We start from the raw sequence: 115,343 nt of genomic DNA, 5'->3' as shown, positions 1-115,343 counted from the left end.
AATCGGTATTTATTCTTTTACGGCCTTGGAACCACGATCTTTTACTAAGAATAGGTTAAACACAAAAGTGAGTAAAAACGCTACCAGGCAACCCACTAAAGTGGTTAGTACACGCTCCAGTGGTATAAACCATGAACGGTCACTTTTATTTTGTACCATAACTATCACGAAGGCTGTAATACCAGCCCTAACCGTATACGATATATTGAAAAAAAAGCCAACAGCCACTATCAAAATAACGCCTGTTGATAGCTGCAGTAATTGTGGTATAGGGGTAGGAAATAGAACAATGCCAGCTATACACCCTATGATATTTGCCACCATACGGTCTGTTGCGGCTTTATTTGTATTATCGAACGATAAGCCCAGACCCACAGAAATAATTGCCCATTCAAACGGATATTGTGGCCATTGTACATAAAAATAATAGCAGATAGCCACACCAATTATGCATTTGATGGTGAAAATCCAGGCTTGTGCGTCCATTTTATTGAGGCTATTCATGCTAATTTGATTACAAAGACATGCAGCGAAAACGAAAGACCGCTGTATGAAACAAAGCGTTACCTTTTTTTAATTACCGGATGTTTTTTTGCATAAAAGTGCGTATCAGCGTGGCTATCTCTTTTCCATACTCTTCAATCAGGAAATGTCCGCCATCAAACAAATGAACCTCGGCACCAGGCAAGGCCTGCAGGTAAGCACTTGCCCCGGCTCCCGGAAATATTTTGTCGTTTTTGCCCCAGGTTATCAATGCAGGTGGCTGATATTCGCGCAAATATTGCTGCCATTCAGGATATTTTGGAAAGTTAGTGGCGTAATTTTTAAGCAACACCTTCTGCACATCGGCCCGTCCTGGTTGCTTCATTAAATAATTATCCATATTGTAACTATCAGGACTAATCACATCGGTGTTTTTAGCCCCGAAAATATATTGATCCCTGATGCCATCGAATGACATCATATAACTAATGGCCCCGTCAATGGCTTCTTGATCGCCGGTTGCTTGCAAGTCGCCCATTTTCTTAACGTCAGGCCCAATACCCTCCAAAAAGGCGTTGGCATTCTGAATAATCAGGTTGTTAATCAATTCTGGCCGTTGTTTAGCTATTCTGAACCCAATAGGGCCGCCATAATCCTGCATGTAAAGTGTTATTTTACTCAGGTTTAGTTTATCGATAAACTTTTCGATCACCTTTGCAAGGTTATCAAACGTGTATTCAAAATTTTCGGGAGTTCGACAAGCACTGTACCCGAAGCCGGGATAATCAGGAGCAATCAAATGATAATCAGAAGCCAACCAATCAATCAGGTTCCTGAACATGTGCGATGAGGATGGGAAGCCGTGCAGTAAAAGAATAACAGGTTTAGCTGTATCGCCTGCTTCACGGTAAAAAATCTCCAGATCATCTATCTTTATCGTACGATAGTAAGTGTAATTTTGATTGTCGGCCCCGTTCATAGTTGTTTTTTAAAAGCTAAAATCGTTAACAAAAAGCGGCGCTGGATATCCAGAATTTAAACATGCGTATTACCATAGCGCTTATTTCAAAATTAACAATGATGTAATTTGTAAACATAGTTGAGACTATCAGATAAATGATAAGAGTTATCATTTGAGTAATTTATAGAACAGTCCGCTTTGAATAGCAATTATTAAAAAAATTGGGAAAGGTAAATCTGATACCGGCATGCCAGCAATTAATGCTTAAGAGAATTATAATATTAATAACACTTATAACTCCTGTGATTTGACCCATTAATGCATAAGGTAGTAAATTTGCTACTGTGTAAAATAGGTTAACCTATTTTAAATCATATGTTTATAATTTGATGTAAGGTTTTGGTAACTTAAAGTAACGTTGAAATATCACTATCAAAACCCTTCAAAAAATATTATTATGGAAGCTCAAAGATCAGATGGAATTAGCCGTCGTCGTCAATTTATAGGTTCTGCAGGGTTACTAACTGTAGGGTTTGCGTGTTTCCTGAGTTGATTTTTGCACAGTTTGATTGTTGACGTCAATAATGTCTTTGGTGACTCTTTCTTTTCTGATAATCACACCTGAGGCATATGTATCCAATCTGAGTAGGATCAATTATGGTTTCCCTTACCTTTCAGGAGCTGGAAGATTAGTGATCAAAGATGTTATAATGCTGGCAGGTGGATTAATTGTTGCGGCTGACAGTGCAAGGCAGCTTTTAGAACAGAGCCATTAACAAGAAGTCGTTTATTCTGCAGAAATAGGGTTTTCATTTTTTAAATTTTAAACTTTTAAGCTATGTCTATTAAAAAGATAATTCCGGGCAAATTAGGGTTTGGTTCTGCTCCGCTGGGTAATATGTTCAGGAATATACCTGATGCTGAAGCGATAGCTACCGTTAAGGCTGCATGGAACGAGGGCATACGTTATTACGATAGTGCCCCTTTTTACGGTGCGGGTTTGGCAGAAATTCGCTTTGGAGATGTGCTATCCCAGTACCCTCGGGAAGAATTTGTTCTGAGTACCAAGGTTGGTCGTGTTATACTTGATGAAGTTGAGGATATAAGTAAAAGAGACTTGGGAGAAAAGGGGGACCTGTTTAAATACGGTCGTCCAAACAAGATAGTAAATGATTGTTCTGTGGATGCCACATTACGCTCTATCGATGATAGCTTGAAACGGCTTCAAACTGATAGTATTGATATTGTTTGGGTACATGATGTTGCCCAGGACTTTTATGGAGACGAATGGTTAAACATGTTTGAAAGTGCCCGTAAAGGTGCGTTCAAAGTACTTGACCGCCTGCGCGATGAAGGCGTTATCAAAGCATGGGGATTAGGGGTGAACCGTGTAGAACCAATTGAGATAATCCTGGCTCTGGAGGGCGCGCATCCCGACGGCTTTTTGCTTGCCGGCCGTTATACTTTGCTTGATCATGACCGTGCCTTGCAGCGTGTAATGCCCGAAGTATTAAAACAAGGTTTGGGAATTGTTGTTGGTGGCCCCTATAGTTCGGGTGTATTGGTTGGTGGTTCGCATTTTGAATACGCTCCTGCTACTCCTGAGATATTGAACAAGGTGGCAAAGATTAAAGCTATTGCTGATAATTATGGTGTAAGCATGAAGTCTGCGGGGTTACAATTTTCTCTCGCTAACCCTGCTGTGGCAGCCGTTATTCCCGGTGCAAGCAAACCAGACCGGATTGCCGAAGATACCGAAGCCCTTAATGCTATAATTCCGGATGAGTTTTGGGAAGCGCTGCGGGTGCAAAATCTGGTAAACCCTGCGGCACCATTGCCAATTGACAATAAATAATTCTAAATAAAATTCATCATGGCAAAAGCATTCGCATTTATCGAAATTCCTGTTGATGCAGACAAAGTTTGGCAATTGATAGGAGGTTTTAATTCCCTGCCCGATTGGCTTCCTTATATTCCTCATTCTGAGTTACAGGAAGGGGGAAGAGTGCGCCACCTTTCCAATCCTGAAGGTGGTGTTATTATTGAGCGCTTAATGGCCTTTGACGAAAAGGAACGCAGTTATACTTATCACATTTTAAAAGCGCCGTTTCCTGTAAAGGATTACTTTTCTACCTTAAGAGTTAAAAGTAATGGAGATGGTAACGGCGCTCGTGTAGAATGGTTTGGTGAGTTTACTCCTGTAAACGCTTCAGATAAAGAGGTATCATCCTTGTTTCAAGGTATTTATGAAGATGGGCTAAATGCACTGAAAGAATCATACATGGACTGAATGATATAACTTTAAAATTTTCATGATGTCAACAATAATTTACAGGTAAGCTGTCTGCTATCTTGCAACTTTAACGTAATCTGTTGCTGCAAGCTTACCAAGTTGTTTTAGTTTTTGGTTTAACTCATCTGTCCAAGGTAATCCGATACATAATCGTACACAGTTTTCAAATTGATCCTGTAAAGTAAACATTCGCCCTGGTGCAATACTTATTCCCTGCTTTATGGCCAGGTCGTACAGTTTTACGGTATCAATGTTTTTATCGAGCTCTATCCATAAAGTAAGGCCTCCCTGAGGTCTGGTGATCTTGGTATTTTCAGGAAAATACTCGGCTATGGCCCGGATATAGTTTTGACAGTTGTTCTCTAATGTACGCCTGAATTGCCTCAGATGATTTTCATATTTGCCGGTTTTTAAAAAATTGGCCACGGCTTCCTGTACGATGGAAGTTGATGAAATAGCATGCACCAACTTCTGTTTCATGATTTTATCCTTGTATTTACCGGGAGCTATCCAACCTACCCTGTAACCTGGTGCCAGCGTTTTTGAAATGGAGCTGCACCAAACTACATTGCCGTCAAGGTCAAATGATTTGCAGCACCTGGGCCGTTGTGTACCAAAATAAATATCACCATATACATCATCTTCAACAAGCGGAATGTTATGTTTGGCTAACAAGGCAACAACTTCCTTCTTGTTATCATCGGGCATACAGCTGCCCAATGGCGTATTAAAATTAGGGATTAGCAGGCAAAGGTTAATTTTAGGAATAGCACTTTTGAGCCCTTCTATTTCGATGCCCGTAACGGGATGTGTAGGCAGTTCCAGTACTTTTAACCCAAGGCTTACAGCCAGTTGTAAAATTCCGGGATAGCATGGGCTTTCGATGGCAATGGTATCGCCTGATTTTAACAAGGCCATCAGGCAAAAGGAGAGTGCCTGCATACCTCCGCCCGTTGTGATGAGATCATCTTCATGCAAATTACCTCCCCAGCTTAACGATCGAACGGCTATCATTCTGCGCAGGTTGATGTTTCCCTGTACCAGTTCGTAATCTATACCGCCGTTCTTTAATGTCCGGTTAGCATAAACAATTTCCTTCTTCAGTTTTGCCAGCGGGAGCAAAGCACCGGCAGCCGCGGCAATTGAAAAAAGGGTAAGTTCATTCCTGCCCATGTTTGCATAAACCTTACTAAGCAATTCATTGGGTTCATGTTCATTAGCAATGGCCGAAGGTCTGCTAACCTCTGGCAGAGGTAACTCGCGGTACATTTGCTGTCGCACAAAATAGCCCGACTGTGGTTTTGAATCGATCAATGATTGTGCCTCCAGTTCCATAAATACCCTCTTGGCAGTATTCATACCCACACGATGTTCCTGGCAAAGTGTTCTTACCGATGGTAGTCGATCTCCCGGCTTTAAAACACCACCCCTTATCTGGCCCGCAATGCCATTAGCAATTTCATTATACAGAAAATCCTTACTCATGATGTAAATATAACTGTGTCTGTTTAAATATCAAAAATTGATACTGTGTTTGTTGAGGTGCCTCATCTACTTTTGCTTAACATTTAAACATTGTTCAACCATGAGTAACACCATATCATCAAACAAAACCGAACAAGACCAGGTTAAAGGCTGGATCAACGGGTTTATAGCCGTACTTGTATTTAGTGGTTCTATGCCGGCAACAAAGGCTGCTGTACTGGGCTTATCGCCGTTTTTTGTAACTGTAACCCGTGGGGGTATTGCAGGTTTGCTTGCCCTTTGTGCTTTGCTTTTGTTTAAGGAAAAACGTCCTCAAAAATCGCAGTTAGTATCATTGGTCATAGTAGTTACAGGTGCTGTAATCGGGTTCCCGCTGTTAAGCGCACTGGCTTTGCAGTATATAACATCGGCTCATTCATTGGTGTTTATGGGCATGTTACCGCTTACAACAGCCATTTTTGGAGTAATAAGAGGAGGCGAGCGGCCGCATCCTGTGTTTTGGATATTTGCCGTTTTAGGCAGTTTACTGGTGATTGGTTATGCGGTAAGCCAGGGACTCGCTGCATCACCGATTGGTGATATCCTCATGTTGATCTCCATTGTACTGTGCGGACTTGGCTATGCCGAAGGTGCAAAACTTTCCAGGGAACTGGGTGGTTGGCAGGTTATTTCCTGGGCTTTGGTGCTTTCTCTGCCTTTAACAATTCCTTTGATGGTCATGTTGCGCCCGGTATCATTTGTAAACGTTGGCACAGGTGCCTGGTTGGGTTTGGCTTATGTTTCTGTTTTCAGTATGCTTATTGGTTTTGTATTCTGGTATCGGGGATTGGCACAAGGAGGCATTGCAGCGGTAGGGCAATTGCAATTACTTCAACCATTTTTCGGATTGGTTTTGGCTGCCTACTTATTGCATGAGCAGGTAAGCATGGGTATGATCGGTATTACCGTTTGTGTGATCCTTTGCGTTGCGGGTTCCAAAAAGCTTGCTGTGCAGCGACGATAGCATTAATATTGTTGCCATTTTTGTATTTTGCTGAACTTATGAAAACTTATTTTATCAGGAAAATCACCTTTGTTTTTTTAGGGATTGTATGTCCCGTTTTAAGCTGCTTTGCTCAAACCCGGTTAATTAAAAATTTACAATCGGGTAAACCTCAAATTTTAGTGGTTTATGGTACAAGTTTAACAGCAGGCACAGGTGGCAAGGCTTGGGTTGATGCCGTTGCAGCCGAACTGAATAACAGATTTCATAATAATTTAACGGTTTATAATTCAGCCAAAAGCTCTATGTGGTCTACCTGGGGCGTACAACATTTGGAAGATAGTGTGATCAGTAAAAAGCCAGATGCTGTATTAATAGAATTTAGTATGAATGATGCCTATCTTGAATACAAAACCAGCGTTGAACTGGCACGCATCAACCTGAATTACATGATTGACAGAATTAAACTGTACAATCTGGATTGTGAGGTTATTATACAGACCATGAACATCCCGATCAAAGAACATGGTGTTAAACGGCCTGATATTGACAACTATTATGCAATGTACAGGCAGGTGGCGAAAAAAAGAAAGCTTTTACTGATTGACAATTATCCGCACTGGAAAACTATTTTAGATGAGGGGGAAAGAGCGTACCTGAAATACGTTCCCGATGGTATCCATCCTGATGCAGCTGGTGCACAAAAAATTATTGCACCCTTCATAATTGAAAAACTCACCCGGGTGAAATAAGGCTCTAAATACCTAATTTCCTCGCTGTCCTCAATAAATATTATTGGGGATTTCTTTTGTAACAATTCCCTCGATCTGCATGTGTTAATTTATAATTAACATAGATTTAAAATAAGCAGGAGATATTTGCCGCCGGAATGTAGTGCCTTATTTAGGTATTTCATGTAACCCTTATAACAGTAATAAACTCAGGATGGATTCACGGAGAGATTTTCTAAAAAAAGCCGCCCTTTTGTCTGGCGGTGCAGCAATGATGAACATGTTACCCCCTGCAATACAAAGGGCAATGGCTATAAACCCGGCAGCGGGCAGTACCTACCTTGATGCAGAACACATTGTTATCCTGATGCAGGAAAATCGCTCTTTTGACCATTGTTTCGGAACTTTACAGGGTGTGCGGGGCTACAATGACCCAAGGGCCATTCGTTTGCCTAATCAAAAACCCGTGTGGCTGCAAACCGATGCTGCCGGTAATACCTATGCGCCTTTCAGACTTAATATAAAAGATACTAAGGTTACCTGGATGGGTTCGTTACCACATTCACGGGCGAGCCAGGTTGATGCCAATAACTTAGGTAAGTATGATAAATGGCTTACTTCCAAACAGTCCGGAAATAAGAATTATGCTGATATGCCGCTAACACTGGGGCATTATACCCGCGAAGATCTTCCGTTTAATTATGGAATGGCTGATGCCTTTACCGTTTGTGACCAGAATTTTTGTTCGGCCATGACCAGCACAACACCAAACCGTTCCTTCTTCTGGACAGGTAAGATCACCCATGAGCAAGATGGCCTTCCTAAGGCTAATATCAGAAACACTGATTACACTTTTGGAAATATGCCCTGGGAAACTTTCCCGGAGCTGTTGGAGCAAAATAATATTTCATGGAGTTTTTACCAAAACGATCTGAGCTGCGGCGGCGGGTTTGAAAAAGAAGAAAGAGCCTGGCTCGCTAACTTTGGTTGTAACCTATTGGAGTTTTTTAAAGCCTATAACGTAAAATTCTCTGACCGTTACATTAAAAATCTGCAAAAGCAGGCTGAAGATCTGCCCGATCAGATTAATAAGTTACAGGAACGGACCCCGGCCGATGAGGCTACAGCTATAAAAGTTCGTGAAAGCATCAGGAAAAAACAGGATGTTCTTGATAACGCCCGCAGCGAACTTTCAAAATGGAATAAAGAGAGTTATGAAAAACTTTCTGAAAAAGAGAAAAGCCTTTATCGCAGGGCCTTTGTCATAAATTCGGCTGATGAAAATTTCAGAAGTATAGCCGAACTTACGTACCAGGATAATGCTCAGGAGCGCAAGGTAACCATACCTAAAGGCGATCTGCTGCACCAGTTCAGGCAAGATGTAAATACAGGCAAGCTGCCAACGGTTTCCTGGCTGGCTGGCCCCGAAAATTTTTCTGACCACCCAACTGCCCCGTGGTATGGTGCATGGTATGTTTCGGAGGTTTTAGATATCCTGACCAAAAATCCTGAAGTATGGAAAAAAACAATATTTATTGTTACCTATGATGAAAATGACGGCTATTTTGATCATATCCCACCATTTTCAATCCCTGATGCTAAACTGCCCGGAACAGGTAAAGTAACTGCCGGTATAGAAACTGAAATAGAACATGTACGCCTGGAAAATGAGCTTAAACAGGGTATACCTAAAAATCAGGCTCGTGAAGGAGCAATTGGTCTTGGTTTCAGGGTGCCTATGCTTATTGCCTCACCATGGAGCAGGGGCGGTAAGGTATGTTCCGAAGTTTTTGACCATACCTCAACCTTACAGTTTTTGGAGGGTTTTGTGAATAAAAAGTATGGTAAAAACATCAAGCTAAATAATATCAGCCAGTGGCGTCGTACTATCTGCGGCGACCTGAGTTCGGCGTTTAGCCCTTATAACGGCGATCAGTTAGGAAATATACCTTTCCTTGACCGCAACAAAAACGTGGAAACCATTTACAACGCCAAGTTTAAAGGTGAACCCACTTCATTCAAAAAACTATCTGCAGATGAGATAGCAAAGATCAGTGCCGATCCGTCAATAATAGCATTTCAGGAAAAAGGTATACGCCCATCATGTGCGCTACCTTACGAGCTTTATACCCATGGCAGTTTAAGTGCCGACAAAAAGAACTTTGAAATTAAGCTTGCTGCCGGAAACGGAATGTTCGGAAAAAACGCGGCAGGGTCACCGTTTACGGTTTATGCTCCCGTTAAATATAACGACGAGGTTAGTAAGGACGAGATTTCAAGAAACTGGCATTTTGCAGTAGCCGCCGGTGATCAATTAACTTATAACTGGCCGGTTAGCTCATTTGAGAATGATCAATATCACTTGCGTGTACATGGCCCAAATGGCTTTTACCGTGAGTTTATTGGCAGCAACAATAATCCCGATTTAAAAATAACCTGCACTTACGAAAAGAGTAAGCTCAATGCAGCAAAGTTAACCGGGAATATTGTTGTAAACATTGTTAATAACGATGCCAGCGCCCACGAAATAGTTATAAATGATAATGGTTATAAAGCTGGCATTATAAACAAATTGGTTGCTGCCAAAAGCCAGGTAAACGTTGTTCTTGATCTGGCGAAAAACTTCAATTGGTATGATTTCAGTGTAAAACTGAATGACCAAAATGTGTTTGAAGAACGTTTTGCAGGCAGGGTAGAAACTGGCGCGATCTCAAAAACCGACCCGGTAATGGGTGGTGTTATTGCATAACATATAAAATAATGCAGACTAAAGCCGGGTGCATTTAGTCTGCATTTTAGTAGAGCGCTGGATGGCAGCATGCCGAAGGTTCGATCCCTTCCTCTACATCAACCTATATCAATTAAATTATGAACTATCCATTAATAGCCCTCATTATTTTAATAGCAATTGCAATTGTGGTTTTTCTGGCCTGGAAAGATCAGCAGGATAAGAAAAAGATGGAGAAAGAGATGAATCAAACTGATATCAAACCCGAGAAGCATAAAGACAATAAATCAGATATTTAATACTATCTGTTATTACCCGAAACAGGTGTTTCAAATCTGAACTCATTTTATATATTTGTAAAACAGCATATTTTTTAGCTGTTATTACCAGTCATAAACCAATTTTGGCAGGAGCGCCTGCTATTACCCTGTATTTAATTATTTATCAGCTTTTATGAAAAGTTATACTGTTTTAATATCTATTGTAGCCGCTTTAGGTGGTTTATTATTTGGTTTTGATACGGCTGTAATAGCAGGAACACTACATTATTTAAAATCTGTTTTTCAGCTTAATGATGCCCAAATAGGATTGGTTGTAGGTGCTGCATCAATTGGCTGTATACCGGGAGCATTATTTGCTGGTGGCCTGGCCGATAAATTCGGTCGTAAAAAGCTGATGATCGTAACCTCTGTGTTATACATTATTGCCGCTTTAGGCAGCGGAGCAGCGGGTAGTTTTACTCAATTAGTGATTTATAGGCTTATAGGAGGTGTTGCCATTGGTATGGCTTCAACATTAGCACCTATCTACATATCAGAAGTAGCACCGCCCACTTTTAGAGGCAGGCTGGGCATGTTGCAGCAGCTTGCTATTGTAACCGGTATATTATTATCATTCATATCTAATTATTTAATAGTAGATACCTCACTGCCTTTTTTAAATAGTGATAATTACTGGCGCTATATGCTTGCGGCGGCGGTAGTACCCTCTGTCATATTCTTCGTGTTATTACTATTAGTGCCCGAAAGCCCCAGATGGCTGGTATCTAAAAGCAAAATCGCAGAAGCTAAAAAGGTATTCGGAAGTATTTATTCAGATAAAGAAAGCCAGGAACAGGTTAAACTGGTTACTGATGATATAGCATCAGAAAGCAAGCCTGCCCTGAGCGATGTATTTAGCCCACGCTTCAGGAAGGTTGTTATCATTGGGCTGGTGTTTGCCTCTATAGCACAGCTTACGGGTATCAACATTGTGTTTTACTATGCCCCGCTAATATTTGAAAAAATACATGTAGGTGGCAGCGTACTGTTTCAAACCATACTTACGGGTGTTGTTAACCTGATATTCACCATACTTGCCTTCCCGCTGATAGATCGCCTCGGCCGTAAAAAATTATTACTTATAGGATCAACTATTATGGGGCTTTGCATGTTTACCCTGGCCGCTTTGTTCCATTTTAACATGCTGCAAAACTACTTTGTGTTGTTAACCATATTTGTTTACATAGGTGGCTTTGCATGCACCTGGGGCGTTGTGTTATGGGTGTATGTGGCCGAAATCTTTCCCAACAAGATCCGTGGTACCGCTACATCAATCGCGGTATTTGGTAACTGGGTTGCCAACTCCATTGTTTCACTTACCTTCCCCGTAATGCTTTCGCAGTTGGGCCCGGTAGCAACATTTGGTGTTTATGGTATAGTAAATATCAGTATGATACTGTTTGTAAGTAGTTATGTTTTTGAAACCAAAGGCGTTCCGCTTGAAAGGATTGAAGAGCTGTATACCCGTACAAAATCAGCTAAAGCTTAAACAAAAACAGCTTCAGGTGGTGTGCTTGTTTATATCATTCATGTGGTAGGTTTAAACTATGGGTAAGCATCTTTTATCAATCTTTTTTCTGTAAATTAGTGTATTAGCATGATTATGTTTCGGCGTTTACAGTATTGGATCAACCGTCAGTTTCAGCCCCTTTTTTCTTTATTGCTTACAGGCTTGCTGGTTGTTGGCAGCATGACGCTGAAAGACAATTATCTTATTGTAACCAAATATACCCCCTCTGGAATCATCAACTGGGAAATAAATACCAGCAACGCCCGCCGTGATTCTATTTTAAAAGAATGGCAGGCTGGTTTTAAAAAAAATGTGATTTATACCAGTAAATCCACCTATCCTAAAACTATAACAGGTATTGAAGCAGTAACATTCCACAATAATGTAGGTTATGGCTTTATCGGGACGTATGTGTGTATACTGCTTATCCTTATCATTCGTATAGGCAGTCAAAAAGCAAACCCGCGCAGGCGGGTTATTTCGCAGCTTACTGTTTTAAGATTTTGCATACTGGTACTGTTGGCTGGGCTGTTAGATGTATTTAAAAATATTGCAACCAGCAAAATGCTGCAGCAATTTAAGCTTGGTGAGCCGTTAGCCGATGCGTGGATCATTGCTGTTGCGGCATATATAAAATATCTGCTGCTGGTATTTGTATTTTTAAAGCTGTTGTACGAGGCATTTAAGTTAGGTAAGCCCCGTTTTTGGCTCGATTATGTATCGGCCTGGCTGGCGAGAGTGCTCAGGTATTCATGGCGGTTTCGTATAGTATTGCTTACGCAGTTTATCTTCTTTATGGCTTTGTTTATCAGTGGCCAGGTGCAGGATATGCTGCTGTCTATCAATACTTCTCCATGGGCCAGTTTTTATTTTTTGGTAACGGTAAGTTTACTGGCCATCATGTGCTGGCATTTGCCAAAAGCTATTGATAATGCCATTAAAGTAAGTTATAAATGTTTTTTTACCGGCCCAATTGATTTTGATAATGTCAGGTTACCGGCAGGAGCAAGGCCATCATTAAAAGTGGATACCGGAAGGCTGTTTGGAGCCGCTGGCTTTTTGATCCCGGCTGCAGGTATCCTGCATACCATGAATACCTATCATATTGATTATCTGTTAAATGGAATATCGCCGTTGGTGATTTTAATAGCTATGCTCATTTTTTATAAAATGGCGCTTCATTATAAATGGATAGACAAGTTGTATAAATCTGGGAACACGGTTATTCAATGGCGTTTTTGGGTAAGTATGGTATTGCTACTGTTCCCGATGATTGTTTGGGGCAGTAGTACCGGCAAGCAAAACCGCGAGCCTTATTTTTTAGCTTATCTGTCGCTTGATCTGTTTTTTCTATCGGCCATGTTTATGATCATCGCTACGTTGCGTACCTGTTTCCCTGCAGTTTCCAAATGGCGCATAGCACCATGGGTAGCTTTTGGCGGGGTAACTGCCACCTTGTTTTTTATACTTTGTAATTTCCCGCCCATTTTAAACAAGATTACCGGGAATAACCGTTTTTATACTATGCCAGTGATATTGTGTGCGGTTACTGGCTATTTGTTGTTTTTTTCATTCTTATTGTTTGCCGGTAAAAAAACAGGTGTTAGTATCATAACCTTTTTACTGTTATTTACACTTTATAGGTCGATAAGTACAATTACAGCATACCATGAGGTACATATTCAAAAGCAGGATAATTATCATAAATCGCTCGATTCGCTAAACAATTATACCGAACAATGGCTCAACAGTCGCAAGCAGGATATTAAAACTTTTGCTGCCCAGCACCCTGGCAAACCTTACCCGGTGTTTTTTGTGAACGCCTATGGCGGCGGCTTACGTGCTACCGTATGGACAACCATGGTGATAGGTACGCTGGATAGCCTCATAAAAAATAACTATAAACACGGTGCTGCTATAAAAGACTTTCAGCATAATGTATTTTCCTACTCAGGAGCTTCGGGCGGTACCATAGGGTTATCCCTGCTTTGTAATGCCCGGTATCAGTATCGTAAAAGCAACAATGCCGATACCTTATTTTACCCGGTTAATTCGCTCGCCATATATCGTAATGATTACCTTACTTCAAACCTGGTTGCTTTATTGGGCAGGGATATGCTGGCCTCTGCATTAGGCATTGCTCCCTGGGCAGATAGGGCCAGGCTGATGGAAGAAGACTGGGAGCGGCATACCAAAACCCATCACCTGAGTATGGGCGTTACCATGAGTAAAATGTGGAAGGAGAGCAATTATGAAGTGCCCCTGCTTTTTGCAAATACTTTTGATGTAGATAGCGGGAAGAAAGGTATTGTAGCACCGGTATTATTAGATAGCCTCGATTTTCCGTCGACAGTATTTTTAGAACAGGAGATTGAAGACCCAGGCGATCTGCGGTTAAGTACAGCTACTTTTGTGAGTGCCAGGTTCCCTTATGTGAGCCCTACGGCCAAACTAAATGGCAAACATCACTTTATGGATGGCGGAACCTGGGACAATTCGGGCGCGGAAACCTCGTTGCAAATTTTAACCGTGTTTGAAAGGGTACGGGCAAAATTAATAAAGCAGGATACGATATTTAACCATATTCAGCCGCAATTTCTCTCATTGCCTAATTCCGTGCTGCGGATGGAGCCTGCCGGTAAGGCCGAAAATTTATTTGAACCACTGGCTCCGCCAATAGGGGTGCTAAATAGCAGGGTTGGGTACATGAAAAAATCAGATGACTGGAATTACTCCTTTTCACGAATGAAGCATTATGGGTTTTATCTTTTTCGCCCAACTGCAGAGCAGGTGCCAAATGTTAATATATGGCCGGTATTACCGCTTGGCTGGCAAATTTCAGATTATGCCATGACCAGGATGCGTGTCAGCGTGCAAAGGGATAGTACCGTTATCAACAAAGTAATGGCAGGGTTTGGTATTGATAATTACCTTAAATAACATGTAAATCACCCTTTTAACTAAGTGCTTCAAATAAGATGCAATAAATTAAAAAATCATATGTCTTTTGTAGCACGCCGTCCTTTATTAGTTTCATTTTAATATAATTACAATTAATTCATACTAAACCCGCAATTAACAAGCTATGCTGAAAGAAGAACGACAGAATTTTATAATGAAGCAGATAAATCTGCATAACAAGGTGTTATCATCAGATCTGTGTGTTAAGTTAAATGTATCTGAAGATACCATCAGGCGCGATCTGCATGAACTCGCCAGTAATTCAAAAATTAAAAAAGTTTATGGTGGGGCCATGTCAAAGTCGTTTTCGCATACCACGGGCATAAAGGATACTTATGCGCAGGAAGCAAAAAGACATATAGCCAAAAAGGCCCTAACGCTGATTAACGATGGCATGACCTTGCTTTTAGGTGGTGGTACCACAATAATGGAGATGGCCCGTTTAGTACCTAAAGGCAGGCGCTGTACTTTTTTTACGGTGAGCCCCATGGTTGCTATGGAGTTGATTGAATATTCAGATTGTGAGGTGATTTTGCTGGGAGGTAGCTTACTGCATGATTCTTATATAGTTACAGGCTCTATGGTGATTAATCAATTAAACGACATTAAAGTTGATCTGTGTTTTTTGGGAACCAATACAATCTCTATTGAAGATGGTATTACCGATTCTGTTTGGGAGGTAGTTCAGGTTAAAAAAGCAATGATCAAATCGGCCAGTAAAACAGCCATAGTAAGCATAGCGGAAAAACTGAATAGTGAAGGAAAAATGAAAGTATGCAACATAAACGCTTTAGACTATTTAATTACAGATATTGACCCGGCTGAAAAGATGCTATCTCCCTATGTTGATGTACTAAATGTTCTCTGATATGCTGCTTATGAAACGACCATTTTATCGATTCAGGGACATTAACAATAATGTTACAATCGTGATTTTTTTAAAATTTATAGCTGATACAGAGGTTTTTTGATGATTTTATTTGCGGTTTTATGCGTTAGTATTTTTAATAATGCATAAAACTGGCAAATAAATATGGTTATTAATTATATTTGAAGACAGGCATTAATTAATCATTGCATGTTTGTGCGTTATTGTGCGTTGTATTATGCTAAACCCCAATCTTGATAAAATGCGTTTATTCACAATACTCCTCATGTTCATGCTTAATGCAGGAGTTTTATTTGCACAAACACAAGACTCAGTATCCTTCCGGAGGATAGAGTGGGAAACCAGGCGCATAGCTCCTGGGATCCATTTAAAACAAGCATGGTTCAGAAGCAAATCGTTGTTTAAATCCAACCAGTTCATATCCGTTTTGGAAATCAAACCAAGGCGCAAAAACAAGATCAGCATAGCTTACGAAACAAAAATTAAGCAAATAACCGACGATTTTGGTGAACGAAACCAGGCGCTTGCCGCCATCAACGGAACTTTCTTTGATGTTAAAAACGGCGGTTCGGTTGATTTTATAAAGGCAGGAGGGCAGGTGATTAACCAAAACCGACTCGAAAAAAATAATACCCGAGCAAAGCATCAGCAGGCCGCCCTGGTAATGAAAGATGGCGCGTTACATATTGATGAGTGGGATGGCAGCGCCGATTGGGAGCAAAAACTGGATGGCCAGGATGTAATGTTAACCGGGCCATTACTATGGCATAATGACAAACAGGCCACGCTTGATTCAAATAGTTTTAACGTAACCCGCCATCCGCGGTCGGCAATGGCTATAACTGATAACAATTGGCTATTAATGGTCACAGTTGATGGGCGAGATGCAAACTCGGCAGGAATGAGCCTGTTTGAACTCCGCAAAATCCTGCAATGGTTGCATTGTCGTGATGGAGTAAACTTTGATGGCGGGGGATCAACAACCTTATGGGTAAAAGATCAGGGTGTGGTAAATTATCCTTCTGATAATGGGAAGTGGGATCATAAGGGGCAGCGTAAAGTTGCAAACGTAGTATTGGTTAAAAGAAACTAAGTTATACTCACTTTATCATAATGAAAACAGCAATACCTGCCTTGTTGATGTTAATGATCACCGGATGGGGGCAGATTCAGCACAAGCCTCAGCACGCTCCTGAATTTTCTCCCAAGCCTAAAAAGGCATTGATCACCGGTGCCGACCAAACCGAAAAATATCTGCCTTATTTAAGCGGAAAAAAGATTGGTATGGTAGTTAATCCGTCCTCGCAAATTGGCGATAAACCCAGTGTTGATAGTCTTAAATCATTAGGAGTAAATATTGTAAAGATATTTGGTCCTGAGCACGGTTTCAGGGGGGATGCCAGCAACGGCGCGCATGTTGATGATAGCGTTGACCCTAAAACCGGCATACAGGTAGTTTCCTTGTATGGCAAAACCGGTAAACCAAGTGAAAAAGACCTTGCTGAGGTTGACCTCATGGTATATGATCTTCAAGATGTAGGAGCAAGGTATTATACCTACCTGGCAACCCTGCACCGGGTAATGGAGGCCTGTGCCGAAAATGATAAAGAATTGCTGATACTTGACAGGCCAAACCCAAACGGTTACATGGTTGATGGGCCCGTACTTGATATGAAATTAAAATCAGGCATAGGTTTCCATCCTGTACCTATTGCCCACGGTATGACAGTGGGCGAATACGCCCAAATGATAAACGGTGAGGGCTGGCTGGCCGGAGGCGTAAAATGCAGACTTAAGATTATTACAGTAGCCAATTATAAACACAGCATGCCTTATACGCTGCCAGTGCATCCCTCACCAAATTTAAATACCCAGCAATCCATTCTATTATACCCTTCGCTGTGCTTATTTGAGGGTACCATTATAAGCCAGGGCCGCGGAACTTATTTCCCATTCACGGTGCTTGGAAATCCGGATTTGAAGGATAAATATGAATTTTCATTCACACCGGCAGGCATTAAAGGTATGAGCGAAACGCCGCTGTTTGAAAATACAGCATGTTATGGTCTTGATCTCCGGAATTACGATACCCAAAAACTGGTAAAAAAGAAACGCATTAATCTTGGCTGGCTCATTGAAATGTATAAAGCCTATCCTTACAAAGAGCGTTTCTTTGATTTTAAACAGAGCAAGCAAATTGGAAACTTTGACAAGCTGGCTGGAACCATGGAGCTGAAAGAGCAAATTATTGCAGGCAAAACCGAAAAGGAGATCAGAGCAAGCTGGGAGCCCAAACTTAGCCAGTTTAAAAAGATGCGCAAGCAATATCTGCTTTATCCCTGATCGATACATCAGCAAACTACTAAACTATTCATATCTCAAAGGTTCAAAACAGAACACTTAATTAACAATTCATGGAAAAAAAGCTACTCAGACTGCTTCTGGTCATGTTGTTTTTGTCGGTGCAGGCTATTGCCCAGCAAAAAACAATTACCGGAAAAGTAACTTCAGCAGATGACGGAAACGCACTGCCCGGAGTTTCAATTAAAATTAAAGGTACTCCCGATGGTACTGTTACCGACCTTAACGGTTCCTATTCAATTAAAGCAAGCGATGGACAGGTATTGGTGTTCAGCTTTGTGAGCTTTGCCACACAGGAGATAACCGTTAAAAATAATAGCGCGATCAATGTTAAACTTGGCGCCGACACAAAATCATTAAATGAGGTGGTTGTGGTGGGTTACGGAACACAAAAACGCGCGAACTTGACAGGTGCCGTGGCTACGGTTGACACCAAAGCATTACAATCACGTCCCATTACAGATGTAGCTCGTGGCTTGCAGGGTGTTGTGCCTGGCTTAACTATCACAACAGCAACCGGCGATCTGGGTACCGACCCTAAAATAAGGTTACGTGGCTTAACGGGCTCTATCAATACCGGATCTGCTGGCGCTGCGCCTTTGATACTGGTTGATAACGTAGAGATTCCAAGTTTGCAGTTAATTAACCCTGATGATATAGAATCTATATCAGTATTAAAAGATGCGGCTTCAGCTTCAATTTATGGTACCCGGGCGGCATTTGGTGTTATATTGGTTACTACCAAAGCCGGTAAACGCAATGCAGTTAATCGTATAACTTACTCTAACAACTTTGCCTGGGCTTCACCAACTAAACAACTGAAACTGGCTTCTGCAGCAGATAATTCAGAAGCTTCATTACTGGCTTTGCAACGTTTTAATCCCAGCACTTCGAGCTTTAGTATTATCGGTTACTCTGTTGATGCAGCCGCCATACAAAAAATGCGCGATTGGGAAACCCAATATGGTAATCAGAACTTGAGCCCCGAAATGGTTCAGGGCCGTGATTTTGATATCATCGGCGGGAAACTATATTTCTACCGCTCATGGGATGCCGGTAAATTGTACCTTAAAGATTGGACTCCTCAACAATCGCATAACGTTGGGATAAGCGGCGGTAGCGAAAAGATAAATTATAACATTGGCTTAGGCTATCTTAATCAGGATGGTGTACTAAAAGTAAACCCGGATAAGTTTGACAGATATAACTTTTCTTTAGGTGTAGGAGCAAGTCCAACCAAGTGGCTGGATGCGCGTGCTAAAATTATATTTTCAAACACGGCAACTTCTACTCCTTTCATTTTCTCAGCTTCACAATACGGCCCTTATTATTATTTGTACCGCTGGCCAGCCAACTATCCTTACGGTACCTACAATGGTTTACCCTTCAGAAGTTCAGTAACAGAAGTTCAACAGGCCAAAAGGGATGAGGATAAAAATAACCTGTCCAGAATATCGGTAGGGGGTACATTCAAAATACTTCCGGGCTTTACAGTTGATGCCGATTATACATACACCGGTACAAATGAACACTTACATCAAACCGGTGGCAATACCATGGCTTATGACTTTTGGTCATTCAATGGCACTGCCCTAAATTATACCGGGTACCAAAGCGCCTCTTATAATAAAGCAAGGTATTATTCTTACTGGAACACGGTGAATACAGGCAAACTATTTGCAACATATAACAAAACCATTGACGATCATTCTTTTAAAGCCATATTAGGAAGCGATATCGAACTGAACGAATACACCAACCAGTCATCTGAAAGAAGAAACCTGCTTGACCAAAATTTTGGTGAGGTTAACCTGGCCACCGGTGATCAGTTTGCTTCATCTGCCGATGGGCATTATTCAACACTGGGTTATTTTGCGCGTATTAACTATGCCTATAAGGATAAATATTTGTTGGAAGTAAATGGCCGTGAAGACGGTTCATCACGTTTCCCGGTTAACAACCTATATGGTTTTTTCCCTTCCGCCTCAGCCGGATATGTGCTTACCAAAGAGTCGTATATGGATTGGAGCAAGGGTTTTCTTTCATTCCTGAAAATAAGGGGATCATACGGGTCTGTGGGTAACCAGGCTGTAGGTAATAATCGCTTCCTGTCGTTATTAAGTGCTCAAACTTCCGGATGGATATTGCCCTCAGGAAATGCAACTACCTTAACTACCCCAACACCGCTTTCGCCAGTACTTACCTGGGAAACTATCCGTACAGCCGACCTGGGTTTAGATGCCCGTTTCCTGAACGATGAGTTAGGGTTAACCTTTGATATTTACAACAGAACTACAAGCAATATGATTAGCCCAGGTGTCACGCTTCCAAGTTCTTTCGGAGCAGCATCACCTGTACGGAATTTTGGCGAGTTACAAGGTAAAGGTTGGGAACTGGCTGTAGATTATAATCATACGTTTGGCAATGGGTTTCATTTTAGCGCAACCGCAACATTGTCTGATGCTCAGGAAACCATCACGAAATTCGCTAATACGACACAGGCTCTTCCTGCAACTATTGCCGGATTAAATAGTACTTATTATGAAGGTATGAAACTGGGCGAGATCTGGGGTTTTGTAACCGATCGTTTATTTACACAAAGCGATTTCTCGGGTAAAGACGCGGCCGGTCATTATGTGTATGCGCAGGGCGTGCCTTCGCAAAGTAAGCTGGAAAGCGGATCATTTTATTTCGGCCCGGGCGATGTTAAATACAAAGACTTGAATGGCGACGGTACTATTTACTACGGAAGCAATACGGTAGATGATCATGGCGATAAGAAGATCATCGGAAACTCAACCCCACGTTATCAATATGGCTTAAGACTTGCCGCAGATTGGAAAGGCTTTGATCTGAGCGTATACCTACAAGGTGTAGGCAGTCGTCAGTTATGGGCAAGCGGTCCGGTTGCTTTCCCAGGTTTCAGAGCAGCCGAAGGATGGTATTCTTATCAAATGGATTACTGGTCAGAAACAAATCCTAATGCGTTTTATCCAAGACCTACAGATTATGGTGCTTCGGTTGACAAGTGGGATTATCAGCCTCAGACCCGCTATTTGCTGAATATGGCCTATCTGCGCTTAAAGAATTTGAATGTGGGTTACTCACTTAGCAAAAGTGTAACCAGAAGGTTGGGTATTGAAAGGTTGCGCGTTTATTTCAGCGGTGAAAATATCCTGACGTTTGATCATTTAGGAAACATCCCTATTGATCCGGAAACGGATTTTTCACAAACACAGATAGATAATGACCGTGCCGGTTTCGGACGTGTTTATCCTTACAGGAAAACCTATTCATTAGGATTACAGGTGACATTTTAATTAAAGAAGAATTATGAAAACACTAAAATATTTAATGTTCGGTTTGATCCTTATTTCATGGGGATGCAAAAAAGCCGATGATTTTTTAACCAAACAACCCCTTGATCAGTTTACTGATGATACCTACTGGACAAGCGAGGGCAATGTGCGCACTTTTGCCTTCGGGTTCTATCCAACCTATTTTCCGGGTTATGCTTCTGGTTTCGATCTGAGTTGGGGAGGGTATTTTTCGGGCGAAAGCTTAAATGATGATTTTGCACCATTAACCCCCACAACATTTACCAAAAATGTGCCGGCAACGGGTGGCGGCTGGTCATTTACAAATATTCGTAAGGCCAATATATTTATCGATCGTATTAAAATTGTACCTATGTCTGATGAAGCTAAAAAACATTGGACAGGAGTAGCCCGTTTTTTTCGGGCATTGGAATATGCAAGTAAAGTAAAGGCATTTGGCGATTTTCCGTGGTATGGAAAAGTATTAAAGGAGACTGATACTAAAGAACTCTATCGCCCGCGCGACCCACGAACAATGGTTATGGATAGTGTTTTGGCCGATTTTAATTATGCTGCCACAAATGTTCGTACCACTGATGCTGTCACCGGTCCGCAGGGGCTTGTTGTAAACCGGTATGTAGTACTAGCGTTCATGTCAAGAGTTTTCTTGTTTGAGGGCAACTGGGAAAAGTACCAGGCCAATAATGCAGCAAAGGCTACTGAATATCTAACAGCAGCTAAAAATGCGGCTAATGAGGTAATTACTAAAGGGGGATATACAGTTGCACCTGATTACAGGAAGATATTTAACTCACTTGATCTGTCAACCAATCCCGAGATCATTTTATACAGGAAATATCAAACCGGCTTGCTTACTCATAGCCTGGAGAGCTATGTGAATAAGGAAGTACAAACCGGGGCTTCAAAAAATGCTATAGAATCTTATTTATGCAAGGATGGTTTGCCTATTGGCATATCGCCGCTTTATAAAGGTGATAAAACCATTACAAATGTGATGACCGATCGGGATCCTCGTATTACTGCTACCTTTGTGCCTGCCATAAGGCTGAATGGTGTGGTTTCAAATTATTCATCATCCGGTTATGCTGTTTTGAAGTTTTTTAATGAGGATATCAAAGATCTTACAGATGGTAACAGCAGCTTAAATGATACGCAAGCACCTGTAATACGCTATGGCGAAGTACTTATAAACTATGCGGAAGCGAGTGCCGAATTAGGAACCTTAACACAGAATGATCTTGACATATCGATCAATAAGTTAAGAAACCGCACCGGCATTAATATGCCTGCCCTGCAAGTTATGGGTGGCCAGCCCGCTGTAAATGGCGCCGTTTATGATGACCCTAAACGTGATCCTACTGTTCCATCACTATTATGGGAGATTCGCCGCGAACGCCGTACCGAACTGATGATGGAAGGTTTCAGAAATGACGATCTTAGAAAATGGAAGAAATACGAATATCTGGATACCCAGGGGAATCCCGATATTAACTTAGGCGCCTGGATAAACCGGGCCGATTACCCTAAAACCTTATCGGTTGCCACACAAAATAATGCAGCCTCAGGTTACGTAGTTCCTGCTACCAAGGCCGAAACCCAACGCATATTTAACGACCCTAAGGTTTATTTAAGTCCGCTGCCTTTGGATCAGATAAAATTGTATAAGGATCAGGGTGTGGATCTGAAACAAAATCCTGGTTGGTAAACAAGAAACATTAAAATTAAACCCTTCCTGTATTTTGGGGAGGGTTTTTAAAATGATTACTAAAGCTTACAAATATGAAGCCTAAAAAGTTAAGTGTATTTTTATTATTGTTTTTACTAACCGCAGGCATCAGCCAGGCGCAAAGTTTCAAGTTCGCGTTCGTTTCTGATACCCATGTGAATATCGGTAATCCAACCGCTGCCGAAGACCTGCGTAGAACAGTGAAGGACATTAATAACAATCCCGATTTAAAATTTGTGGTGATTACCGGCGATATCACTGAATTTGGGGCCGACGAGGAACTAAAGCTGGCTAAACAAATTTTGGATAGCTTAAACAAGAAATGGTATATCATTCCAGGTAATCACGATGCTAACTGGTCGGAAAGTGGCAGTAATACCTTCCGGAAAGTTTTTGGTTCAGAAACATTCGCGTTTAATTATGGAGGGTATTTGTTTGCAGGTACCAGTTCGGGTCCAAATATGCGGATGGGGCCGGGCCAGGTACCCCGTGAAAATATCGTATGGCTTGATTCTGTGCTGAACCATACCAAACCCGAAACTCCTCTGATCTACCTGAATCATTACCCCCAGGATTCATCGCAGAATAACTGGTATACGGTAATCAATAAACTGAAAGCAAAAAATATCCAGATGATACTGTGCGGGCACGGGCATAGTAATCATGTACTCAATTTTGAAGGCATTCCAAGTATAATGGGGCGCTCAAACCTGCAGGCAAAAGACAGTATAGGTGGCTATAATATTGTAACTATACAAAATGGTAAAGCCACATTTGAAGAACGTAAACCGGTGGTTGAAACCTCAAGAAAATGGGCTGAAGCTGACCTCTTTGACCATCATTTTAATAAAGATACAGCCCATTACTATCGCCCATCATACGCGGTAAATAATGGTAGTGGGGTAAAAGTTTTTTGGAGTTACCAGGATCAGAGTGACATAGGGGCTGGAATGGCGGTGGCAAATAATGAAATTATACTTACCGATACCAAAGGGCTGATCTATGCACTTGACAAAAAGACAGGCAAACGCATCTGGTTATACGCCACCGGTGGAAAGATATATTCTACCCCTTGTGTATCGGGTAATTACGTTGTTGCTGGTTCCTCAGATAAATATATCTATTGTATTTCGACTATTACAGGCAAGCTTATCTGGAAAAGTGCGGCTGAAAAAGCAGTTGTTGCATCGCCGGTAATTGAAAACAAGATGGTTTATATTGGAGCCTCTGATGGTCATTTCCGTGCATTGGATCTAACCTCCGGGAAACTGGTGTGGGATTTTGATCAGGTAAAAGGATTTGTGGTTGATAAGCCGCTGATTTACCAGGGTAAAATATATTTTGGCTGTTGGGCAAATGATTTTTATGCGCTTGATTTAAATACCGGGAAATTGGTATGGAAGTGGAACAACGGCACAACAAACCGTATGTTTTCGCCCGCGGCCTGTTATCCGGTGGCAGCCAATAACCGTGTATTTATTGTTGCTCCTGACCAATACATGACCTCTCTTGATGCCTCAACAGGTAAAGTGCTATGGCGCGAAAAGATGAAGGGCACAAGGGTACGTGAATCCATGGGGCTATCAAATGATAGCATGCTGGTGTATGTGAAAATTATGGATGGTAAGTTATTAGGTATCTCCACTAAGGCAGATTCTATGCAAATTGCCTGGACATCATCTTTGCAATTACCTTACGAGCTTTGTCCTTCTGCCATAGTTGAACATCGTGGGGTAGTTTACGTTCCAACGCATTCTGGAATTGCTTACGCGGTTGATCGTAAAAGCGGAGATGTGTTATGGAAATACAAGGTGTCAAATTGCTTAATGAACACCATATTACCTACAGATCAAGCAATTTATGTGAGTACAATGGATGGAAAAGTAACAAGCTTGCAAGGAAAACAAGCTAAATAAGACAAGACAGGCTACATTTATTAAAATGCAGTCCTGTCTTGATTTTAAAGAGTTTAAATTTTTTCTAATGCTTGCCGCAGGTCGTTTATCAGGTATTGAGGCTCCTCCAGCCCAACATACATCCTGATCAGTTGATGCCTTTCATTAGTTGTTTCATACTGATCTTCTGTCAGCGATGCAACAGACGGCACTACCAAACTTTCATGACCACCCCATGAAACAGCCAGTAAGATATGCTGAAGATTATTGCAAAAAGTTTCTATTTTTTTTAACGAAGAGTTTTTTAGGGTAAAGCTAAATAGTCCGCCGCAACCCTGCATTTGCTCTTGTACAAGCTGGGCTTGTTTAAAATCTGTGAGAAAAGGCCATATAACGTGTTGTATAGCTTCATGATCACTTAGCCATTCGGTAATTATTTTAGTGCTTTCAAAACTACGTTGAATGCGCAAAGGCAATGTTCGTAATCCCCGCAAAAGCAACCACGCCGAATGTGGCGAAACCGCAGGGCCGATGTTCATAAATTCATGATCAAATATTTTCCTGATGAGCTCTTTACTACCTGTTAGCACGCCTGCCACAATATCTGAATGGCCTCCAATATATTTTGTTGCCGATTGTGCAACCAAATCGATCCCCAGCATGTACGGCTGCTGGTATATAGGGCTGCAATAACTATTATCAATAATGGTAATAATACCCCGTGATTTGGCAAAGGAAGCAACCTTTTTTATATCCTGTAATTCGTAACTGAAGGTATTGGGGCTTTCCAGAAATATCAAACGTGTTTCGGGCACTACAGCATTTTCAAAATTGCTAAAATCAGTTCCATCAATAAAAGTGGTGCTTATACCAAACTTAGGTAAAAAGGATTTAAAAAGCTTTTGAGTCCAGCTGTACGGATTTTCAACCGCAATAATATGATCGCCTGTTTTTAGCAATGAGAGCAGGGGGACACTAATTGCTGCGATACCGCTGCTGAATACCAAAGCATCTTCGGCCCCGTCTAAAGCGGCCAGTTTTTTTCTGAGGATATCAAGTGTAGGGTTTTGCCCTCTGGAGTATAAACAGGCATCAAACTCATCAGCCATAGCTTGCTTAAGATCAGCCACCGTTTTAAAAGCAAAATTACTTGACTGTACAATAGGCGGTGAAACTGCATTAAAGTAGTTCTCCCTGTCTTCTCCCAGCTCATTTAATATAAATGAAAGTTCCATAGCTAAGGTATTATAATTGGTTTTTGGCTTCTTTTGGTTATAAAATATATGATAAGGCCAACAAGAAATGCACAACTGCATATCACTGCGGCCAGTGGGTTTTCAATAAAAATATTGACGGTAACAAACCAGTACGAGGCAATGAAGATGATAGGAAGTACAGGATACCACTTCATAGTGTAAATGTCTGTTTGGTTAAGATGCCTGGTTTTTTTTCTTAAAATAAATATGGTAACCGCCGCGGTTGATAAACCGATGGTATCAAAAAACATTACGTAGCTTAATATTTTTTGAAAGGAGCCTACAAAAAACAATATGATAAGCACTACGGCAACAAAAAAACTTAGCCCAAACTCTTGTACCTGTGTTTGTTGATTTACTTTTTTGAACCTGCCGGGTAATATCCCGTCTTCTGCCATAGCATAGTAAACCCGGGGATTGGCCATGATGTTTACATTGATAAAGGCCAGCACAGACACAAACATTAACAGGGAGATGATTTTATAACCAACTGTACCAAAAATAGCTCCTGCCAATGTGGCTGCCAATGCTGTTTTATGCTGCAAGCCGCCAATGCCTAAAACAGAGTAATAGGCAAAATTGATGAGCAGATACAAGGATATAACGGTGACCATACCTGCAAAAATGGCTTTGGGAATATTGGTCTTGGCATTAATAATATCACCTCCAAAGTTTATGGTTTGCTGGTAGCCACCGTAAGTAAAAAATACAGCTATCAAACTTACGCCGAATGTACTTAAGCTGAAAGGGCTATCCACAACCGTCTTAATAGCATTGTAAGTGCCCATGGTGAGATGGCTTTTAAAAACAGCGCCACAAAGAACAACGATCATAGCTATTTTAAATATAGTAAGCACATTTTGAGTTCTTGCGCTCATTTTTATACCTAAAAAATTAATAACGTATAATACCAGTACCGGTGTTATGGTCATGATCCTGATGCCCGTGCCGTTTTGCAGGCTTGCCGGCATAATTATAGGGTTTATATATTCGGCACCTATAAGTGCTACTGCCGCTACCGATGCGGCGTTGCTGATCACCAAGATCCAATTGATCATGAAGGCAAATGCCGGATGAAAACAGTATGAAAATACCTTGTAAAACCCTCCCGTGGTTGGGTAACGGGCACCAATTTCGGCAAAGGTGAGCGCACCGCACAAACTAACGGCTCCTCCAAAAAACCAGGCGCCGAAGTATAATAAAGGGTTACTTGAACTAATGGCAACCTCGCCGGGGGCGGCAAAAATACCCATCCCCACAACCAAACTGATAACGATCATGGAAAGATCAAAACGGTTAAGTTTTGGGGTAATACTCATTTTGATTTAAGTGTCGATATTATAAGGTGGAAAATTAAACATATTTGTTAACTAAAGTTCGCAGAGAAAAGGTTTTATCAATTGTTGTAATATAAATGCGCTTAAACCTTAATAATGTTTAAGATAGAATGGTAATATATGCTGCTTTATTATAAATTTATGCTCTTAAACCGGTAGCGCATTTTCTATGCCTGTTGCTGTTGATATATAAGCCTTAAAAAACCAAGAGAAAACCTACATAATGATCAATAAAAAAATATCCATAAAGGATATCGCCAAACTTACTAACACCTCAATAACAACGGTATCTTTCGTTTTAAATGGCAAAGGGCGCATCAGTAAAGAGATCTCCAAAAAGATCCTGGATGTAGCTGCTAAAAATGGTTACGAGCCAAATCGTATGGCTGTAGGCTTGCGCACAGGGGTATCAAAAGTAATTGGTTTAATTGTAGAAACTATTGGAGGTCCGTTTTTTGGAGCAATGGCAAAGGTGATAGAAGAAGAGGCTGAGAAAGAAGGATACAGGATAATTTATTGCAGCACAAACAATAATATTCAGAAAGGAAAAGATGTAATTAAAATGCTATCACACCAATTGGTTGATGGTTATATAGTTACCCCAATGAAAGGATTGGAAAAAGATATCCAGAACCTCATTGCAAATGAGCGACCGGTAGTATTAATTGATGGCTATTTTCCTGGGCTGGATATTCCACATGTGCTGGTTGATAACTATAACAGCGCATTCAACGCGGTTGACCATCTTTTGCAATCCGGATACAAAAAGGTGGGCCTGATAACAGCCGATCTTGATCTGATCCAACTACAGGACAGGGTGCAGGGTTACAGAGATGCTTTAAAGGCTAATGGTGTTAAAGAGGAAAAGAAGCTGGTATTTAAACTACCTTTTCAGGCTGGTAAAGAAGAGGCCATAAATTCTATAAAAGCATTCATAGGGAAACAAAAACAGATGGATGCGGTGTTTTTTACTACCAATTATCTCGGAACTATGGGCCTGGAATGTATTAAAGAACTACAACTAAGCATCCCTGATGATTTGGGAATGGTAAGCTTTGATGATGATGAAATATTTAACTTATATCCACCGGGCATCACTACTGTTCGTCAACCAACTTATGAGATAGCAAAATCGGCAATTGATCTGTTGTTATCACAAATGAATCCTGATAGGTATGATATATCAAAGGTGAAATTACAGATACCTTCTCAGTTGATACAAAGAGGGTCAACCATACTTAAAAATTAAACTAAAGTTTTTGTTTTGGAAACAATAAATAAACAGATTAATTCTCTAAGTTTGATAAAACGTTTTACTTAATAAATAGGTTTAAATTGCATTACATTCTAACTCTTATACATTCAATGAAAAAAGTATTTCTTTTAGGTGCATTCATCGCACTTGTTTTCGCGGAAAAAAGCCATGCGCAGTCTGCCGAAGTTTTTAATAAAAAAGGCTACAAACTAACCTTTGAAAATCAGGACGCCGCATTTAGCCCCGAACTGAAAACCAAATTAATTGAAACTTTTTATGAGGTTTATCCTAAACTGGCAAAGGAATACAATAAAAAAACTGCCAAAAGCGTAACCTTTGTTATTGATACAGCTTATGATGGTGTTGCTGCTACCGACAATGGCCGGGTTGTATTCAGCTCAAAATATATGACCAAACACTCGCATGATATTGATGTGGTTACTCATGAAGTAATGCACATTGTGCAGGATTACGGTCATGATAACAATGGTCCGGGTTGGTTAACCGAAGGTATAGCCGATTATGCCCGTTACAAGTTTGGTGTAGATAACCCGGGTGCAAAATGGACGCTGCCTGCTTTTAAGCCTACCCAAAGCTATGAAAACAGTTACCGTATTACGGCCCGTTTTTTAGTGTGGATTGAGAAAGGAATAAAACCCAACCTGGTAAAAGATTTGGATAAACAACTGCGTGAGCATACTTTTACTAACGATAGCTGGAAAAAGGAAACCGGTAAAACATTAGATGAACTTTGGACTGCCTACGCGGCCAATCCAACTATTTAAGCCTAACAATTCTTTAGATTGATTATGAAATTTACAAGCGGTATAAAAAGTATCTGGATAGCACTCCTTTGTGTTTTGCCAGTAGTGTTAAGCGCGCAAAGCAATAAACCGGTTAAGCCACTTGCACAATTACAGCAAGAATTTGTTGATCTGCGTTTTGGCATGTTCATCCATTTCAATATTCCAACTTACATGGATCAGGATTGGGCCGATCCGGAAGCATCACCGGCTATTTTTAACCCAACGAAGCTTAATTGCGATCAATGGGCTAAGGCGGCAAAATCAGCTCATATGAGCTATGGGTGTATCACTACCAAACATCATAGCGGTTTTTGTATTTGGGATACCAAGACAACAGATTACAATGTGATGAACAGCCCCCTTAAAAGGGATGTGGTAAAGGAATATGCAGATGCTTTCAGGGCTAACGGATTAAAAGTATTTTTGTACTATTCTATATTAGACACTCATCACCGTTTGCGCCCTAATGCAATAACGCATAAGCATATTGATATGATCAAGGCGCAAATTACTGAGTTGCTTACTAAATATGGCGATATCGGCGCGTTGATCATTGACGGTTGGGATGCACCATGGTCAAGAATATCTTATGATGATGTGCCTTTTGAGGAGATATATCGCCTGGTAAAATCATTACAGCCAAACTGCCTGGTAATGGATCTGAACGGTGCAAAATACCCTGCCGAAGGCATGTACTATACTGATATAAAAACTTACGAGCAGGGTGCTGGTCAGCATATCTCCAAAGAAAATAACAATATGCCGGCGCTTTCCTGCTATCCTTTACAAAAGCACTGGTTCTGGAATTTATCTGATCCGACAGATGAGGTAAAAGATCCTGTAAAACTGGTAAATGACAATATTATTCCGTTCAATAACGTTGATTGTAACTTCATATTAAATGTGGCCCCTAATCGTGATGGCTTGATTGATGACAATGCACTGGCAGCCCTCAAAAAAATAGGGGAGATGTGGAAAAATGAAGGCCCGGTTGCTAAATTACCAAAGCTTGATGACCCTATCATTTCATCAAACCTGGCTAAAAATCAGTTTGCTAATTCAAGCTGGAGCGATGATTCTGAGATCATGGATTTTGCGAATGATGACAACTTCAGAACATCGTGGGTATCAAATCCAACGGTCAAGAATCCATGGTATGAGATCACTTTTGATAAGGATAAAGGATTTAATGCCATTGCCATTGCCGAAACAAAACCGAACATAACCAAATTACGGGTTGAGTATTATGATAATGGTGTTTGGAAACCGATATTTTCGGGCGAAAATAAAAACAGGATCAAGATATTCCGTTTCGATCGTGTTTGGGCCAGTAAGGTACGTGTATCGGTTGATGCTGCAGATCATCAGGTTTCAATTGCCGAGGTAGGCGTTTACAACGAAAGAAGATAATTATCAGGTAGCAACGCAAAGCAAAGATTTTCCATTTCCCCTGATTGGGAAACTAATTATATAAAATGAAACATTTATTCACTGCTTTTTTATTAGGTACCGCCGCAATGGCGGGTGCCCAAACCCACCCGGCAGAAAAACTGGTACAATATGTTAATCCCATTATTGGTACACAGCGCATGGGACATACCTACCCGGGTGCTACCGTACCTTTTGGCATGGTACAGTTAAGCCCGGAAACAGATACTGCCGGATATGAACTTAACGGACATTACAACCCTGATGTATATAAATACTGCGCAGGTTATCAGTATGATGATAAAACCATAGTTGGTTTTAGCCATACCCATTTCAGCGGTACGGGTCACTCTGATCTGGGCGATTTTTTGATCATGCCTACTGTTGGTGCTTTAAAGTTAAACCCGGGCACGGCTGATAAACCGGGCAGTGGTTACCGCTCGGCATTTTCGCACCAGAACGAGGTTACCCAGGCCAACTATTATAAAGTAAAGCTGGATGAAAGCAATATCATTGCCGAAATGACCACTACCACCCGTGTAGGTTTTCACCAGTATACTTTCCCTAAGTCAGACCAATCGCATATCATACTGGACCTGATGGCCGGTATTTATAACTACCCTGATAAAAACGTTTGGACCTATGTAAGGGTTTTAAATGATTCCACCGTTATAGGTTATCGACAAACCAACGGCTGGGCGCGTACGCGTTCCCTATATTTTGCCATGAGTTTCTCTAAACCATTTTTACAACATGGCTACAAAAAATATGATAAGGGCGAAGTGTACCGCGGTTTCTGGGGTAAATTCAATCAAACTAAAAACTTCCCGGAGATAGCCGGTAAGCAGATAAGAACCTACTTCGATTTCAAAACAGAAGAAGGTGAAAAGATCAAGATCAAGTTTGCTATTTCGCCGGTAAGTATGGATGGCGCGCTGAACAACATGCGTACCGAAATACCGGGCTGGGACTTTGATAAAGTGAAGACCGATGGTCAGCAGCAATGGGAAAATGAATTGCACAAAATTGTAATACAAGGCAACAAAGAAATTAAGGAGAACTTTTATACCTCCATGTACCATGCCATGATCAACCCAACCATTTATATGGATGCCGATGGCCAATACAAAGGGCTTGATCAAAATGTGCACAAGGCCGATGGCTTTACCAACTATACCACTTTCTCAATGTGGGATACTTACCGTGCCCTGCATCCGCTGTTTAACATTATTGATCCTAAACGTAACGCCGATATGGTTCAATCCATGATGGTGCATTTTGATCAAAGCCCTGAAAAAATGCTGCCCATATGGTCAAACTCAGGTAATGAGAACTGGTGTATGAGCGGTTACCATAGCGTGGTGGTATTAGCAGATGCGGTTGTAAAAGGCAACGCTCCGTTTGATGCCAATAAAGCCTTAGATGCTTGTGTGGCTACTGCCCGCCATAGAGATTATGAAGGTATAGGTTCATATATAGATCTGGGTTATATACCTGATGATAAAAGCGGTGTGTCTGTATCGTCAACATTAGAGTATGCCTTTGATGATTGGGCCATAGCACAAATGGCTAAAAAACTGAACCGCAATGATATTTATGAGGAGTTCATCAAGCGCTCGCAAAACTATAAAAACGTGTATGACGCCAAAGCGGGCTTTATGCGTCCTAAGTTGGCCAACGGAACTTTTCGTCAGAAATTTGACCCGCTGAGCACTATTAACGAGGGTTTTATTGAAGGCAACTCATGGAACTACACACTGTTTGCTCCGCAAGATCCGGAAGGTCTTATCAAGCTGATGGGTGGCAACAAACGTTTTGTAGGCTACCTTGATTCGTTGTTTACCATGAACCTTCCAGATAAATACTTTGCCGAAACTGAGGATATTACCCGCGATGGTATTATTGGCAACTACGTGCATGGTAACGAACCATCGCACCACGTAGCGTACCTGTACAACTGGACCGACAAGCCATGGAAAACCCAGGAGCGCATCCGCATGATATTGCCACGCATGTACAAACCAACACCTGATGGTTTAGGCGGTAATGATGATACCGGCCAAATGAGCGCCTGGTATATATTCAGCTCTTTAGGTTTTTACCCTGTTGTTCCTGGTTCTGACCAATACTCAACCGGTAGCCCTGCTGTTAACGGAGCGGTAATTAACCTTGATAACGGAAAAACTTTCACCATTAATGTTAAAAACCAAAGCGCCAAAAATGTATACGTACAAAAAATGGTACTGAACGGAAAAACACTTGATCAATTATTCATTAGCCATGCCGATATTTTAAACGGCGGGGAGATCACCTTTTACATGGGATCAAAACATAAATAGGTTTTTCATAAAGTCTCTAATCAAAAGGGCCCGGATTATTATAATCCGGGCCCTTTGTGTTATTAAAAGATAGGGTAAAATCCAATTGAAAGGAAGATTTACGAAGTTTTCAAAACTTCGTAAATCTGTAAAATCTGATAACTCAGAATTTAGAGTTTGGTATTTGAACCTTACTTCTCAACCCTAACGCTTATCACTCCCTTAGCCGGAATGGTAAAGTGCTCATTTAAAGTTTTTAGTTTATCTTCCATCAGGTTGCTTTCCCAGATTTTTATGGCAGCAACATTATTTGGTGTAAGGCTTAATTCAGCATCGGTATCGCCACTATTCACCAATTGGGCGATAACACCTTTGCCGTCATCCGTTGGCTTGATAGCTTCCACGTAAACCTGGTTACTATTGATCTTAAAGAAAAGGCCCTTTTCAGCGTCGCTGGTAGCGGCTGTAGCTATTAGGGGTTGATGATCATTAAGGCCGGTTTGGTTGGCTTTAAAGCTGTCAAAAGTGCCATCATGAGCTTGGATGAAGTAATGGAAGGTAGCATCGCCTTCCTGATCGGCCCTGAAATTGGTGTGCCAAAGGTTATTCATCACCCACGAATAGATGTTTGACGATTGCGGGGTGAACGAAAGCCATTGTGGTGAATGATGCAGGCCACCCAGTAAATTGGCTGTAGTGATATTTCCTATTTCAAATAAAGGTGCGTCAGGGCTTGTCCAGGTAATGCCGTATGCTGCGTTTGATAAATCAACCCAGCGCTGCATGGTAAACCAGTTATGGTTGGCATAAGGCAGCTGATCGGCCTCGGCACGGGCACTACCCCATGGAATGCTGTAACGTACCTGTGCTTCCGGAACATTGAAAGGGAAGGCAAAGTGCACACTCTCTTTGCGCCTGATGGCGGTTTTATCAATAGTATTGATCAGTTCAACTCTATCAATCCCATTAACTAATCTCACTTCGCGCACAAGACCTTTGGTGCCTGGTGCATCCGATTTGATCAGCAAACTAACAACCAGCGGGCCTTTTTCCTTAATGCTGATCTTTGCGTCTGCACTGCTCACCAGATTTTTGAGCGAATCAGCAGGCATATACAGATATTGGTTAAGCCCTGCCGAATCAGCTTTTACGTAGTTGCGGGTGGCGGATGTGGCCTTGGTTAATTTAACAATGTTACCTGTTTTTGCATCTACCGTAACGGTATAAATACCGTTTGTTAAAGTGTTAATTGTTGCCCTCACAGCTGTTTTAGCAGAGAAAGCCTTTCCTGGGTTAATGCTGTAAGTACTTTTACCCATCCCCGGTACTGCATCGGCTACAAAAACAAGTTCGCCGGTACTTAAGCGTTGTGAGGGCAATTTTTTACCGGCAGCATCTTTTACCAGATCACCAACTTTGCTTAATGCTGCGGATACATAAACCACATCGGTTCGAGGCCATGCTGTGGTATTATAAACATCAATGATGTTGGCTTTGACAGATGCAGGTTTTAAGGCTGCCGACATTAGTGAGTCAACCTGTTTTTCGGCACGTAGCACATAACCTTGTTTAACGACCCATTCACTTTTCACCTTTTCGTTATCAGGTTCGCCAACACTGTTATACGCTCCCCAGGTGTGTTCGTTGTATAATAACAGATTCTTCCAGGTATCATCAAAATCAACTACAGGATATGCTGGCTTGTTACGGATAGCCCATATGGCTCCGGTTTGTTTCAGTCTGTCTGATGTGCTGCGGCTTAATGCGGTTTCTTTAGCTGCGGATGATACACCATCTGTCCAGTATTCGGTATAATCGCCGGTGAAAGATGGAATATCCTTCTTGTATTTACTTTCCAGATCATTAAAAAATTGTTTCACTGAGGTAATGATCAGCTTGGGCGAATCATAATGCTCGTTCCAGGCTTTAACAGCATCCGGTAACTCAGGGTCAATAGGGGCGTTATCGCTCATGGCCCAGGTAAGGATAGACATGTTATAAGGGAAGTTATTTTGTTCCAGATCGCCCAGGTATTGAAACAGGTAGGGGTTCAGGAAATTTTCTGTAGGATGCCCGGTATAATAAGGTTTAGGTTCGTCAATAGTGAAAAAGTTCGGGATCTTGGAGCCTTTAAGCCGGTACGCGATAGAATAAGGCTGGCACTGCCAGAATAATAATTTTTGCTTGCCCGATGGCGACAACCAGTAAAAAGGTTTATCCTGCCACTTAGCCAGGTTACCTATTCGGTCAGACGCGTTTGGCCCTGATAAAAAGTATTTGATACCGGTTTGCTCGCTCTGGGCGGCAAGGCCCCATGAAGCTCCCGGTACATCACCCTGAAACATGGTATGTATCTCAATACCTTGCTCTTTAGCCAATTTTTGCGATTTGGAGAACATCTGCATCAGCTGGCGCGAATCAGTCATGCTGGTGTTGATATTGCCATAGGCGCCATCCAGGTTTATCCAGCCCTTTTTAACGGCATTCCAAAAGCGGGCCTTTTTTTCCGGGCTGGCCAGTTTAAGGTAATTGTCAACCACCCAAATGGCTTCGGTAGTCCATTTAAAACGAGCTTCGGTAGGGTAATTCTGTGTTTTTTCGGCCAGATCAATGGATTCATCAATGTTATCTATGTGCAGTTTCAATACTTTGGCTTGTGTGTTGGTATAACCAATATCAACGTGCGAGTGCGGCAATACATATACGCTCCAATCGGTACGGGCCGGTTCAACAATGCAGCGGGCCACATAAGTTTGTTTACCCGCTGTTAAGGATAGGGTAGCTTGGGTAGCTATTTTTATAGGTGAGCCGGGTAAGGCTACTTCAAAAACATCTAAACCATCGGTACTTGCCGGTATGGTAATGTTTTCTGTATGGCCATTAAATGAAACTACTGCTGCAGCGGCATTATAACTTTTGCCATTTTTAAACAACAGCCGGGCCATACGCCTGCTTTCTCCATGATATTTTAAATAGGCCACCGTGGGTTGCAGGGTGACTGAGGTAAACGCAGGGCTGGCTTTTTGAGCGTTGGCATTTAGGGCGGCTGTCCCAATAAAAAGTAGAAGAGCCGCGAAGCGAAATACCTGTCTGTTGTAGAGCTTTTTCATCCTTAAATTTCAAATAATTATGGCTACAGTTTTATATGTTAGTATGTACAAACATATACTTTCAAAGTGGATTATTCAAGCTAAAACCCAATTATTAATACTGTAGTATGAGGCTTAATAAAAGCATATCATAAATGAACAATCATTAAAAGGAAAATAAAGATTCAATTTTCTTAATAATTAAGGCTATGAATGTGTTAATCTGCAATATATAAGCTGTTTTATTGCTGAAAATGTGATAATGACAATTATTAAAACCATTGTAAATATGCTTTGTAGTTAATTAAGAGTTAATTACCTACCTAAAACTAAACATTATGATAGTCTTATTGATCGCATTATTAGGAAGTTCGGCTTTTGGCTTTTTTATAGCAGATAATACCAGTGAAGACGAATGTTAAGATATCCCTGATTAGGGAAGTTTGTTAATTTGTTAAAGTGAGAGAGAGCTAACCGAAAATGGTTAGCTCTTTTTTTATTTATACTTATTTATTAATTACTATAAAATATATTGAGGAACATAGAGCTATGAACAACAAAGCCCGTTATAGTGATATAACGGGCTTTGTTGTTTAGCAGTTTGATTTTTAATTAAACAATGTAGCGGGGTCTATTTCTTTTTTACCAACAGTTCCGGGAGCGCTCATGAAAACACGTAGCGGAGTTTGCCTTACCCTGTATTGGCCAGGTATAGGTGCAGGAACGTTATAAATGTATTTCACTTTTATTTTGTGAAAGCCTTTAGCCAGCGGCATGGCAGGCTCAGCCTCGGTTATTTTCTCGCCATCAATAAATACTTCAGTATCGGTGTAAGAGGCTTGCGAAAAATTATAAGCTCCATCAGCCGGAATGCTAATATATCCGTTGAATAATAGTCCGAAATTGGGGTTTTCCTTTTTCAAAGCTTCGGCACTAAGTTTATCAGCAACTACAGAATCTTTTACAGTTGCAACTGCATAATCAAGCTGGTCGGGTGCTGTAAATTTGCTTTTAACAAGTTTGCAGGTTAGTCCGACTTTGTTAGCAGTATAGTTAGCTGCTGGTATAAGCCCCCTGTTATACATCAGGATACGAGTGGCTATACTGCGGCGGCCCGATGGGGTGATTACCCTTGTTTTGAACTCTCGTTTTTCATTAGGCGGAACTGTAATAGTAACCGGCGATGTGTACTCCCAATCGGTATCGAGTGGGTCGCGGCCATTGTAGGTAATATAAATTTTAGCGTCCGGTACTACCGATTTAGGTGCAAAAGTAAATTTGTCACCAAAAACCATGGTATCAATAACCGTAAGCGCGGTTGGCACCCGGTAATTATAATGGAGGTTTTCCAGTCTTTCAAAATGTTTAGCCAGTCTTACTTCAGAAAAATTGGTATAGTCCTTATTCTCTGGTTTGCTCCAGGCTACTTCCGACAGGGCAAACAGGCGCGGCATAATCTGGTATTGCAATTTGGCTACGGTTGGTACATATTCTGTCCACAGGTTGCCTTGTGTACCAATTACATACTTCTGTTCATCGGGAGTCAGTTCTTTAGATACCGGATCGTAATTATAGGTTTCATCCAGGGCAGCATACCTGCCAAACGAAACAGGTTCCTGCCGCGAGCCGCTTTGGTAGTGGTCAAAATAGTTACCTGTTGTTTGCGGTGTCATGATCACGTTGTGTTTCTGACGTGCCGCGGCAATCCCACCATCTTCGCCGGTCCAGCTCATTACGGTGGCATTTGGAGCAAGACCACCTTCCAATATCTCATCCCAGCCAATAATGCTGCGGCCTTTGGAGTTCAGGAATTTTTCTATTGTTTGTATAAAATAGCTTTGCAGTTCGTGTTCATCCTTCAGGCCTTTTTCCTTAATTAAATTCTGGCAAAATGCCGATGCTTTCCAGGGTTCTTTATTGGCTTCATCGCCGCCAATATGAATGAATTTGCTCGGGAAAAGTTCCATTACTTCGGTCAGTACATTCTCGAGGAAAGTAAATGTTTCGGGAGTAGGACAGTAGATGTTATTTACTTCTCTTGCCGGCACTTTACTATCGGCCGGGAGTTCACATCTCAATTCAGGGTAAGCCCTTAATGCTGCTTCAGAATGTGCAGGCATTTCAATTTCAGGTATCACGTTGATGTAACGTGCTGCGGCAAACTTTACCACATCGCGAATATCATCCTGGGTGTAATAACCACCGTAAGAAAGTGAGTCGGGCCAGTCGCGGTTGTTGCCATACATGGTTTGCATGCGATAAGCTCCCACCTGTGTTAGTTTAGGATATTTTTTGATCTCGATGCGCCAGCCTTGACCATCAACCAAATGCCAGTGAAAATTGTTGAGTTTGTAAGCAGCCATCAGCTCAATAACCTTTTTAACCTGAGGCACGGTAAAAAAGTGCCGCGATACATCCAGCATCATACCACGATAACCAAACCTTGGGCTATCCTCAATGGTAATGCATGGTAATTTTTCGGTACCTGAAACCTCAACCGGGAACAGTTGCATCAGCGTTTGGATGCCATAAAACAAGCCAGCATCTTTACCCACAAGGGTTATCCTGCGTGGGGTTATGGTTAGCTTGTAACCTTCTTTAGGCAGCGTTGCCGATCCTTTAGCAGTAAGGATCAGAGTAGTGCCCTTGCTTGATTTTATTTTAGGATTGTATTTGGATAGTTTGTTGTTGAAGTGCCTGTTGTTTAAAAGAAAATCTTTCAGGAAAACAACGTTCCGGTCCTTAATATTATCGGCTTTTATCTGTGTTAGCTGGCTAAACACAAAGTTGCCTTGGGCTTTTGTTATAGAAGCGGGAGCGGGGATAATGCCATAATGAGGATCATCTGTGGTTGTTTGGGCTTTGATGCTGAATGTACATAATAGCAGGGCACATACAGTAGCTAAAAGGGTTTTGGTTTGTAAGAAATAATGTTTATTCATGATGAGGGTAAGTGGTGGTTAAACCGGATTGCTTTCTGCTAAAATACTTTATAATAATTTAACCTACATGATATTGGTTCATGTAACAAATAATTGACAATGACCGGAGAAGTATTGCTGTGACAACAAAATTGAAAAAATGTTAATCTAAATATGAAATGCAGTGTTATGTTATAGAGCAATTTATCAATAACTTTAAGAGAAGCAATAACCATTAAATTCCCAATTATGAACACGCAGGATGTAGCCAATAAATTGATACAGCTTTGCCGGGAAGGCAAAAATGTTGAAGCCATAGATGAGCTTTATGCCGATGACATTATTAGCCACGAGCCAAAAGGCTCGGATATGGAAGTGACGGAAGGTAAAGCCGCAGTAATTAATAAAAATAAGCTTTGGTTTGATATGGTAGAGGAGATTCATAGTGTTATAATATCAGACCCTATTGTAACCGGGGATTTTTTTGCCTGTGCCATGGATATTGATGTAACCTACAAAGGAATGGGCAGGGATACCATGAACGAAATATGTGTTTATGAAACTGAAGACGGAAGAATTATATCAGAAAGATTTCATTACAGCATGCAAGCATAAATTAAGACACTCCAATTGTAAACTTAAAATCCCCGTAACGCCTGTTGCCGGGGATTTTTGTTTTAGGTGAATTTATTTTATACCCCATTGTTTATTGGGATTAGGGCCGAGCCATAAAGCCAGTTCGCCTCCTTTTGCAAAATCGGTATGTTTAAACCAGAAATTCAAAATGATAATAAGATAATTATGACAATCACTTAACCGGCAGCACTAACCATTAACCGGTTTTTACTATAATTTAGACAAAAAAACACAAGAATGAAAAAATTGATCCTTTTAGTCATTTTGATAGCCGGTATCAGTACACTGGCATCTGCTCAAACAGCTTCGCCCGTATTTAGTGCAAATAAAGATGCAGTAACATACCAGGGCCATAAAATTTATATCAACATGGAGCTAAAACTACTTTATGGGGCCAAACCGGATAAGGGTTTTGTATTTGCTTATTCAAACCTTATAAACAATCAATTATCTGCAGGTTATGCCAATGAGATAGTAGTTGTTAAGGAATTGAAAGAGATGAATGGTAAATTGTATGCCAGCGGAACATTTAAAACAGTAACCGGAATATTGAACAGTAAAACCTGTTTGATAGACATACAAGGTGCTATTGACTGGAAAGAAATACAGGTTGAGTTATAGGTTTCAGCACTGTTTTTTAACATCTTTGCACACTAAATATTAATATTCAGAATTAGCTTATGCAGTATTGGTTAGTAAAATCAGAACCATTTAAATACAGTTGGGAAAAGTTTAACAAAGATGGCCGTACTTTTTGGGATGGCGTCCGTAATTACCAGGCCCGCAATAACCTCAGAGAAATGAAAGAAGGCGATCTGGTATTGTTTTACCATAGTAATGAGGGTAAAGAAGTGGTTGGTATTGCCAAAGTAGTAAAGGAAGCTTACCAGGACCCAACCACGCAAGATCCAAACTGGGTTGTGGTTGATCTGTCGCCGGTTGAAACACTTAAAAAATCGGTAACACTGGAGGTAATTAAGGCCGATGAACAACTAAAGGATATTGGCCTGGTTAAACAGGGTCGGTTGTCAGTAATGGGCCTAAAACGTGAAGAGTTTGACCGCATATTAGAACTTGGCAGTTAACTGAACTGCTTGTGAAGCAAGCAAAATATAAATTTAGTTAAGAATTCTTTTATCGCAAAGCCGTTTTGATCATTAAAGCGGCTTTGTACTTTCACAACCATAACACATTATCAAGTTATGAATTATAGAGATTTTAAAGGAAAGGCCATTGCCGAAGTTGGATTAGGTACTTGGCAGCTGGGCAGTGCCGACTGGGGAAATGTGAATGAGGATGATGCCATCAATATATTAAAAACATATACCAGTGCCGGTGGGAACTTTTTAGATACCGCCGATGTATACGGTATGGGTGTAAGCGAAACCGTAATTGGTAAATTTTTGAAAACCATTGAGCACCCTGTTTATGTAGCTACCAAATTGGGGCGCAGGGGAGATGAGCCTAATGGCTGGCCGCAAAACTTCACTTACGATATCATGAAACGTCAGGTTGAGGATTCGCTGAAACGCCTGGATATTTCAAAGTTGTTTTTGGAGCAGTTGCATTGTATCCCGACTGAAGAAATGCGCTCGGGGAAAGTGTTTGATAATTTACGCAGTTTGCAGCAGCAGGGATTAATAAGCCATTTTGGAGCCAGCGTGGAAACATCTGAAGAAGCATTGATCTGTTTAGAACAGGAGGGGTTAGCATCGTTACAGATCATCTTTAATTTATTCAGGCAACATGTTGCCGACGAGGTATTTGCCAAGGCCGCAGAAAAAGGTGTAGCCATTATTGTACGGGTACCTTTAGCCAGCGGCTTGCTATCGGGCAAGTTTAATGCTCAAACGCAATTTGCTGCAAATGATCATCGTAATTACAACGCCAATGGTGAAGCCTTTAATACCGGCGAAACATTTTCAGGCATCGAATTTCGGGAAGGGGTAAAGTTGTCCGAAAAAATTAAAGGTATACTGCCCGATAATCTTATGCCGCAATGGGCCATTAGGTGGATATTGGATTATCCTGAAGTAACTACTGTAATACCCGGTGCGTCAAAGAGTGGGCAGGTTAACAGCAATGTGGAGGCTGCAAATTTCCCGCATTTATCAGAAGAAATTCACAAGCAATTAAAGAAATTGTATAATGAGGAGATATACAATAAGATAAGAGGCCATTTTTAGAAGAAAACTTTTAGCCATAGCATTCATGTCGGCGTAGCCAGACATGAATGTTATTTTGTTACCCCCTCAACTTATCCAGCAAATCGCTGAGTATGGCAGCGTCATCTTCGCTTAAATTATTCTTGAGTATTTCTTTAGCTCTGAATTCCTCATCCATTTTTGATAAAATGGCTAAACCCTGGTCATTGATACGTATATCAACAGCCCGTCTGTCTTTATTATTAGTGCAGCGCGAAACCAGCTCTTTTTGGATCAACCGGTCAACAATGCGCGAAGCATCCGACATTTTATCAACCATGCGTTCCTTCAGCAAATTAATAGTAGCCGGTTTAGGGTACTGTCCTCTTAATATCCTTAGGATGTTAAACTGCTGTTGTGTAATGTTGTACTTATCAAAGTATACTTTAAAGTAGTTGCTTAACCAGCCAGCGGTATATGATATGTTAATCGCCGCTTTATGATAGTTATCTTCAAAGTTAGTGCTTTGTATTTCGTCCTCTATCCGCATATATGTAACAATCAATAAGATGCAAATATGTTTAATTATTTTTAATTTGCGGTATACGTAATGTGCACACCGGGTGCATTATTTTCACATTAATTACTGTTATCTGGTGCAGGCTTAGGTGGTGATTGCTCGCTTTTGCCATAATTCCATGGACAATGCAGGCATTTGTTTTTACAGCAGTAACCACGTTTTAAGTGATACTCTTTTGTAAAAACAAAATTGCCATCTTCATTTATATAGTAATCAACACCTTCCTGTAACATTTTAGTTTAGCAGCTTTACAAAAACATCATTGTTAAAATGGTTCTTCAAATGTTTACCATCGCCATGTAGTGTCCATATTTGTTTGGGCTGGGTGCGGGCAATAGTTTCTAAAATATCGTTCCAATCTACATGGTCTGATATAAAGAGTGTATCCCTCTGATTCACCTGCAAATTTTTCCAGCCCGAGGCAAATAGACGCGTAACCCCGGTAGCCCTGATGTAACTATCAAAAGTAAAAGGAGGAACGATGTAAACAAACTCGTCCTGCACCTTCATTAATTTACGGCCATATATTTGGTGAGCTCCCAATTTAAAGCCCATTTTTTCATAAATGGCATTAATGGGCATAATGCGATGATGTACCAATATCTTTTTTTGAGGAGCATAATTACTGATAAGATTAATAAGCCGCTGGCTTTTTCCCAGGCCATATGCGCCTAACAGGATATTGGTTTTTATACTGTTTAGTTTTTTTATCTCTTCAACCGGGTCAGGGTGTATAACAGCCGGATCGGCAAAGGTACTTTCGGTGATGAGTACATCGGTTGCAACCCATTCAATAGGCTCGCAGGTATCATCGTCTTGCAATTTATAATCTCCGGTGTACAGGTAGCGGGTATCATCATACTCCATTAATATTTGCGCAGAACCCATCATATGGCCGGCCGGTATCATAGTTATTTTTACAGGGCCGATGTTGAAGCGTTGGTCATATTCAGTTATATGAAAAGCCTTAGCCGCCGTACGGTCATATCTGAGCTGCATGATGCTGGCAGTTGCACGGGTGCAGTAAACATCATGATTGCCACTCACAGCATGATCTGCATGCGCATGTGTAATAACGGCTGTTGTAGCGGGTAATTTAGGATCGAGGTAAAAATCACCGTATTTGCAATACAGCCCCTTTTCATCTATCAGAACAAAATCGTCAAGTATCATTAATTTTTTGCGAGCGATAGGTATAAGGTGTGCAGCTCAAGCACTTGTGGAATTACGAGTTGCCAATCGTTATTAACAATAATATCATCGGCCAGCTGGCGTTTTTTTTCTTCGGTAAACTGACGGGCTTCGCGTTTTTCAACTTCGGCGCGCGAAACATTGTCGCGCTGCATAACCCTGGCCATGCGGTTTTCCAAGGGGGCCGATACCAGTAAGGTACGGTCGCACATTTTGTATGACGCACTTTCAAACATCAGAGCCGCTTCTTTGATAACATAAGGAGCATGTTTTATCTGCTGCAACCAGTTATCAAAAGCTCTGAAAGTTGCAGGATGCACAATGGCATTCAGCTTTTGCAGTTCAGCCTCGTTATTGAAAACAATACCAGCTATATATTTCCTGTTTAGGGTACCATCATCAAAATAGGATCCAGCGCCAAAGGTTTGTTTAATAGAGTTGATCAGGATCTCGTCGGTAACCATAACCTTTTTTGCCTCATCATCGGCATAAAAAACCGGAATGCCCAAAAGCTCAAATACTTTGGCTACAGTAGTTTTACCGCTGCCTATATTACCGGTTAACCCTATTTTAAGCATTATTTTTTTATGATAAAATCAATATTGGCAGGACTTACCTTTACTATTTTACAGTACGGCGGAACCCTTGTAAGCTTTACCGGTAATGATTTGTAGCCATGATCGCGCCAAAGGTCCAGATCGGCAGTGGCCTCAAAAAGATCTTCGGTCATGTCAGGATACCTGCTCAGCGCGGTGGTGAAGGTTACTCTTACCTTTTGCGGAAATACCTTAACATTATCGTAATTATGATTATTGATCAGTTTAACGGGAAGGTCAAGTGTTTTTTCGGTAAACTCATCAACGGGAATAATAACCTGTACCGTTTTAGGGTATACGTTTAAATTACCTTCCTTAACCGATTGTAGGTTTATCCTGGTATTAATAGTTTCGGTAACATCCTTCAGCTGCAGCGAATCGGTTTTCCAAAGGCTTATTTCCTTTAGCCTGTCAGTAGGGCCGCTTACGGTGATATGGGCTGGCTTAATAATGATATTGCCTGATACTGCAAATTGTTTTTTGTACTTCAGGTTAAGCATCAGCTGTACCGGAACTTTCTTAACCAACCGGTTTGAGAAGTCGAAATATAACGTATCCGGGTCAATAGATATTATTTGCTGGTTAACTTCCTTCCGGATATTGATTTGCTTTAGCTGGGAACTAAGAACCACATAATTGCGGTTTTCGAGCGTGGCCAGATCAATTGTTATGGGCTTGCTTTCTTTATTCATGCTTGAAAAAAGCATTTGCCAGCCTGTACCCTGCACTGTAGCTTTAACAGTATCAGGTTGCAGTGAGTGAAAAGCACGTTTTTGAGGCGCGTTTTTATAAGTTAATACTTCCTGAACCCCATAATTATAAACGTTTGATAGCGTAGTAAATATCCATGCTAAAACTGCCAGCACCAAACAGGTAAAAAATACCGATAGGCGCCTTCGTTCTGTTGCTGATAATTTTACTATTGCCATTTCTGTAGATGAAAGATAAGGAGATTAAAACACAAAGGACTTTTACGGTTAAAGGCGAAAGGACAAAGGTAAAAATACCTGTTACCTTTCGCCCTTTTATTTTTTAGTTACCTAAGATAGAAAACACGATGCCTTTATCTTTTAGTCATTCCGTGTTTTTGCTCAATACAAATTAGCTTTTTGCGGCTACCGGTGGTGTGTTTAGCGCTTTTGAAGCATCTAAAGAAATAGCCGATTTATCAAAACGGATTTTACCGTTATCAACCTCAACTAAAAAAGTAGTGTCATTCGAGTCAATGATACGGCCGTGTATACCTGCTGTGGTTACTACCTTATCACCTTTTTTTAACTCCTCAACATATTTTTTTTGATCTTTTTGTTTTTTAACCTGAGGGCGGATCATGAAAAAGTAAAACACCACAATAATTAATACCATTGGTATTAACATGCCAAACTGGCTTGAACCACCTGCTGGTGCTTGTAATAAAATAGTTGCTATCATTTTAAATTAAATTGTTATTTCGTTAAAACTTCACCAACCAAGTGCACCACGTTTTGTGCAGGTACGGTGTTGGCGGTAATGGTTATTTGTTTATCCTGCAGGCCTGTTTTACCGGCGCTGTTGAATATCACTTTAATTAAACCGCTTTCACCTGGTTTAACCGGGGTTTTAGGCCACTCTGGTGTGGTACATCCGCAGCTTGCAACTGCATCTGTAATTATCAGCGGCGATTTACCGTTATTGGTAAATTTAAAATCGTAGCTTACTTTATCGCCTTGTTTAATTTTACCAAAATCATGGCTTTCTTTTTCAAACTTCATTAATGGCGCGGTTGCCGCGTTGGCGGTTGTGGCAGCAGTTTGTTTTGCTGTACTATCGCCGGTGGTGGCAGATGAGGTATTTCCCTGGGTTTGGTTACAAGCCGAAAATAAAAGGCCTGCAGCTGCTAAGCTTAAAAATAATTTTTTCATTAGTGTAGTTATTATTCTATTAATCCTCTGCCTATTTTCTTGATCTTTTGCTCTGCTTTAAGATCAATCAAAATCTTGTCTAAGATACCGTTTATAAATGAATTACTTTTTGGTGTACTAAACTCTTTGGATATTTCCAGGTACTCATTAATAGTTACTTTAACCGGGATGGAAGTAAAGTTGATAAATTCGGAAATAGCCATTTTCATCAATAAAGTGTCCATCATAGCAATACGCTCAGGTTCCCAATTTTGGGTTTTAGCAGCTATCAATTCTTGGTAAGGCTTATCAAACCTGATGCTTTTTTCAAAAAGATCAACAACAAACTCACGGTCTTCTGTCCAGTTGTTGGTAATTTCGGCAAGGTGGTTTTGTTTAGCATCCTCAGAAGCAAAGTTTTTGAAAGTTTTTGCTATAAGCGCCTGTAATACATCACGATCAACCGGCCAGAAAATAAATTTATCTTCAAAAACCTGCTCGGCCAATGATGATTTCAGAATTACTTTCTTGAAAATGAATTTAATGATGTCTTTATCGGTTTGTATAGTATCACCTGTTTTTGCTAAATACTCTGCATACTCAGGAGCGTTTTTAAGGATAGTGAACAACGATTTGGTAAGTTCGGGTTCAAAATGCCATTCTACTTTATACTTTTTTAAGGCAATTAAGTAATCGCGATTATCGTTAAGGGTTACGATAAATCTGTTGGTTAAAATTTTAAGATTAGCGTTGAGGTCATCCGCTGTAGGTAAATGCTTATTTGCCCTTTCTTCGGCATCGTTTGCCGCGTAATTGGCCACTTCCGAAATTAACGATAGCATCCAGATATACATTTCATATACCTGATCTATGCCGTGAAGCATGTTTTTTTCGTGTAGTTTAATGTCTTTGGTATCTGATTGATGGTATGCATACAATGCTTGTAATACCTTTACCCTTAGGTGCCTTCTATTTAACATGTGTAAGAACGATTTGCTCTGCCTGTGTGCAGATGGTTAAAATATATATTAATATGTTGATTTTACTTTTTTAATGTCAGCTATTCTTTTCTCAGCAATTTTATTGGCCGCGTTAATAGTTGATATATTTTCTGATTTTGAAAGTCTTAAAATGTTACGGGTTGCCTCGTAAATGTTTTCTGTTAATTGCAAGCTGCGTTTTTTGCTAAAGCCCATTAACTCCGAATAGCAGTTGATGATACCACCCGCGTTAATAACATAATCAGGGGCAAACAGTATTCCTTTTTCAACCAGCATCTGACCATGCAGCTCTTCGTCAAGCAGCTGATTATTGGCCGATCCTGCTATAATGCTGCACTTAAGTTTATCGATAGTTTGAGTGTTCACGGTGCCGCCTAAAGCACAGGGGGCATAAATATCGGCGTCAATATCAAAAATGTTGTTGTTTGAAACTGCCTGGGCACCATGCTTTTTGGCTATCTGGCCTACGCGCTCTTCATTAATATCGCTGATATATACTTTTACGTTTTCATCGCGAAGCAAACGTACGAGGTTTTCGCCCACGTGGCCTATACCTTGTACTATAATTGATTTTCCGGTGAGACTGTCGCTGCCAAACTGCTCTTTTACGCAAGCCTTAATACCCATAAAAACGCCAAGAGCTGTAATAGGGGAAGGATCGCCGGTGCCTCCGATGGTTTCAGGAATACCTGTAACGTGTTGGGTTTCCATCCGGATGTATTCCATATCCCGTGGATTGGTACCTACATCTTCGGCAGTAATAAATTCACCATTCTGGTTTTTTATGAACCGGCCAAATTTGCGCATCAGCGCTTCGGTTTTATCCTTGCGCGAATCGCCGATAATTACCGAATAACCGCCGCCCATGTTAAGCCCGGCAATGGCACATTTATAAGTCATGCTTTTTGACAGACGCAATACATCGTTCAAAGCATCAGCTTCGGTTTTGTATTGCCACATGCGGGTACCGCCAAAGGCAGGGCCAAGCGTGGTGTCATGAATGGCTATAATAGCTTTTAAATTTGTATCAGGATCACTGCAAAATACAACTTTTTTGTGCCCGAAGGCGTCGAGCTGATTAAATATGGGTTCCGGTTGTTGTTGAACGGGCATTAGTATACGGCAAGTAAAATGTTTTAAGGCCCGACAAAAGTATAGGTTTTTTTTATTCTGACCAAGTTTATTACGGTTGAAGTAAGCAATGAACAAGCGTTATAAGCCTATAATGAGATCAGATTACTCTAACTTACTGCTTTTACTCCATGATAACGAAACACCCGTTAATTTATTTAGCTGTTCAACAGCATCCTGTATCTCGGCTATAGATAGCCTGTTTTTTCCGTTGCCTGTGTAGCTGTAAACCCTGCCGGGTTTTTCAACAGTAATATAACCCAGGTAATCTGGGTCATCATTTTCAACTAAGTGCAAATGACTCTCTTTATTAATTTGCTGGTTCGGGTTGCCGTTATCCTTATCAATAAAAAAGCTGTAAGTAAGTGCAATTTCAGTTTGGCCATCAAAATGGGCAATATTATCGGTAATAGCCATGATAGGCCTTCCGGAATTCAGGGTAAAAAAGAGAGGGGTCATAATTGTGGGGGTTGGTTATAATAATACTCATTTACAGCAATATTGTTTCTATTATTTTATTTAATATTTTTTGTTATATAGTATTCTTACACCTTTCAGACTTTCCTGCTCTACCACTTCGCCAACTTTTTGGTACTTTTGATAATTGGACTTCCGGTTTTCCCTATTTTGGTTTTCCACGCTGTTCTAACCCAATGCTGTATGAAGGATCTTGCTTACCTTAATAAATTCTTTTACAAATACCGCTGGCGATTGATACCCGGTATTTTGTTCGTAATTATATCAAATATTTTTGCTGTATTGCCCGCTCAGGTTATCCGCGTAGCATTTGATCTGGTTACAGAAAATATAGGAGCTTATCAGCTTTTTGCCGGCTTCAACAGACAAAGCATGATCTATGATATTTTTGGAAGCAGTCTCACGCTATTTGGCGCGTTGGTGCTTTTATTGGCACTATTGCGCGGCTTGTTTCTCTTTTTTATGAGGCAAACCATTATCCTGATGTCGCGGCATATTGAGTATGATCTTAAGAATGAGATCTATGAACATTATCAGTTACTTTCCCTTGCCTTTTACCGCCGCCATAACACTGGCGATTTGATGAACCGTGTTACCGAAGATGTAAGCCGTGTTAGGATGTACCTTGGGCCAGGTATTATGTATACTATAAATACAGTAGTATTATTTATTCTGGTAATATATGCTATGCTTACTGTAAATGTTAGGCTGGCCATACTATCTGTGCTGCCTTTACCTATACTGGCAGGTATTATATACTATGTAAACAACGTGATCAATTACCGGAGCGAGCAAATTCAGGAGCGGTTGTCTGCGCTGTCGAGTTTTGTTCAGGAAAATTTTTCAGGTATCCGTGTCATTAAATCATACGTAAGAGAAGGCTTTGTGCGCAAAAGCTTTGCTACCGAGAGTGAGAATTACAAAACCCATTCCATGGCCCTGGTTAAGGTACAGGCCTTGTTTTATCCTATTATGCTGCTGCTTGTAGGTTTAAGCAATGTAATTACCATGTACGTTGGCGGGGTTGAGGTGATGAAGGGGAATATCACTTCAGGTAATATTGCTGAGTTTATCGTATATCTGAATATGCTGTCGTTCCCGGTTATATCATTGGGTTGGGTAACCTCGCTTATACAACGTGCGGCGGCATCGCAAAAGCGCATCAATGAGTTTTTACATGAAACCTCGGATATTGAATCACCCAAAAATGTTCCTGCACATATTATAAAAGGAGCCATCGAGTTTAATAATGTATCATTCACTTATCCTGATACAGGCATTCAGGCATTAAAAAATGTATCGTTTACGGTTGAGCCCGGTCAAATGGTTGCCATTATTGGCCGAACTGGCTCAGGTAAATCAACCATAGCCAATCTGGTTATGCGGATGTATGATACTACGGCTGGCAACATAGGTATTGATGCTATTGATGTAAAGCAGCTTGGGCTTGAAAATTATCGCTCGCAAATTGGTTTTGTACCACAGGAGGTTTTTCTGTTTTCAGATACTATTGCTAATAACATTGCTTTTAGTGCCGATGTACTTGATATGCCTGTTGTTGAGCAGACCGCCAGAGATGCCGCGGTTTACAGTAATATCATAGAACTGAAAAAAGGATTTGAAACATTGATAGGTGAACGGGGAGTAACCTTATCGGGAGGACAAAAGCAACGGGTTTCTATAGCCCGGGCCATTTTTAAGCACCCACAGATATTGATATTTGACGATTGCCTGTCGGCAGTTGATACCCGAACAGAGGAGGAAATATTGAGTAACCTGGGGCGGGTAATGCAAAATAAAACCAGCATCATTATATCGCACCGTATATCAACCATAAAAAATGCCGATAAAATACTGGTATTGGATAATGGGGAAATTGTGGAGCATGGCAATCACGAATACCTCATGCAACTGAAAGGAACCTACTTTGAGCTATACGAAAAACAATTGCTTGAAGAGGAACAGGATGCCTGATTTTTTGGCGAAAAACCAAAAAAATGACAAAATTGTTTCAAAAAGTTCACGAAAATTGAATAAAATACTTGCACTTTGAAATTTTGATTTATATTTATGCCAACCAAAACTAATTACAGGTATATTCATTATGGGAGATTTTGACAATAGAGAGCGCGAAGAGGTTTTTTCAAAAAAGGTGAGAGCCGGGAAGAGGACTTATTTTTTTGATGTAAAGGCAACCCGTTCAAACGATTACTATGTTACAATAACAGAAAGTAAAAAGCGTTTGGAAGATGGGGTTTTTATTAAACACAAAATATTCCTGTACAAGGAAGACTTTGAAAAGTTTGCTGAAGGGTTAAAAGAAACCGTTGACTATATCAGAGCAAACCAGGAAGTTGTTGAAAAACGTTATGAATACGGCGACAATCCTGAAGTAGCAAAAGCATCTGCTGATGAGGATTTCTCATTTGAGATATAACAGAACAAAACTAAACTAATACCATAAAGAAAAACCTGCTTACCAAGCAGGTTTTTCTTGTTTTAAGGGGCTTTTCTCTCCTCATTGCGAGTTACCAAGCCTCACCAAACTCTCTCCAAAGAGTAATAGCCCATCAAAAGGCAGTTTCATCAAATCAGGCTGTTTATCGACTCTCCCCAACATAGCTACGCTTGTCGACCCTCTCTCCGGCTTCGCCGCAAGAGGGTGAAGAATCTTTTCTTTTGTGCTTTATCGATTTTTTAAACCCTCTTTCCGCCGCAGGCGAAGAGAGGGTGGTCCAGCGAAGCGTAGACCGGGTGAGTCTTTTGTATGCCATGCAATCAAAGACTATGCCTTTTCATGGACTATTACTTAACAGTTTAGAGGGGGCTTAGTACCCTTACAACAATGATGCATTTTATTAGAATGGTCTATCTACAGCAGCGTTCCCCGCATCAGTATAACGGCAATGGTAAAGTAAATGATCAAACCGGTAACATCAACCAATGTGGCTACAAATGGGGCTGATGAGGTAGCAGGGTCGGCGCCAAGCTTTTTAAGTATGAGGGGCAGCATAGAGCCGGCTAATGATCCCCAAAGTACAACACCAACAAGCGCGCAGCCTACTGTTAAGCCAACCAATATCCAGTGCGGCCCATAAATAGGCGAAAACATAGTCCAGATATAGATACGCATAAAGCCGATCAATCCGAGGGTTAGCCCCAGCATAAGGCCCGACAATAACTCACGGCGCATTACCCGCCACCAATCGCCAACGGTAACTTCACCCAGGGCCATGGCCTGTATAATCAGGGTTGACGCCTGCGAACCGCTGTTACCACCGCTTGAAATGATCAGTGGGATAAATAAAGCCAGTACAACGGCCTTTTCAATAGCTTTTTCAAAAAAGCCCATCGCCGTAGCGGTAAGCATCTCGCCCAGGAATAAGATGATAAGCCAACCTACACGCTTTTTTACCAGCCGGAACAGGTTAATATCCAGGTATGGCTCATCCAGTGCTTCGGTACCACCAATTTTTTGAATATCCTCAGTGTATTCCTCGTTGGCTATCCATAATATATCATCAACGGTAACGATACCCAGTAAAATGTTCTCACTATCAACCACCGGAAGTGCCACACGGTTATTCATCCTGAATACATTGATGGCTTCTTCCTGCGGATCGCTGGCGCTCAAGGCTATCAGGCGGCCATCCATCAAATCGCTTACCTTTGTTTCGGGTTTAACCAGTAATATCTCACGTATCCTGATATCGTCAAGCAATAAACCGTTTTCGTCAATTACGTAAATAACATCAATGGTTTCGGAATTTTTACCATACCGTCTGATGTGTGACAGCACACGGGTTACATCCCAATTTCTTTTAACAGCAATATAATCCGGTGTCATTAAACGGCCAACACTATCTTCTTCATAACCAAGTAATGATAATGCTTCTTTGCGGTCTTCGGCCGATAGATGCTGGATCAGTTTCTGAACAGCATCGCCATGGAGCTCACTGAAAAGGGCGGTACGGTCATCAGGAGGCAGTTCATTAATAAGATCGGCAACTTTTTGGCCCGAAAGTTTTTTAATAATACGCTCCTGGGTAGGAGAGTCAAGTATGCGGAAAACATTTACTGCTCGGTTTAACGAAAGGGTTTCGATAAACAGGGGGCCATGTTCGGGCAGCTCACCTATGAGTTCTTCTACGTCAGAAATATTAAGGCTGTTCAAATATTCCTGTAATTGGGCATTATCCTGCTGTTCCAGTAACAATTCTATTTGTTCAACCATTTCCATCATAAAAGTTCCTCCTTGTTTTTACATCTTATTACTAATCTGTTTTGCTTTGTTTTAGCGATGGCAAAAGTCGTTTATTTTTTCAAATTATAAGGCAAAATTTTCTGTTATCTTTGCGCAAATTTTAAATCGTCATTTAATCATTTGTCAATAATTTATTGGCAGTTGTTTAAGGTTCACTAACAATGTTTTATAGCTTTTATTTATTGTTTTTTAAACGGAGTTGGTGATTTGAGGTTTAGGATTTAGTATTTAGAAATTTAGAGTTTTACAAAAAATGGGTTTACAATGTGGAATAGTAGGTTTACCAAACGTAGGTAAATCAACACTTTTTAATTGCTTATCAAATGCCAAGGCGCAGGCGGCCAACTTTCCGTTTTGCACTATTGAGCCAAACGTGGGCGTAATTACGGTGCCGGATGAGCGGTTAACAAAGCTTACCGAAATAGTACAACCGAAAAGCATAGTACCAAACACTATTGAAATTGTTGATATAGCCGGCCTGGTAAAAGGTGCCAGTAAAGGCGAGGGATTGGGTAACCAGTTTTTAGGCAATATACGTGCAACCAATGCTATCATTCACGTATTGCGTTGTTTTGATAATGATAATGTAATTCACGTTGATGGTTCTGTTGACCCGATACGCGATAAAGAGATCATTGATACCGAACTACAACTGAAAGACCTTGAATCGATAGAAAAAAAGATTCAGAAGGTTGAGAAAATGGCTAAAACCGGTGGTGATAAAGAAGCTAAGAAAACCTTTGATGTTTTAACCGTATATCGCGAGCATATCCTTTCAGGTAAATCTGCACGTACAGCTCCGGTTGCTGAGGAAGATAAAGAATATGTAGCTGATTTATGGTTGCTTACCGCAAAACCTGTATTATACGTTTGTAACGTGGATGAAGGTTCTGTAAGTAACGGTAACGCTTATGTGGAGAAAGTAAGAGCCGCTGTTAAGGAAGAAAATGCCGAAGTACTGGTAATTTCAGCACAAATAGAATCAGAAATTGCACAAATGGACACTTACGAGGAGCGCCAGATGTTTTTAGAAGATCTGGGTCTTACCGAATCTGGCGTGAATAAGTTAATTAAGGCTGCATACCGTTTGCTTAACCTGGCTACATATTTTACAGCCGGTGTGCAGGAGGTGCGCGCCTGGACTATTACCCAGGGCTTCAGCGCTCCACAGGCTGCAGGTGTTATCCACACCGATTTTGAAAAAGGGTTTATTCGTGCTGAAGTAATTAAATACGACGATTTTGTGAAATTTAATGGCTCAGAGGCGGTAATAAAAGAAAATGGTAAGCTGGCTATTGAAGGAAAAACTTATATTGTGCAGGATGGCGACATTATGCATTTCAGGTTTAATGTTTAGTGTTTTGCCATACCGGTAAACCTAAATGAAAACCCTTATGAAAAAATACTTTTTATTAAAAGCAACGATGTGCCTAAGTTTAGTGATCATTGTTAATATGCAAAAAACTTTGGCCCAAAGCTCAAAATCAATCGCCGAGATAACACAAGCCACCGAGCAATTACGCAAGGCTATGGTTGACGCCGATACGATTACCCTTGAAAAACTTGCATCAAGCGAGTTAAGCTACGGGCATTCAAGCGGTAAAGTGCAAAGTAAAAAGGAGTTTATCAGTGATATTGCTACGGGTGTATCTGATTTTGTATCTATCGATCTTACTGATCAAACTGTTAAAATAGTTGGAAACACAGCTACAGTTCGCCATATATTTTCGGCTGCTACTAACGACAAGGGTAAAGGCCCCGGAACGGTAAAACTCAGCATACTGCTGGTTTGGATCAAAAATAAAGGAGACTGGCAATTGCTGGCCCGTCAGGCTGTAAAGATTCCATAGAGGATATTCAGATATTGTAAAAAATGCTTGCCGGTACCGGCAAGCATTTTTTTATAATAAGCGATTGCTATTAAACTTTTGTTTTTTTCCATTTCCCCATTTTAAACAGAATATACGCCCCGATGGTAAGCCCGACTTCGGCAACTGGGATGGAGATAAAAACTCCCTTAGGCCCCATGCCAAAATACTTAGCCAGTAAATAGGCAAAAGGAATCTGGAAAACCCAAAACGTGAATAAGTTGATTTTAGTAGGTGTCCAGGTATCCCCGGCGCCATTAAACGCGCTTGTTAATACCATACCAAATCCATAAATGATAAAGCCCCCGCTCAGGATATTTAAGGATAAGGTAGCTACCTTTTTAACAGCATCATCCTCTGTGAAAAAGGAGGCAAACAAATGCCCGCAGGTTAAAAATAATACACTCACCACGGCTAAAAATACCACTGCATATCTCATAGTCTGAAATACCGATTGTTCGGCTCTGTCCACATGTCCGGCGCCCAGGTTTTGACCAACTAAGGTGGCTGCGGCATTGCTCAGTCCCCAAACCGGTAACAGGAAAAACATCATGAGCCGCAATGAGGTTTGATAACCCGCCGAACCTGCATCTCCTCCGGTGGTAGCAACTAATTCAGCCAGGAATATCCAGCTGCAGCTGGCAATTACAAACTGTAAAATTCCCGGTGCTGCAATTTTAATAATGGCCTTGATCTGCTGCCAATCAGGTATAAAATAGCTCAAACGAATCTTTAAAATGTTTTTGCCGTTAAATAAGTTATAAACCTGGTAGCTTACACCCAAACTGCGGCCAATAGTAGTAGCTATGGCGGCTCCTGTTAAACCAAACGCAGGGATAGGGCCCAATCCGCGGATAAAGATAGGGCAGAGGATGATATTTGCCATGTTGGCTATCCATAAGCTGCGCATAGCAATAGCCGCATTACCCGCGCCCCTGAAAATACCATTGATCAAAAACAGCAATACAATGATAATGCTGCCGCTCATCATGATTCTTACAAAGTTGGTTCCGTGCTCTGCAGTTTGGGCAGATGCACCCATGATAAGCAGGATATCTTTTGCATGCAGAAAACCAAAAATGCTGATAGCCAAATTAATGATCAGGGCAATTACAATGGTTTGCATCCCGGCCTTTGATGCAGCTTCGGGATTTTTTTCGCCAATGCGGCGGGCAACAACAGCGGTTGCTGCCATGCTTAAACCAATAGCCAACGAATAGATTACGGTAAGTACCGACTCGGTTAACCCAACAGTTTGAATGGCGAGGCTGCTGTTTTTTAAATGGCCTACAAAATAAAGATCAACCAGGGCAAAAACGGATTCCATAGCCATTTCCAGCATCATGGGGATAGCCAATAATACAATAGCCCGTTTTATGCTGATAGCTGTAAGATCAACCTCACGGCCCTTGATAGCTTGTTTTAAAACCGAGAAAAAGGATGATACTTTACTTGGTTTAGTAATGGTTTGCTGCATAAGGTAATATTTGTGGTTTATCAGGATAGGCGGTGCACGGATGCCCGCAGTGTAAAAATACTGAATGCTTTTTTCAGTATCAGATATAGATACTCTTAAATGCGAAATGTTACAGATTATGAAAAAATAACGACTACAGTTTTGACGTATGAGGGAAAACGGCTATAAAATGATATAACTAACAAACTGGCTTTTTAGTTAAGTAAAAAGCAGGGAAACCCGCTTATTTTTAATAACTTTTATATAAATAATATCAAAAAAAATCGTTAAATTAACAACACTAATTAATTCCTGAATTGTCTTTATTATGATGGAGACGCTGACCACATACATGTTCCAGTTTACGTTGGCCTTTATGGTAATACAGGTCTGTATACCACTTTTGATCATTTTCAGAGACAGACACAAGCCCCAAACCCACGGCAATTGCACTGACTTAACCCAGGTAAAATTCGACGAAACCGAACATCAGCATTTTCTCCAGGAAATAGATTCCATTTTAAATATTAATCATATATCACATTGTGATGAATAAATAATGCGTTGCGTATTATCAAGCGTAATCATACACCACCCTATTTTTTGTATAATCCATCATAAATAAAACAATTGAATGTATATATTTGCAGCAATGCTTCCGTAGTTCAATGGATAGAATTATGGTTTCCGGTACCATCGATATGAGTTCGAATCTCGTCGGGAGCACTCTTTAAAGCCTGTCAAGTTACAACCTGACAGGCTTTGTTTTTAAACTAATTACCCAACCTTTACTATGCCGCTTTTATATAGCTTAATAGTTTGTTGTAAAATATCTTCTATAGTTTCAATAGGTAAATCTTTGTCGGCTTCAAATAACATGATCTTCATACGGGCACGTTTTTCGATGATAAGCATGGGATGTTCAAGGTTCTTGCCTTCCACAATACCTATGTATGGCTGGTGCAACTTTTTATGCACCCACAGATAACAAAACATTTTGCCTTTGTAGCAAAAAAATGGCATCCCGTATTTCAAGGATGCCGAAATGTTTTCGTCTTGTTTCAGGATGATCTCGCGAAGGGCCAGCAGGCAGCCTCTTACAGGTTCATCCTTTTGCAGATAAAAGTTATCCAACTGGGTTAACACGATGCCCTCTTTTTACAAATTTAGAAGCAATAAAGGCAAACAAGCCCTGCACTAATCCCGAGGCTATACCTATAAAAATACCGATAATGGCCAGCGCAAGTTGTGGTGAAATTTTGTAGAGGTTGTTATTATACATGGCTGCTTCCTGTGTATGACCTTTTACATAGCTATTGTAGAAAATTACATGTGCCGCAATTATCCAAACGCAATTGAGCAGGCTGAGGCAAAACCCATTGGTAAAATACATTTGCGTACAGTTTTTAGCAATGAGGTACGCGCAAATGATAAAAATAACCGGCCAAAGCATTCCCTCCACATTGCTGGGAATAAAAAAGGCCGTGGCAATACCCATGGCTAAGCCAAATAATGAGAGTTTGAATAGCAAGCTCCAGTTCATGCGGATAGGTTTTATTGGTACTATAAATCTATCCAAAACAAACTGAAAAACAAATAGCTTAAAGCAGAAGTATCAAACCCTCGATGGTACTATTCCAAACATCTTTTTAAACGTGTAGGAAAAGTGTGAGAGGTTTTCAAAACCCACATTAAGATACACCTCTGATGGTTTCTGACCCTTCTCTCTGATAAGGTAATAAGCCTCGGCCAAACGTTTTTGCTGCAGCCATTGCCCCGGAGAGGTTTGAAATATCTTTTCAAAATCGCGTTTAAAGCTGGCAAGGCTGCGGCCCGTAAGTTTGGCAAACTGAGCAGTGGGTACATTGTACATGTAATGCTGATTCATATAAGCTTCAAGATCTATCTTGTAAGGCTCACTAAAGTCAAAAAGAAAATCATAAAGTGTAGGATCAAGCCTTAGCAGCAGTTCAATAGCCTCCCTGGTCTTTAATTCGGCCATGGAGGCTGTGCTTTGCCAGCCATGTTCAAGATAAGGGATTAGCGAGTTAAAATATCCTTTAATAAAAGGGTCGGGTGGGAGCAGATAAATCGGATCGCCGGTATAACGCTTAGCCGGTGCAAACTTATTTTCGGCACTGTATCTCCGTAAAAAATCCTGCTCAAAAAATATATTGACCGATTTGAACTCACCCTCCGGGCCAGGGACTTTTTCTGATTTGATAAGTTGATTCCGCCGAACGAGCGCAATTGTGCCAGGTCCGAAAACACGGGAGCCCTCAATAGTTTTCTGATGGCTTTCGCCTGATATGATATAGCCAAAAACATGTTCGGGCACAAAGGTTTCATTAGCGCGCTGCTTTTTATCTACGCACGAGTACAGCAAGTTGCTGAACAATACATGGCCATCATTTTTCATTTGAATCAATGTTTTAAATATACCATTTACTTTAGTTGGCTCAGCAGCATTTTATCAAAGGCGCGGTCGGGAAGTATTTTGCGCATAAACAAGCCCAGTGAAGCCATATAGCCACCATGGTAACGTGTTTTAGGCTGTTTAGCTTCAATGGCTTTCCTCACCAGGTCAACTATAACTATGGGTTCAGCGTTTTTTGTTTCCGCTTTTTGGGCTATACCGGTAAATTGTTTAGCTATATTTTGATAAGCTGTGTTACCCGAAGTTTTTATCAGGTTATCAATGGCTATATAGCTCCACTCAGATTTGATACCTCCGGGTTCAATAACCACTACATCAATACCAAACTGTTTCACTTCGTTACGGAGGCTATCGCTCAGTGCTTCAAGGGCAAATTTGCTGGCATGGTACCAGCCACCCAAAGCTGCGGCAAATTTACCACCTATAGATGATATGTTGATTATTTTGCCAGAATGTTGTTTACGCATATAAGGTAAAACCAGCTGGGTTAAACGTGCCGCTCCAAATACATTTACCTCTAACTGATAACGGGCATCGCTAATTGGTACGTCTTCTATAGCGCCGTATGATCCAAAACCGGCGTTGTTTATCAGCACATCAATGCGGCCCTCGTTTTTGATAATGGTTTCCACACCGGTTAGCATTGAGGCTTCGTCGGTTACATCCATAGCCAAAACTTTTACGCCAAGCTGTTTGATATCTTCCATTTTTTCAATGCGACGGGCTGCCCCATAAACTATATTCCCATCCTGTTGCAGATGCCTGGCCATTTCTTTACCCATACCCGCGGATGCACCTGTTATTAATATTACCTTTTTCATTTTGTTTGTGTTATTAAATTACAAAACAAAGATGCTGGTAAAAGCATGAGCGCAGGTTTGCTGGGAAGCTCAACTTTACTTTGGTGAGAAGCTCAAAAAATGTGAGAAATAATTAATTTGTCGCCCTTTGTGTTACAGGACGACAAATTAATTGAGTACTATAAGTTTGTTAGAGATCGCAATCAGCATGTTCAACGCCGTTGCCTGCTTTTAAAAAACAGCTTTTGATGGTGTCGGTAATATCCGAAAGATTAAAGGGTTTTGCAATAAAAGCATCAGAACCATAGTTGCCTAATGATTCTAACACCCTTGGATAAGCCGAAACCATAATTACCGGGATGTGTGCCGTTTCGGGCGTGGTTTTCAGCATGTGGCAAAGTTCGCCGCCATTTATTCCAAACAAAATGTAATCCAGAATTACCATATCAGCATTATAGCTAATGGCTGCCTTACAAATATCATCCGTAAAGTTCAAACTTTGAACTTCGTAACCCTCCATCTCAAGTGTGTCTTTCATCACTTCGAGTATATCCTCGCTATCATCAAGGATCAAAATTCTTTTAGGCATATTATTAAATTGGTACTCTTAATAACGATTGGCAAACAGCTTTTGTTTTTAACTAAATTCTTATTGCTGTAATAATTAAGTTACAGGTTAAATTTTAAGATCGGTAACCAGTAAATGCATGGTTTTTAGGATGGTATCTAAATGAGCCGGTTTGCCTGTTACCCGGGCTATCATGATGCCTCCTTCAACCAATGCTATTATAGTAAGTGCTGTTCGGGCCACATCTGTATCGGGTTTAAATTCACCGGCATCAATGCCCCCCTGTATCAGGTCTTCAAGTCGTTTTTTCCATTTTATAATTATCTGTGCAACCTTTTCCTTCAATAGCGGATTGGTATCATCAGCATCAACGGCGGTATTTAATATAGGGCAGCCACCCTCAGGAAAATTTTTATTACTGAAATTATGATACACGGTGGAGTAAACCATCAATTTTTCATAATAGGTAGATGCCTTATCCATTAATGCAGCCACCTGTTTACGAACTTTACCGGTATTGTATTCAAACGCAGCAACGGCAACTTCTTCCTTATTTTTAAAATTACCATAGATGCTGCCTTTGGTAAGCCCGGTAGCCTCAGTTAAATCAGACATCGAAGTGCCTGCATATCCTTTTTTATTGAAGATCCCCGATGTAGACTCAATGATGAACTGCCGGGTTCGTTCGGCTTTTGATAATTCGGTTTCCATAATACAAATGTACCAACTGGTATTATATTTTTAACGTATTTGGTAAACTTATGATTGTATCATTACAACAATAATTCCATACAACCACTTGCTTTTCAGTAGTGATTACATGGAATTATTTGTAAATAGCTATTTACCTTGGCGCATTCATTGCTTTTAAGGCTTCGGCAGGCGAAGAAAGAAATAATTGATAAAGCTGCTCTGTACCGGCAACCCTGATCTCATAGTTGTCGTTTTCAAGGCTGGCTATAAATTCATCAGCAACTTGTGAGGCTGGGATGCCTTTGTGGCCACCGATCTCTGCAGAAAATTCGGTATCAACCAAAGGCGGCATCAATTCAAATACTTTAACTGAAGTATCGGCCAAAGCAAGCCTTAATGCCTGCGAGTAAGAGTGTAATGCTGCTTTTGTGGCAGAATAAGTTGCGGTTAACTTGCCGGGTACAAATGCAACTATTGATGACACATTTACTATAGCAGACTCTTGTTGCTTTTTAAGCAGCGGCAATAGTTTTTGATTAAGCCTTAACACCGATAGGTAATTGGTATGCATTTCTGCACCGGCTTGTTCAAAAATATCGTTATCATCAACAATGCTGTTAAGTGTGGCGTAGCCCGCATTATTGATCACTATATTTAATGAAGGGAAATCATTGTTTAAGGTGTTTACCAGTTTGTCTACATCGGCGGCATCAGCAATATCAGCATTAATGGCGGTTACATTTTGCAATTGGTCTGCAGCTTTTTGTAAGCGCTCGGCATTACGGCCAACTATAATTACATGATTGTTTTTAGCTGATAATTGTTTAGCAATTTCAAAACCTATTCCTGCGCTTCCGCCGGTAATAAGTACAGTGTTTTGTGAAGCTTTCATTTTGATGTTGTTTTTTGATGATACAAAAATATACCAATTGGTATATTTAAACAATAGCTATTTTTCATGACTGTGTCACATTGTATAAATGTACTGATAATGAACTTGATGTGGAATAAAAAAGCCTGCTGTATTTACTACAACAGGCCGCATATATGGAGTTAATTTAAAAAGGGCTATGGTAATATAAAAACAGATAAGCTGCGTGGCCCGTGAGCCCCAATAACCAAAGATTGCTCAATGTCTGCCGTTTTTGAAGGGCCGGATATAAATGCTCCGTAACCATAATCGGTATTGCCAATTTTGGCGTATGCCTGAGCCATGGTTGGTACAAGGAATCCTCGGCTAATAATAACAGCCAGGTGCTGGCTTATAAAAGGTAACACCCGTACATTCATCTGGGTTTCGGTGAGCCATAATGCACCGTTTTCGGCTACGCCAAAGCCTGCCTGTAAAATGGTTAGTTCAACATCTGCAAAACTGTGCGCCAGTTCATTAGCTACAGCACCTGCATAAGTATATTCGTCAAACTCTTTAATGCCCGATATGATTTTTACATCAGGTTTAAACTCCTTGTGCAGAATGGTTTTGATAGCTTCCATATCGGCCACTTCATATACAAAGCTGCCCCCGGCACTGGCTATAGTGATGTATTGCTGTGTCAGATCGCCAGGGTTATCAGTTAACGTAGTTAGTATTTCCAGATCGGGCAGCTGAGTCTGGGTAAATTCGTTTTTTTTTACTGCCGCTAATATTTTGTCCCTGCTCATTATTTCTTTTCTTCCTTTCTTTTGCTGTACCACTCGCCGAAGGATTGTTCGGGTGCTTTAGGCATTTCTCGGTGTTTAAACCATGGGTTTTGCTGGTTATTTACTGCAAATGGTGCATGTTTAAATACCCAACGGCCAACCTTACCTCCTGTCCTATATAAGGCTGGCGATGACAAGGTGAACGCCATAGCTTTCATAGCTATTGTTTTTGCAGTAGGGCTATAACCTTCTTTTACAATTACCTGCCGCCATTTATAAAGCTGATCATGAATATTGATCTTAACCGGGCAAACGTTACTGCATGATCCGCAAAGGGTGGATGCAAAGGGTAGGTCGGCATATTTTTTCATATCCAGGTTTGGCGCCAGGATTGAGCCTATTGGGCCGGCGATGGCAGTATGATAGCTGTGACCACCGCTTTTACGGTAAACCGGACAAGTGTTCATACAAGCACCGCAACGAATGCATTTTAAAGAGTTGCGGAAATCCTCGCGACCTAACTGTATGCTGCGGCCATTATCCACAATCACAATGTGAATTTCGCGGCCATCCTGTGGTTTTTTAAAATGGCTGGAGTAGGTAGTAATAGGCTGGCCCGTAGCGCTGCGGGTAAGCAGACGTAAAAAAACACCCAAATGCTTTCTTTCCGGAATGATCTTTTCGAGGCCCATGGAGGCTATATGGATTTCGGCCAGATGGGCACCCATATCGGCATTGCCCTCATTGGTGCAAATGACAAACTCCCCCGTTTCGGCTATGGCAAAGTTAACACCGGTAAGCGCGGCCCGACGGGTCAAAAATACCTCACGCAAATGCTGGCGGGCAGTTTCAGTTAATATTTTAGGATCCGATTCGCCTTTAGCTGAACCCAGGTGTTCATGGAAGATATCGCCTATTTCTTCTTTCTTTTTATGGATACATGGCAGCACAATGTGGCTGGGAGGTTCATTGGCCAGTTGAACAATACGTTCTCCTAAATCAGAATCTATTACATCAACGCCATGTTCTTTCAGATATTCGTTCAAATGGCACTCCTCGGTAAGCATTGATTTGCTTTTAACCATGCGGTTAATACCCCGGTCGGCCAACAATTTATGAATTATCTGGTTATGCTCGGCTGCATCGGCAGCCCAGTGAACCACTAAACCATTTTTAAGGGCGTTGGCTTCAAACTGTTCCAGGTAACTGCTCAGGTTTGATAATACGTTGTTTTTGATCTGCGACGCTGTTTCGCGCAGCAGTTCCCATTCAGGCAGTTTGTGGGCGGCAATATCACGTTTGGCGCGTACCCACCAAAGGGTTTCGTCGTGCCAGTCAACACGCGGTTCATCTTTATTAAAGGCTGCCGCTAATTCCGCGTGGCTTTTGGTGGTACTATTACTCATGGCTGCTATGGTTTAAGATTTCTGCAACATGAATTACTTTAACATTACTGTTTTGCCTGCGTAAAATACCTTCCATGTGCATCAAACATGAAAGATCGGCAGAGGTGATGTATTCTGCCCCATGTTCAATATGATCTTCCACACGGTCTTTTCCCATTTTTGAGGATACTGCTTCTTCGGCAACGCAAAACGTTCCGCCAAAGCCACAGCAGTCATCCTGCCGGCCCAGTTGTACCAGCTCAAGCCCTTGCACCATATTAAGCAGATGAGCGGGTTTACTAAAAGCCGGTGCAACCAGCTCGCTCATTTGTGATATTTTTAAGCCACGCAAGCCATGGCAGCTATTGTGTAAGCCAACCTTGTAAGGAAAATTGGCCTGCAGATTTTCAACCTTTAATACATCAACTAAAAACTCGGTAAGTTCATAAACCCTTTTGCGTATCTCAATAGCTTGTTCTTCCTTCTCCGGCGAATGCAAATGTTCTTTTATATGCAATGTGCAACTGCCCGATGGGCACACGATATAATCGTATCCTGAAAAATTATCAACGAATAAATTATTGCAACCAGTAGTGAGATGTTCATAACCGGAGTTGGCCATAGGTTGGCCGCAGCAGGTTTGATTTTTAGGATAGTGTACATCAACACCCAGTTTTTCAAGTAATTGTAGCGTGGCTATTGCTGCCCCGGGATAAAACTGGTCAACATAGCATGGTACAAATAAAGCTACCTTCATTTTATAGTTTTTTACTTTAATTGGTTAAAGCAATATTAGCAGTATACGCGGTAAAACCATCCTTAAGTGTCTTTAAGAGTTTTTAAACAAAGAATTACCTTGCTGGCAGGGGTTATGCGATACTTAATTGGTTTATCTGCTCATCAATGTAGTTTATACAGCTGCATGCTAAACAACGAAATTACGGCGATTGTTGACAAGTGTTATCAGCTTTTTTTGCAAAAGATTAATGATAATTAGCGTAAAAAACGGCTAATTTATCACTTATATCAAACTATTTTAAGGGGGAACTTATTCGGTTACGTAGGCCAGCTTAGCGTTTTTATAAGTGTTTTTTTGAAGCTGAACTTTTAGCTTTTTAAAGCTTTCGGTAGGGCCCTGGGTAATGAACATATTAAGCAGCCAGGCGGGCACGCTGCCTCCGGGATCTAAGTGAAGGGTATATTCTACTTTTACCTGTCCGCTATCTGCGGGGGTAATTATCCATTTACCAACAGAGTGCTCAATGCGTACTATGCCATCTTTAACCGGCACCATATCAGGAAGGCAAGGGGCGTCAACGGTGATTACCTTAGTAGCGGGGTCCTGGGTAACTTTAATGTGGGCTATAAAATCGCGGTTATGAACCGGCCAGGGGATGTTAACTTCTGAATAATAATATAATTCTGTTGGAGATACCTGTTTAATTAAGCTAACAGATTTGGTATGATAAACCCAATCCAAGCTGCCATTTATATCCAGCAGCACGGCAACCAATTGAGCTGGAGTTGCATTCAGGGTACATTCAACCTTAATGGCCTTTATTTTTGAATCAGGTACGTGGCGCGTGTAAACTTTAATGCCTTCTTTATTAGTGCTTAATGACCAGGGTTCCTCAGCTTTAGCTATAATTAAAGTGAGTAAAAAGAGCAGGGTTAAAGTTATTTTTTTGTACATGATTAGCCGGACTAATATTATGTAACAAAAATATATACAAAACAAGCCGGTTGAGTAACCGGCCTGTCAGGATAGGGTCATTTGATGTTAAGGAAATATTAATATGAAAAACCTATGTCAATTGGCAGAGGTCTTTACTTCAAAAGTGTAATTTCCGGCACTCACCTTATACGGTTGTGCACTACTAATTAGCTTGGCGCCCTGGTAAACTTTACCCTGCGGAAAAGTAATAGAAGCCCTTGAATTTGCAGGTATAGTAACTTTATATATTACTGCATTGCCTGTGCGCTGCCATGAAGATATTATTTCACCATAAGGCCCATTATGAGTAGCGGTAAACTCATTTAGGCCCGGTGCAAAATGAGGCTGCAGTATCACGTTTTTGAAACCCGGATGATTCTGATCTGCATGAATCCCCGCTATGCCCTTAAACAGCCAGGCTCCTATTTCGCCAAACATAATATGATTGAGGGAAATGTCAGACTTGGCATCAATCTTCCAGTTTTCATATAAGGTGGTAGCGCCATTAACCATCCACCAGCCCCATGAAGGGTAGGTTTCCTGCGATGCTATTTTGTAAGCAACATCGGCGTAACCATTATCACTCAATGCACCCAAAATTGCTTTCGCACCTAAAATACCCACATCAAGGTGAAAATTATCAGCCTCAACACGTTTGGCCAGATTGGCCGCCACTTTACCCTTCATGTTTTTAGGAACAACATCCCAGTAAAGAGGTACGCTTAATTCTGTCTGCAAACCTTTACCATATATGCCGGTTTCGGTATTCAGGTATTTAGCGTTGATGGCATTTTTAATTTTGGTTGCCAATGCCGAGTATTTCGCAAAATCGGCTTGCTTGCCTAATATTCTGGCGGCCTTAGCCAATATGCTCGCATCAGCATAATAATATACAGATGAGGTAAGCTCAACCGGCGATACCGATTTTACCGGTACCCAATCGCCCAGGCCCCAGGTTGTTAAGCCTGTAGGGTAAAGTTCATTGATATGGTTTACATATTTCTGAATGCTTGTATAGCTATCAGCAAGTAACTTGCTATCGCCGTAAAACATATAGATATTCCATGGAATAATGGCAATGGTACTCGTCCAGTCGGGACCGTTACCCCATTCATAACCCCAGCCACCAGTTGGGATAATAGATGGCAGTACACCATTGGGCTGCTGCTCATCTCGGTGGTCGGCAAGCCATTTTTCGTAAATAGTTATGGCGTCAAAGTTATACAGGCCGGTTTCACTGGCAATGTGTGCATCGCCTGTCCAGCCGTTCTTTTCGCGTTGAGGGCAATCGGTAGGATAGCCGAAAAGATTGCTCAAGTACGAGTTGTTGGTTGCCTCCCAGATTTGGTTTATGGTTTTGTTTGACGATGTTACGGTACCAATAGGCGCAACATCGCTGTGCATAAAATAGGCTTTAAGGCTTTCTTTGGTAAGCTCAATGGGTTTGCTGCTACTAACCTCAACATATTGAAAGCCTTTGTAATTAAACTTTGGCATGAAGGTTTCCTCGCCTTTGCCGCTCAGGATAAATATATCGGTTTGAAAAGGATCTTTATCGTCAGTTGGCCTGTAATGCAGATCGATATTGGATTGATCAACATGGCCGTTCTTGTTTAACCGTTCTGCATGTTTCAGACGGATCACTGTACCCGAATCGCCCTTTACAGTAGTTTTACTAACGCCGGATATGTTACGGCCAATATCAAATACCCACAGGTTGTTATCAACTTTGGTGATAGTTTTAGAGGCTATTTCTTCTACATTGCGGATAGGCTGCAAGCTTTGCGCTACAATGTTCTGAGAAGGAGCAGACCGGAAAATAGCCGGTTTCCAGGTACTGTCAACAAAGTTTGGAGTGTTCCAACCGGGTTGTTCTTTTCGGGCATCGTAATGTTCGGCAGTATAAATACTGTTAAAAACTACCGGGCTCAGCGATGTTTTCCATTCTGTGTTTGACGTTACAGTTTCAACAGAGCCATCGATATAAGTGATACGCAGATCCATACAAAAAGTAGGGCGACCGCGCCATGGTGCCTGGTGAAAGTACCATACGGCAGTACTCTGGTGATTATACCAGCCGTTACCAAGCAACACGCCTATCGCATTTTTACCTTCTTGCAACTGCGCGGTAACATCGTAAGCTACATATAAGGTACGCCTGTCAAACCGGGTATACATTGGGTCAAGGCGATGGTTACCAATTTTTTGCCCATTAATATACATTTCGTACAAACCAGCAACGGCAATGTAGGCTCTTGCCGAACGTATTTGCTTGGCTACTTTAAACGTATGCCGAAAATAGGGGGCAGGGTTAACGGCAATACCTTTATTATCGCTTATCCATGAACCTTTCCAATTGCGCATATCCATCATGCCGGTTTCAAAACTGGCAATGGATGATGGTTGGAGTCTTTTGCCTGTTCCATCCCATAATTGTACACGCCAGTAGTATTTGGTAAATGGAAGTAATGCTTTGCCCTGATAACTAACCAAATTTGCTGCTGATGAAATCTTTGCGGTTAGCCAGCTGTCGCCTTTACCTGAACTTACTGCCACAGAATCGGTACCTGCAATAAGCTGGTAAGCAGTTTGAGTAGCACCTTCTCTGTTATCAGCCATTTGCCAGCTTAAACGAGGGTGCTGCGAATCAAGGCCGATAGGATTAATCAAATGTTCTGATTGTAAGCCTGTGGCTTTGCCTGGTGTTTGAGCATCTGCAGGTTGAGTAATGACACTACCAAGCAATAAAGCAATGTAAAGCACTGGCTTACATAAAGATTTATTCATATAAATGTTTCAAAACGGTTTATAAAAACATTAAATGCTTTTAGCAAGCGAGCGGGTAAAAGGTAAAAGCTTGTTTCAAACATTAAGTTAATGAGGTTAACAACAATGTTAAAAGGATATTTTGGTTTATGCAAGGCTAACTATCCTGTACTGTCTGCCCGTTTATAGGATAGTTACAGTAATGGACGCAGCGTGGGCCAAACATTGTTGGCCATAATACGATAACCATCGGCAGATGGATGAAGCATATCCGGAAGGTTAAGATGAGGTTTACCGGCTACATCGGCCAGATAAAAAGGTACAAAAGCCATTTGATTGGTATCTGCCAGCTTCCGGAATATGGCCCTGAACTCAGCAGCGAATGCTCCGGGGATAAATGCCGGAATTTCCATACCCATCAAGGCCAGCTTTATAGCAGGAAATTTAAGTTTTACCTTGTTGATGATGGCTTGCAGGTTTTTGTGAGTAGTTTGGGGCGAAATTCCCCGAATAATATCATTGATACCCAATTCCAGCACAAATACATTAATGGGGCGGTTTGTCCAATAATCTAAACGTAAAAGCCCTCCGGCTGATGTATCCCCGCTTAAACCACCATTAATTACATGATAAGGTAACTGTGCGGTGTTAATTTTTTGCTGTATAAGTGCCGGAAGCGATTCTGTTTTAGCATCTTTTAAGCCATAGCCAGCTGTAAGACTATCGCCAAAGAATAGAATATTGTTCATAGAGCGTGGCGCGGAAACTGCTAAAATTTATTGTTATCTCTGAAGTTTTGCGCACGCACAGCTATTTGTTCTAAAGTAAGTTCGCCGTATTTTTTGGCACGATCCATCCATTCGGGCCCGTTTTCGGCCAAATCATCGATAATTGATTTTCCGTCAGGACCTTTCTTTGTTACGTAGTTTATGCCGTAAGCAACTGCTGCACCAACGACAAGAAATTTCAATAAGCCCATAATTTTACTTTTTGTGTTTAATATGACAATGATGGTGCCAGTTTGTTACATGGCCTGTTTATAACATATTTAAGCTATTTAAAAGTATAATGTTTTAATTACTTTTACGGCAAAAGCTTGTTATTATATGTTTTTTATTCTTTCAAAAGTACTATCATTTTTACTTTTTCCGCTGGTGTATGTATTTGTTTTATTACTGGTAGCAATTTTTTCAAAAGATACCAAAAGGAAGCGTAAGTTCCTCATTTACGCGGTAGTTGTACTTTATATTTTTTCAAATTCATTCCTGATAAACCGGTTTGCTCAGGCCTGGGATATTGCCCCTGCAAAACTGGAAAAGGGGAAAGTGTACAATACGGTCATTGTGCTGGGAGGCTTTTCATCTGATGATAAAGATGGTAAAGGAATGTTTAATAATGCGGCTGATAGGTTTATACAAGCTGTGCTTTTACAAAAAACAGGCAGGGTAAAAAATGTTTTGATAACCAGCGGTAATGGTAATTTAATGCCATCGGCCTTCAGAGAAGGAACCTGGGCAGGTTATCAATTAAAAGCGGCCCAGATACCAGATAGTTGTATCTTGATAGAAGATAAATCACGCAACACGCTTGAGAATGCTTCGTTTACAAAAGCATTACTGCAAAAGAAAGGACAACAGGGGCCATACTTGCTTGTAACTTCTGCCTTCCACATGCGCAGATCAATAAGGATATTTAAAAAAGTTGGATTGGATATTATTCCTTATCCATGTAATTATATTGCCGGTACAAACGGTATTGGCTTGGACGAGTTGATACCCAGTGCCGATGCTTTAAGCAAATGGAGTACCTATATTAAAGAGGTTATTGGACTAACAGTGAATTATGTTTCAAACAAAGGTTAACCGTAATGCTTATTTATAAAACTTAAAATGATATATGGGTATACTATTAGTTGAGGATGAACCAAATGTAGTATCGGTAATAAAACGGGGGCTTGCTGATTTTGGCTTTGAAGTTAGCGTAGCTGCAAATGGTGCAACCGGTTTACAAATGGCCCTCGACAATGATTTTGACCTGGTGATATTAGATGTAATGCTGCCTGTTATGGATGGTATTCAGGTATGTAAACTCATCAGGCAACAAAAACAGAATATACCTATTATCATGCTCACGGCGCTTGATTCTACAGAAAATATTGTAAGCGGTCTGGATAGCGGTGCCGACGACTACCTGGTTAAGCCCTTTAAAATAGCCGAACTGGCCGCGCGCTTACGCACCCTGCTGCGCCGTAAAGGCGGCGATGGCTTACCTAAAACTAGTATATACGCTATCGGTAACGTTGAACTTGATGCCGAATCAAAGATTGCCTATCGGGATAAAGAGCCTTTAAAACTTACCGCGACGGAATTCAGGCTGCTGGAGTATTTCATCAAAAATCAAAAAAAGGTGTTGTCGCGTATTCAAATACTGGAAAGTGTTTGGGACATTGATTTTAATATGGGTACCAATGTAGTTGATGTATACGTAAACTATCTGCGTAAAAAATTAGAGAAAAATGCCACTCCGAAACTGATACATACGGTTTTTGGTATGGGGTATATGATGAAAGAGGGCGATCCGGATGAAAATACAAAGTAAGATAACCCTGCTTTTCCTGATGCTTTCGGGTGTTATATTGATACTGCTCAATGTTACCATATTTTACCTGGTATACAGGTTTGGGTTTGATGATTTTTTTAAACGCCTTGAAGCGCGGGTTAATATCTCTGCCGACGTTAATATTTTTCCGAGTGCAAAAAGCACCGCCTATCAGGAAATGAGGAATAAATACCTGGAGCGGTTAGAAGAAGAGCAAGCATACTTATTTAATATTGATACCTTAAATAAAATTCATATTAAAGGTTATGTAGATGCCAAAAGCGATTTTATCAGGAAGATATTAAGAGAAGGGAATGCTCGCTATAAACATGATAATACCTTTTATGCCGGCAAGCAATTTAAGAAGGGTACTGAAAAGTACATTGTAATTGTTTCGGCATCAGACCCGGCAGGCTTTCAGGAGTTGAAGGATCTGCAGGAAATATTGATCTACGGTTTTTTAGCTGCTATGGTGCTGGTTTATTTTGTAGGTAAGATATTTTCTTTTTATACCTTTCAACCCATCAGGCGTATCATCAGTAACGTTAAAAACATTACAGCCAATAATCTGCACTTTAGGCTTGACGAATTGAGCGGTAAAGATGAGGTTGCGGAGCTTTCCTATACGTTTAATGACATGCTCAACCGGCTGGAAACGGCCTTTGAAACGCAGAACAACTTTGTAAGCAATGCTTCGCATGAACTGCGCACACCATTAACCATTATTAGTACCGAGGCTGAACTGGCTTTGAGTAAACATGATGTAAGCCTTGAGCAGCGCGAAATATTTAATACCATACACTCAGAGTCGGAAAAGCTGGGGCAAATACTAAGCAGCCTGCTTTCATTGGCCCAATCGGGTTTTGATGGTAAAAAACAGCGCTGGGAAAGTATAAGGATAGATGAAATGGTAATGATTGCATCAGAATCTGTTAAAAAGATAAATCCAGAGAGCAATATCGAGATAGACCTGGCTGATCTGCCTACTGATGAACGGCTACTTTATGTGAGCGGTAACAGCAATTTACTCAGGCTGGCCATTACCAACATTATCAGCAATGCCTGCAAATATTCGGATAACCGCATGGTAAAGATCAGGATGCTGGCCGAAAACAATAAAGTTATCGTTTCTGTGGCCGATCAGGGCATTGGCATACCGCAAACTGAACTGCAGCATATATTTGAGCCTTTTTTCCGGGCCTCAAATACACATCGTTACGAGGGGTATGGTGTTGGGCTACCTTTAACATTAAATATTATACGGTTACATAAGGGTAGCATAGGTATTCGCTCGGAGGTAGGCAGCGGTACAGAGATCAAAGTATTTTTACCGGTTGATGCATCCGCATAAATTCTAATCAAATTCTAATAAGTTTCTTAAACCGTCTTAATTATTGGGGGCTAATCTTGTATCAAACAAAACGATAGAAGTTAAACCATTAATAATTACGACTATGAAAACGCTGCTCATCCCCACCGATTTTACATATCAGTCACTTCAAAGTATCCCCGAAATAGCCCAGCAATATTATCCTCAAAAGCTTAATATTATGTTGGTGCACATGTTAAAAATAACTGATTCTATCAGCGAGTTGCTGATGCTTTCGCGCCGTTCTGCCGAGATCAGGCAAATACCTGATAATTTTTATAAAAGATGTCGCGATCTTGAAAAAGATTACAGCCATTTAATTAACCGTATCCATATTGATATTTTTTATGGCAGCACCGTAGCTGTTTTTAACAACTACCTTGATGCGCATGAAGTTGATGGCATTGTGCCGCCGCATAGTAATTACAAGTTGTTATTTAAAAACAGCATCGATCCGGAAATACTCATTGAAAAGAGCGCTGTGCGGGTAATAAATATCGCTGAAATAACAGGGCCAATGGTTGATATCATCACCCCTGAAAACGAACTGATTGAACAACAGTAATAGATCACCTAAATCAAAATATCATGTTATTAAAAGAAAATATTCCGGCCACCTATGTATTCGGTAAAATAAAGAAAGAACTGATCATGGTAGCCATTTATTCATCGGTTATATACTTTATACATCAGTACTATAATTTAAAAGAAATATCTATTCCCTTAGCTGTACCAACTATATTAGGTACTATTATCTCGTTGCTGTTGGCTTTTCGGTCGAACCAGGCGTATGACCGCTGGTGGGAAGCCAGACAGCTGTGGGGAGCTATAGTAAATGATTGCCGTACCTTTACCCGCCAGGTATTAACATTTGTTGATAGTAGTTACGATGGTGAAGAGAAATGGGCTCTTAAAGAACGAATTGTGAAACGCCAGATAGCCTGGTGCTATAGTTTAAGCCATCACTTGCGCAAGCAAAATTCCAAACAAAACCTGGAGGCTTATTTAACTGAGGATGATCTGAATAATATTAAGAATCTGGATCATGTGCCATTGGCTTTAAATGAGTTGCAGGGCCACGATCTGCGTACCCTGTATAAACTGGGTTGGATAAACGAATTTCAGCAGATCAACATGGATAATACCCTTACCGGTTTTGTAAACTCCATGGGTGGTTGCGAGCGTATCAAAAACACGGTATTCCCGGCTACTTACAGCGTTTATATTCACTGGTTGGTATTGTTTTTTGTGCTGCTGCTACCATTTAGCCTTATAGAGTTTTTTGGTATACTGCAGGTTCCATTGGTGATCGCTATATCATCGGCATTCTTCCTGATCGAAAAAATGGCCATCCATTTACAGGACCCATTTGAAAACATGCCTACAGATACACCAACAACTACCATAAGCCGTAAAATTGAGCACGACTTAAAACAAATGCTTAAAGACGAATTGCCTAAGGATATGGAGGCGGCCACAGTTAAGCAAGCCAGTAACCAGGCCGTGTTTTATATATTATAGTAACTAAACAACTATAAACAACCCCTGCTATCCCGGAAGGCGGCGCCAATTGGCGCCGCTTTTATTTTGTATACCAAGCCTATTGTAATTTGGTTAATGAATGTGCTATTATTTAATTACTTTGGCTAATGGGAAATTAAGTAACACCTCCCAATTATTAAAATGACTTACTGCCTGGGAATTAAGGTTAAAGAAGGATTATTAGCCATAGCCGACACACGCATAACTTCTGGTACCGATACTACGGTTAAAAAGAAGATCACCATAGAACAAAAAGACCATTTTTCGCTTTTTATCATGACAAGCGGTTTGCGGTCGGTAAGGGATAAAGCCATTACCTATTTTACAGAACAGTTAGAAAATCAGGAATTTAATAAACTGTATAAAGCCGTAAATGCTTTTGGTGAACAAGTAAAACGTGCCGCTGAAGAGGATAGGGTAGCATTGGAAAAGGCAGGCTTTAAATTTGACCTGAACACTATTATAGGCGGGCAACTTAAAGACGACCACGAGCATAAGCTTTTTTTACTTTATCCGGAAGGTAACTGGGTAGAATTGGGGCAGGGGGCACCCTATGTGGTGATAGGTAACTCGGGGCATGGCAAGGCCATTTTAAACAGGATACTGGAAGAAGATTCGAGCCTGAAACTGGCCCTTAAAACCGGCTTTCTGTCGTTTGATTCTACAAGGGTAAGCTCTAATAATGTTGATTTTCCGATTGATGTGGTGCTTTATAAAAAAGACACCTTTGAGATGGTAGAGCAGCGCTACGAGAAAAAAGATCTGGAATATATATCAACCGAATGGGCCGAGGAATTAAAAAATGGCCTTGATCATATATCCGAAGACTGGATGGATGCTGCATTTGACAAACTAAAAGAAATTAAAACAGAGAGCTGATCATATGAAATTCGATGTGTTTACCCAAATGGAATATGTAGTACGGTCGCCGGGCACATTGATATTAAACATACACGCTTTACGCACACAATACCAAACGCTGCTTAATGAGGAGTTTACGATTGAACCCTATATCAAAACAGAGGAACTGGTATCTGCCCAGGGCGAAAACCGGCTGATGCGTTTTGAAGTTGCCCAGCCGGGAACTATCAAAGTAACCTATAAGGCACTGGTGGATAATTATTATGAAATAACAGATTATTCGCAGCAGGAAGAAACGTTGGTGGCCCATCTGGATATTGCTGTACTGCCTTATCTTAATCCAAGCAGGTATTGCCAGTCAGACAAGTTATACCGTTTGGCGCATAACATGTTTGGGCATATCACCAATCCTTTTGAGCAGGTAGAAACCCTTACCGATTGGATTCATAAAAACGTGCAATACCTCAGCGGCTATAGTAACTCGCAAACATCGGCTTTTGATACTGTAACAGAACAAGCTGGCGTATGCCGTGATTTTGCACATTTGGGTATAGCCTTATGCAGGGCTTTAACTATACCTGCACGTTACTTTACCGGGTATGCCTACCATTTGAAGCCTGCTGATTTTCACGCCTGTTTTGAGGCTTACCTTGGTGGTAACTGGGTATTGTTTGATGCTACCAAACTGGTGCCATTAAATGGCCTTATCAAGATAGCCACCGGACGGGATGCTGCCGACACAGCCATAGCCAATATTTTTGGCGATATAACTTTTACCACCATGCAGGTAAGCTGTGAACTTGCCGGGGGTGAACACTTTGAACCGTTTTATTATACCAATGGTGGTTTTAAAGGGTTGTCGTATTTATAAATATTAAAGGGAAATTTGACGTCGCGGGCAGATTCGAACTGCCGTAGAAGGTTTTGCAGACCTTAACCTATCCTCTCGGTCACACGACTTGAAAAAAAACTATAAATCACTTACTAAGATGGGCGGGGGTTAAGATCTTTTTTATCTTTCTCCTTGCGGAGCAGGAATTAGCACCTTTTACATTATGCGGATGTACAGGTTGCTAAGACGTCTTTGGGCCTTTCCCTCAGTCTTTCTTGATAAGCTTAATAAAGAACTATTTGTCTGTTGACACTGCAAATATAAAAACTAATTATATAATTCCTATAGAAATAGTAGATTATTTTAAAATAATTTAGTTCGGGTTAATTTTTCATCCAGGATGATAAAAAGTCTGTTCTTAATGATGGGGTATGTGTTTATTATATATCTCTCTAACAAGTACGCAATAATTCACATATTTGCACTATGAGCAAGTTATGGCAAAAAACTACTAATGTAAATGAACTGGTAGAAAACTTTACTGTTGGCCGCGACAGAGAATTTGATGAACAAATGGCCGCTTTTGATGTGCTGGGATCATTGGCACACACCCGCATGCTTCAAAGCATAGGGCTGATGGATACCGCCGACCTTGACCTGGTTCAGCGCGAATTAAAAGCTATTTATGCTGATATTGAAAAAGGTGGTTTTACTATTGAGGATGGGGTAGAGGATGTTCATTCGCAGGTAGAAATGCTGCTTACCCAACGTATTGGTGATGCCGGAAAAAAGATCCATAGCGGCCGCTCCCGTAATGACCAGGTATTGGTTGATTTGAAACTGTTTTTCCGTAACCAGTTACAGCAGGTGGTAGAGGAAACTGAAACTTTGTTTCGTGAGTTGATAACACTAAGCGAAAAGCACAAAGATGTTTTATTGCCTGGTTATACCCATTTGCAGGTGGCTATGCCCTCGTCATTTGGTTTGTGGTTTGGCGCATATGCTGAAAGCCTGGCCGATGATCTGGAGTTGGTTTTAGCTGCTTACCGCATCACTAATAAGAATCCTTTGGGTTCTGCAGCCGGTTATGGCTCATCGTTCCCCTTAAACCGTACCCTAACTACCCAGCTGCTTGGCTTTGATAGTTTAAATTATAACGTAGTATATGCGCAGATGGGGCGTGGAAAAACCGAGAGGATCATCGCGCAAGCCATATCATCTGTTGCCGCTACATTGGCTAAAATGGCTATGGATCAGGCCTTATACCTGAGTCAGAATTTTGCCTTTGTAAGCTACCCTGATACCTTAACAACAGGCAGCAGCATTATGCCGCACAAAAAGAATCCTGATGTGTGGGAAATTATGCGTGGCAAATGTAACCGCCTGCAGGCATTGCCTAATGATGTTGCCATGATGACCACTAATTTACCATCGGGTTATCATCGCGAATTGCAATTGTTAAAAGAATTATTATTCCCGGCGTTTGCCGATCTGAAAAGCTGTTTGCATATGGCTACCTTTATGCTGCAGAATATAACTGTTAATACTGATATACTAAATGACCCTAAATATGCATACCTGTTTAGTGTAGAAGAAGTAAACCGGATGGTGCTTAGCGGCACCCCTTTCCGCGATGCTTACAAGCAAATTGGTTTGGTTATTGAGCAGGGTGATTTCAACCCGGATAAATCAGTGAATCATACCCATGAAGGCAGTATCGGTAATTTAGGAAATGAACATATCACCGCCGCATTTGATAAACTGATAGCTAATTTTGATTTTAAAAAGGTTGAAGAGGCGATAACGGAATTGGTGAAATAAAAAGAAATTGGTGAAATAATAAATGGTTGTCATGCTGAGCTTGTCTAAGCATGGTGGGAGGGCCTCTACTGTCTCCCTTCAACAAGCTCAGGGTCACAGGCTTCCTTATTTGCAAAAAGAAAAAGAGATCAACTATTATGAACGGACAAAACAGAAGCGATATTTATCCCGGCCTTGAAGTTGATATTATCCTGAAAAAAGATCAGCGTACAGGTACCCTAACGCGCGGAATTGTAAAAAGACTACTCACCAGCGCGGCTTACCATTCTCGAGGTATCAAAGTGCAGCTGGATGACGGGCAGGTAGGTCGTGTTGCCTGGATAGTAGAAGAAGATTAATTAATTCATCAATTCTACACAATTCATCGCCATATTTACTGTAAACTTTATTATGCCTGCAAATAAACCGAAAAACAAAATATGGCTGCGCATGGATGCTCACTACAGGTTGATGAGTTCGCTGGCAGTTGGGGTAATTACCGCTTTTTTTTGCTGGGGTCACTTTAGTGCCCCGGCGGTAATATTATTTACTTGGATAGCCATTGCTTTGGCAATTATAATTTTAGATTGGGTGATCATCCTTTCTTCGCACCCGGCAGAGCTACACGCGATTGCCAAAATTGAAGATTCGAGCCGGACTTTGATATTTCTGTTTGTTTTAGTCGCATCGCTGATCAGTATGCTGGCTATTTTCTTTCTTTTAAAATCTTCAAAGCAGTTATCTCCAGAAGCTGTAACAGGACATATTTTACTGGGGATGGCTTCTGTTATTATATCCTGGATACTGGTACATACAATATTTACCCTGCGTTACGCGCATATGTATTATGCAACTGATACGGATAATGATAATAAAAGAAAACCATTAGGCGGGTTGGACTTTCCAGGCGATTTAAAAGAACCTGACTACCTCGACTTTGTATATTTTTCGTTTGTTATCGGCATGACCTTCCAGGTATCTGACGTCGAAATTTCCTCACGCCAGATCCGCAGACTGGCCTGGATGCATGGTATGATATCATTTGCATTCAATACCGCTATAGTGGCGCTCAGCATCAATGTTATATCGGGCCTGGTGGCTAATTAAAACAAGGTATTTTGTGTTGTATCGATAAATTTAGGGCGAAGTATCTGCGTACCTAAAGCATTGTTAAGTTTATCAGTTACATAATCGGCCATTACAGGCGAATAGCGTTCATCATGCTGGTGCATAAAGAACCATACCGATTTTAAACCCTGTTGCTGCCATTGTTTTATACGGACAACCCATTCGTCCAAACGAGCTTCGTCTATTGCAAATTCACCATCTTTTTCTACTGTTCCTACAAAGCGGATAAAAGCGTGCGGAGTAGGCAGGTTCATATGTACCACATCACGCCTGCCCGAGGCATCAGTTATTACGGCGCCAATATCCAGATCATGCAGTAGTTTAAAAACTTTTTCACTGTTTTCCGGTACTGCAAACCATTCCTTATGCCTTAATTCTACAAATATGGGTACGTCTTTGGGTAGTTGTTCGAGGTACGCTTTTAACTCAGGAAAGCTTTTGGGTGTATAATTATCACTCAATTGCAAAAACATAGGGCCAAGTTTTTCACCAAAAGCTAAAACTCCTTCATAATAGCTGGTGGTAATATCTTCAGCATTTTTTAAGCGGCGTATATGGCTGATGCTTTGCGAAAATTTAGGGCAGAACTTAAAATCGGGGTTACTATCGGCCTTTGCTTTCCATTTAGCAATGATATCAGGCCCGTAAACATTATAGAAGGTGGCATTAAGCTCAATACAGTCAAAATGTTTAACATATTCATCCAAAAAGTTGGCTTCTTTGGTTTTGGAAGGATAGATCTGGCCAACCCACTCTTTTCGGCCCCATTTGGCGCAGCCTACATGTACCTGTAATGGCTGATTGTTTTTAGCAGCTTTTAAGGTACTTACCGTTAATTCAGTATCAGCTGGAAGCGTAAAATCAACGCTTGCTAATTCTTCCGGGGCTACGCGTCCAAATTCCATGTACTTATATTTAGTTTAAATGGGTTGATTAAGTTTATAAAAGTATAATTTATTTAAAATACCTAAGCTATTTATCAACTTTATCTCGAGTTAAGCAAACAGATCAGGCTTAAAAACTGGGGGAATCCTTTTTTTAGAAGCCTGTTCATACGCATAGCCCAGTTTAATGATGTCACCCTCTTTGTAAGCGGTACTAAAAAACGAAAGACCAACCGGTAAGCCATGTGCCAAACCCATGGGCACAGTTATATGCGGATAACCGGCTTTGGCGGCAGGGCCGGAAAATGAAAACCCATTATCATAATCGCCGTTAACCAGGTCAATGCAACCTGCAGGCCCGTTAGTTGGGCCAATAATGGCATCCAGTTTATTATCGGTCAATATTTTATCAATTACACTGCGTGTGCCCTCGCTGGTTTGTTTTAGTGCATCAAGATATTCCGGAGTTTTTAAATCGCCTTTGGTTTGCGCAAGCTCCAATGTTTCCTGTTGAAAAAAGGGCATAGCCTTGACTTTATTTTGCTTATTAAAGGCAATTACATCTGCAAGAGTTTTAGTTTTGCTGTTAGCATTGGCTAAGTATTGATTTAAGCCATCTTTAAACTCGTACAACAATACGGTAAACTCACCTTTGCTTACATTTTTCAGCGCTTTGTATAATTCAACTTCAACTATGATAGCGCCCTTACTTTTGAGCAGTTCAACGGCCTCCTTCAGTAAGGCTACAACGGATGGTCTGCTGTATTCAAATGTCGATTTTTCAATACCCAGGCGTTTGCCCTGTAGTCCGTTTAAATCCAGAAATTTGGTGTAATCGGCTTCTGCTTTTCCCTTGCTGTTCAGGGTGAAGTTATCCTGTGCATCTATAGCGGCCAAGGCGCCTAAAAGTATAGCGGCATCTTTAACCGTACGTGTCATGGGGCCGGCGGTATCCTGAGTTTTTGAAATAGGGATAATGCCTGTACGACTCCACAAGCCTACGGTAGGTTTAAGCCCAACCAGGCCATTTACTGATGAAGGTGATACGATAGAGCCATCAGTCTCCGTACCGATAGCCACGGTGCATAAATTAGCTGCCGCGGCCGAGCCTGAACCGGCACTTGAACCGCTTGGATTGCGATCAAGAATATAAGGGCATTTGGTTTGCCCGCCCCGGCTGCTCCAAGCGCTGGTAGAATGGTCGGAACGAAAATTGGCCCACTCGCTCAAATTTGTTTTGCCCAGCAATACCGCACCTGCTTCTCGCAGTTTATGCACAATAAAAGCATCCTGCTTGGCAAAGTTATCGGCCAATGCTAATGAGCCGGCTGTGGTGTGCATATTGTCGCCGGTGTTGATATTGTCTTTGATTAGTACCGGGATACCGTGAAGCGGTCCGCGTATTTTGCCTTTTGAACGTTCCTTATCCATGGCATCAGCCATATTGAGTGCATCTTTGTTCAGTTCAATAACTGAATTTAGTTTAGGGCCATTCTTATCAATGGTATCAATTCGCTTAAGGTAAAGTTCTGTTAACTGGCGGGAGGTGTATTGTTTGGCCTGCATTTTTTGCTGCAGATCGGTTATGGTAGCTTCTGAAAGTTCAAATTTGTCATCATATGGCTCTGAGGCGCTCTCATCAGCCTGTTTTTGAGCTGATGGCTGACCACAGGCAATCACGGATGAGATGGTTAAACCTGCCAATGAACCTGTTTTAAGAAAATTTCTTCTGTGCATAACCGCAATACTTTTTTTTACTACAATTAACAAAATATTTGTCTTATTATATCTGCCTGAAAACAAAAAATCTATCAAACCTAATATTAGTGTGGGCTAATATTAGGTTTGATAGATCATCAATGAATGGATAAATATTATTTCTTTTTCAGCGCTTGTGCTATGGCTTTTTCTGCCAACGGTTCCATCACTTTATAGCCTGCCAGGTTGGGATGTACGCCATCGGCCGATAATGATTTGGGTAAACCTTTATTTTCATCGGCCATTGCTGTAAAATAATCAAGATATACCAAGCGATTTTTATCAGCATAATCTTTTATCATGGCGTTAAGTTTAACAACTTTTTCAGCAGGCTCTAAACCCGGGCGCCACGGAAAATCAAATGCCGGTAATACTGATGACAACACTACTTTTATTCCTGCATCCTTAGCCAATACAGCCATTGATTGTATGTTGCCAAAAACATCTTCCAGCTTTATTGGGCCATTGTTTTGAGCAATATCATTGATACCAGCCAATATAACCACCACTGCTGGCTTTAAATTAATAACATCGTCACGAAAGCGTACCAGCATTTGGGTAGTAGTTTGTCCGCTTATACCACGATCGTAGTAAGGTTTACCCGCGAAAAAAGAAGGATCGCTGTTGATCCAAAAATCGGTAATGGAGTCGCCCATGTACACCACGCTTTTTGAATTTGTGGTGGGCTGAGCTATTACAGTACTGTTGTCGGCCTCGAAACGCTTAATATTTGCCCAGTCTTTGTGAAATGCTTCGTCTTGTTTTTTACGTTTAATTTCAGCCTCGTCGTCTTTAGTGGTTTGTGGTGTGGTTTGGGCCTTAACACCTGCAGTAAAAAGTGCAAGGAATAGGAAAGTTAATTTTAGTTTCATATGTATGGGTATAATTGATAGCTAAATGTATTACATAATTACAATAAATAAAAGCATTTAGCAGATGTGTTATAAAAAGGTTACTTGTTTTTATAGTGTAATAATCAGGATAGAATTTAAGAGCACCCACTTTACAGCCACCTATTTTCGTTATATTCATAATCTGATTTTAATGTAATGATGCCGGTTAAAATAAGTAAAGTGTTTTTTGTTAATGCACTGCTGGCATTGTTTCTGTCGTGCGGTAAACAGCACCAGGTTTTTGAAAGTAATTGTAACGAAGGTGTCACCTTTAAAAAGGTTGATTTTGCAGAATTGACCAGTCACCTTGAGAAGTACGACAAACAGTATGTAGAGGTTACCGGAAAATACATAGAGGGTTATGAGCAATCGGCCTTATTTAATGATAGCCTTTTTGCTGATCATTCATTAAAAAAGGCCCTGTGGGTTAATTTTAGCCAGGATTGCCCATTATACTTAACCGGAACAAGAATTGGCCTGTTTGAGTATAACAATGGGACTTTTACCCAAATCAATAAAAGCTTTATTACGATAAAAGGAAAGGTCAATGTACGTAATACCGGCTACTTAAATAAATACAGAGGTACATTGGATAAAGTAAGCTTTATCAAACTGTGATTTGATTGGAAAATTAGGCAAATCACTATACTCGGCTTCCAAAAAATATTTTTTATTTCTCTTCGGATTATTTTTATTAAACAATAATTAATAATTAAAACAATGGTTAATAAATTATTGTTCTTATATTAGCGATTATAACAAATAATCTATTAAATGGCCGAAGATATTCTGGGTAATATTTTAAAAAGAAAAATTATAATGGAGAATTTAAAAAGAGATGTAAAGCTTGTTGCTATCGGCAAATGTTTTAAGCATGTTAACTGTGATATGTTCGTCACCAGTAGCGGCACTTAAAGGTGAACTAAGGTATCCTTCAATGTCTTGTAAGGTTTCTGAATTTATAGATGCAAAACCCATAGTCCAGTCGGGGAAGTTTCTTTGATCTATTTTACCGGTGGCCAGCTTAATAATATTTTTATGCCGTGTGTCCTGTTCAATAAAACTGTAAATGAGGTTAACGCTATCGGCTTCACCTTCTATAACTTGCATAAAGGTGCCTTCGCAGTATAACAGCATTCCCGTAACACCATATTTTTCGTTTTTGTCGCGTGCAACGTTAAGTAAATCTACCAATTCCAATTCAGTCAACAGCGTATCAGCTGTGCTCACATAAACAATATATTCCATTCAGCAGGGGCTTGATATCCGCACGGGATATAAATACTATTCCCCACAACGGATGCCCGCAAATATTGTTTTTTTCTAAACGAAAATAATTCAGTTTATTGTAAAATGTTAAACACCAGGGTTGTGTCCCCGATTTTAAACTGTGATTTTTAAGCCATCATAGGCAAGCTCAATATTAGCCGGAAGCTCTTTTGAAATGTCAAAATGTTTGCCCAAACGGTGGCTAATGTGTGTAAGATATGTTTTTTCGGCACCAATTTCATCGGCAAAGGCAATGGCTTCGGCCAGCGTAAAGTGTGATATATGGGTTTGTTTTTGAAGCGCATTGATCACGAGCGTTTTTGTACCTCTGATCTTTTCTTTCTCGCTTTCAGAAACCGTTTTGGCATCTGTAATATAAGTGAAATCCTTTATTCTGAAACCTAATATGGGCAGCTTATAATGCATCACCTCAATTGGCGTAAACTTCACACTGCCTATATTAAATGAGGTAGTATCAATCGGATGCACTACAACCTGTGGTATGCCTGGATAGCCGGTGCCATCAAAAATATAAGGAAACTCACGAATGAGGGCTTTTCGCACGCGGGCATCAGCATAAACATCCACCGGGCTGTTTTGCTTGTAATTAAACGCCCTTATATCATCCATACCGGCAATATGGTCTTTATGTTCGTGGGTAAATACAATAGCATCCAGGTGCTTTACTCCGGCTCTCAGCATTTGGTACCTGAAATCAGGCCCTGAATCAATAACTATTGTTTTATCTGCAGCTTCTATTAAAATGGAGGTGCGCAGGCGTTTATCCTGAGTATCGGTAGAGGTGCATATCTCACATCCACAGGCAATAACAGGCACACCCTGTGAAGTTCCGGTTCCTAAAAATGTTATGGTCACAGCTGCAGTTTAGTTTGTTTAATTTCCTGCAAAAATGCAACCTGCTTATCATCAAACAGTTTATAATCTACCTCAAGGTCACGTAAAAGCTCCACAATGGCCAGTATCTTACTCTCCAGATTTGAGAAACGGTTAATCATCACCATACGGCTATTGAGTAATAAACATGAGCCGGTTTTAAAATTGCCCTTTTCATACCGTACACGGTACCCTGCCGATTTTAGCAGCAATTCCAGTTTTTCGAGTGTATGATTAGTAGCGGGCAACATCAATTCCAAAATTAGCAAAAGTATACGTAATTGCACTTTGAATTTCCTGAATTTTAAAAAAGCTGACGCTGGGATTGCTTGAATTAATGATGTGCATATGCTTATATTTAATTAACCATTTGTCCTAAAACACAGTATCATGAAAAAGCTTCTTTTACTTATACTGAGCATAGCATTATGCACCGCTGCTTTTGCACAACAAGCCAAAACCTATGCCGAGCGGCTCGGCTGGCCCAAAGGTGCCCGCGTTATTATTTTACATGTAGACGATGCAGGCATGTCGCACGATTCAAACGAGGGTGTGGAAAAAGCATTAACCGAAGGTACAGCCACATCAACAAGCGTAATGATGCCATGCGCCTGGGTGCCGGAAATTAAACAGTTTTTGGATAAACACCCAACCATTGATGCTGGTTTGCATTTAACCTTAACCTCGGAGTGGGATAATTACAGATGGGGCCCTTTGGCGGGTAAGACAGCCGTACCTGGTTTAACAGATAAACAGGGGTGTCTTTGGCCTTCGGTAGAGGCAGTATATTTCAGGGCTACTGCAGATGAAATTGAAAAAGAGATTCGTGCGCAACTTGACCGTGCAATAAGCATGGGTTTTAAACCAACACATCTCGACTCGCATATGGGTACGCTGTTTGCCAAAGAGTCATTTATGGAGCGATACATTAAATTGGGTATTGAAAAACAGATACCGATCATGTTTCCCGGCGGCGATGATCTTTTTTACCGGGCAGAGGCCAGGGCTGCCACCATAGCCAGTTTAAAAAAACAAGGTAAATATACCGAAGGCATGCAAATACCAGACCCTTTTGAGTTGAACGATGCAAAGGAGATCGGTACCAGGATATGGAAAGGAGGCTTGCCCGTGTTAGACGATCTGCATAATTCAAGCTATGACTGGCAAATGCCCGATATTGAAAAAAAGACGGATAAGGAAATACAGCAGTGGTACACCGATCATTATATAGAAAGCATCGGGCGGCTTTCGCCTGGTCTTACTATGGTTATTATGCACTGCACCCAGCCTTCAGCAACATTTAAATATATTTCCGATACCGGCCAAAAACGAAAAGGTGATCTGCTGGCCATGACGGATCCGAGATTAAAAGCATTTCTGGCGAAGCAGGGATTTATATTAACTACCTGGCGCGAAGTAATGGAACGCCGCGTAAAAGTGGGTAACGCAGAGTAATTAAATATGTTAGAAATTAATGGATGAGGTTAATTATCGTGCCCGGCTATCTTTTTTTGCACCAACCGATATTTACCTGATTTAATGAGCTTTTGCTGCTCGGCCGAAAATGATTCGCGCCCGCCAAAATCCTGTACCCAGTAGTTTTTGTACATGGCTGCGCCAACCTCTCTAAAATCCGGGTTCATCAGGTTTAAACAATGGCCTTCGCTTTTAAACCAGCCATCCATAACTTCGCCAATGCTTTCCTGTCCGGAGGCAATGTTTTCGCCAATGGCATAGCTTTTAAAGCCCTTGTATGTATAACCGGCATTCAGAATCCAATCGCCCATACTGCGGCCGTCTTTACTGATCTGGTCAAAATAATTTCGTTTAGCCATGTCCTTAGCATGTTCAGCTGCGGCATCTTCCAAATCATTGTTCCAGGTTATGGGTGGGGCAGGGGGCATATAACGGGCACCGCAATTGCAGCCTTTTTGTCTTGTTGAATTGATGCGGTTTAAAAATTCGGCTTTAAATTGTCGGTCGCTTTGCGCATGTGCGCTGTAAGATGTAAATAAAACGGTCAGCGTAAAAATAACTTTAACAATCAACTTCCTCATATCCCCATAGACAGATTTACCCGCAGGTAGTTTAATTTAAACTCATCAGCCATACATGGAACGTTATAAGCGTGGTTTTCTTATGTGCATGCGCCATCGGCCCGGCCTTCGCCGTTTGTAATAGATTACAATAGCTATAGCCATCAATATCATACCTGTTATAAGTATTACAATGAAGCTATTCGTTTGATTGAGTTTGGCTTGGAGGTCTTTTTGCTTTTGGAGATATATACTTTTTTTTTGACGATGATGGAATCCTTTTTCCTCATTTGGATTGAATCACGGGCAGCCAAACGAGCCAGGCTATCTACTTGGGCCTTATGTATACTATCATCTATCTCTTCGTGCCGCTTTATAGCGAGAGATGCTTTAGTAAATTCCTTCATTTGACGGTAAAGCCCGGCATAACCCAATTGAACATCCGATTCATTTTTGGGCTTTTTGCTTTTTATGGCGAGTTTCAATGCCTCATTTAAATCGGCCTGGGCCATTTTATAATCTTCCATATCACCTTTAATGGCTGAGAGTTCAATCAGAGAGGCGATAATATTCGGGACGTCTTTGCGTATGCGTGAAATAGAATTGGATTGAAGAATGAACCATTTGGCCTGAATATATTTACGCTGCAAACGGTAAATTTTCGACAGATTATTATAACAGGTACGTAGGCCAAGGGAATCTTCAAGATTGGAGTAAATGTGTAACCCCAGCATGGTATAATTCAACGCCTCCAACTGGTTAAGGAATTTTAAGCGCCTGCTGCTGATGCTGTCATTTTTTAATAAGTACTGATCTGCAATCGCTATATATACGGGACCTTTTAGTGAATCGCTGGTGATCTGTAGTTTTTGTTTGAGGCTATCCAATTTATCAGCATGTGCCGACAATTGGAACATAGTTAGCAAAATAAATAAGCTAAGGAAAAGTTTCTTCATGTATAGATTATCGAACGTTCGGCTAATTCCATAATCATAGTCAAATAGTGTGCCTGTTTATTGCTTAATAGACAGCGGGAAACAACAATACAAGGTTTTTGTGTGTTTTATTAAGAAATTGTGATTTAAATGGTGAATTTATGAGTAGTTGCTATCCAACCCTCGTCATTTTTCAACCTTGCAGAATTTAATTAATATAGCAAACTGTATAGTAATCAGGATATAACGCGCTCGTAGCTGTTAATAAAGTTTTGCAGCGATTTTACCTTGTTAATCAGTAAATTAAACAGCGCAATTCCTATGCTGGCACACAATATACCTGCCATTACATCCAGTACATAATGATGACTTGCATATACAGCCGTAAACCATATACCAACCATAACTATCGCGAAAATTATATTAACAAGTCCCAAGCGGTTTTTGATACCGTAATACACCACAATAACCGGGTAGGAGGAATGCAGTGACGGCATAGCCGCAAACACATTTGATCCCTTGGTGTATATGGATTTAAAGATGCCCGCGTGAAAGTAATTGTCAAAACGGGCAAGGCCGGCTGTATTGCCTGCTGTTAACGGAGTAAAGGCAAAGCCGTGATACTGAATATACCATGGCGGTGCAGCCGGAAATACATAATAAACAACAAAGCCCAACAGGTTAACCAACACAAAAGTGAGCGAAAAATAAAGGAACTGCCGTTTATTTTTAAAAAACAAAAACGCTGCAAAGCCAAGTGGAACGGGAATCCAGCATAGATAAAAGATCCCAGTAATTACATCTACAGCTGTTTTGCTGTGCAGTTTCCAATATTCGTTTGGGGTAACCCTAATGCCATTGTCATTTATACCGAATAAGTGCTTTTCGAGATTATAAAGGTCGGCTATGTGAACTGTGTTGAAGTTGTAATTGGGAAAAGCCTTCATGAAATCAAATATCACCCAGTAAATAATAAATATGGTAAAGCCCAATATAAATTTACGGGTGATGGCCGATGCATAGAACAGCACATTGAATATAAGTACCAATGTAACCTGGTCAGACTTAAAGCCGATCAAAAAGCGCGAAAGTAGTAAATAGGCTATTGAAAAGAGCGAAACAATCAGTATCGTTTTTGTATTAATTGTCAGGTTGTTTTTCCCAGTACTATCCACAGTTATTTTTTTAAGAAACCTGAACGGAAAATTTTATCCCAAAACGGAGAGCTCACCCCATAACCTTTTTCAGGATCCTGATAGTGGTGCAGCATGTGATGCTGTTTTATTTTTTTGAACAGGCCGCTTTTAAAGTTAAAATGATGCATTGCATAGTGCGATATATCATAAAACAAATAGCCTAATATAAAGCCAGGGAAAAATCCCCAGATATAATTTACAGGTAACAAGGCTTTAAATAAGAAGAAAAAGCCGGTAGCCAGTGGTATACTTAATGATGGCGGCAATACAAGGCGTTTAGCATCGCTTGGGTAATCATGATGTACGCCATGCATAATAAAGTGCAGCCTTTGTGCCCAGGCCCAGTTTTCGTTTGGTTTATAATGAAAAACAAAACGGTGCATGATGTATTCTACAATTGTCCAGATGAACAGGCCTGCAATAAATAACCCAATGTATAGTAAAAAATCAACGCCGGCTTCAAAAAAAGATTTATAGGTGCAATATAAAATTACCGGAACAAAAATGTACAATGGTACTGTATAGTGTACTTTTGATAAAACCTCTAAAAAGTCGCTTTTAAACATTCTCACAGACTCCTGTGAATTGGAGACATAATTCTTTTTCATAGCATATCAGGTTTTAAAATGTTTAACTATTTCTCTGCCTGTTATTTATCTGTTTAGTATATGAGTAATAACTGCCCGTGATTCAAGTAAAAACAAGGGCACAATTTTAATAAAGATCTCTTGAACTGTAAATACCTTTATCTAATTGTTACGAAGATATGATATTTTAAGCTTTGGTCCTGAGTTAATATTCAGGTGCTGCCTTTTACTTATCTTTTAAAGTGTTCTTTTTCGGCTCTCTCAGCTTCTATTAAAACTCTTTTAGCTTCCCTTAACCTGTTAAAAGCAGTAATGTTAGTTAGCACGGCAAGTATTACCAATGGTATGGTAAATATGGAAATGGTTTCAAATACATGAAATTTGATGCCCGGTACAAACAGTTTGTAATTACCTCCAATATACTGCGCTACAATTCCGCTCATGGCTGCACAAAGGCCTATGGTAACTACACGTTCTGGTCTTTGCATTAAGCCTCCCTTAACTTCAACGCCCAACCCTTCGGCGCGGGCCCTTACGTAGCTAACCATCATTGAGCCAATTAAAGCAACGAACGCTGCAATAGAGCTTAAAAAATAATGGTGGGCAACCAGGTAGTAACATATACCCAAAAACATGATCAGTTCACTGTACCTGTCAAGTACAGAATCATAAAGAGCACCAAAGGTTGATTTCATGTTACCCAGGCGGGCTACCTGCCCGTCGAGCATATCAAACAGGCCTGCAAATAAAATTAGGCCTCCGGCCCAACCGACATAGCTCAAGTCGCCTCGGTTACCTTCTTCAGCGCCTAAAATGAATATCGCGGCTACGCCCACATTTAATACAAAGCCTATTGATGTAACCGCGTTAGGGGTTAAACCAACTTTGATCAATATTTTTACAAAGGGATCAATAACCTTATAAATACCTAATTGAAGGTTTGTTCTTATTGATGTTTGCTGTTCCATTTTCTTGTAATTATTATGATATACAAAGTTAAAAATCAAATTTAACCCTCACACGGATACCGTCTTTTGGCACCTCAGGATGGTCTAAATAATTGAATCTCCTTACATAATCAATCCGTATAAATTTAAATATATTTTCGATACCAACACTGCCTTCTGTGTAAGGAGTATTATTCAGTGTGTAGGTAATTGGGGCACCCTTACCATCAAGAGGAAGCTGGTACAAATCAGGATGTAACGCAGGGTTGTTCCTGTTGCTTAAACCTCCGTAAAGTATTTTTGCCGAAAACACTTCGCGCCATTTTAACTTTTTAAGCAATGGCACTTTATTGAAAAAGAAGCCACTAAAGTGATGGTCAATCCTAAAGCTTTCATAATGATCACTTACAAACTCCAAAAAGTTCATGAGGTTGTATGAATCAATATCATAGGCATAAGTTTGGTTGGCCTGGTGAATAGTTAACAATGGGAATGGCACCGAACCGAAAATTTTACCGGCAGCAAAGCTAAGATCAGAATAGCCTAATTGCGACAAATATAAGCGTTTATCAACCCTGAAATCAAGTTTTTGATAGTTGTACTGGCCATTAAACAGATTTTTAACGCCAGCGGCGTAATCAAGTTCAAGTGTAGGGTATTTATTAGGGATAGGGATCCTGTAAATTTTACCCTGGTAAAACTCTTCATGTGGTGACCAGCGAATGGTTCCAGTTAGTTCAGTAGTGGTTAAATCTTTTACCACATTTGGCTGGCCGTTTAAAGTATTGTTAAAGTATAGTGAACCGGCCGGCGCTTGTTTCCAGTTTTTAAAACCAGCACTGAAAGATAAGTGGTTTTCGAGCTCGTGTACGTAATCAAACTTGTAAAAATCGTTATACAGGAATTTATCATTTACACCACGTTTAAAGGATAGCAAGAAGTTATCTTCCTGAACAAACTGCAGGTTTGCCCCGGGTATTTTGGTGTCTTTTTGATAGCTGGCCCTGATATAATTCTGCGGAAATTTGTAAATAGACTTCTTATTAAGCGAATAAGTAGCGCTTAGAAAATACTTCCATTTTTCGTCTTTAAAACCATAAGCAGCGTACGTTTCAAAATAATAGCGTTTGCTTAACTCAGGAGTAGTACGGCCACCGATCCTTAACCTTAAACCTTCAACAGGATTAAAGCTGTAAAATGTATTGGCAGGGCCTATTTCAAACTTTCCAAAACCTTTATAACCTGCAAGTAACAAGGTGGCAATATCCATGGTACGTTTGTACGATGGCATATTTCTGAGGCTGTCTACATTCTTATAAACCTTTGATTCGGCCGTGGTCAACGTATCCAAACGATTGCGTTCCCAGAATTCAGCAGGCCTGGTTTTGGCCTCATCCTGTGATTCTTCACTTTGTTTGGTGTATGCTGTATCGGGCCGCGGTTGGTTAACTATGTAGTTTTTGTAGGTAATTGTACGCACCCCAAGCAGGCCGCTTTTTCCTTCCTTTTTGGTGGCACCAAACTCAGCAATAGTATTGCTGCGGCTCAGGTGGTAGCGGTTATCAGGATTTTGTTCAAAATCAAGATCAACCTCCATAGAGCGTATGAAGTTGATATTGATGTGTTTGTTAATCTTTAATACCGCTTTTTGTACCGCGTAATTACCATCAAGGGTAACATATATCATACCTTCAAATAGCACATCATTATCATTACGCGGGGTAAAGCTTAACTCAACCAGTTTTTGGTTTTTAGCATCAGTAATGGTGTCTGTAATGAAGAATTTGTAATAGTTAGGAGAGTTATTTGATATCGGGCTTAAAAACTGGCTGGTGATCAAAAATATGTCATTGCCATAAATGTCAACCTTATTGTAAAGGTGTTTAAAGTATTGTTTAACACCTTCATTATCAACAGCAGGGCCAAAGTTTACACCACGTTGTCCTATTACAACCTCGCGTGTTTTTTCTGGTTCTTTGCGGTAGTAATTTTGAGAGAGCCTTTCGTCAAGATAGATCGGTAATATAGATTTTCCCGGCAAAATTGTGCTGTCACGGTTATCTATAATGAACTTGTATTTTTTGAAGAACTTACGGTCAGAAAACTGAGCTGATACGTTGATGAAACCGAACATCATTTTATCATATTCGCGATATTCAACGTAATTATAAGCCTCAGGGCGGTTCTTTTCCTTGTTTTCAATAACCTTACGGATCAGTTCAACCGCAGGGTTATCTTTATTACGATATTTAGGCTTTTTACCCGATTTGATAACAACCTCATTTAACTGTTTTGCGGCGGGGAAAAGTTTAACGTTTATGACTTGTTCTTTACCGGGCTCAACTGCTAAAAACGCATCTTTATAACCCAGGAATGAAATTTTTATTTGTTTATAGGATTGATTGGTGGTAGAAAGGCGGTATCTCCCATTATTATCGGTGGTAACGCCAGTTGTGGTACCAGTAAAAGCAACTACAACAAAAGGAAGGGTTTGTCTGTTGCTTGCATCAGTAACTACGCCTGTAATAACAGTATTTTGCGCAAATAATGACGAAGCAGAAAAAAAGAGTATTAAAGAAAATAAACCTTTGTAGAAATTTTTAAAATTCATGTACTTTATGCAATTATGCAAATACAAACACCTTGTTTGACCTAAACCCTTATTATCTGTAGCCAATTATTAATTCAAAGCACAGATCACATCACACTTCATCCAGCCTGATATTTTAACCAACATACCTATGCAGCAATAACATTAAACGCTGTTTTTGCATCGGCATAACTATCCCTTCAGCTTGTAACTGCGCTTCAAAGGTAGAAAAATTTATTACAGACTAATGTGGTCAAAAAGTCAAATATTCCCTATGGCAAGCATGCTAATTGCATTGCCAGCAAATATTTACTCTTAAATTATATTGGCCTGTAAACAGCCATGATCTGTTTGTTTTATCGTTTTTTTTAGGATTCTTATTTTGCCTGATGTGTTAAAATATTGATTTATAGATTGATTTAAAAATGTGATTGGGTTAATGCGTAATGAAAATTAATGTTTAAACAGGTAATTGTAAAATACGTTATAACATAACGATTTGGAGATGTAATTATCAAAACGATAGGTTATCAGTTAAAAAACAATAATAGCAAAAAAACTAACGGGTTGTATATAAAGAAATCTATATACAACCCATTAGTTTTTATAATCAGGAATTATTATGCTTCGGCAAAAGCTTCTTCATAGTAATCAAGCCCCAGGTGGGTGATCAGATCTTCGCCCATAAGGTAACGCAGGGTGTTCTCCAATTTGATCAGTTGTTTAAATATATCATTCTCCGGTTGCAGGCCAGCGGCTGTTTGCGGTGATTTCAGATAGAAAGATAACCATTCCTGGATACCACTCATGTTGGCTCTCTTGGCCAGATCGCAGAATAAGGCCAGATCAAGTGCGATTGGAGCAGCTAAGATAGAATCGCGGCAAAGAAAATTGATCTTGATCTGCATTTTATAACCTAACCAACCAAAAATGTCAATATTGTCCCAGCTTTCTTTATTATCGCCGTGAGGAGGATAGTAGTTGATACGAATCTTGTGGTAGATGTTGCCGTAAAGTTCCTGGTTGTCTTCAGGCTTAAATATATCTTCCAATACACCCAGCTTTGAAACCTCTTTAGTTTTAAAGTTGTCTGGATCGTCTAACACCAAACCATCACGGTTACCTAATATATTTGTTGAGAACCAGCCATGAACGCCTAAAGAACGTGCTGCCAGCCCAGGCGCCAATATGGTTTTCATCAGGGTTTGTCCGGTTTTAAAATCTTTGCCGGCAATTGGAGTTTGTGTTTCTTTAGATAATTCAATCAATGCCGGAATATCTACCGTTAAGTTAGGGGCGCCATTTGCAAAGGGTACGCCTAATTTTAAGGCCGCGTAAGCGTATATCATGCTTGGGGCAATTAGTTTATCATCATCAATTAAAGCTTGCTCAAAAGCAGCCAAACTTTGGTGAATAGCTGATGCTTCATAATAGATCTCAGTTGATCCGCACCAAATTAAAACAACACGGTCTAAACCATTTTCTTCTTTAAAGTTTTGGATGTCTTCCATCACCTGTTGGGCCAGTTCATAACGTGTACCCTGTTTTACGTGAGTTCCGTTCAGGTTTTTTGCATAATTTTTATCAAATGCGGCTTTCATAGGCTTTATAGCTTCTAACTGTGGCTTAACGGCATTTAATAAAGCTGGTTCAAGCACTTGTGCATTTGCAGCAGCTTCGTAAACGTTATCTTCATAAACATCCCAGCCACCAAAAACAATATCATTTGGGTTAGCCAAAGGAACAAAATCTTTAATTTTTGGATGACGGTTTTCTGTTCTTTTACCTAAACGGATATGGCCCATTTGGGTAAGTGAACCAATTGGTTGTGAAATACCTTTTTTTACTGCTTCAACTCCGGCAATGAGGGTAGTTGCAACTGCTCCTAAACCAGGAATCAGGATACCCAGTTTTCCCTGGGCAGGCGAAATTTTCATTTTCATTGTACTTGTTTTTATTTTAATTATTGAGGCTTAAGCAAAGGAGCTTTATGCCTGGGATTTACATATTTGCATTTTTAATATTAAGTTACTTAAACGTTTAAGTAACTGGAGAAAAAGAAAGGATTCTATTATGTACTAAGGTATAATTAATATTACTTAAACGTTTAAGTAAATTGGTAAATTGAATAGATCTTTCGTTTTTCATTACATTAATTTTATTTGTTTATTGTGGTTAAAGCCATTTATTGGCCTTATACCATATTAGTGTTTCCGTTAAACCTGCCTGGAGGTTGTATGCCGGATAAAAGCAGAGCTCTGCCTTTGCCTTTTCATTATCGCATGACCAGTTAACGGCCATCAATTCATCAATCTTTTCAATATTAACTACAGCGGCTTTATTTCTCAAAGAACTTACTTTTTCTGATATAGCCGCAATTATTTTTACAAAATTTACAGGCAAATGAAACTTTAATGTTTTAAGACTAAGTACCTGTTTGGTAATATTTCCCAGTTCGTACCTGCTGTAAAAGTTACCATCGCTCAGATTATAAGTTTCATTTTGCCCCTCATATAAGGCCTTAATTGCCGCATTCGCGACATCTTTTACATATATGAAGCTAAGTTTTTGCTGGTTATTACCTATATAAGGTTCAATACCTTTTACCAGCTGTTTAAAAAATATAAATATACCGGTATCTCTTGGCCCATAAACGGCTGTAGGGCGCAATATAGTATAGCTGATGTTTTTAACTGTCCTCAACTGTTCTTCGGCCAGTAGTTTGCTGCGTCCGTAAGCTGTAACAGGGTGGGGGATGGTGGCTTCGGTAATTATACCATCTAAACTTTTAAGCGGGCCAATAGCGGCAAGGCTGCCAATGAGTACAAATTTTTTGAAATTACCGCGAACCTCAGCTGCTGCAAATGCCAACCTATGAGTGTTAGCAGCATTTATATCATCATACTCAGCCTGTGAACGGGCAGATGTAACGCCGGCAGCATGAATAATATAATCGGCATTAATATCAGTAAGCTGCTGTTTTAGGGCAGAAGGGTTTTTATAATCAAGGTTTATATACCTGATATCTAAATGTTTCAGATGATCAGTTTGGCTGTTGCCTCGCACGGCTGCATAAACTTCCAGATTATTGTGCAATGCTGCTTCAACCAAATGATACCCTACAAAACCGCTTGCGCCGGTTATTAAAACCCGCTCCTTCATATTTGCTTTTCGTATAGCCTGTATTTTTTATACGGGTTACCGTTTATAGCTTCAATGGCACGGTTTACCATATCATTGTGTTCAAGGGTCCATCCGGCTTCGGCTTGTTTCATGCCTTTCCTTTTGTACTCTTTAATAATGGTACCATATAAACAGGCTTCAATGCCCATTTTACGATAGCCCTCAATAACGCCCAGCGCGTATATGCGCAAACTTTGTATTTTTTTGCGGCCAAACAGCAATTTGAAAATACCTGTTGGCAGTAAACGGCCGCGTTTAATTTTCTGAAATATCTCGTTATAATTTGGCAGTGCTAAACCAAAGGCAACTATTTTACCTTCTTGCTCGGCAACCAATGCAAAATCTGGATCAAGGATCAATTTAAGATCTTTGGCCAGGTAATCAAATTCATCATCAGATAATGGCACAAAACCTTCGTTATGATCCCATGCTGAGTTATAAACCTCCCGTAGTTTTTCGGCCTCTTCTTTAAACTTTTTCAGGTTGATGGTGCGGATCACTATATTGCTTCGTTTTAGCCTTTCTTCTAAAGCATTTAACAGCCTTACCGATTTATCGTCATAACTTTTATCGTCCCAGTGCCAGGCAATCAGGTCAACATTTTTTACAAAACCAAGTCCGTCAATTAAATCGGCATAATAGGGGGCATTGTAAGTCTGCATCAAAAATGGAGGACTGTCAAAACCTTCAACTAATAAACCGCAGGGCTCATTGGTTGAAAAATTAACAGGACCTATAAACTTACCGGCAATTCCTTTTTGCTTGAGCCAGTCGGCCGCTGTTTTAAAAAGAATGGCAGCAACTTCTTTGTTATCTATGCAGTCAAAAAAACCGAAGAAACCATCATTGGCGTTGTTGAACTTGTTATGAGCGTTGTTGAGTATAGCTGCTATGCGCCCAATAATTTTATCCCCTTCATAAGCTAAAAACGGTTGTACTGTATTGTGCTTATGAAAAGGGTGAATGGTAAGCAGATCCCTTTGAGCGATAAACAATTCCGGAACATAGTTAGGATCATGTTCATACAAATCATGCGGAAAATCAATAAATGAGGCTAATTCCTTTTTAGAACTAACTGTTACAATTTTTATCATGAGTGGTATTATAAAATGGAGTAAAGCAAAAAGGGTATAAACTTAAAGGCCCGCGGGCAACAGCATAAAACTGCTTGCACGCGGGCATCTTTTTTATATTTTTAATTATATGTTTTCTTTAATTGAAGCCACACCAGCTTCTTTGAAAACTTTTGCAAGTTTTTCAACAGCTTCATCAATTTGATCAAAAGTGTGGGTAGCCATTAACGAGAAACGTAACAATGACGAATCTGAAGGTACGGCTGGCGAAACAACCGGGTTAACAAACACACCTGCAGCTTGCAGTTGTTTAGTTACCAGGAATGTTTTTTCGTTATCACGTACATATATTGGCAGGATAGGGCTTTCTGTTGGGCCCAGATCAAAACCTTCTTCTAATAAAAGTTTTTGAGCGTAGTTGGTGTTATCCCAAAGCTTTTGGATTCTTTCTGGCTCCGATTCAATGATGTCCAATGCTGCAATTACGCTGGCAACCGAGCCCGGAGGCATACTTGCGCTGAACATTAATGAACGTGCCCTGTGTTTGATGTAATCAATAGTATCCCTGTCGGCAGCAATAAAACCACCTAATGATGCCAGCGATTTGCTGAATGTGCCCATAATCAGGTCAACATCATTGGTCAGGTTAAAGTGCGATGCTGTACCGGCTCCGTTATGGCCAATAACACCAAGGCTGTGCGCGTCATCAATCATGATGTTAGCACCATACTGATCGGCAAGTTTTACTATTTGCGGAAGTTTAACAATGTCACCTTCCATGCTGAATATACCATCAACGGCAATCACCTTTACAGCTTCTTCCGGCAAAATGCTCAGTTTACGCTGCAAGTCGTCCATATCATTATGGGCGTATTTGATAACTTTTGAAAACGATAACCTGCTACCATCAATGATACAAGCATGATCATATTCATCTAAAATGATATAATCATTACGGCCTGTTATGCATGAAAGTACGCCCAGGTTAACCTGGTACCCTGTGCTAAATAAAACAGTAGCTTCTTTGCCAACATAGCTGGCAAGCCTGTTCTCTAACTCGATATGAATATCAAGGGTACCATTCAAGAAACGTGAACCGGCACAACCTGTACCGTATTTGTCAATCGCTTTCTTTGAAGCTTCTTTAATCTTTGGATGATTTGTAAGACCCAGGTATGAATTAGATCCAAACATTAACACCCTTTTGTTATCTATTAGTACTTCAGTGTCCTGAGCAGACTCAATCGGCCTGAAATAAGGATACAATCCTCTTTCCCGAAGTGTATTTGCAACTTGGAATTGAGCGATCTTCCCATGTAGTTTTTTAACCATGTATTAACCCTGCTTAAATTTTTTGTAAAAATACCATGAATAAGCATATAACTTATACGGTACATGTAATTTTTTTTTAAAATACTTATAATGAACCTTTAATTAACAACATCCATACCATATTCTCACATGGCAAATTAATTAATTTTTTTATTTATTTCGCACCACATTTTTTCATTTTTTTGTAAAAAGCCTAAAAAAGTTAGTTTTAAGCCTGTTTTTGTAAAATTTAGATAAATTTCCTTATCTTAATTTTAATTTAGTAATATTTATAACATATTCGCACTTCCCCTGTATATATCATTAAAAATTAACAGATCGTTTTTTTGTAATTTTTACTATATGAACTAAGCATCTACATACCACCTATGAGAAAAAACAAGTATTTTGCCCTACTTTCACCAATTTACTTAACATTAATTTTACATTCGCCAATTTTGGCTCAAACCAGTACCGACTCTATCGGCGGGCCTGTTTCGCTAAGGCAGTGTGTCGAATTTGCGTTACGTAATCAGCCCGCGGTCAGGCAGGCTTCCATTGATGAGCAGATCAATGAAAAAGACATCAGGATTGGGCTTTCTGCCTGGCTTCCTCAGCTTAATTCATCTGGTTTTTATAATTATTACTTTAAAGGCACACCACAGGCAGGTGCTTCTGGAGCCAATATTCCTGCCGGTACAAATGTACGTAACCTTTCGTCATTAAGTTTGCAGGCCACGCAGGTACTATATAATAACGATGTTTTATTAGCTGCCAAAACCGCCAGGTATTCACGTCAATACTATAAACAAAACACACTGAGCAGCCAGATCAATGTAATATCTGATGTAAGCAAAGCCTTTTTTGATGTGTTGCTTTCACAAAAGCAATTAAATATTACTATTGAGGATATTACCCGTTTGCAAAGAAGTTTAAAGGATGCTGTTAATAAATACGAGGCAGGTGTATCTGATAAAACCGACTTTAAACAAGCTACTATATCTCTGAATAACTCATTAGCTACCCGTAAACAAACGGAGGAAGCTATTAAAGCTAAAACTGCTTATCTAAAGCAGATCATGGGGGTTGATGCATCTAAGCCCTTAGCGTTATCTTATGATTCTTCAAGATATGAACAGGAGGCCTACATTGATACCAACCAAACATTGAATGTTAATAACAGGATAGAATACCGCTTGCTGCAAACCAGCAAAGTGCTGCAAAATATTAATGTTAACTATTACAGGTTTGGATTTTTACCATCGTTATCGGCAGTGGGTAATTATAATTTCGCATACTTCAGCCATGGGTTTTCAAATTTGTATGATAATGCTTTCCCCACAGGATATGCAGGTCTTTCAATAAGTTTGCCCATTTTTCAGGGCACTAAACGTTTGCAAAATCTAAGCAAAGCCAGGCTGCAGGTTGAACGTACTGATCTTGATATTGTAAACTCACAAAACACCATTAATACGGAGTATGTGCAGGCACTGGCAAGCTACAAAAGCAATTATACCAGCTACCAGCTCATCAGGCAAAATGTTGACCTGGCTAAGGATGTATACAAAATTGTAAGTCTGCAATACCGCGAAGGAGTTAAAACTTACCTCGATGTAATTATTGCACAGTCTGATTTGCGTACTGCGGAGCTTAATTATTATAATGCGCTGTTTCAGCTGCTTTCAAGCAAAATTGACCTGAAAAAAGCATTGGGTACGCTTACCGCAGATAATAATCAGGGTAACTAACTACACGCCGCGAGGCGCCCTACATACTAAATTGAAAATTGTATAGCACCAAAAAGTGCTGTTAAACAAATAACCAACGAACAAATCACTACAATGAAAAACAGATATATATACTGGTTGGCCCCTGCGGCGTTATTAGCATTAGCTTCATGCAAAGGTAAAAGCGCAAATCAAAATGCAGCTCCGCCGCCTACCCCTGTAAGTCTTTACGAAGCTAAAAAGGCAGAAGCTATTTACTATGATCAATATCAGGGTACGGTTGTTTCTGTAAACACTACCGAACTGAGAAGCCAGGTCCCCGGCTTTGTAACAGGCATATTTTTTAAAGAGGGTGATGTTGTACAAAAAGGAAAGGTACTTTACGAAATAGATAAACGTAAATACCTTGCCGCGTATCAGCAAGCGCAAGCAAACCTGTTAAGCGCTCAGGCAAACCTGGTTAAGGGGCAAAAAGATATAGACAGATATAACATGCTGTTAAAAAATGATGCTATCGCACGCCAAACGGTTGATCAGGCTACTGCAGCATATGAAACCAATAAAGGCGATGTGGCAGTAGCTAAGGCCGCTGTTGAGTCTGCACGAACCGATCTGTCATTCGCAACCATTACCGCGCCTTTCACCGGCCGTATCGGTATATCACAGGTAAGGTTAGGTACCCAGGTATCCGCGGGTTCTACACTTATGAATACGATATCTGCCGAGCATCCTATAGCGGTTGATGTTGTTGTGAATGAGCAGGATATAGCCCGGTTTTACAAACTGCAAAAGTCAAGCAGTGATACAACCTTTAAACTGCAATTGCCAGATGGAGTTAGCACTTATAATAAACCAGGTAAGGTTTTAGCTATCGACAGGGGCGTAAACAATCAAACGGGTACCATCAAAGTAAGGATCCAGTTCCCTAATGAGGATGATGTTTTAAAAGATGGTATGAGCTGTGTATTGAAGGTGTTGAATAATCAGTCAGGAAATCGCGTTCAAATACCATACAAATCCATTACCGAGCAAATGGGTGAGTTCTTTGTATTTGTGAGCAAGGATACCTCCTTTGTTGACTCTACCAAAAATAATGAGAAAACCGATGCGCTTATTGCTAAACAGCATAAAGTTACTTTGGGCCCACGTGTTGGTACCGACGTGGTGATCATGACCGGTATTGAGCCAGGTGAAAAGGTAGTAACTGAAGGTTTTCAGCGTCTGCGCGATGGTGGTAAAATTGTTTTGGGCGATCCTTCAAAACAGGCGCCTCCGGGACAAGCCGCTCCGGGTCAAGCTAAACAACAAGGAAAGTAACTGGATTTTTTATAAAAAATAACAAGAATGATAGCAGATACCTTTATACGAAGACCAGTTACAGCTATAGTTATATCATTAGTGATAGTAATTGTTGGTATACTGGCCATAAGCAGTCTTGCCATTGGGCAGTATCCTGAAATTACACCACCAACAGTAAACATTACTGGTACTTATATCGGGGCCGATGCGCTTACGGTTGAGCAAACGGTTGCCACACCTGTTGAAGTACAGGTGAACGGAACTCCCGGCATGACCTATTTGCAAAGTAACAGTACAAGTAACGGCTCCATGAGTATGACCGTTAATTTTGAGGTTGGTACCGATATTAATATAGCGGCTCTTGATGTGCAAAACCGGGTAGGTATTGCCACCCCAACATTGCCGCAGGAAGTACAGCGTATAGGTTTAATTACTCGTAAACGTAACCCAAGTATATTAATGCTTGTGGCCATGTATGCGCCCAAAGGCTCACATAACGTAACGTTTTTAGATAACTATACCAACATATTTGTGCGCGACGCACTTTTACGTGCGAAGGGCGTGGGCGACGTATTTACACGTGCCGATGATTTCAGTATGCGTATATGGCTTAAGCCTGATAAACTGGCTTCGCTTGGTATAACCGCGGGTGATATTACAGCCGCCCTGGCTGAGCAAAATGCTCAGGTGGCCGCAGGTTCTGTAGGTTCAACACCACAGGAAAACGGACAGCCATTTGAATATACCGTTCTGGTTAAAGGTCGTTTAACTAACAAGGCCGAGTTTGAGAATATCATAGTACGTACACAGCCAAGCAATGGAGCTATTGTACATTTAAAAGATGTAGCACGTGTAGAACTGGGCAAGTTTAACTATGCCGGTAACTCTTTTGTTGACGGTAAACGTGCATCATACCTGCTGGTTTACCAGGCCCCTGGAAGTAACGCGCTTGAAACAGCCGATAATGTTTATGCAACTATGGAACAGCTTAAACAAGCATTTCCTGCTGATGTGGATTATGTGGTGCCTTTTGAATCAGTTACGGTGGTAAAAGTATCTGTACATGAGGTTATTGAAACATTGGTGATAGCCCTATTACTGGTAACTATAGTAGTATTCCTGTTTTTACAAAGCTGGCGTACTACAATTATCCCGGTATTGGCAATTCCGGTATCCATCATTGGTACATTCATATTCTTTTTACCATTAGGCTTTACTATTAATACACTAACGCTGTTTGGGTTTGTACTGGCAATTGGTATTGTGGTGGATGATGCCATTGTGGTGGTTGAGGCTGTACAGCATTATATGGATGAGGAAGGGATGTCTCCAAAAGAGGCTACTACTCATGCCATGCGCGATATATCAGCGCCGGTAATAGCCATCGCGCTTATCTTGGCGGCAGTGTTTGTACCGGTAGGCTTTATACCGGGTATTGTGGGGCGATTGTATCAACAGTTTGCAATCACTATTGCTATATCGGTACTGATATCGGCTTTTGTGGCGCTCTCATTAACACCGGCCCTTTGTACTTTACTATTGAAACCTCATAAAATTGATGAAAAATCAACGGGCCTCGATAAGTTTTTCTTTAGGTTTAATGAGTGGTTTACGCGTATAACTAACAAATATAGAAACGGGGTTGATAAAAGCATCAAGAATTCCAAGTTCGTTATTATTGTATTGGTATGTATCATTATAGGTACCATTATGCTGTTCAGGAGCAAGCCAAGCGGCTTTATCCCAACCGAAGATGATGGTCGTATATATATCACCTATGATTTGCCCGAAGCATCTTCAACCCAGCGTACGGTAACCGTATTGCATGAAATGATGAAAACGCTTGACAGCGTTCCGGAAATTGGCCATTACGCCGCTCTGGGTGGCCTGAACGCGGTTACATTCGCTACAAAATCAAACAGTGCTACCATATTTGTGCAGCTTAAACCATGGGATAAACGTGAGGGTAAAGAACATTCTATATTTCCGCTGGTAGCCAAATTGCAGAAAAAGCTGTCGCGCTTTAAGGAAGCAAGTGTGGTAGTAATACCGCCTCCGGCAATACCAGGTTTGGGTAACACGGCAGGTTTCTCCTTCATATTAGAAGAAAAGCAGGCTGGTGGAGATATCAAGAACTTTGAAACAGTAATGCGGAATTTTATAGCCGAGGTAAGCAAGCGAAAGGAAATTTCAAAAGCCTTCTCGTTTTTCACCGCGCACACACCGGCATACCAGTTAACTATCGACAGAGAAAAAACCAAAAGATTGGGTGTACAACTGTCTGATGTAAACGCTGCGTTACAAACTTACATGGGTAGTACTTATATCAATGACTTAACCCTGTATGGTCGTACGTTCCGTGTGCTGGCCCAGGCCGATACAAATTACCGTACCAATATTCAAAACATTGGGCAGTACTTTGTGCGTAACCAGGCAGGCACCATGGTACCATTAAGTACCCTGACAACTTATAAGGTAATTGAGAATGCGCCTCTGATTTCGCATTATAACCTGTTCAGATCTGCCGAGATCGATGGTAACTCTGCCCCGGGATATAGTAGCGGTGATGCCTTGAAAGCACTTGAAGAGGTAGCAGCCAAAACCTTACCACAGGGTTATGGTTATGAGTTTTCTGGCTTGAGCCGGGAAGAAAAACTATCAGGTTCAAAAACGATATACATCTTTATGCTGTCTATCGGGTTTGTGTTCCTGTTCCTGGCAGCGTTGTATGAGAGCTGGTCGGTACCTTTTTCAGTACTGCTGGCTGTACCATTGGGCGCGTTTGGAGCTATCCTGTTCCTGTGGTTTAATAAGAGTTTGGATAATAACGTATACGCGCAGATAGGTTTGATAACACTGATAGGTTTGGCGGCCAAAAACGCCATCCTGATAGTTGAGTTTGCCAAAGAGCGTGTAGATGCAGGTTGGGACCTTGAAAAAGCAACCCTGGAGGCTGTGAGGCTCAGGTTACGCCCTATTATCATGACCTCGCTGGCATTTATATTGGGTGTTGCCCCTTTACTATTTGCTTCAGGAGCAGGTGCGGTTGCAAGGCAAACTATCGGGTGGACAGTATTTGGCGGGATGCTTACAGCTACCTCGTTAGCTATATTTATAGTGCCGGTACTATTCTTTATCATCACTCGCTTTGCTTATGGTAAAGAGAAACTGGCCGAATTACAAAAAAACTATAAGCTAGAAAAGGGCCACGAACCTGAAGTTTAAAAGTTAGGTTGATAATATCAAAAGGGAGCCCGCTTAACGGGCTCCCTTTTTTGTTTACTGATGCCGCGGGTTTATTATTAATCGCTGTTTTCTGTATTTTTTGACAAAACAGCACAAAAGTTTAGTGTTTACCGACACTAATGGAGTCTGGCATTTTTACTTTTCCGAATATTATTTAAAATATAATTAAGATTTATACCCAATAATTTTACCGGTTCTTGATGTTAAAAGGGTATTGATAATCAATAACTAAGATAAGGTGAAAATAAGCTGACTAAAAACTGGTGCTTGTGAAGTTGTTGTTAAAATTGTGTGAAATTATTATACTGGCAAAGTATTTGTTAAGGAGGGATTAATACAATGAAAATTGTAGAGTTAGAACTAAAATATACAACTATGAAAACAATGACAAAAATTATAGCCGGAGCATTTACTGCTTTAGCTATCTTCATCGGAACAAATGTAAAAGCTCAATCAGTACCTAAAAATGCGTTACGCTTTGGTGTAGGTGTTGAAGGCTTACTACCAACTGGAAACTTGCATGATATCTCTAACATTGGGTTAGGTGGTACCGCACGCTTACAGTACGGAATTGCTGATAACTTAGCTTTAACACTAACTTCAGGCTATTATAACTTTTTTGGTAAAAAGATTGGTGATGGTACCGATGTAAAATACCCATCATTTGGTATGGTACCGGTGAAAGCAGGTATAAAAGCATTCTTTAATAAGAATTTATACTTTGGTGCAGAAGTAGGTGCTGGTTTCGAAACCAAAGATTTTTATGCAGAAGCTGACGGAAGTAAAAACACCAAGCTTATTCTTGCTCCGGGTTTAGGTTATGCATCTAAATCATGGGATGTGGGTGTACGTTATGAAAATTACTCTGGTCAGAGCAATAACTATGGTACAGTTGGTTTACGCATAGCTTACGGATTTGGTTTGTAATTTTACTAAACCATAAAAAACAAAGCCCCGGAGCATTTGCTCCGGGGCTTTGTTTTTTATATAGGAAATTTAAGAGTCAGATTAAACTAATTTTCCTAAAGCTTCTTTAATTCTGCGCATAGCCTCAATTAGCTTATCCTCAGCAGCAGCGTATGACAGGCGAATAGAAGTAGTATCACCAAAAGAATCGCCGCCTACAGTGGCCACATGTGCTTCTTCAAGCAGGTAGATGCTTAAATCGTCAGCATCTTTAATGGTTTTGCCATTATAGCTTTTACCGAAGAATGAAGTTACATTCGGGAAGAAGTAAAACGCTCCATCAGGAAGGTTTACTTTTATACCTTCAATTTCGCTTAACAGTTTGTAAACAATATCACGGCGTTTTTTGAAAGCGGCACGCATCTCAAGCACGCTTTCCAGGCCACCTTCATAAGCAGCAACCCCGGCACGTTGAGTTATAGAGCAGGTACCTGAAGTTACCTGGCCTTGCATTTTATCGCAGGCAGCAGCAATTTCTGAGTTTGAGGCAGTATAACCGATTCTCCAACCGGTCATAGCAAATGCTTTTGACCATCCGTTGATGATGATCACACGGTCTTTAATATAATCAAACTGTGCTATTGATTCGTGTTTATCAACAAAGTTGATGTGCTCGTAAATCTCGTCGCTCAGGATGTAAACATGAGGGTTTTTCTCAAATACTTTAGCCAGTCCTTCTAATTCATCTTTGCTGTAAACGCTACCGGTAGGGTTACATGGTGATGAAAACATGAACAGCTTGGTTTTTGGCGTAATAGCAGCCTCTAATTGCTCTGGTGTTATTTTGAAGTTTTGCTCAACAGTGGTATTGATGAAAACACTCACACCTTCGGCAAGTTTAACTACCTCTGAGTATGATACCCAGTAAGGGGTAGGGATAATCACCTCTTCGCCTGGGTTAACAAGGCATAATACCGCATTGGCAATAGCTTGTTTTGCTCCGGTTGAAACTACTATCTGGCTAAAATCATAATCAAGGTTGTTCTCGTTCTTTAATTTGGCAACTACCGCCTTGCGCAGATCAGGGTAACCAGCTACCGGTGTATAGTAGGTCATGTTTTTATCCATGGCCTGCTTTGCAGCCTCCTTAATGTGTTCAGGGGTATGAAAGTCAGGTTCGCCAAAGCTAAGGCTGATCACGTCAACACCTTTAGCGGCAAGTTCACGGCCCATTTTGGCCATCTTAATTGTTGCAGATTCGGACAAGTTATTGATCCGGGTACTTAATGCGCTCATATAAATTATGTTATCGCGGCAAATATAGAAAATAAGTTTACTGCTACTTACGCTTGTTATTTATAAATTTGCCAACGCAACTTAGCCTCACCTAAATCCTCTCCAAAGGAGAGGACTTTACTCAGGTTTTGAACCCTCTACTTTGGAGAGGGTAGGGTGAGGCCTAATATACACGAGCTTGAAAGAACAGAAAAGGATCATATTAATCTCGCTTATTACAGGCACTGTTCTCATGCTGGCCAAGTTTGGCGCATACTTTTTAACGGCTTCAAACTTTGTACTCACCGATGCTGCCGAAAGCGTTGTAAATGTAATAGCAAGCTCTTTTGCCTTTTTTAGTATTTACCTGGCGGCGCAACCCCGGGATGAAAATCACCCATACGGGCATGGTAAAGTGGAGTTTTTTTCTGTTTTTATCGAAGGCTCCCTTATCGGTATAGCAGGGGTTATCATTATTGTAAAATCAGTTTACGGTTTATTTTATCCTAACAATATTCACGATCTGCTTACCGGTGCTATTATTATAGGCGCAACGGGCATCGTTAATGGGGCGTTGGGTTATTACATGATACAGAAGGGTAAATCATTGCGTTCCATTACCCTTGATGCCGACGGGCGCCATCTTATTGCCGATATGGTGACCAGTATTGGTTTAGTAGCCGGTTTATTACTCATTAAAATTACCGGTATATTATGGTTGGATAGCGCATTATCCATACTGGTGGCGCTATATATTATCTTCAGCAGCTATAAACTGATCCGCAGGTCGGTTGCGGGTTTAATGGATGAGGCCGATTTTCAGGTAGTAACCGATATTATACATGTACTAAGCGAAAAACGCCGCGAATCATGGATAGATGTGCATAACCTGCGTGCCCAAAAATACGGTAACGAACTGCATATTGATTGCCACATGACGCTGCCCAGCTATTTTGATCTGAACACTGCCCATGCCGAAATAAAACTGGTTGATATGATGATCAATAAAGAGGTTGGCATCAAAACAGAATTATTTATCCATACAGACCCTTGCGTGCCTAACTGCTGTCATTACTGTAGTATGCCCAATTGTCCTATACGTTCAGAAGCGCAAACGGAAACCATAGCCTGGACAATGGAAAATGTGGTACGCAATAAAAAACACTTTGAATAAATGGAGTATTTTAATGTACGTGTATACGGCCTGCTTATCAACGAGCAAAACCAGGTTCTCATTAGCGATGAACAGGAGTATGGCCATCGATTTATTAAATTCCCCGGCGGTGGCCTTGAGATAGGTGAGGGGCTGATAGATGGCCTTAAACGTGAATTTGTGGAGGAATGCCAAGCCGAGGTGGAAGTATTAAGTCATTTTTATACCACCGATTTTTATGTGCGCTCGGCATTTAACAATTCGCAGATTATTAGTGTTTACTATAAAGTTAAAAACCTTACGCCCCTCAATTTTCCTATAAAAACCGTTGCCTACGATTTTGATGGTGAAGGAGATGTGCTGCAAGCTTTCAGGTGGATTAATATTGCGGAGTTAACCACCGATGATGTTACCTTCCCTACAGATAAACGTGTTGTTGAATTATTAAGAGCAGAACTATGAGTTTAACCCAACGAGATCAAAAAGTAATATGGCATCCTTATACCCAAATGAAAACTGCTTCCCCGCCAATAGGAATTGTAAAAGGCGAAGGTACTTGTTTGTTTGATGAACAAGGTAAGCGATATATAGACGCAGTATCGTCATGGTGGGTAAATATCCACGGGCATGCGCACCCTTACATCGCGCAAAAAGTATCAGAACAGCTACATAAACTGGAGCATGTAATATTTGCAGGCTTTACCCATGAAGGTGCTATTGAGCTGGCCGAACGCCTGTTAGCCATTTTACCGGATAACCAGCAAAAGGCCTTTTACTCTGATAATGGCTCAACGGCTATTGAGGTAGCCATAAAAATGTGCCTGCAATACTGGCTAAACAAAGGCGATCAACGCACCAAAATAATGGCTTTTAAAAACGCTTACCATGGCGATACTTTTGGTGCCATGGCTGTTAGCGGCCGCAGTGCTTTTACCGCCGCGTTTGATAGTTTATTGTTTGAGGTAGAGTTTATTGATACGCCTAATCAGGATAATATAGAAGATCTTAAATCTCTGATCACAAATCTTAAATCTGAGCTGGCTTGCTTTATTTTTGAGCCATTGGTGCAGGGTTCAGGAGGAATGCTGATGTACGAGGCCGAATATCTGAACCAGTTGATGGCGCACTGTAAACAGGAAAATGTGCTGATGATTGATGATGAGGTGTTCACAGGTTTCGGCCGCACAGGTAAGCCTTTTGCCTGTAATCATGTACAGGTACAGCCAGATATCATGTGCTTTTCAAAAGGCTTAACAGGCGGTACAATGGCCCTGGGCTTAACTACCTGTACCCAGCAAATTTATGATGCTTTTTTATCGGATGATAAGCTTAAAACCTTATTTCATGGACATTCATTTACAGCCAATCCGGTAGCCATAGCGGCTGCTTTAGCCAGTCTTGATCTTTTCTTGCAGCCGGAAACCGCCGCAAATACGCAGCGCATCCAGGAATTACACCAACAATTTGCCGCCAAAATACAACATCACCCCAAAATAAAAACGGTGAGGCAGACCGGTACTATACTGGCTATGGAATGGGAAACCGGCGATAATACCTCATACTTTAGTTCGCTGCGCGATAAATTGTACCATTACTTTTTGGCCGAAGGTATTATATTGCGCCCTCTGGGCAATGTTATATACATTTTACCGCCATATTGCATTACTAATGCCGAACTCGATTATGTTTACAGCAAAATTGAACAGGCACTTGAAGAGATATAATTATGCTGAATACATTACTCCCCCAAATAATTGCTGATAACGAATTGCACTCCCGCTGGTTAAATACCCTGTCGCTAATGGAAAATACCGGTGCACGTAAAATATCGGCCAGTGAAGATCCCCTTACGGTTACTTATATTATACTAAAACACGCTGCCGAAGAGCATCGCCATGCTTTTTACCTGAAAAAACAATTGGAAAAAACAGGTGTTGAATTGCCAACTTATGCGGCCGAATATCTGCTGGCTCCGGGTTCAAGCAAATATTATTTAAACCAGCTTGATGTTGACGTATGCCGCTACCTGAAAAAAGAGCTTGGCTTAAGCGGCAGTGAATTGCGCTTTGCTGCTTACCTGCTGGTAACTTATTCTATAGAGGTGCGGGCCGATGAACTTTACCCTATTTACCAGGATGCTCTTGATGCGGCCGGTAGCAAGGTAAACGTAAAATCGATCATATTGGAAGAGGAGGGACATTTGGAAGAAATGCTGAACCAGCTGCACAAATTTTCGTCCGATTGGGAGCGCCACGCCAATAAGGCCGTTGAATTTGAAACCAAACTGTTTAACCAATGGGTTGAACAATTGGAGAAAACGTTGAGTTAAATAACTTCCACTGTCATCCTGAACGCAGTGAAGGATCTATTCTAAAGTGTTCAAAGTTCAATAATAGATTCTTCGCTACGCTCAGAATGACAAAATTTTTGGAGTAAATTGATGTTGTTCATCTAAATGTGGGGTGCCGAAACAAGTTCGGCATGACGTATTTTTATATTGGAAATCCTTTAATCCGCCAATCAACAATCCTCAAAATTGCGGTTCAGACAAACTCAGCGCAATCAAACAAAAATCAACGGTCAAAAGGCCATGTATTGCGTAAATACCTCCTGCAAAAAAGCTTTGCCGTAAAGTAAGGCATTATCGGTAGTTTGCTGAGAGGCGTTCTTATTGCTGGTATAAACTATCCTTCGGCCGGAGTTATCATATGATACACTTTGCTGGGGCAGCATAAAGCCAAATCCATTATCCCAATCAAAAAAAGCAAAGTCTTTAGATTGCGGGTTAAGCAAATTTTTCGACCATTTAAACTCATCATGAGGTAATCCTAATTGTGATAAAAGAGTGGCAGCAATATCAGTTTGCCCGCCTAACTTACTGATCTTTTTACCCCGGTATTCGGGTTTTATCACATCTCCAAAAAACAACAAAGGAATATGATACTTTACCGGGTCATAAGCCTCTGCAACATTGCGTGGCAGCCGGTGACCATGATCGGCCACGAGGATAAACAACGTATTTTTATACCATGCCTGCTTTTTGGCCTGCTCAAAATAAGCGTTAAGGCATGAATCTGTAAAATAAGCCGTACTCCTGAATTTATTGCTGGCATCACCATCCTCATCTGCCGGGAAATGTGCTTTTACGGGCAATATAAAGGGCTCGTGGTTGGTAGAGGTTTGCAGGTACGAGAAAAATGGTTGCTTTTCCTCCCCGGTGTATTGCAGGTGTTTATTTAACAGAGTGTTGTCGTAAACGCCCCATTGTGTTTTTACCTGACTTTTGTCAAAGCTATACTCATCAACAATCTTATCTATACCATGGCTTTTCATAAAGATATTGAAATCCATGTAACTGCTTTTACCTCCATAAAAGTAATTGGTTTGATACCCGGCATTCTTAAACACAGTTGATAAAGCAGGCAGTTTTCTTTGTTTTATGGTATCTGCTACAATGGTACGGATGGCCTGTGAAGGAAAGCCACTCATGATAGATATGATACCCTTATCAGTGCGGTCGGCAGAAGAATAGATGTTATTGAATAAAACGCCTTGTTTGATAAATTTTTCAAAATTAGGCGCAACACCCTTATCACCACCAAGCGATTCAATAATGCTGGCTGTATAGCTCTCAATCTGGATTATCACCACGTTTGGGTGCCTGGTGGTAAGTATTTGCAGGGTTGAATCGTTTTTCAACTTATACATATCCTGCACCAGCCTTTGGGCATCGGCAGGTTGCATAAACTCGTAAGGATTATAAGGCTTGCGAAAGTTTTCAAATATGTTGTTAAACAAATTCCACTCTGTATTCATGGCCGATTGATTCAGGATCTCATGGTCAGAAAAATAAGCCGCGTTCTGGTTGATAGGTTCGGCCTGCAACCCGCCACGCATCAGTAAAAAATTAGCGAACACCAACAAGCAGATCAGTACGCTTTTGGCTCCGGGCGCTGTAGCAGGCTTTTTAAAGTTGTAATTGATAATATACTTTGAAAGCAAAGCGCCCGTGCTAATCAATAACAAACCGATAAAAATGCTTTTACCCACCGGCGATGAACTGGACGATGCCAATGCTTCGGAAGGGGCATGATAAAACGAACTGAAAACCCTAAACGTTACCTTGGTGCCCCATTCCCTGAAAATATTGAAATTGAGTATGGTATTTAATGATATGCAAAAGAGTATTATCCCGGTGTAAATTTTAAGCCATACAGGTTTAATGGAGAAGTTGGGAATACACCAGTTAATGATAAATGCCAGTAAGGGAATTATGCAAATGTAAGCAGCAGCCGAAGCATCAAGCCTGAAACCGTAGAAGAATGTTTGCAGTATTTCGCCAAAACCTGCTCCTTTAAGCTTATGCAAAAAATATAGCTCAAACGTAGCCCTGGTAATTGCGAAGAACAACAACCAAAAGATGAAAAATCTGATTAAGCTAAAAAGGTTTCTTAACATAGCGGGGGTACAAAAATAGTACTTTTAACCGCAATGTTAAGAAACCTTTAATGAATTGTTAGTGAAGTATATTATCTTCCACCGCTCATGGCTTTCAGATCATCCATAGAGATTTTATCAAAATCTGCCGGGATGCCGAAAGTACCTGCCGGTGCTTTGCCTTCAGTTACGCTTTTAACGGTAACCTCAGTAGTTTGGCCCTGGCTAAATGAAGTGTATTGAATTGGGAAACCACCTGCAGCACGGTAATATTTAGCTATACCGGTAATTGGCACGTCAATATCATTGGTGATCCACAAATCATAGGTTTTTTGAGTTTTGGTATCTGTAGCAACCACTTTTTTGCAATTAAAGCCCGATATCTGTTTAGTTTCGGTGCCCGGAGCAAAGGTAAGTGTTGGCATTTCTGCCATAGCCTGATCAACTTCATCAGGAGTGGCTATAGCTGCTTTTTTGATACTAGCCACAGGTACATCTACTAAAACCGCCATTGATTTTCCGCCTGCATCTGTTAAAATTTTTATGGTAGCTGGCCCGGCTGTAAAAGTAAAAGCACTTGAATCGGCTCTGAAGTAACCTTTAGCATCCACCTGCTGACCGCGCATATTGGTGGTTAAGGCTACAATGCCTTCAGTATACTTTTTTTGCGCGCTGGCGCTCATGGCTGTTGCTGTAAGAGCCAGTCCCAGGGCAACATTTAAAAATTTAAAGTTCATAGTTTAGTTTGATTTAATACCAATTTACTTGTTTTACATTAAAAGACAAATTTATTGGTATTTAGTTTAATTTGTCAGTTAGATAAAGCCACCAGCGAAATGTTACGCTTAAGTATCCTATAATTTATGTGCATGGCCATGGCTTCTGTTTCCAATTGGGCAATAGATTTGGTGCTGTTACTGCCATCAATTACAAGTGTTTGATAATCATAATTTTTATTGATCTGTCCAAGATTGGTATATGGGTTTTGCATAACATACAGGTAATCTGTTTTTAATTTTTTAGGTAACTGTAAGTTTGCCGTACCATTGTCAAGTATGAATATTCTTTTGTCATAAAACTGAATAAGATTGCCCACTTTTTTAAAGTATGGAACGCTGATGTTCTGATCAAGTCCCAATAAAATAGTATTGCTTACTTTGCTGCTGTCTAAATACGGTTGTACGGAGTAAGTGTAGTTTTTATCGGTATCGCCAAGATTACTTAACACAATGGCGTTATTGCCGCTTTTAAATACCATGCCTGTGTTTTTGTGCAGGTTTAAAAAAGCAACCGACCGGGTATTTACCGAATTATATCTTTTAACACTGATACTGATGCTGAGTAAAAGCAGGCAAGCCAAGCTTAATTTAAGCAACCAAGATGATTTGTAGTATATGAAACAAAACAAGCATATAATGAATACATAGACAAGCAGATACTCGGCAGTGGTGAACCATATTTTACCAATACCGGCAAATGGAGCGTATTCAACAAGAGTTAATGCTTTATTCATCAGCAGGATGGTTTTTTCGAGCACCCAGGCCAATACGGTTGATAAACCGGGTACCCATGAGAGCAGCAGATAGCCCAAACCACTGTACATGATAATAGATGTTGGAATAATGATCAACAGGTTGCTGATCAAAAAATAAACTGGGAACTGGTGAAAGTAAAATGCGCTTAACGGGAAGGTGATCACCTGCGCTGCAATAGATACAGAACAAAGCGCCCACAACTTATCAGCCCACTTATTTTTAAACTCGAACCATTCATATACCACCGGTTGAAATATAATTAAACCCACAACAGCCAGATATGATAACTGAAATCCAACATCGGTGATATATAATGGGTTATACAGCAATAATGAAAACGCCGAGATGGCCAGGATGTTGAGCATATTAATATGCCTTACAAATGTTTTACCTATTATAACCATACTGATCATCACCGCGGCCCGGCAAACCGCTGGCGAAAACCCGGTTAACAGGGAATAATACCAAATGAGCAGGATGGTGAGTGTTATTTTTAATAGCTTGCCATACCTGTATCTGTCTAAAAAGGAAAGCATCCATTGCAATAAAAGATAAATTATGGCTACGTGTGCCCCGGAAACTGATAATACATGTATAGTTCCGGTTTTGGAATAGGCTTGTAATACTTCGTTACTCAAATCTGCTTTGTAACCCAGTATCAGGGTTGAGGCCACAGCAATAGCATTGGAGTTATGCAATTGCTTTTTGAAGGAGGCTACCATTTTTTGCCTAAGCTTGAGCGAATAAGCAATAATGGAGTTACCCATATTGTGCTTTAGTAACCGATATTGCCCCGGATATAAAAACTCCTGGTGGTAAATATTTTGATGGGCCAGGTATTGTTTATAATTAAACTCGGCGGGATTAAATGGAGGGTCTACAGGCGTGAAGGAGGCTGGGATCAGTAACTCATCTCCATATGCAAGTGAAGTTTCACCTTTGATAGTAACGAGTAATGTACCGGTTACGGCAGCTGTTCGCCTGTAGTTTATGCTTTGTTTAACTGATGCGGTAAAGCGCGTCAATCCATTTTTTAACTGCGGTTCGTTATTAATGACTACTGAAAAGTATTGAGCCGGAGTTTTTGAAAAATGGCGAGGGTTATTCAGTTCATTACAATTAATGGTGCTAATACAGCCTGCAACCAGCATGAGCAAATTCATGAGTATACCGCCCAGCCAGCGTAGTTTGTAAATGGCCAGTCGCCGGTAACCAATATTCAGGGCGATAAATATAACACCAAGCCCAATAAAAATACCAGATAATAGGGGTAGGTGATTTACAGGATTAAAAGCTATGCCTATAGCAATACCAGGCAAAAAAGGTAACAGCAGGGTAACAACAGGTATTTCGCCTTTATGATTCGCGATCATTGAATATCAATATAGAATAAAGATATGTTTTAGGCTGGTACCTACAACTCGTCGCGCACTTCGAGCAGGAATTTTTTAATGTTTTCGAGCGAATCAATAACACGCTGATTTTCCTTCGTATCGCTCATGTTATGTTTTAAGTGCTCTTTGGCGCCATTAAGAGTATAACCTTTATCGCGTATCAGGTGGAAAATTATCTTGAAATTCTCAATGTCTTCAGGAGTAAAATAGCGGTTGCCTTTTTTGTTCTTTTTAGGCTGCAGTACATCAAATTCCTTTTCATAGAAACGTATAAGCGATTGGTTCACATCAAACATGGCCGATACCTCACCCATGGTGTAATACATCTTGCTTATTTCGCGGTCTTTATAAGGCATATGCAAATGTAAGTTTTTAGTAGATAAG

At 40.6% G+C, this 115,343-nt stretch carries 101 protein-coding genes, 1 tRNA gene and 1 riboswitch; of the genes, 48 read left to right on the top strand and 54 right to left on the bottom strand.

What is annotated here, in order from left to right:
- Window positions 1-9: 9 nt before the first annotated feature.
- Entirely contained in the window at window positions 10-504 is a 495-nt protein-coding gene (locus QWZ01_RS12305; protein WP_290323632.1) for an FUSC family protein, read from the bottom strand.
- Between the two features lie 73 nt (window positions 505-577).
- On the bottom strand, window positions 578-1,462 hold the full coding sequence (locus QWZ01_RS12300) for an alpha/beta fold hydrolase (protein ID WP_290323631.1): 885 nt from the start codon (window positions 1,460-1,462) through the stop codon (window positions 578-580).
- A gap of 551 nt (window positions 1,463-2,013) precedes the next feature.
- On the opposite strand from QWZ01_RS12300, the gene QWZ01_RS12295 reads away from it, so the two are divergent.
- The 3 genes from QWZ01_RS12295 (at window position 2,014) to QWZ01_RS12285 (ending at window position 3,734) form a co-directional block, all read left to right on the top strand.
- Complete coding sequence (locus QWZ01_RS12295; RefSeq protein WP_353959400.1) at window positions 2,014-2,220, top strand: DUF417 family protein; 207 nt, start codon at window positions 2,014-2,016, stop codon at window positions 2,218-2,220.
- A gap of 62 nt (window positions 2,221-2,282) precedes the next feature.
- Complete coding sequence (locus QWZ01_RS12290) at window positions 2,283-3,299, top strand: aldo/keto reductase (protein ID WP_290323629.1); 1,017 nt, start codon at window positions 2,283-2,285, stop codon at window positions 3,297-3,299.
- Between the two features lie 18 nt (window positions 3,300-3,317).
- Window positions 3,318-3,734 (top strand): SRPBCC family protein, encoded by a 417-nt coding sequence (locus QWZ01_RS12285; protein ID WP_290323628.1) that lies wholly within the window; start codon window positions 3,318-3,320, stop codon window positions 3,732-3,734.
- Window positions 3,735-3,791: 57 nt separating this feature from the next.
- Here QWZ01_RS12285 and QWZ01_RS12280 read toward each other — a convergent pair whose 3' ends face one another.
- Window positions 3,792-5,222 carry an aminotransferase-like domain-containing protein gene (locus tag QWZ01_RS12280; RefSeq protein ID WP_290323627.1) on the bottom strand — a complete coding sequence of 477 codons (1,431 nt, stop codon included), beginning with the start codon at window positions 5,220-5,222 and terminating at the stop codon, window positions 3,792-3,794.
- A 100-nt stretch (window positions 5,223-5,322) separates the two neighbouring features.
- Here QWZ01_RS12280 and QWZ01_RS12275 point away from each other — a divergent pair, with 100 nt between their 5' ends.
- The 12 genes from QWZ01_RS12275 (at window position 5,323) to QWZ01_RS12220 (ending at window position 24,684) form a co-directional block, all read left to right on the top strand.
- Window positions 5,323-6,225 (top strand): DMT family transporter, encoded by a 903-nt coding sequence (locus tag QWZ01_RS12275; protein WP_290323626.1) that lies wholly within the window; start codon window positions 5,323-5,325, stop codon window positions 6,223-6,225.
- A 38-nt stretch (window positions 6,226-6,263) separates the two neighbouring features.
- The gene (locus QWZ01_RS12270; protein ID WP_290323625.1) at window positions 6,264-6,956 is read left to right on the top strand and encodes an SGNH/GDSL hydrolase family protein; all 693 of its coding nucleotides are present in this window, start codon (window positions 6,264-6,266) and stop codon (window positions 6,954-6,956) included.
- 193 nt (window positions 6,957-7,149) lie between these two features.
- A complete protein-coding gene (locus QWZ01_RS12265; protein ID WP_290323624.1) occupies window positions 7,150-9,684 on the top strand; it encodes a phosphocholine-specific phospholipase C in 2,535 nt (844 codons plus the stop codon).
- Between the two features lie 119 nt (window positions 9,685-9,803).
- On the top strand, window positions 9,804-9,962 hold the full coding sequence (locus QWZ01_RS12260) for a hypothetical protein (RefSeq protein WP_290323623.1): 159 nt from the start codon (window positions 9,804-9,806) through the stop codon (window positions 9,960-9,962).
- Between the two features lie 154 nt (window positions 9,963-10,116).
- On the top strand, window positions 10,117-11,472 hold the full coding sequence (locus QWZ01_RS12255; RefSeq protein ID WP_290323622.1) for a sugar porter family MFS transporter: 1,356 nt from the start codon (window positions 10,117-10,119) through the stop codon (window positions 11,470-11,472).
- Between the two features lie 108 nt (window positions 11,473-11,580).
- Window positions 11,581-14,433, top strand: a complete 2,853-nt coding sequence (locus QWZ01_RS12250) for a hypothetical protein (RefSeq protein ID WP_290323621.1) — start codon at window positions 11,581-11,583, stop codon at window positions 14,431-14,433.
- A 145-nt stretch (window positions 14,434-14,578) separates the two neighbouring features.
- The gene (locus tag QWZ01_RS12245; protein WP_290323620.1) at window positions 14,579-15,322 is read left to right on the top strand and encodes a DeoR/GlpR family DNA-binding transcription regulator; all 744 of its coding nucleotides are present in this window, start codon (window positions 14,579-14,581) and stop codon (window positions 15,320-15,322) included.
- Between the two features lie 262 nt (window positions 15,323-15,584).
- A complete protein-coding gene (locus tag QWZ01_RS12240; RefSeq protein WP_290323619.1) occupies window positions 15,585-16,436 on the top strand; it encodes a phosphodiester glycosidase family protein in 852 nt (283 codons plus the stop codon).
- Window positions 16,437-16,456: 20 nt separating this feature from the next.
- Window positions 16,457-17,686 carry an exo-beta-N-acetylmuramidase NamZ family protein gene (locus tag QWZ01_RS12235; RefSeq protein ID WP_290323617.1) on the top strand — a complete coding sequence of 410 codons (1,230 nt, stop codon included), beginning with the start codon at window positions 16,457-16,459 and terminating at the stop codon, window positions 17,684-17,686.
- Between the two features lie 71 nt (window positions 17,687-17,757).
- Entirely contained in the window at window positions 17,758-21,024 is a 3,267-nt protein-coding gene (locus tag QWZ01_RS12230; protein ID WP_290323616.1) for a SusC/RagA family TonB-linked outer membrane protein, read from the top strand.
- A 13-nt stretch (window positions 21,025-21,037) separates the two neighbouring features.
- A complete protein-coding gene (locus tag QWZ01_RS12225; protein WP_290323615.1) occupies window positions 21,038-22,747 on the top strand; it encodes a RagB/SusD family nutrient uptake outer membrane protein in 1,710 nt (569 codons plus the stop codon).
- A gap of 74 nt (window positions 22,748-22,821) precedes the next feature.
- Complete coding sequence (locus QWZ01_RS12220; RefSeq protein ID WP_290323614.1) at window positions 22,822-24,684, top strand: outer membrane protein assembly factor BamB family protein; 1,863 nt, start codon at window positions 22,822-22,824, stop codon at window positions 24,682-24,684.
- Between the two features lie 53 nt (window positions 24,685-24,737).
- On the opposite strand, the gene QWZ01_RS12215 is transcribed toward QWZ01_RS12220, so the two are convergent.
- A complete protein-coding gene (locus tag QWZ01_RS12215) occupies window positions 24,738-25,898 on the bottom strand; it encodes a trans-sulfuration enzyme family protein (protein WP_290323613.1) in 1,161 nt (386 codons plus the stop codon).
- A gap of 2 nt (window positions 25,899-25,900) precedes the next feature.
- The gene (locus tag QWZ01_RS12210) at window positions 25,901-27,238 is read right to left on the bottom strand and encodes an APC family permease (RefSeq protein WP_290323612.1); all 1,338 of its coding nucleotides are present in this window, start codon (window positions 27,236-27,238) and stop codon (window positions 25,901-25,903) included.
- Window positions 27,239-27,479: 241 nt separating this feature from the next.
- Between QWZ01_RS12210 and QWZ01_RS12205 the strand changes: the two genes are divergently transcribed.
- From QWZ01_RS12205 to QWZ01_RS12190, 4 genes are all read left to right on the top strand, one after another.
- Window positions 27,480-28,505, top strand: a complete 1,026-nt coding sequence (locus QWZ01_RS12205; RefSeq protein ID WP_290323611.1) for a LacI family DNA-binding transcriptional regulator — start codon at window positions 27,480-27,482, stop codon at window positions 28,503-28,505.
- 116 nt (window positions 28,506-28,621) lie between these two features.
- On the top strand, window positions 28,622-29,296 hold the full coding sequence (locus QWZ01_RS12200) for a basic secretory protein-like protein (RefSeq protein ID WP_290323610.1): 675 nt from the start codon (window positions 28,622-28,624) through the stop codon (window positions 29,294-29,296).
- A 24-nt stretch (window positions 29,297-29,320) separates the two neighbouring features.
- Entirely contained in the window at window positions 29,321-30,727 is a 1,407-nt protein-coding gene (locus QWZ01_RS12195) for an alpha-L-fucosidase (RefSeq protein WP_290323609.1), read from the top strand.
- Window positions 30,728-30,792: 65 nt separating this feature from the next.
- Window positions 30,793-33,084, top strand: coding sequence for a GH92 family glycosyl hydrolase (locus tag QWZ01_RS12190; RefSeq protein ID WP_290323608.1), 2,292 nt, complete (start codon window positions 30,793-30,795; stop codon window positions 33,082-33,084).
- A gap of 170 nt (window positions 33,085-33,254) precedes the next feature.
- Here the strand turns inward: QWZ01_RS12190 and QWZ01_RS12185 are convergent, their stop codons facing one another.
- Window positions 33,255-36,173: a glycoside hydrolase family 38 N-terminal domain-containing protein gene (locus QWZ01_RS12185; RefSeq protein WP_290323607.1), complete on the bottom strand. Its 2,919-nt coding sequence runs from the start codon at window positions 36,171-36,173 to the stop codon at window positions 33,255-33,257.
- 587 nt (window positions 36,174-36,760) lie between these two features.
- Window positions 36,761-39,094, bottom strand: a complete 2,334-nt coding sequence (locus QWZ01_RS12180) for a family 20 glycosylhydrolase (protein WP_290323606.1) — start codon at window positions 39,092-39,094, stop codon at window positions 36,761-36,763.
- A 228-nt stretch (window positions 39,095-39,322) separates the two neighbouring features.
- Between QWZ01_RS12180 and QWZ01_RS12175 the strand changes: the two genes are divergently transcribed.
- The 4 genes from QWZ01_RS12175 (at window position 39,323) to QWZ01_RS12160 (ending at window position 41,895) form a co-directional block, all read left to right on the top strand.
- Window positions 39,323-39,688, top strand: a complete 366-nt coding sequence (locus tag QWZ01_RS12175) for a nuclear transport factor 2 family protein (RefSeq protein WP_290323605.1) — start codon at window positions 39,323-39,325, stop codon at window positions 39,686-39,688.
- 258 nt (window positions 39,689-39,946) lie between these two features.
- Entirely contained in the window at window positions 39,947-40,330 is a 384-nt protein-coding gene (locus QWZ01_RS12170) for a hypothetical protein (RefSeq protein WP_290323604.1), read from the top strand.
- 59 nt (window positions 40,331-40,389) lie between these two features.
- Window positions 40,390-40,794 (top strand): EVE domain-containing protein, encoded by a 405-nt coding sequence (locus QWZ01_RS12165; RefSeq protein ID WP_290323603.1) that lies wholly within the window; start codon window positions 40,390-40,392, stop codon window positions 40,792-40,794.
- 117 nt (window positions 40,795-40,911) lie between these two features.
- Window positions 40,912-41,895: an aldo/keto reductase gene (locus QWZ01_RS12160; RefSeq protein WP_290323602.1), complete on the top strand. Its 984-nt coding sequence runs from the start codon at window positions 40,912-40,914 to the stop codon at window positions 41,893-41,895.
- A gap of 58 nt (window positions 41,896-41,953) precedes the next feature.
- Here the strand turns inward: QWZ01_RS12160 and QWZ01_RS12155 are convergent, their stop codons facing one another.
- The 10 genes from QWZ01_RS12155 to QWZ01_RS12110 form a co-directional block, all read right to left on the bottom strand.
- Window positions 41,954-42,418 carry a MarR family winged helix-turn-helix transcriptional regulator gene (locus QWZ01_RS12155; protein ID WP_353959399.1) on the bottom strand — a complete coding sequence of 155 codons (465 nt, stop codon included), beginning with the start codon at window positions 42,416-42,418 and terminating at the stop codon, window positions 41,954-41,956.
- Window positions 42,419-42,492: 74 nt separating this feature from the next.
- Window positions 42,493-42,666, bottom strand: coding sequence for a C1orf53 family protein (locus QWZ01_RS12150; protein ID WP_290323601.1), 174 nt, complete (start codon window positions 42,664-42,666; stop codon window positions 42,493-42,495).
- A 1-nt stretch (window position 42,667) separates the two neighbouring features.
- Window positions 42,668-43,606 (bottom strand): MBL fold metallo-hydrolase, encoded by a 939-nt coding sequence (locus QWZ01_RS12145; RefSeq protein ID WP_290323600.1) that lies wholly within the window; start codon window positions 43,604-43,606, stop codon window positions 42,668-42,670.
- Window positions 43,606-44,202, bottom strand: coding sequence for a dephospho-CoA kinase (coaE, locus tag QWZ01_RS12140; RefSeq protein ID WP_290323599.1), 597 nt, complete (start codon window positions 44,200-44,202; stop codon window positions 43,606-43,608). Before coaE ends, QWZ01_RS12145 begins: the two co-directional genes overlap by 1 nt.
- Window positions 44,202-45,149: a CdaR family protein gene (locus tag QWZ01_RS12135; RefSeq protein ID WP_290323598.1), complete on the bottom strand. Its 948-nt coding sequence runs from the start codon at window positions 45,147-45,149 to the stop codon at window positions 44,202-44,204. Before QWZ01_RS12135 ends, coaE begins: the two co-directional genes overlap by 1 nt.
- A 172-nt stretch (window positions 45,150-45,321) precedes the next feature.
- The gene (gene yajC / locus QWZ01_RS12130) at window positions 45,322-45,651 is read right to left on the bottom strand and encodes a preprotein translocase subunit YajC (protein WP_290323597.1); all 330 of its coding nucleotides are present in this window, start codon (window positions 45,649-45,651) and stop codon (window positions 45,322-45,324) included.
- A 14-nt stretch (window positions 45,652-45,665) separates the two neighbouring features.
- Complete coding sequence (locus QWZ01_RS12125) at window positions 45,666-46,121, bottom strand: DUF1573 domain-containing protein (RefSeq protein WP_290323596.1); 456 nt, start codon at window positions 46,119-46,121, stop codon at window positions 45,666-45,668.
- Window positions 46,122-46,132: 11 nt separating this feature from the next.
- Complete coding sequence (nusB, locus tag QWZ01_RS12120) at window positions 46,133-47,080, bottom strand: transcription antitermination factor NusB (protein ID WP_290323595.1); 948 nt, start codon at window positions 47,078-47,080, stop codon at window positions 46,133-46,135.
- Window positions 47,081-47,128: 48 nt separating this feature from the next.
- A complete protein-coding gene (locus QWZ01_RS12115; protein ID WP_290323594.1) occupies window positions 47,129-48,214 on the bottom strand; it encodes a Glu/Leu/Phe/Val family dehydrogenase in 1,086 nt (361 codons plus the stop codon).
- Between the two features lie 123 nt (window positions 48,215-48,337).
- Window positions 48,338-48,691, bottom strand: a complete 354-nt coding sequence (locus tag QWZ01_RS12110) for a hypothetical protein (protein WP_290323593.1) — start codon at window positions 48,689-48,691, stop codon at window positions 48,338-48,340.
- A 201-nt stretch (window positions 48,692-48,892) separates the two neighbouring features.
- Between QWZ01_RS12110 and QWZ01_RS12105 the strand changes: the two genes are divergently transcribed.
- Together QWZ01_RS12105 and QWZ01_RS12100 are read left to right on the top strand one after the other, a co-directional pair.
- Window positions 48,893-50,683, top strand: a complete 1,791-nt coding sequence (locus QWZ01_RS12105; RefSeq protein ID WP_290323592.1) for an ABC transporter ATP-binding protein — start codon at window positions 48,893-48,895, stop codon at window positions 50,681-50,683.
- Between the two features lie 130 nt (window positions 50,684-50,813).
- Complete coding sequence (locus QWZ01_RS12100) at window positions 50,814-51,146, top strand: DUF3276 family protein (RefSeq protein ID WP_290323591.1); 333 nt, start codon at window positions 50,814-50,816, stop codon at window positions 51,144-51,146.
- A gap of 435 nt (window positions 51,147-51,581) precedes the next feature.
- Here QWZ01_RS12100 and mgtE read toward each other — a convergent pair whose 3' ends face one another.
- Window positions 51,582-52,952: a magnesium transporter gene (mgtE, locus tag QWZ01_RS12095; protein ID WP_435404564.1), complete on the bottom strand. Its 1,371-nt coding sequence runs from the start codon at window positions 52,950-52,952 to the stop codon at window positions 51,582-51,584.
- A gap of 274 nt (window positions 52,953-53,226) precedes the next feature.
- On the opposite strand from mgtE, the gene ychF reads away from it, so the two are divergent.
- Window positions 53,227-54,330, top strand: a complete 1,104-nt coding sequence (gene ychF, locus QWZ01_RS12090) for a redox-regulated ATPase YchF (RefSeq protein ID WP_290323590.1) — start codon at window positions 53,227-53,229, stop codon at window positions 54,328-54,330.
- 37 nt (window positions 54,331-54,367) lie between these two features.
- A complete protein-coding gene (locus QWZ01_RS12085; protein WP_290323589.1) occupies window positions 54,368-54,823 on the top strand; it encodes a nuclear transport factor 2 family protein in 456 nt (151 codons plus the stop codon).
- A 70-nt stretch (window positions 54,824-54,893) separates the two neighbouring features.
- Here the strand turns inward: QWZ01_RS12085 and QWZ01_RS12080 are convergent, their stop codons facing one another.
- The gene (locus tag QWZ01_RS12080) at window positions 54,894-56,318 is read right to left on the bottom strand and encodes an MATE family efflux transporter (RefSeq protein ID WP_290323588.1); all 1,425 of its coding nucleotides are present in this window, start codon (window positions 56,316-56,318) and stop codon (window positions 54,894-54,896) included.
- Between the two features lie 633 nt (window positions 56,319-56,951).
- Here QWZ01_RS12080 and QWZ01_RS12075 point away from each other — a divergent pair.
- A tRNA-Arg gene (locus QWZ01_RS12075) sits at window positions 56,952-57,023 on the top strand.
- A gap of 51 nt (window positions 57,024-57,074) precedes the next feature.
- Here the strand turns inward: QWZ01_RS12075 and QWZ01_RS12070 are convergent.
- From QWZ01_RS12070 to QWZ01_RS12005, 14 genes are all read right to left on the bottom strand, one after another.
- Window positions 57,075-57,431, bottom strand: a complete 357-nt coding sequence (locus tag QWZ01_RS12070) for a DUF1801 domain-containing protein (RefSeq protein ID WP_290323587.1) — start codon at window positions 57,429-57,431, stop codon at window positions 57,075-57,077.
- Window positions 57,424-57,840 carry a hypothetical protein gene (locus QWZ01_RS12065; protein ID WP_290323586.1) on the bottom strand — a complete coding sequence of 139 codons (417 nt, stop codon included), beginning with the start codon at window positions 57,838-57,840 and terminating at the stop codon, window positions 57,424-57,426. Before QWZ01_RS12065 ends, QWZ01_RS12070 begins: the two co-directional genes overlap by 8 nt.
- Before the next feature lie 72 nt (window positions 57,841-57,912).
- Window positions 57,913-58,716, bottom strand: a complete 804-nt coding sequence (locus QWZ01_RS12060; protein ID WP_290323585.1) for a helix-turn-helix domain-containing protein — start codon at window positions 58,714-58,716, stop codon at window positions 57,913-57,915.
- Window positions 58,717-58,742: 26 nt separating this feature from the next.
- The gene (locus tag QWZ01_RS12055) at window positions 58,743-59,555 is read right to left on the bottom strand and encodes an oxidoreductase (protein WP_290323584.1); all 813 of its coding nucleotides are present in this window, start codon (window positions 59,553-59,555) and stop codon (window positions 58,743-58,745) included.
- A gap of 169 nt (window positions 59,556-59,724) precedes the next feature.
- Window positions 59,725-60,123: a response regulator gene (locus QWZ01_RS12050; protein WP_290323583.1), complete on the bottom strand. Its 399-nt coding sequence runs from the start codon at window positions 60,121-60,123 to the stop codon at window positions 59,725-59,727.
- Window positions 60,124-60,210: 87 nt separating this feature from the next.
- A complete protein-coding gene (locus tag QWZ01_RS12045; protein WP_290323582.1) occupies window positions 60,211-60,813 on the bottom strand; it encodes a TetR/AcrR family transcriptional regulator in 603 nt (200 codons plus the stop codon).
- Between the two features lie 133 nt (window positions 60,814-60,946).
- Complete coding sequence (locus tag QWZ01_RS12040; protein WP_290323581.1) at window positions 60,947-61,687, bottom strand: SDR family oxidoreductase; 741 nt, start codon at window positions 61,685-61,687, stop codon at window positions 60,947-60,949.
- Between the two features lie 176 nt (window positions 61,688-61,863).
- Window positions 61,864-62,457, bottom strand: a complete 594-nt coding sequence (locus QWZ01_RS12035) for a LutC/YkgG family protein (protein ID WP_290323580.1) — start codon at window positions 62,455-62,457, stop codon at window positions 61,864-61,866.
- Window positions 62,457-63,842, bottom strand: coding sequence for a lactate utilization protein B (locus QWZ01_RS12030; protein ID WP_290323578.1), 1,386 nt, complete (start codon window positions 63,840-63,842; stop codon window positions 62,457-62,459). Before QWZ01_RS12030 ends, QWZ01_RS12035 begins: the two co-directional genes overlap by 1 nt.
- Entirely contained in the window at window positions 63,835-64,578 is a 744-nt protein-coding gene (locus QWZ01_RS12025; protein WP_290323577.1) for a (Fe-S)-binding protein, read from the bottom strand. The genes QWZ01_RS12030 and QWZ01_RS12025 overlap by 8 nt, the downstream gene beginning before the upstream one ends.
- A 291-nt stretch (window positions 64,579-64,869) precedes the next feature.
- Window positions 64,870-65,514, bottom strand: coding sequence for an START domain-containing protein (locus QWZ01_RS12020; protein WP_290323576.1), 645 nt, complete (start codon window positions 65,512-65,514; stop codon window positions 64,870-64,872).
- A 117-nt stretch (window positions 65,515-65,631) separates the two neighbouring features.
- Window positions 65,632-68,322 (bottom strand): alpha-L-rhamnosidase, encoded by a 2,691-nt coding sequence (locus tag QWZ01_RS12015; RefSeq protein ID WP_290323575.1) that lies wholly within the window; start codon window positions 68,320-68,322, stop codon window positions 65,632-65,634.
- A 173-nt stretch (window positions 68,323-68,495) separates the two neighbouring features.
- Window positions 68,496-69,050 (bottom strand): arylesterase, encoded by a 555-nt coding sequence (locus tag QWZ01_RS12010; RefSeq protein ID WP_290323574.1) that lies wholly within the window; start codon window positions 69,048-69,050, stop codon window positions 68,496-68,498.
- A 20-nt stretch (window positions 69,051-69,070) separates the two neighbouring features.
- Window positions 69,071-69,280: a YtxH domain-containing protein gene (locus QWZ01_RS12005; protein WP_290323573.1), complete on the bottom strand. Its 210-nt coding sequence runs from the start codon at window positions 69,278-69,280 to the stop codon at window positions 69,071-69,073.
- A 127-nt stretch (window positions 69,281-69,407) separates the two neighbouring features.
- Between QWZ01_RS12005 and QWZ01_RS12000 the strand changes: the two genes are divergently transcribed.
- From QWZ01_RS12000 to QWZ01_RS11955, 10 genes are all read left to right on the top strand, one after another.
- On the top strand, window positions 69,408-70,163 hold the full coding sequence (locus tag QWZ01_RS12000) for a YdcF family protein (protein ID WP_290323572.1): 756 nt from the start codon (window positions 69,408-69,410) through the stop codon (window positions 70,161-70,163).
- Window positions 70,164-70,197: 34 nt separating this feature from the next.
- Window positions 70,198-70,899, top strand: a complete 702-nt coding sequence (locus QWZ01_RS11995; RefSeq protein ID WP_290323571.1) for a response regulator transcription factor — start codon at window positions 70,198-70,200, stop codon at window positions 70,897-70,899.
- Window positions 70,883-72,250: a HAMP domain-containing sensor histidine kinase gene (locus QWZ01_RS11990; protein WP_290323570.1), complete on the top strand. Its 1,368-nt coding sequence runs from the start codon at window positions 70,883-70,885 to the stop codon at window positions 72,248-72,250. The genes QWZ01_RS11995 and QWZ01_RS11990 overlap by 17 nt, the downstream gene beginning before the upstream one ends.
- Before the next feature lie 103 nt (window positions 72,251-72,353).
- Entirely contained in the window at window positions 72,354-72,833 is a 480-nt protein-coding gene (locus tag QWZ01_RS11985) for a hypothetical protein (protein WP_290323569.1), read from the top strand.
- Window positions 72,834-72,856: 23 nt separating this feature from the next.
- The gene (locus QWZ01_RS11980) at window positions 72,857-73,789 is read left to right on the top strand and encodes a bestrophin family protein (protein WP_290323568.1); all 933 of its coding nucleotides are present in this window, start codon (window positions 72,857-72,859) and stop codon (window positions 73,787-73,789) included.
- Between the two features lie 162 nt (window positions 73,790-73,951).
- Complete coding sequence (locus tag QWZ01_RS11975) at window positions 73,952-74,689, top strand: proteasome-type protease (protein ID WP_290323567.1); 738 nt, start codon at window positions 73,952-73,954, stop codon at window positions 74,687-74,689.
- Between the two features lie 4 nt (window positions 74,690-74,693).
- The gene (locus QWZ01_RS11970) at window positions 74,694-75,542 is read left to right on the top strand and encodes a transglutaminase-like domain-containing protein (RefSeq protein WP_290323566.1); all 849 of its coding nucleotides are present in this window, start codon (window positions 74,694-74,696) and stop codon (window positions 75,540-75,542) included.
- 138 nt (window positions 75,543-75,680) lie between these two features.
- Window positions 75,681-75,788, bottom strand: a riboswitch (SAM riboswitch).
- Window positions 75,789-75,989: 201 nt separating this feature from the next.
- Window positions 75,990-77,324, top strand: a complete 1,335-nt coding sequence (argH, locus tag QWZ01_RS11965) for an argininosuccinate lyase (protein ID WP_290323565.1) — start codon at window positions 75,990-75,992, stop codon at window positions 77,322-77,324.
- Window positions 77,325-77,461: 137 nt separating this feature from the next.
- On the top strand, window positions 77,462-77,662 hold the full coding sequence (locus tag QWZ01_RS11960) for a YwbE family protein (protein ID WP_290323564.1): 201 nt from the start codon (window positions 77,462-77,464) through the stop codon (window positions 77,660-77,662).
- A 52-nt stretch (window positions 77,663-77,714) separates the two neighbouring features.
- On the top strand, window positions 77,715-78,410 hold the full coding sequence (locus QWZ01_RS11955) for a DUF1345 domain-containing protein (protein WP_290323563.1): 696 nt from the start codon (window positions 77,715-77,717) through the stop codon (window positions 78,408-78,410).
- Here the strand turns inward: QWZ01_RS11955 and QWZ01_RS11950 are convergent.
- The 3 genes from QWZ01_RS11950 to QWZ01_RS11940 all read right to left on the bottom strand — a co-directional run bounded on the left by QWZ01_RS11950 (window position 78,407) and on the right by QWZ01_RS11940 (window position 81,945).
- Window positions 78,407-79,336: a DUF72 domain-containing protein gene (locus QWZ01_RS11950; protein WP_290323562.1), complete on the bottom strand. Its 930-nt coding sequence runs from the start codon at window positions 79,334-79,336 to the stop codon at window positions 78,407-78,409. The two genes, QWZ01_RS11955 and QWZ01_RS11950, sit on opposite strands and share 4 nt — an antisense overlap.
- A gap of 90 nt (window positions 79,337-79,426) precedes the next feature.
- A complete protein-coding gene (locus QWZ01_RS11945) occupies window positions 79,427-81,052 on the bottom strand; it encodes an amidase (RefSeq protein WP_290323561.1) in 1,626 nt (541 codons plus the stop codon).
- Between the two features lie 137 nt (window positions 81,053-81,189).
- Complete coding sequence (locus QWZ01_RS11940) at window positions 81,190-81,945, bottom strand: SGNH/GDSL hydrolase family protein (protein ID WP_290323560.1); 756 nt, start codon at window positions 81,943-81,945, stop codon at window positions 81,190-81,192.
- A gap of 177 nt (window positions 81,946-82,122) precedes the next feature.
- On the opposite strand from QWZ01_RS11940, the gene QWZ01_RS11935 reads away from it, so the two are divergent.
- Complete coding sequence (locus QWZ01_RS11935) at window positions 82,123-82,584, top strand: hypothetical protein (protein WP_290323559.1); 462 nt, start codon at window positions 82,123-82,125, stop codon at window positions 82,582-82,584.
- Between the two features lie 210 nt (window positions 82,585-82,794).
- Here QWZ01_RS11935 and QWZ01_RS11930 read toward each other — a convergent pair whose 3' ends face one another.
- The 3 genes from QWZ01_RS11930 to QWZ01_RS11920 form a co-directional block, all read right to left on the bottom strand.
- Window positions 82,795-83,214, bottom strand: a complete 420-nt coding sequence (locus QWZ01_RS11930; RefSeq protein ID WP_290323558.1) for a BLUF domain-containing protein — start codon at window positions 83,212-83,214, stop codon at window positions 82,795-82,797.
- A gap of 135 nt (window positions 83,215-83,349) precedes the next feature.
- Entirely contained in the window at window positions 83,350-84,111 is a 762-nt protein-coding gene (locus QWZ01_RS11925; RefSeq protein WP_290323557.1) for an MBL fold metallo-hydrolase, read from the bottom strand.
- Complete coding sequence (locus QWZ01_RS11920; RefSeq protein ID WP_290323556.1) at window positions 84,108-84,380, bottom strand: hypothetical protein; 273 nt, start codon at window positions 84,378-84,380, stop codon at window positions 84,108-84,110. The genes QWZ01_RS11925 and QWZ01_RS11920 overlap by 4 nt, the downstream gene beginning before the upstream one ends.
- Before the next feature lie 139 nt (window positions 84,381-84,519).
- Between QWZ01_RS11920 and QWZ01_RS11915 the strand changes: the two genes are divergently transcribed.
- Complete coding sequence (locus QWZ01_RS11915) at window positions 84,520-85,584, top strand: polysaccharide deacetylase family protein (protein ID WP_290323555.1); 1,065 nt, start codon at window positions 84,520-84,522, stop codon at window positions 85,582-85,584.
- Between the two features lie 29 nt (window positions 85,585-85,613).
- Here QWZ01_RS11915 and QWZ01_RS11910 read toward each other — a convergent pair whose 3' ends face one another.
- The 10 genes from QWZ01_RS11910 to spt form a co-directional block, all read right to left on the bottom strand.
- On the bottom strand, window positions 85,614-86,186 hold the full coding sequence (locus QWZ01_RS11910; RefSeq protein ID WP_290323554.1) for a CAP domain-containing protein: 573 nt from the start codon (window positions 86,184-86,186) through the stop codon (window positions 85,614-85,616).
- Between the two features lie 167 nt (window positions 86,187-86,353).
- A complete protein-coding gene (locus tag QWZ01_RS11905; RefSeq protein ID WP_290323553.1) occupies window positions 86,354-87,121 on the bottom strand; it encodes a hypothetical protein in 768 nt (255 codons plus the stop codon).
- A gap of 215 nt (window positions 87,122-87,336) precedes the next feature.
- On the bottom strand, window positions 87,337-88,275 hold the full coding sequence (locus QWZ01_RS11900) for a phosphatase PAP2 family protein (protein WP_290323552.1): 939 nt from the start codon (window positions 88,273-88,275) through the stop codon (window positions 87,337-87,339).
- Window positions 88,276-88,277: 2 nt separating this feature from the next.
- Window positions 88,278-88,904: a sterol desaturase family protein gene (locus QWZ01_RS11895; RefSeq protein WP_290323551.1), complete on the bottom strand. Its 627-nt coding sequence runs from the start codon at window positions 88,902-88,904 to the stop codon at window positions 88,278-88,280.
- A gap of 209 nt (window positions 88,905-89,113) precedes the next feature.
- A complete protein-coding gene (locus QWZ01_RS11890) occupies window positions 89,114-89,851 on the bottom strand; it encodes a CDP-alcohol phosphatidyltransferase family protein (protein WP_290323550.1) in 738 nt (245 codons plus the stop codon).
- A 28-nt stretch (window positions 89,852-89,879) separates the two neighbouring features.
- Complete coding sequence (locus QWZ01_RS11885; RefSeq protein ID WP_290323549.1) at window positions 89,880-92,441, bottom strand: DUF5686 family protein; 2,562 nt, start codon at window positions 92,439-92,441, stop codon at window positions 89,880-89,882.
- Window positions 92,442-93,040: 599 nt separating this feature from the next.
- Complete coding sequence (locus QWZ01_RS11880) at window positions 93,041-94,363, bottom strand: inositol-3-phosphate synthase (protein WP_290323548.1); 1,323 nt, start codon at window positions 94,361-94,363, stop codon at window positions 93,041-93,043.
- 232 nt (window positions 94,364-94,595) lie between these two features.
- The gene (locus tag QWZ01_RS11875; protein WP_290323547.1) at window positions 94,596-95,582 is read right to left on the bottom strand and encodes an NAD-dependent epimerase/dehydratase family protein; all 987 of its coding nucleotides are present in this window, start codon (window positions 95,580-95,582) and stop codon (window positions 94,596-94,598) included.
- Window positions 95,579-96,697 (bottom strand): GNAT family N-acetyltransferase, encoded by a 1,119-nt coding sequence (locus QWZ01_RS11870; protein ID WP_290323546.1) that lies wholly within the window; start codon window positions 96,695-96,697, stop codon window positions 95,579-95,581. Before QWZ01_RS11870 ends, QWZ01_RS11875 begins: the two co-directional genes overlap by 4 nt.
- 105 nt (window positions 96,698-96,802) lie before the next feature.
- Window positions 96,803-98,008 carry a serine palmitoyltransferase gene (gene spt / locus QWZ01_RS11865; protein WP_290323545.1) on the bottom strand — a complete coding sequence of 402 codons (1,206 nt, stop codon included), beginning with the start codon at window positions 98,006-98,008 and terminating at the stop codon, window positions 96,803-96,805.
- Between the two features lie 368 nt (window positions 98,009-98,376).
- On the opposite strand from spt, the gene QWZ01_RS11860 reads away from it, so the two are divergent.
- The 4 genes from QWZ01_RS11860 to QWZ01_RS11845 all read left to right on the top strand — a co-directional run bounded on the left by QWZ01_RS11860 (window position 98,377) and on the right by QWZ01_RS11845 (window position 105,186).
- Window positions 98,377-99,735, top strand: coding sequence for a TolC family protein (locus QWZ01_RS11860; RefSeq protein WP_290323544.1), 1,359 nt, complete (start codon window positions 98,377-98,379; stop codon window positions 99,733-99,735).
- 93 nt (window positions 99,736-99,828) lie between these two features.
- Complete coding sequence (locus QWZ01_RS11855; protein ID WP_290323543.1) at window positions 99,829-101,031, top strand: efflux RND transporter periplasmic adaptor subunit; 1,203 nt, start codon at window positions 99,829-99,831, stop codon at window positions 101,029-101,031.
- A gap of 27 nt (window positions 101,032-101,058) precedes the next feature.
- Window positions 101,059-104,238 carry an efflux RND transporter permease subunit gene (locus tag QWZ01_RS11850; protein ID WP_290323542.1) on the top strand — a complete coding sequence of 1,060 codons (3,180 nt, stop codon included), beginning with the start codon at window positions 101,059-101,061 and terminating at the stop codon, window positions 104,236-104,238.
- 396 nt (window positions 104,239-104,634) lie between these two features.
- Window positions 104,635-105,186: a hypothetical protein gene (locus tag QWZ01_RS11845; protein ID WP_290323541.1), complete on the top strand. Its 552-nt coding sequence runs from the start codon at window positions 104,635-104,637 to the stop codon at window positions 105,184-105,186.
- Between the two features lie 81 nt (window positions 105,187-105,267).
- On the opposite strand, the gene QWZ01_RS11840 is transcribed toward QWZ01_RS11845, so the two are convergent.
- Complete coding sequence (locus QWZ01_RS11840) at window positions 105,268-106,461, bottom strand: pyridoxal phosphate-dependent aminotransferase (protein ID WP_290323540.1); 1,194 nt, start codon at window positions 106,459-106,461, stop codon at window positions 105,268-105,270.
- A gap of 178 nt (window positions 106,462-106,639) precedes the next feature.
- Here QWZ01_RS11840 and QWZ01_RS11835 point away from each other — a divergent pair, with 178 nt between their 5' ends.
- Genes QWZ01_RS11835 through QWZ01_RS11820 form a run of 4 tightly spaced genes read left to right on the top strand, consistent with a single transcriptional unit; the run spans window position 106,640 to window position 109,922 of the window.
- Window positions 106,640-107,614, top strand: coding sequence for a cation diffusion facilitator family transporter (locus QWZ01_RS11835; RefSeq protein WP_290323539.1), 975 nt, complete (start codon window positions 106,640-106,642; stop codon window positions 107,612-107,614).
- Entirely contained in the window at window positions 107,615-108,055 is a 441-nt protein-coding gene (locus tag QWZ01_RS11830) for an NUDIX domain-containing protein (protein WP_290323538.1), read from the top strand.
- Window positions 108,052-109,317 (top strand): adenosylmethionine--8-amino-7-oxononanoate transaminase, encoded by a 1,266-nt coding sequence (gene bioA / locus QWZ01_RS11825; RefSeq protein ID WP_290323537.1) that lies wholly within the window; start codon window positions 108,052-108,054, stop codon window positions 109,315-109,317. The genes QWZ01_RS11830 and bioA overlap by 4 nt, the downstream gene beginning before the upstream one ends.
- Before the next feature lie 2 nt (window positions 109,318-109,319).
- Entirely contained in the window at window positions 109,320-109,922 is a 603-nt protein-coding gene (locus QWZ01_RS11820; RefSeq protein ID WP_290323536.1) for a hypothetical protein, read from the top strand.
- A 251-nt stretch (window positions 109,923-110,173) separates the two neighbouring features.
- Here QWZ01_RS11820 and QWZ01_RS11815 read toward each other — a convergent pair whose 3' ends face one another.
- The 4 genes from QWZ01_RS11815 to QWZ01_RS11800 form a co-directional block, all read right to left on the bottom strand.
- On the bottom strand, window positions 110,174-111,961 hold the full coding sequence (locus QWZ01_RS11815) for an LTA synthase family protein (RefSeq protein ID WP_290323535.1): 1,788 nt from the start codon (window positions 111,959-111,961) through the stop codon (window positions 110,174-110,176).
- Between the two features lie 161 nt (window positions 111,962-112,122).
- Window positions 112,123-112,767 carry a DUF4412 domain-containing protein gene (locus tag QWZ01_RS11810; RefSeq protein WP_290323534.1) on the bottom strand — a complete coding sequence of 215 codons (645 nt, stop codon included), beginning with the start codon at window positions 112,765-112,767 and terminating at the stop codon, window positions 112,123-112,125.
- A gap of 74 nt (window positions 112,768-112,841) precedes the next feature.
- Window positions 112,842-114,938, bottom strand: coding sequence for a ComEC/Rec2 family competence protein (locus tag QWZ01_RS11805; protein ID WP_290323533.1), 2,097 nt, complete (start codon window positions 114,936-114,938; stop codon window positions 112,842-112,844).
- A gap of 41 nt (window positions 114,939-114,979) precedes the next feature.
- Entirely contained in the window at window positions 114,980-115,315 is a 336-nt protein-coding gene (locus tag QWZ01_RS11800; RefSeq protein WP_076373420.1) for a MerR family transcriptional regulator, read from the bottom strand.
- Window positions 115,316-115,343: the final 28 nt, after the last annotated feature.

The sequence above is a fragment of the Mucilaginibacter aquaedulcis genome, assembly GCF_030409325.1.
Taxonomy (GTDB): Bacteria; Bacteroidota; Bacteroidia; order Sphingobacteriales; family Sphingobacteriaceae; genus Mucilaginibacter; species Mucilaginibacter aquaedulcis.
This window is presented reverse-complemented; position numbering and strand designations above follow the sequence as displayed.

Bases quoted from the DNA above. Each gene is read 5' to 3' on its own strand.
- QWZ01_RS12305 (WP_290323632.1), bottom strand. From the start codon at position 504: ATGAATAGCCTCAATAAAATGGACGCACAAGCCTGGATTTTCACCATC.
- QWZ01_RS12300 (WP_290323631.1), bottom strand. From the start codon at position 1,462: ATGAACGGGGCCGACAATCAAAATTACACTTACTATCGTACGATAAAG.
- QWZ01_RS12290 (WP_290323629.1), top strand. From the start codon at position 2,283: ATGTCTATTAAAAAGATAATTCCGGGCAAATTAGGGTTTGGTTCTGCT.
- QWZ01_RS12285 (WP_290323628.1), top strand. From the start codon at position 3,318: ATGGCAAAAGCATTCGCATTTATCGAAATTCCTGTTGATGCAGACAAA.
- QWZ01_RS12280 (WP_290323627.1), bottom strand. From the start codon at position 5,222: ATGAGTAAGGATTTTCTGTATAATGAAATTGCTAATGGCATTGCGGGC.
- QWZ01_RS12275 (WP_290323626.1), top strand. From the start codon at position 5,323: ATGAGTAACACCATATCATCAAACAAAACCGAACAAGACCAGGTTAAA.
- QWZ01_RS12270 (WP_290323625.1), top strand. From the start codon at position 6,264: ATGAAAACTTATTTTATCAGGAAAATCACCTTTGTTTTTTTAGGGATT.
- QWZ01_RS12265 (WP_290323624.1), top strand. From the start codon at position 7,150: ATGGATTCACGGAGAGATTTTCTAAAAAAAGCCGCCCTTTTGTCTGGC.
- QWZ01_RS12260 (WP_290323623.1), top strand. From the start codon at position 9,804: ATGAACTATCCATTAATAGCCCTCATTATTTTAATAGCAATTGCAATT.
- QWZ01_RS12255 (WP_290323622.1), top strand. From the start codon at position 10,117: ATGAAAAGTTATACTGTTTTAATATCTATTGTAGCCGCTTTAGGTGGT.
- QWZ01_RS12250 (WP_290323621.1), top strand. From the start codon at position 11,581: ATGATTATGTTTCGGCGTTTACAGTATTGGATCAACCGTCAGTTTCAG.
- QWZ01_RS12245 (WP_290323620.1), top strand. From the start codon at position 14,579: ATGCTGAAAGAAGAACGACAGAATTTTATAATGAAGCAGATAAATCTG.
- QWZ01_RS12240 (WP_290323619.1), top strand. From the start codon at position 15,585: ATGCGTTTATTCACAATACTCCTCATGTTCATGCTTAATGCAGGAGTT.
- QWZ01_RS12235 (WP_290323617.1), top strand. From the start codon at position 16,457: ATGAAAACAGCAATACCTGCCTTGTTGATGTTAATGATCACCGGATGG.
- QWZ01_RS12230 (WP_290323616.1), top strand. From the start codon at position 17,758: ATGGAAAAAAAGCTACTCAGACTGCTTCTGGTCATGTTGTTTTTGTCG.
- QWZ01_RS12225 (WP_290323615.1), top strand. From the start codon at position 21,038: ATGAAAACACTAAAATATTTAATGTTCGGTTTGATCCTTATTTCATGG.
- QWZ01_RS12220 (WP_290323614.1), top strand. From the start codon at position 22,822: ATGAAGCCTAAAAAGTTAAGTGTATTTTTATTATTGTTTTTACTAACC.
- QWZ01_RS12215 (WP_290323613.1), bottom strand. From the start codon at position 25,898: ATGGAACTTTCATTTATATTAAATGAGCTGGGAGAAGACAGGGAGAAC.
- QWZ01_RS12210 (WP_290323612.1), bottom strand. From the start codon at position 27,238: ATGAGTATTACCCCAAAACTTAACCGTTTTGATCTTTCCATGATCGTT.
- QWZ01_RS12205 (WP_290323611.1), top strand. From the start codon at position 27,480: ATGATCAATAAAAAAATATCCATAAAGGATATCGCCAAACTTACTAAC.
- QWZ01_RS12200 (WP_290323610.1), top strand. From the start codon at position 28,622: ATGAAAAAAGTATTTCTTTTAGGTGCATTCATCGCACTTGTTTTCGCG.
- QWZ01_RS12195 (WP_290323609.1), top strand. From the start codon at position 29,321: ATGAAATTTACAAGCGGTATAAAAAGTATCTGGATAGCACTCCTTTGT.
- QWZ01_RS12190 (WP_290323608.1), top strand. From the start codon at position 30,793: ATGAAACATTTATTCACTGCTTTTTTATTAGGTACCGCCGCAATGGCG.
- QWZ01_RS12185 (WP_290323607.1), bottom strand. From the start codon at position 36,173: ATGAAAAAGCTCTACAACAGACAGGTATTTCGCTTCGCGGCTCTTCTA.
- QWZ01_RS12180 (WP_290323606.1), bottom strand. From the start codon at position 39,094: ATGAATAAACATTATTTCTTACAAACCAAAACCCTTTTAGCTACTGTA.
- QWZ01_RS12175 (WP_290323605.1), top strand. From the start codon at position 39,323: ATGAACACGCAGGATGTAGCCAATAAATTGATACAGCTTTGCCGGGAA.
- QWZ01_RS12170 (WP_290323604.1), top strand. From the start codon at position 39,947: ATGAAAAAATTGATCCTTTTAGTCATTTTGATAGCCGGTATCAGTACA.
- QWZ01_RS12165 (WP_290323603.1), top strand. From the start codon at position 40,390: ATGCAGTATTGGTTAGTAAAATCAGAACCATTTAAATACAGTTGGGAA.
- QWZ01_RS12160 (WP_290323602.1), top strand. From the start codon at position 40,912: ATGAATTATAGAGATTTTAAAGGAAAGGCCATTGCCGAAGTTGGATTA.
- QWZ01_RS12150 (WP_290323601.1), bottom strand. From the start codon at position 42,666: ATGTTACAGGAAGGTGTTGATTACTATATAAATGAAGATGGCAATTTT.
- QWZ01_RS12145 (WP_290323600.1), bottom strand. From the start codon at position 43,606: ATGATACTTGACGATTTTGTTCTGATAGATGAAAAGGGGCTGTATTGC.
- coaE (WP_290323599.1), bottom strand. From the start codon at position 44,202: ATGCTTAAAATAGGGTTAACCGGTAATATAGGCAGCGGTAAAACTACT.
- QWZ01_RS12135 (WP_290323598.1), bottom strand. From the start codon at position 45,149: ATGGCAATAGTAAAATTATCAGCAACAGAACGAAGGCGCCTATCGGTA.
- yajC (WP_290323597.1), bottom strand. From the start codon at position 45,651: ATGATAGCAACTATTTTATTACAAGCACCAGCAGGTGGTTCAAGCCAG.
- QWZ01_RS12125 (WP_290323596.1), bottom strand. From the start codon at position 46,121: ATGAAAAAATTATTTTTAAGCTTAGCAGCTGCAGGCCTTTTATTTTCG.
- nusB (WP_290323595.1), bottom strand. From the start codon at position 47,080: ATGTTAAATAGAAGGCACCTAAGGGTAAAGGTATTACAAGCATTGTAT.
- QWZ01_RS12115 (WP_290323594.1), bottom strand. From the start codon at position 48,214: ATGCCCGTTCAACAACAACCGGAACCCATATTTAATCAGCTCGACGCC.
- QWZ01_RS12110 (WP_290323593.1), bottom strand. From the start codon at position 48,691: ATGACCCCTCTCTTTTTTACCCTGAATTCCGGAAGGCCTATCATGGCT.
- QWZ01_RS12105 (WP_290323592.1), top strand. From the start codon at position 48,893: ATGAAGGATCTTGCTTACCTTAATAAATTCTTTTACAAATACCGCTGG.
- QWZ01_RS12100 (WP_290323591.1), top strand. From the start codon at position 50,814: ATGGGAGATTTTGACAATAGAGAGCGCGAAGAGGTTTTTTCAAAAAAG.
- mgtE (WP_435404564.1), bottom strand. From the start codon at position 52,952: ATGATGGAAATGGTTGAACAAATAGAATTGTTACTGGAACAGCAGGAT.
- ychF (WP_290323590.1), top strand. From the start codon at position 53,227: ATGGGTTTACAATGTGGAATAGTAGGTTTACCAAACGTAGGTAAATCA.
- QWZ01_RS12085 (WP_290323589.1), top strand. From the start codon at position 54,368: ATGAAAAAATACTTTTTATTAAAAGCAACGATGTGCCTAAGTTTAGTG.
- QWZ01_RS12080 (WP_290323588.1), bottom strand. From the start codon at position 56,318: ATGCAGCAAACCATTACTAAACCAAGTAAAGTATCATCCTTTTTCTCG.
- QWZ01_RS12065 (WP_290323586.1), bottom strand. From the start codon at position 57,840: ATGAACTGGAGCTTGCTATTCAAACTCTCATTATTTGGCTTAGCCATG.
- QWZ01_RS12060 (WP_290323585.1), bottom strand. From the start codon at position 58,716: ATGAAAAATGATGGCCATGTATTGTTCAGCAACTTGCTGTACTCGTGC.
- QWZ01_RS12055 (WP_290323584.1), bottom strand. From the start codon at position 59,555: ATGAAAAAGGTAATATTAATAACAGGTGCATCCGCGGGTATGGGTAAA.
- QWZ01_RS12050 (WP_290323583.1), bottom strand. From the start codon at position 60,123: ATGCCTAAAAGAATTTTGATCCTTGATGATAGCGAGGATATACTCGAA.
- QWZ01_RS12045 (WP_290323582.1), bottom strand. From the start codon at position 60,813: ATGGAAACCGAATTATCAAAAGCCGAACGAACCCGGCAGTTCATCATT.
- QWZ01_RS12040 (WP_290323581.1), bottom strand. From the start codon at position 61,687: ATGAAAGCTTCACAAAACACTGTACTTATTACCGGCGGAAGCGCAGGA.
- QWZ01_RS12035 (WP_290323580.1), bottom strand. From the start codon at position 62,457: ATGAGCAGGGACAAAATATTAGCGGCAGTAAAAAAAAACGAATTTACC.
- QWZ01_RS12030 (WP_290323578.1), bottom strand. From the start codon at position 63,842: ATGAGTAATAGTACCACCAAAAGCCACGCGGAATTAGCGGCAGCCTTT.
- QWZ01_RS12025 (WP_290323577.1), bottom strand. From the start codon at position 64,578: ATGAAGGTAGCTTTATTTGTACCATGCTATGTTGACCAGTTTTATCCC.
- QWZ01_RS12020 (WP_290323576.1), bottom strand. From the start codon at position 65,514: ATGTACAAAAAAATAACTTTAACCCTGCTCTTTTTACTCACTTTAATT.
- QWZ01_RS12015 (WP_290323575.1), bottom strand. From the start codon at position 68,322: ATGAATAAATCTTTATGTAAGCCAGTGCTTTACATTGCTTTATTGCTT.
- QWZ01_RS12010 (WP_290323574.1), bottom strand. From the start codon at position 69,050: ATGAACAATATTCTATTCTTTGGCGATAGTCTTACAGCTGGCTATGGC.
- QWZ01_RS12005 (WP_290323573.1), bottom strand. From the start codon at position 69,280: ATGGGCTTATTGAAATTTCTTGTCGTTGGTGCAGCAGTTGCTTACGGC.
- QWZ01_RS12000 (WP_290323572.1), top strand. From the start codon at position 69,408: ATGTTTTTTATTCTTTCAAAAGTACTATCATTTTTACTTTTTCCGCTG.
- QWZ01_RS11995 (WP_290323571.1), top strand. From the start codon at position 70,198: ATGGGTATACTATTAGTTGAGGATGAACCAAATGTAGTATCGGTAATA.
- QWZ01_RS11990 (WP_290323570.1), top strand. From the start codon at position 70,883: ATGAAAATACAAAGTAAGATAACCCTGCTTTTCCTGATGCTTTCGGGT.
- QWZ01_RS11985 (WP_290323569.1), top strand. From the start codon at position 72,354: ATGAAAACGCTGCTCATCCCCACCGATTTTACATATCAGTCACTTCAA.
- QWZ01_RS11980 (WP_290323568.1), top strand. From the start codon at position 72,857: ATGTTATTAAAAGAAAATATTCCGGCCACCTATGTATTCGGTAAAATA.
- QWZ01_RS11975 (WP_290323567.1), top strand. From the start codon at position 73,952: ATGACTTACTGCCTGGGAATTAAGGTTAAAGAAGGATTATTAGCCATA.
- QWZ01_RS11970 (WP_290323566.1), top strand. From the start codon at position 74,694: ATGAAATTCGATGTGTTTACCCAAATGGAATATGTAGTACGGTCGCCG.
- argH (WP_290323565.1), top strand. From the start codon at position 75,990: ATGAGCAAGTTATGGCAAAAAACTACTAATGTAAATGAACTGGTAGAA.
- QWZ01_RS11960 (WP_290323564.1), top strand. From the start codon at position 77,462: ATGAACGGACAAAACAGAAGCGATATTTATCCCGGCCTTGAAGTTGAT.
- QWZ01_RS11955 (WP_290323563.1), top strand. From the start codon at position 77,715: ATGCCTGCAAATAAACCGAAAAACAAAATATGGCTGCGCATGGATGCT.
- QWZ01_RS11950 (WP_290323562.1), bottom strand. From the start codon at position 79,336: ATGGAATTTGGACGCGTAGCCCCGGAAGAATTAGCAAGCGTTGATTTT.
- QWZ01_RS11945 (WP_290323561.1), bottom strand. From the start codon at position 81,052: ATGCACAGAAGAAATTTTCTTAAAACAGGTTCATTGGCAGGTTTAACC.
- QWZ01_RS11940 (WP_290323560.1), bottom strand. From the start codon at position 81,945: ATGAAACTAAAATTAACTTTCCTATTCCTTGCACTTTTTACTGCAGGT.
- QWZ01_RS11935 (WP_290323559.1), top strand. From the start codon at position 82,123: ATGATGCCGGTTAAAATAAGTAAAGTGTTTTTTGTTAATGCACTGCTG.
- QWZ01_RS11930 (WP_290323558.1), bottom strand. From the start codon at position 83,214: ATGGAATATATTGTTTATGTGAGCACAGCTGATACGCTGTTGACTGAA.
- QWZ01_RS11920 (WP_290323556.1), bottom strand. From the start codon at position 84,380: ATGTTGCCCGCTACTAATCATACACTCGAAAAACTGGAATTGCTGCTA.
- QWZ01_RS11915 (WP_290323555.1), top strand. From the start codon at position 84,520: ATGAAAAAGCTTCTTTTACTTATACTGAGCATAGCATTATGCACCGCT.
- QWZ01_RS11910 (WP_290323554.1), bottom strand. From the start codon at position 86,186: ATGAGGAAGTTGATTGTTAAAGTTATTTTTACGCTGACCGTTTTATTT.
- QWZ01_RS11905 (WP_290323553.1), bottom strand. From the start codon at position 87,121: ATGAAGAAACTTTTCCTTAGCTTATTTATTTTGCTAACTATGTTCCAA.
- QWZ01_RS11895 (WP_290323551.1), bottom strand. From the start codon at position 88,904: ATGAAAAAGAATTATGTCTCCAATTCACAGGAGTCTGTGAGAATGTTT.
- QWZ01_RS11890 (WP_290323550.1), bottom strand. From the start codon at position 89,851: ATGGAACAGCAAACATCAATAAGAACAAACCTTCAATTAGGTATTTAT.
- QWZ01_RS11885 (WP_290323549.1), bottom strand. From the start codon at position 92,441: ATGAATTTTAAAAATTTCTACAAAGGTTTATTTTCTTTAATACTCTTT.
- QWZ01_RS11880 (WP_290323548.1), bottom strand. From the start codon at position 94,363: ATGAAAATGAAAATTTCGCCTGCCCAGGGAAAACTGGGTATCCTGATT.
- QWZ01_RS11875 (WP_290323547.1), bottom strand. From the start codon at position 95,582: ATGAAGGAGCGGGTTTTAATAACCGGCGCAAGCGGTTTTGTAGGGTAT.
- QWZ01_RS11870 (WP_290323546.1), bottom strand. From the start codon at position 96,697: ATGATAAAAATTGTAACAGTTAGTTCTAAAAAGGAATTAGCCTCATTT.
- spt (WP_290323545.1), bottom strand. From the start codon at position 98,008: ATGGTTAAAAAACTACATGGGAAGATCGCTCAATTCCAAGTTGCAAAT.
- QWZ01_RS11860 (WP_290323544.1), top strand. From the start codon at position 98,377: ATGAGAAAAAACAAGTATTTTGCCCTACTTTCACCAATTTACTTAACA.
- QWZ01_RS11855 (WP_290323543.1), top strand. From the start codon at position 99,829: ATGAAAAACAGATATATATACTGGTTGGCCCCTGCGGCGTTATTAGCA.
- QWZ01_RS11850 (WP_290323542.1), top strand. From the start codon at position 101,059: ATGATAGCAGATACCTTTATACGAAGACCAGTTACAGCTATAGTTATA.
- QWZ01_RS11845 (WP_290323541.1), top strand. From the start codon at position 104,635: ATGAAAACAATGACAAAAATTATAGCCGGAGCATTTACTGCTTTAGCT.
- QWZ01_RS11840 (WP_290323540.1), bottom strand. From the start codon at position 106,461: ATGAGCGCATTAAGTACCCGGATCAATAACTTGTCCGAATCTGCAACA.
- QWZ01_RS11830 (WP_290323538.1), top strand. From the start codon at position 107,615: ATGGAGTATTTTAATGTACGTGTATACGGCCTGCTTATCAACGAGCAA.
- bioA (WP_290323537.1), top strand. From the start codon at position 108,052: ATGAGTTTAACCCAACGAGATCAAAAAGTAATATGGCATCCTTATACC.
- QWZ01_RS11820 (WP_290323536.1), top strand. From the start codon at position 109,320: ATGCTGAATACATTACTCCCCCAAATAATTGCTGATAACGAATTGCAC.
- QWZ01_RS11810 (WP_290323534.1), bottom strand. From the start codon at position 112,767: ATGAACTTTAAATTTTTAAATGTTGCCCTGGGACTGGCTCTTACAGCA.
- QWZ01_RS11805 (WP_290323533.1), bottom strand. From the start codon at position 114,938: ATGATCGCGAATCATAAAGGCGAAATACCTGTTGTTACCCTGCTGTTA.
- QWZ01_RS11800 (WP_076373420.1), bottom strand. From the start codon at position 115,315: ATGCCTTATAAAGACCGCGAAATAAGCAAGATGTATTACACCATGGGT.